This is a genomic window from Novosphingobium sp. BAM6 (assembly GCF_057784955.1).
On sequence record NZ_JBYNTR010000001.1, the window covers coordinates 1,419,598 to 1,532,566 of the forward strand.

Annotated in this window: 107 protein-coding genes, 1 tRNA gene and 1 other annotated feature (2 of these 109 running past the window's edge); of the genes, 59 read left to right on the top strand and 49 right to left on the bottom strand. The window is 64.0% G+C overall.

The window, feature by feature from the left end:
• Together AC3EC3_RS06530 and AC3EC3_RS06535 are read right to left on the bottom strand one after the other, a co-directional pair.
• Positions 1-246, bottom strand: partial view of a pyridoxal-dependent decarboxylase, exosortase A system-associated gene (locus AC3EC3_RS06530; RefSeq protein WP_488488795.1) — the 5' portion only. 981 nt of this gene lie to the left of the window's left edge; the window shows 246 of its 1,227 coding nt (coding positions 1-246); the start codon lies at positions 244-246; its stop codon lies beyond the left edge, outside the window.
• A complete protein-coding gene (locus AC3EC3_RS06535) occupies positions 243-1,775 on the bottom strand; it encodes an acyl-CoA ligase (AMP-forming), exosortase A system-associated (protein WP_488488796.1) in 1,533 nt (510 codons plus the stop codon). Before AC3EC3_RS06535 ends, AC3EC3_RS06530 begins: the two co-directional genes overlap by 4 nt.
• Positions 1,776-1,814: 39 nt before the next feature.
• Between AC3EC3_RS06535 and AC3EC3_RS06540 the strand changes: the two genes are divergently transcribed.
• Genes AC3EC3_RS06540 through AC3EC3_RS06555 form a run of 4 tightly spaced genes read left to right on the top strand, consistent with a single transcriptional unit; the run spans position 1,815 to position 4,620 of the window.
• On the top strand, positions 1,815-2,834 hold the full coding sequence (locus AC3EC3_RS06540) for a GNAT family N-acetyltransferase (RefSeq protein WP_488488797.1): 1,020 nt from the start codon (positions 1,815-1,817) through the stop codon (positions 2,832-2,834).
• Positions 2,835-2,892: 58 nt separating this feature from the next.
• Positions 2,893-3,156 (top strand): phosphopantetheine-binding protein, encoded by a 264-nt coding sequence (locus AC3EC3_RS06545; RefSeq protein WP_260927964.1) that lies wholly within the window; start codon positions 2,893-2,895, stop codon positions 3,154-3,156.
• 4 nt (positions 3,157-3,160) lie between these two features.
• Positions 3,161-3,838 (top strand): hypothetical protein, encoded by a 678-nt coding sequence (locus tag AC3EC3_RS06550; protein WP_488488798.1) that lies wholly within the window; start codon positions 3,161-3,163, stop codon positions 3,836-3,838.
• Positions 3,835-4,620 carry a hydrolase 1, exosortase A system-associated gene (locus AC3EC3_RS06555; protein WP_488488799.1) on the top strand — a complete coding sequence of 262 codons (786 nt, stop codon included), beginning with the start codon at positions 3,835-3,837 and terminating at the stop codon, positions 4,618-4,620. Before AC3EC3_RS06550 ends, AC3EC3_RS06555 begins: the two co-directional genes overlap by 4 nt.
• Before the next feature lie 157 nt (positions 4,621-4,777).
• Here AC3EC3_RS06555 and trxB read toward each other — a convergent pair whose 3' ends face one another.
• Positions 4,778-5,749: a thioredoxin-disulfide reductase gene (gene trxB / locus AC3EC3_RS06560; protein WP_488488800.1), complete on the bottom strand. Its 972-nt coding sequence runs from the start codon at positions 5,747-5,749 to the stop codon at positions 4,778-4,780.
• A 160-nt stretch (positions 5,750-5,909) separates the two neighbouring features.
• Entirely contained in the window at positions 5,910-6,116 is a 207-nt protein-coding gene (locus AC3EC3_RS06565) for a hypothetical protein (RefSeq protein ID WP_488488801.1), read from the bottom strand.
• A gap of 551 nt (positions 6,117-6,667) precedes the next feature.
• Between AC3EC3_RS06565 and AC3EC3_RS06570 the strand changes: the two genes are divergently transcribed.
• The 5 genes from AC3EC3_RS06570 (at position 6,668) to AC3EC3_RS06590 (ending at position 10,814) form a co-directional block, all read left to right on the top strand.
• Positions 6,668-7,084 (top strand): winged helix-turn-helix domain-containing protein, encoded by a 417-nt coding sequence (locus AC3EC3_RS06570; protein ID WP_488488802.1) that lies wholly within the window; start codon positions 6,668-6,670, stop codon positions 7,082-7,084.
• A gap of 122 nt (positions 7,085-7,206) precedes the next feature.
• Positions 7,207-8,004: a molybdate ABC transporter substrate-binding protein gene (gene modA / locus AC3EC3_RS06575; protein ID WP_488488803.1), complete on the top strand. Its 798-nt coding sequence runs from the start codon at positions 7,207-7,209 to the stop codon at positions 8,002-8,004.
• A gap of 9 nt (positions 8,005-8,013) precedes the next feature.
• Positions 8,014-8,742, top strand: a complete 729-nt coding sequence (gene modB, locus AC3EC3_RS06580) for a molybdate ABC transporter permease subunit (RefSeq protein WP_488488804.1) — start codon at positions 8,014-8,016, stop codon at positions 8,740-8,742.
• Positions 8,732-9,352: an ATP-binding cassette domain-containing protein gene (locus AC3EC3_RS06585; RefSeq protein ID WP_488488805.1), complete on the top strand. Its 621-nt coding sequence runs from the start codon at positions 8,732-8,734 to the stop codon at positions 9,350-9,352. The genes modB and AC3EC3_RS06585 overlap by 11 nt, the downstream gene beginning before the upstream one ends.
• A gap of 166 nt (positions 9,353-9,518) precedes the next feature.
• On the top strand, positions 9,519-10,814 hold the full coding sequence (locus AC3EC3_RS06590) for a hypothetical protein (protein ID WP_488488806.1): 1,296 nt from the start codon (positions 9,519-9,521) through the stop codon (positions 10,812-10,814).
• A 95-nt stretch (positions 10,815-10,909) separates the two neighbouring features.
• On the opposite strand, the gene AC3EC3_RS06595 is transcribed toward AC3EC3_RS06590, so the two are convergent.
• From AC3EC3_RS06595 to AC3EC3_RS06605, 3 genes are read right to left on the bottom strand one after another with little or no spacing between them, the layout of a single operon-like run.
• Positions 10,910-11,323 (bottom strand): ketosteroid isomerase-related protein, encoded by a 414-nt coding sequence (locus AC3EC3_RS06595; RefSeq protein WP_488488807.1) that lies wholly within the window; start codon positions 11,321-11,323, stop codon positions 10,910-10,912.
• An 8-nt stretch (positions 11,324-11,331) separates the two neighbouring features.
• On the bottom strand, positions 11,332-12,165 hold the full coding sequence (gene fghA, locus AC3EC3_RS06600; RefSeq protein WP_488488808.1) for an S-formylglutathione hydrolase: 834 nt from the start codon (positions 12,163-12,165) through the stop codon (positions 11,332-11,334).
• On the bottom strand, positions 12,165-13,277 hold the full coding sequence (locus tag AC3EC3_RS06605; protein WP_488488809.1) for an S-(hydroxymethyl)glutathione dehydrogenase/class III alcohol dehydrogenase: 1,113 nt from the start codon (positions 13,275-13,277) through the stop codon (positions 12,165-12,167). Before AC3EC3_RS06605 ends, fghA begins: the two co-directional genes overlap by 1 nt.
• Positions 13,278-13,370: 93 nt before the next feature.
• On the opposite strand from AC3EC3_RS06605, the gene AC3EC3_RS06610 reads away from it, so the two are divergent.
• Positions 13,371-13,553, top strand: a complete 183-nt coding sequence (locus AC3EC3_RS06610) for a hypothetical protein (protein ID WP_488488810.1) — start codon at positions 13,371-13,373, stop codon at positions 13,551-13,553.
• Positions 13,472-13,527 (top strand) — a sequence feature (sul1 is cis-regulatory element that is thought to sense ions involved in sulfur or methionine metabolism; They are found in Alphaproteobacteria). It overlaps the preceding gene by 56 nt.
• A 33-nt stretch (positions 13,554-13,586) precedes the next feature.
• Positions 13,587-15,071, top strand: coding sequence for a SulP family inorganic anion transporter (locus AC3EC3_RS06615; RefSeq protein ID WP_488488811.1), 1,485 nt, complete (start codon positions 13,587-13,589; stop codon positions 15,069-15,071).
• A 29-nt stretch (positions 15,072-15,100) separates the two neighbouring features.
• Here the strand turns inward: AC3EC3_RS06615 and AC3EC3_RS06620 are convergent, their stop codons facing one another.
• The 5 genes from AC3EC3_RS06620 to AC3EC3_RS06640 form a co-directional block, all read right to left on the bottom strand.
• Complete coding sequence (locus tag AC3EC3_RS06620; protein ID WP_488488812.1) at positions 15,101-15,301, bottom strand: DUF1737 domain-containing protein; 201 nt, start codon at positions 15,299-15,301, stop codon at positions 15,101-15,103.
• Between the two features lie 20 nt (positions 15,302-15,321).
• On the bottom strand, positions 15,322-16,017 hold the full coding sequence (locus tag AC3EC3_RS06625; RefSeq protein WP_488488813.1) for a phytanoyl-CoA dioxygenase family protein: 696 nt from the start codon (positions 16,015-16,017) through the stop codon (positions 15,322-15,324).
• A complete protein-coding gene (gene hslU, locus AC3EC3_RS06630) occupies positions 16,014-17,315 on the bottom strand; it encodes an ATP-dependent protease ATPase subunit HslU (RefSeq protein ID WP_488488814.1) in 1,302 nt (433 codons plus the stop codon). Before hslU ends, AC3EC3_RS06625 begins: the two co-directional genes overlap by 4 nt.
• A gap of 14 nt (positions 17,316-17,329) precedes the next feature.
• Entirely contained in the window at positions 17,330-17,902 is a 573-nt protein-coding gene (hslV, locus tag AC3EC3_RS06635) for an ATP-dependent protease subunit HslV (protein ID WP_488488815.1), read from the bottom strand.
• A gap of 68 nt (positions 17,903-17,970) precedes the next feature.
• On the bottom strand, positions 17,971-18,489 hold the full coding sequence (locus AC3EC3_RS06640; protein ID WP_488488816.1) for an outer membrane protein assembly factor BamE: 519 nt from the start codon (positions 18,487-18,489) through the stop codon (positions 17,971-17,973).
• 136 nt (positions 18,490-18,625) lie between these two features.
• On the opposite strand from AC3EC3_RS06640, the gene AC3EC3_RS06645 reads away from it, so the two are divergent.
• The 3 genes from AC3EC3_RS06645 (at position 18,626) to AC3EC3_RS06655 (ending at position 20,519) form a co-directional block, all read left to right on the top strand.
• A complete protein-coding gene (locus AC3EC3_RS06645; RefSeq protein WP_488488817.1) occupies positions 18,626-19,177 on the top strand; it encodes a ubiquinol-cytochrome C chaperone family protein in 552 nt (183 codons plus the stop codon).
• Positions 19,174-19,692, top strand: coding sequence for a YceD family protein (locus tag AC3EC3_RS06650; protein WP_488488818.1), 519 nt, complete (start codon positions 19,174-19,176; stop codon positions 19,690-19,692). The genes AC3EC3_RS06645 and AC3EC3_RS06650 overlap by 4 nt, the downstream gene beginning before the upstream one ends.
• A 98-nt stretch (positions 19,693-19,790) precedes the next feature.
• Entirely contained in the window at positions 19,791-20,519 is a 729-nt protein-coding gene (locus AC3EC3_RS06655; RefSeq protein ID WP_488488819.1) for a hypothetical protein, read from the top strand.
• Positions 20,520-20,534: 15 nt separating this feature from the next.
• Here AC3EC3_RS06655 and glgX read toward each other — a convergent pair whose 3' ends face one another.
• The 5 genes from glgX to AC3EC3_RS06680 are packed head-to-tail and all read right to left on the bottom strand — an operon-like array spanning position 20,535 to position 29,731.
• Positions 20,535-22,373, bottom strand: a complete 1,839-nt coding sequence (gene glgX / locus AC3EC3_RS06660) for a glycogen debranching protein GlgX (protein ID WP_488488820.1) — start codon at positions 22,371-22,373, stop codon at positions 20,535-20,537.
• Complete coding sequence (gene glgA / locus AC3EC3_RS06665; protein ID WP_488488821.1) at positions 22,370-23,854, bottom strand: glycogen synthase GlgA; 1,485 nt, start codon at positions 23,852-23,854, stop codon at positions 22,370-22,372. Before glgA ends, glgX begins: the two co-directional genes overlap by 4 nt.
• Before the next feature lie 29 nt (positions 23,855-23,883).
• On the bottom strand, positions 23,884-25,146 hold the full coding sequence (gene glgC, locus AC3EC3_RS06670) for a glucose-1-phosphate adenylyltransferase (protein ID WP_488488822.1): 1,263 nt from the start codon (positions 25,144-25,146) through the stop codon (positions 23,884-23,886).
• A 17-nt stretch (positions 25,147-25,163) separates the two neighbouring features.
• Positions 25,164-27,338: a 1,4-alpha-glucan branching protein GlgB gene (gene glgB, locus AC3EC3_RS06675; protein WP_488488823.1), complete on the bottom strand. Its 2,175-nt coding sequence runs from the start codon at positions 27,336-27,338 to the stop codon at positions 25,164-25,166.
• Entirely contained in the window at positions 27,335-29,731 is a 2,397-nt protein-coding gene (locus tag AC3EC3_RS06680) for a glycogen/starch/alpha-glucan phosphorylase (protein ID WP_488489220.1), read from the bottom strand. Before AC3EC3_RS06680 ends, glgB begins: the two co-directional genes overlap by 4 nt.
• Before the next feature lie 261 nt (positions 29,732-29,992).
• On the opposite strand from AC3EC3_RS06680, the gene AC3EC3_RS06685 reads away from it, so the two are divergent.
• Positions 29,993-31,648, top strand: a complete 1,656-nt coding sequence (locus tag AC3EC3_RS06685; RefSeq protein ID WP_488488824.1) for an alpha-amylase family glycosyl hydrolase — start codon at positions 29,993-29,995, stop codon at positions 31,646-31,648.
• A 7-nt stretch (positions 31,649-31,655) separates the two neighbouring features.
• Here the strand turns inward: AC3EC3_RS06685 and AC3EC3_RS06690 are convergent, their stop codons facing one another.
• The gene (locus AC3EC3_RS06690) at positions 31,656-32,816 is read right to left on the bottom strand and encodes an acyl-CoA dehydrogenase family protein (RefSeq protein WP_488488825.1); all 1,161 of its coding nucleotides are present in this window, start codon (positions 32,814-32,816) and stop codon (positions 31,656-31,658) included.
• 76 nt (positions 32,817-32,892) lie between these two features.
• Positions 32,893-34,488, bottom strand: coding sequence for a GNAT family N-acetyltransferase (locus AC3EC3_RS06695; RefSeq protein ID WP_488488826.1), 1,596 nt, complete (start codon positions 34,486-34,488; stop codon positions 32,893-32,895).
• Between the two features lie 152 nt (positions 34,489-34,640).
• On the opposite strand from AC3EC3_RS06695, the gene AC3EC3_RS06700 reads away from it, so the two are divergent.
• Entirely contained in the window at positions 34,641-34,910 is a 270-nt protein-coding gene (locus AC3EC3_RS06700; protein ID WP_488488827.1) for a hypothetical protein, read from the top strand.
• 6 nt (positions 34,911-34,916) lie between these two features.
• On the opposite strand, the gene queF is transcribed toward AC3EC3_RS06700, so the two are convergent.
• Both queF and AC3EC3_RS06710 read right to left on the bottom strand, forming a co-directional pair.
• The gene (gene queF / locus AC3EC3_RS06705; RefSeq protein ID WP_260923721.1) at positions 34,917-35,405 is read right to left on the bottom strand and encodes a preQ(1) synthase; all 489 of its coding nucleotides are present in this window, start codon (positions 35,403-35,405) and stop codon (positions 34,917-34,919) included.
• A gap of 106 nt (positions 35,406-35,511) precedes the next feature.
• A complete protein-coding gene (locus AC3EC3_RS06710) occupies positions 35,512-35,997 on the bottom strand; it encodes a hypothetical protein (RefSeq protein WP_488488828.1) in 486 nt (161 codons plus the stop codon).
• A gap of 148 nt (positions 35,998-36,145) precedes the next feature.
• Here AC3EC3_RS06710 and AC3EC3_RS06715 point away from each other — a divergent pair, with 148 nt between their 5' ends.
• Genes AC3EC3_RS06715 through AC3EC3_RS06730 form a run of 4 tightly spaced genes read left to right on the top strand, consistent with a single transcriptional unit; the run spans position 36,146 to position 39,607 of the window.
• Positions 36,146-36,889 carry a hypothetical protein gene (locus AC3EC3_RS06715; RefSeq protein ID WP_488488829.1) on the top strand — a complete coding sequence of 248 codons (744 nt, stop codon included), beginning with the start codon at positions 36,146-36,148 and terminating at the stop codon, positions 36,887-36,889.
• A 26-nt stretch (positions 36,890-36,915) separates the two neighbouring features.
• Positions 36,916-38,142 carry a cystathionine beta-lyase gene (metC, locus tag AC3EC3_RS06720; protein WP_488488830.1) on the top strand — a complete coding sequence of 409 codons (1,227 nt, stop codon included), beginning with the start codon at positions 36,916-36,918 and terminating at the stop codon, positions 38,140-38,142.
• Between the two features lie 44 nt (positions 38,143-38,186).
• On the top strand, positions 38,187-39,245 hold the full coding sequence (locus tag AC3EC3_RS06725) for a mechanosensitive ion channel family protein (RefSeq protein ID WP_488488831.1): 1,059 nt from the start codon (positions 38,187-38,189) through the stop codon (positions 39,243-39,245).
• Positions 39,242-39,607: a VOC family protein gene (locus AC3EC3_RS06730; protein ID WP_488488832.1), complete on the top strand. Its 366-nt coding sequence runs from the start codon at positions 39,242-39,244 to the stop codon at positions 39,605-39,607. Before AC3EC3_RS06725 ends, AC3EC3_RS06730 begins: the two co-directional genes overlap by 4 nt.
• Positions 39,608-39,613: 6 nt before the next feature.
• On the opposite strand, the gene AC3EC3_RS06735 is transcribed toward AC3EC3_RS06730, so the two are convergent.
• Entirely contained in the window at positions 39,614-40,513 is a 900-nt protein-coding gene (locus tag AC3EC3_RS06735) for a GGDEF domain-containing protein (RefSeq protein ID WP_488488833.1), read from the bottom strand.
• A 130-nt stretch (positions 40,514-40,643) separates the two neighbouring features.
• Positions 40,644-41,300: a helix-turn-helix domain-containing protein gene (locus AC3EC3_RS06740; RefSeq protein WP_488488834.1), complete on the bottom strand. Its 657-nt coding sequence runs from the start codon at positions 41,298-41,300 to the stop codon at positions 40,644-40,646.
• 202 nt (positions 41,301-41,502) lie between these two features.
• On the opposite strand from AC3EC3_RS06740, the gene AC3EC3_RS06745 reads away from it, so the two are divergent.
• Positions 41,503-44,319, top strand: coding sequence for a bifunctional diguanylate cyclase/phosphodiesterase (locus AC3EC3_RS06745; protein WP_488488835.1), 2,817 nt, complete (start codon positions 41,503-41,505; stop codon positions 44,317-44,319).
• A gap of 22 nt (positions 44,320-44,341) precedes the next feature.
• On the opposite strand, the gene AC3EC3_RS06750 is transcribed toward AC3EC3_RS06745, so the two are convergent.
• Positions 44,342-45,235, bottom strand: coding sequence for a bestrophin family protein (locus tag AC3EC3_RS06750; RefSeq protein WP_488488836.1), 894 nt, complete (start codon positions 45,233-45,235; stop codon positions 44,342-44,344).
• Between the two features lie 146 nt (positions 45,236-45,381).
• Between AC3EC3_RS06750 and cobA the strand changes: the two genes are divergently transcribed.
• The 6 genes from cobA to AC3EC3_RS06780 all read left to right on the top strand — a co-directional run bounded on the left by cobA (position 45,382) and on the right by AC3EC3_RS06780 (position 51,080).
• Positions 45,382-46,167: a uroporphyrinogen-III C-methyltransferase gene (gene cobA, locus AC3EC3_RS06755; protein WP_488488837.1), complete on the top strand. Its 786-nt coding sequence runs from the start codon at positions 45,382-45,384 to the stop codon at positions 46,165-46,167.
• A complete protein-coding gene (locus AC3EC3_RS06760) occupies positions 46,164-46,475 on the top strand; it encodes a DUF2849 domain-containing protein (protein ID WP_488488838.1) in 312 nt (103 codons plus the stop codon). The genes cobA and AC3EC3_RS06760 overlap by 4 nt, the downstream gene beginning before the upstream one ends.
• Entirely contained in the window at positions 46,475-48,109 is a 1,635-nt protein-coding gene (locus AC3EC3_RS06765; RefSeq protein WP_488488839.1) for a nitrite/sulfite reductase, read from the top strand. Before AC3EC3_RS06760 ends, AC3EC3_RS06765 begins: the two co-directional genes overlap by 1 nt.
• Positions 48,102-48,533 carry a DUF934 domain-containing protein gene (locus tag AC3EC3_RS06770; protein ID WP_488488840.1) on the top strand — a complete coding sequence of 144 codons (432 nt, stop codon included), beginning with the start codon at positions 48,102-48,104 and terminating at the stop codon, positions 48,531-48,533. Before AC3EC3_RS06765 ends, AC3EC3_RS06770 begins: the two co-directional genes overlap by 8 nt.
• Before the next feature lie 61 nt (positions 48,534-48,594).
• The gene (locus AC3EC3_RS06775; protein ID WP_488488841.1) at positions 48,595-49,494 is read left to right on the top strand and encodes a phosphoadenylyl-sulfate reductase; all 900 of its coding nucleotides are present in this window, start codon (positions 48,595-48,597) and stop codon (positions 49,492-49,494) included.
• Between the two features lie 350 nt (positions 49,495-49,844).
• Positions 49,845-51,080 (top strand): MFS transporter, encoded by a 1,236-nt coding sequence (locus AC3EC3_RS06780; RefSeq protein ID WP_488488842.1) that lies wholly within the window; start codon positions 49,845-49,847, stop codon positions 51,078-51,080.
• A 78-nt stretch (positions 51,081-51,158) separates the two neighbouring features.
• Here AC3EC3_RS06780 and paoC read toward each other — a convergent pair whose 3' ends face one another.
• From paoC to putA, 4 genes are all read right to left on the bottom strand, one after another.
• Positions 51,159-53,354, bottom strand: coding sequence for an aldehyde oxidoreductase molybdenum-binding subunit PaoC (paoC, locus tag AC3EC3_RS06785; protein WP_488488843.1), 2,196 nt, complete (start codon positions 53,352-53,354; stop codon positions 51,159-51,161).
• Positions 53,351-54,316 (bottom strand): FAD binding domain-containing protein, encoded by a 966-nt coding sequence (locus AC3EC3_RS06790; RefSeq protein ID WP_488488844.1) that lies wholly within the window; start codon positions 54,314-54,316, stop codon positions 53,351-53,353. The genes paoC and AC3EC3_RS06790 overlap by 4 nt, the downstream gene beginning before the upstream one ends.
• Entirely contained in the window at positions 54,313-54,972 is a 660-nt protein-coding gene (paoA, locus tag AC3EC3_RS06795; RefSeq protein ID WP_488489221.1) for an aldehyde dehydrogenase iron-sulfur subunit PaoA, read from the bottom strand. The genes AC3EC3_RS06790 and paoA overlap by 4 nt, the downstream gene beginning before the upstream one ends.
• A gap of 187 nt (positions 54,973-55,159) precedes the next feature.
• Entirely contained in the window at positions 55,160-58,777 is a 3,618-nt protein-coding gene (gene putA, locus AC3EC3_RS06800) for a trifunctional transcriptional regulator/proline dehydrogenase/L-glutamate gamma-semialdehyde dehydrogenase (RefSeq protein ID WP_488488845.1), read from the bottom strand.
• A 100-nt stretch (positions 58,778-58,877) separates the two neighbouring features.
• Here putA and AC3EC3_RS06805 point away from each other — a divergent pair, with 100 nt between their 5' ends.
• The 5 genes from AC3EC3_RS06805 (at position 58,878) to AC3EC3_RS06825 (ending at position 63,175) form a co-directional block, all read left to right on the top strand.
• Positions 58,878-59,348, top strand: a complete 471-nt coding sequence (locus AC3EC3_RS06805; RefSeq protein ID WP_488488846.1) for an Lrp/AsnC family transcriptional regulator — start codon at positions 58,878-58,880, stop codon at positions 59,346-59,348.
• Between the two features lie 334 nt (positions 59,349-59,682).
• Positions 59,683-60,996: an adenylosuccinate lyase gene (purB, locus tag AC3EC3_RS06810; protein WP_488488847.1), complete on the top strand. Its 1,314-nt coding sequence runs from the start codon at positions 59,683-59,685 to the stop codon at positions 60,994-60,996.
• A gap of 170 nt (positions 60,997-61,166) precedes the next feature.
• Positions 61,167-61,550, top strand: coding sequence for a LapA family protein (locus AC3EC3_RS06815; RefSeq protein ID WP_488488848.1), 384 nt, complete (start codon positions 61,167-61,169; stop codon positions 61,548-61,550).
• Complete coding sequence (pyrF, locus tag AC3EC3_RS06820) at positions 61,547-62,236, top strand: orotidine-5'-phosphate decarboxylase (RefSeq protein WP_488488849.1); 690 nt, start codon at positions 61,547-61,549, stop codon at positions 62,234-62,236. The genes AC3EC3_RS06815 and pyrF overlap by 4 nt, the downstream gene beginning before the upstream one ends.
• A gap of 162 nt (positions 62,237-62,398) precedes the next feature.
• Positions 62,399-63,175, top strand: coding sequence for an SIMPL domain-containing protein (locus AC3EC3_RS06825; RefSeq protein WP_488488850.1), 777 nt, complete (start codon positions 62,399-62,401; stop codon positions 63,173-63,175).
• Positions 63,176-63,253: 78 nt separating this feature from the next.
• Here AC3EC3_RS06825 and AC3EC3_RS06830 read toward each other — a convergent pair whose 3' ends face one another.
• A complete protein-coding gene (locus tag AC3EC3_RS06830; protein ID WP_488488851.1) occupies positions 63,254-63,730 on the bottom strand; it encodes a DUF4019 domain-containing protein in 477 nt (158 codons plus the stop codon).
• Positions 63,731-63,807: 77 nt separating this feature from the next.
• Here AC3EC3_RS06830 and AC3EC3_RS06835 point away from each other — a divergent pair, with 77 nt between their 5' ends.
• Positions 63,808-64,452 carry a phosphoribosylanthranilate isomerase gene (locus tag AC3EC3_RS06835; RefSeq protein ID WP_488488852.1) on the top strand — a complete coding sequence of 215 codons (645 nt, stop codon included), beginning with the start codon at positions 63,808-63,810 and terminating at the stop codon, positions 64,450-64,452.
• Between the two features lie 130 nt (positions 64,453-64,582).
• Here AC3EC3_RS06835 and AC3EC3_RS06840 read toward each other — a convergent pair whose 3' ends face one another.
• Positions 64,583-65,053: an outer membrane protein gene (locus AC3EC3_RS06840; RefSeq protein WP_488488853.1), complete on the bottom strand. Its 471-nt coding sequence runs from the start codon at positions 65,051-65,053 to the stop codon at positions 64,583-64,585.
• A gap of 253 nt (positions 65,054-65,306) precedes the next feature.
• Here AC3EC3_RS06840 and trpB point away from each other — a divergent pair, with 253 nt between their 5' ends.
• From trpB to AC3EC3_RS06860, 4 genes are read left to right on the top strand one after another with little or no spacing between them, the layout of a single operon-like run.
• Positions 65,307-66,548 carry a tryptophan synthase subunit beta gene (trpB, locus tag AC3EC3_RS06845; protein WP_488488854.1) on the top strand — a complete coding sequence of 414 codons (1,242 nt, stop codon included), beginning with the start codon at positions 65,307-65,309 and terminating at the stop codon, positions 66,546-66,548.
• A 1-nt stretch (position 66,549) separates the two neighbouring features.
• Positions 66,550-66,759, top strand: a complete 210-nt coding sequence (locus AC3EC3_RS06850; RefSeq protein WP_488488855.1) for a hypothetical protein — start codon at positions 66,550-66,552, stop codon at positions 66,757-66,759.
• Positions 66,760-66,783: 24 nt separating this feature from the next.
• Positions 66,784-67,569, top strand: a complete 786-nt coding sequence (trpA, locus tag AC3EC3_RS06855) for a tryptophan synthase subunit alpha (protein WP_488488856.1) — start codon at positions 66,784-66,786, stop codon at positions 67,567-67,569.
• A 10-nt stretch (positions 67,570-67,579) separates the two neighbouring features.
• Complete coding sequence (locus AC3EC3_RS06860) at positions 67,580-68,875, top strand: bifunctional folylpolyglutamate synthase/dihydrofolate synthase (protein ID WP_488488857.1); 1,296 nt, start codon at positions 67,580-67,582, stop codon at positions 68,873-68,875.
• A gap of 12 nt (positions 68,876-68,887) precedes the next feature.
• On the opposite strand, the gene AC3EC3_RS06865 is transcribed toward AC3EC3_RS06860, so the two are convergent.
• The 3 genes from AC3EC3_RS06865 to AC3EC3_RS06875 all read right to left on the bottom strand — a co-directional run bounded on the left by AC3EC3_RS06865 (position 68,888) and on the right by AC3EC3_RS06875 (position 71,361).
• Positions 68,888-69,361, bottom strand: coding sequence for a hypothetical protein (locus AC3EC3_RS06865; protein WP_488488858.1), 474 nt, complete (start codon positions 69,359-69,361; stop codon positions 68,888-68,890).
• A 6-nt stretch (positions 69,362-69,367) separates the two neighbouring features.
• The gene (locus tag AC3EC3_RS06870; RefSeq protein WP_488488859.1) at positions 69,368-69,562 is read right to left on the bottom strand and encodes a hypothetical protein; all 195 of its coding nucleotides are present in this window, start codon (positions 69,560-69,562) and stop codon (positions 69,368-69,370) included.
• A gap of 116 nt (positions 69,563-69,678) precedes the next feature.
• Positions 69,679-71,361: an AmpG family muropeptide MFS transporter gene (locus tag AC3EC3_RS06875; RefSeq protein WP_488488860.1), complete on the bottom strand. Its 1,683-nt coding sequence runs from the start codon at positions 71,359-71,361 to the stop codon at positions 69,679-69,681.
• 105 nt (positions 71,362-71,466) lie between these two features.
• Here AC3EC3_RS06875 and AC3EC3_RS06880 point away from each other — a divergent pair, with 105 nt between their 5' ends.
• On the top strand, positions 71,467-73,200 hold the full coding sequence (locus AC3EC3_RS06880; protein WP_488488861.1) for a pseudouridine synthase: 1,734 nt from the start codon (positions 71,467-71,469) through the stop codon (positions 73,198-73,200).
• A 53-nt stretch (positions 73,201-73,253) separates the two neighbouring features.
• On the top strand, positions 73,254-73,823 hold the full coding sequence (rsmD, locus tag AC3EC3_RS06885; protein ID WP_488489222.1) for a 16S rRNA (guanine(966)-N(2))-methyltransferase RsmD: 570 nt from the start codon (positions 73,254-73,256) through the stop codon (positions 73,821-73,823).
• 63 nt (positions 73,824-73,886) lie between these two features.
• Here the strand turns inward: rsmD and AC3EC3_RS06890 are convergent, their stop codons facing one another.
• Entirely contained in the window at positions 73,887-74,201 is a 315-nt protein-coding gene (locus tag AC3EC3_RS06890; RefSeq protein WP_488488862.1) for a hypothetical protein, read from the bottom strand.
• Between the two features lie 196 nt (positions 74,202-74,397).
• Here AC3EC3_RS06890 and AC3EC3_RS06895 point away from each other — a divergent pair, with 196 nt between their 5' ends.
• Entirely contained in the window at positions 74,398-76,683 is a 2,286-nt protein-coding gene (locus AC3EC3_RS06895) for an ATP-dependent helicase (RefSeq protein WP_488489223.1), read from the top strand.
• Between the two features lie 111 nt (positions 76,684-76,794).
• Positions 76,795-78,252, top strand: a complete 1,458-nt coding sequence (locus tag AC3EC3_RS06900; RefSeq protein ID WP_488488863.1) for a carboxylesterase/lipase family protein — start codon at positions 76,795-76,797, stop codon at positions 78,250-78,252.
• Between the two features lie 30 nt (positions 78,253-78,282).
• Here the strand turns inward: AC3EC3_RS06900 and AC3EC3_RS06905 are convergent, their stop codons facing one another.
• The 3 genes from AC3EC3_RS06905 to AC3EC3_RS06915 all read right to left on the bottom strand — a co-directional run bounded on the left by AC3EC3_RS06905 (position 78,283) and on the right by AC3EC3_RS06915 (position 81,283).
• Positions 78,283-78,903, bottom strand: coding sequence for a methyltransferase family protein (locus AC3EC3_RS06905; RefSeq protein WP_488488864.1), 621 nt, complete (start codon positions 78,901-78,903; stop codon positions 78,283-78,285).
• Positions 78,904-79,046: 143 nt separating this feature from the next.
• On the bottom strand, positions 79,047-80,483 hold the full coding sequence (locus tag AC3EC3_RS06910) for a DEAD/DEAH box helicase (RefSeq protein WP_488488865.1): 1,437 nt from the start codon (positions 80,481-80,483) through the stop codon (positions 79,047-79,049).
• A 206-nt stretch (positions 80,484-80,689) separates the two neighbouring features.
• Positions 80,690-81,283: a hypothetical protein gene (locus AC3EC3_RS06915; protein ID WP_488488866.1), complete on the bottom strand. Its 594-nt coding sequence runs from the start codon at positions 81,281-81,283 to the stop codon at positions 80,690-80,692.
• 189 nt (positions 81,284-81,472) lie between these two features.
• On the opposite strand from AC3EC3_RS06915, the gene AC3EC3_RS06920 reads away from it, so the two are divergent.
• Together AC3EC3_RS06920 and AC3EC3_RS06925 are read left to right on the top strand one after the other, a co-directional pair.
• The gene (locus AC3EC3_RS06920; RefSeq protein ID WP_488488867.1) at positions 81,473-82,912 is read left to right on the top strand and encodes an FAD-binding oxidoreductase; all 1,440 of its coding nucleotides are present in this window, start codon (positions 81,473-81,475) and stop codon (positions 82,910-82,912) included.
• Between the two features lie 154 nt (positions 82,913-83,066).
• Positions 83,067-83,831, top strand: a complete 765-nt coding sequence (locus AC3EC3_RS06925; protein ID WP_260923807.1) for a SapC family protein — start codon at positions 83,067-83,069, stop codon at positions 83,829-83,831.
• 489 nt (positions 83,832-84,320) lie between these two features.
• Here the strand turns inward: AC3EC3_RS06925 and AC3EC3_RS06930 are convergent, their stop codons facing one another.
• Entirely contained in the window at positions 84,321-85,295 is a 975-nt protein-coding gene (locus AC3EC3_RS06930) for an N-formylglutamate amidohydrolase (RefSeq protein ID WP_488488868.1), read from the bottom strand.
• Between the two features lie 197 nt (positions 85,296-85,492).
• Here AC3EC3_RS06930 and cpdR point away from each other — a divergent pair, with 197 nt between their 5' ends.
• From cpdR to AC3EC3_RS06980, 10 genes are all read left to right on the top strand, one after another.
• Positions 85,493-85,867 carry a cell cycle two-component system response regulator CpdR gene (gene cpdR / locus AC3EC3_RS06935; protein WP_488488869.1) on the top strand — a complete coding sequence of 125 codons (375 nt, stop codon included), beginning with the start codon at positions 85,493-85,495 and terminating at the stop codon, positions 85,865-85,867.
• 112 nt (positions 85,868-85,979) lie between these two features.
• A tRNA-Val gene (locus tag AC3EC3_RS06940) sits at positions 85,980-86,054 on the top strand.
• Positions 86,055-86,327: 273 nt separating this feature from the next.
• Complete coding sequence (locus AC3EC3_RS06945; protein WP_260923816.1) at positions 86,328-87,551, top strand: NADP-dependent isocitrate dehydrogenase; 1,224 nt, start codon at positions 86,328-86,330, stop codon at positions 87,549-87,551.
• 356 nt (positions 87,552-87,907) lie between these two features.
• On the top strand, positions 87,908-88,804 hold the full coding sequence (locus tag AC3EC3_RS06950) for a PAS domain-containing protein (RefSeq protein ID WP_488488870.1): 897 nt from the start codon (positions 87,908-87,910) through the stop codon (positions 88,802-88,804).
• A gap of 321 nt (positions 88,805-89,125) precedes the next feature.
• Entirely contained in the window at positions 89,126-89,497 is a 372-nt protein-coding gene (locus tag AC3EC3_RS06955) for a TadE family protein (RefSeq protein ID WP_260923823.1), read from the top strand.
• 8 nt (positions 89,498-89,505) lie between these two features.
• Complete coding sequence (locus AC3EC3_RS06960; protein WP_488488871.1) at positions 89,506-91,224, top strand: TadG family pilus assembly protein; 1,719 nt, start codon at positions 89,506-89,508, stop codon at positions 91,222-91,224.
• Positions 91,225-91,302: 78 nt separating this feature from the next.
• Positions 91,303-92,373: a PA0069 family radical SAM protein gene (locus tag AC3EC3_RS06965; protein ID WP_488488872.1), complete on the top strand. Its 1,071-nt coding sequence runs from the start codon at positions 91,303-91,305 to the stop codon at positions 92,371-92,373.
• A gap of 41 nt (positions 92,374-92,414) precedes the next feature.
• Positions 92,415-92,921 (top strand): hypothetical protein, encoded by a 507-nt coding sequence (locus AC3EC3_RS06970; protein WP_488488873.1) that lies wholly within the window; start codon positions 92,415-92,417, stop codon positions 92,919-92,921.
• A gap of 138 nt (positions 92,922-93,059) precedes the next feature.
• Positions 93,060-93,395 (top strand): hypothetical protein, encoded by a 336-nt coding sequence (locus AC3EC3_RS06975; RefSeq protein ID WP_488488874.1) that lies wholly within the window; start codon positions 93,060-93,062, stop codon positions 93,393-93,395.
• Between the two features lie 59 nt (positions 93,396-93,454).
• Complete coding sequence (locus AC3EC3_RS06980; protein WP_488488875.1) at positions 93,455-94,006, top strand: TPM domain-containing protein; 552 nt, start codon at positions 93,455-93,457, stop codon at positions 94,004-94,006.
• Here AC3EC3_RS06980 and dnaE read toward each other — a convergent pair.
• Positions 93,985-97,587 (bottom strand): DNA polymerase III subunit alpha, encoded by a 3,603-nt coding sequence (dnaE, locus tag AC3EC3_RS06985; RefSeq protein WP_488488876.1) that lies wholly within the window; start codon positions 97,585-97,587, stop codon positions 93,985-93,987. The genes AC3EC3_RS06980 and dnaE overlap by 22 nt on opposite strands.
• 354 nt (positions 97,588-97,941) lie before the next feature.
• On the opposite strand from dnaE, the gene AC3EC3_RS06990 reads away from it, so the two are divergent.
• A complete protein-coding gene (locus tag AC3EC3_RS06990) occupies positions 97,942-99,204 on the top strand; it encodes a GGDEF domain-containing protein (RefSeq protein ID WP_488488877.1) in 1,263 nt (420 codons plus the stop codon).
• Between the two features lie 102 nt (positions 99,205-99,306).
• Here AC3EC3_RS06990 and AC3EC3_RS06995 read toward each other — a convergent pair whose 3' ends face one another.
• The 3 genes from AC3EC3_RS06995 to AC3EC3_RS07005 form a co-directional block, all read right to left on the bottom strand.
• Positions 99,307-99,591: a hypothetical protein gene (locus AC3EC3_RS06995; RefSeq protein WP_488488878.1), complete on the bottom strand. Its 285-nt coding sequence runs from the start codon at positions 99,589-99,591 to the stop codon at positions 99,307-99,309.
• Positions 99,592-99,708: 117 nt separating this feature from the next.
• On the bottom strand, positions 99,709-100,431 hold the full coding sequence (locus AC3EC3_RS07000; RefSeq protein WP_488488879.1) for an ABC transporter ATP-binding protein: 723 nt from the start codon (positions 100,429-100,431) through the stop codon (positions 99,709-99,711).
• On the bottom strand, positions 100,424-101,665 hold the full coding sequence (locus AC3EC3_RS07005) for a lipoprotein-releasing ABC transporter permease subunit (protein WP_488488880.1): 1,242 nt from the start codon (positions 101,663-101,665) through the stop codon (positions 100,424-100,426). Before AC3EC3_RS07005 ends, AC3EC3_RS07000 begins: the two co-directional genes overlap by 8 nt.
• 375 nt (positions 101,666-102,040) lie before the next feature.
• On the opposite strand from AC3EC3_RS07005, the gene purF reads away from it, so the two are divergent.
• The 3 genes from purF (at position 102,041) to AC3EC3_RS07020 (ending at position 104,688) form a co-directional block, all read left to right on the top strand.
• Positions 102,041-103,501: an amidophosphoribosyltransferase gene (gene purF, locus AC3EC3_RS07010; protein WP_488488881.1), complete on the top strand. Its 1,461-nt coding sequence runs from the start codon at positions 102,041-102,043 to the stop codon at positions 103,499-103,501.
• 4 nt (positions 103,502-103,505) lie between these two features.
• Positions 103,506-104,234 (top strand): SDR family NAD(P)-dependent oxidoreductase, encoded by a 729-nt coding sequence (locus AC3EC3_RS07015; protein WP_488488882.1) that lies wholly within the window; start codon positions 103,506-103,508, stop codon positions 104,232-104,234.
• A gap of 121 nt (positions 104,235-104,355) precedes the next feature.
• On the top strand, positions 104,356-104,688 hold the full coding sequence (locus AC3EC3_RS07020; protein WP_260923886.1) for a PilZ domain-containing protein: 333 nt from the start codon (positions 104,356-104,358) through the stop codon (positions 104,686-104,688).
• Between the two features lie 33 nt (positions 104,689-104,721).
• Here the strand turns inward: AC3EC3_RS07020 and AC3EC3_RS07025 are convergent, their stop codons facing one another.
• The 3 genes from AC3EC3_RS07025 to AC3EC3_RS07035 form a co-directional block, all read right to left on the bottom strand.
• Positions 104,722-105,255, bottom strand: a complete 534-nt coding sequence (locus AC3EC3_RS07025) for a hypothetical protein (protein WP_488488883.1) — start codon at positions 105,253-105,255, stop codon at positions 104,722-104,724.
• Positions 105,256-105,265: 10 nt separating this feature from the next.
• The gene (locus AC3EC3_RS07030; RefSeq protein ID WP_488488884.1) at positions 105,266-106,582 is read right to left on the bottom strand and encodes a class I SAM-dependent methyltransferase; all 1,317 of its coding nucleotides are present in this window, start codon (positions 106,580-106,582) and stop codon (positions 105,266-105,268) included.
• Between the two features lie 93 nt (positions 106,583-106,675).
• Entirely contained in the window at positions 106,676-108,079 is a 1,404-nt protein-coding gene (locus tag AC3EC3_RS07035) for a cryptochrome/photolyase family protein (RefSeq protein ID WP_488488885.1), read from the bottom strand.
• A 72-nt stretch (positions 108,080-108,151) separates the two neighbouring features.
• Here AC3EC3_RS07035 and AC3EC3_RS07040 point away from each other — a divergent pair, with 72 nt between their 5' ends.
• Together AC3EC3_RS07040 and AC3EC3_RS07045 are read left to right on the top strand one after the other, a co-directional pair.
• Complete coding sequence (locus tag AC3EC3_RS07040) at positions 108,152-108,853, top strand: phosphatase PAP2 family protein (RefSeq protein ID WP_488488886.1); 702 nt, start codon at positions 108,152-108,154, stop codon at positions 108,851-108,853.
• Between the two features lie 149 nt (positions 108,854-109,002).
• A complete protein-coding gene (locus tag AC3EC3_RS07045; RefSeq protein ID WP_488488887.1) occupies positions 109,003-109,485 on the top strand; it encodes an RNA pyrophosphohydrolase in 483 nt (160 codons plus the stop codon).
• A 186-nt stretch (positions 109,486-109,671) separates the two neighbouring features.
• Here the strand turns inward: AC3EC3_RS07045 and AC3EC3_RS07050 are convergent, their stop codons facing one another.
• From AC3EC3_RS07050 to AC3EC3_RS07065, 4 genes are all read right to left on the bottom strand, one after another.
• Positions 109,672-110,217, bottom strand: coding sequence for a tetratricopeptide repeat protein (locus AC3EC3_RS07050; RefSeq protein WP_488488888.1), 546 nt, complete (start codon positions 110,215-110,217; stop codon positions 109,672-109,674).
• Positions 110,218-110,230: 13 nt separating this feature from the next.
• Positions 110,231-111,397, bottom strand: coding sequence for an RsmB/NOP family class I SAM-dependent RNA methyltransferase (locus AC3EC3_RS07055; protein ID WP_488488889.1), 1,167 nt, complete (start codon positions 111,395-111,397; stop codon positions 110,231-110,233).
• Positions 111,398-111,410: 13 nt separating this feature from the next.
• Complete coding sequence (gene guaB, locus AC3EC3_RS07060) at positions 111,411-112,865, bottom strand: IMP dehydrogenase (protein ID WP_260923915.1); 1,455 nt, start codon at positions 112,863-112,865, stop codon at positions 111,411-111,413.
• Positions 112,866-112,939: 74 nt separating this feature from the next.
• On the bottom strand, positions 112,940-112,969 hold the 3' portion of the coding sequence (locus tag AC3EC3_RS07065) for a M28 family metallopeptidase (protein WP_488488890.1). It continues 1,578 nt past the right edge of the window; only the last 30 of its 1,608 coding nucleotides appear in the window; its start codon lies beyond the right edge, outside the window; the stop codon is at positions 112,940-112,942.

Below are 112,969 nucleotides of genomic sequence, written 5' to 3' on the forward strand. Positions count from 1 at the left end.
AACCAGCCCGTCCATTATCGCCAGCAAGGGCACGAAGGGATTGGCCTTCACCGCATAATGCAGCGCCAGCCGCTCCGGCATGGCGGCGCGCAGCTGCGCGATCCGGGCGCGGACGAGATCGGCGGAATAGAGGAACAGCGGCGTGCACCCCGCTTCCTGAACCCAGTCCGTCACCGGACGCCCTGCGACGGCCAATACGCCATCGATCCCATCATATCCCGCAGGGATCGGCCCCAGCGCCTTCATGCCGAAATCTCCTGAAACAGACCGGTGCGGTCGATCTTGCCATTGGGGCCTATCGGCATCGCCGCGCGCCAGTGAAATACCCTTGGCTGCATGAAATTGGGCAGATCGCGCGCGAGCCGCCTGGGCAGTTCGGCCTCCGCCTCCTCGGTTGCAACGCCCGGAGCAGCCCGAACCACCAGATGCACCGCATGGCCAAGCCTCGCATCGGGGAGACCCAGCGCCACCGCTTCGGCGACCAGCCCGGTGGCGAGCGCGGCGTCCTCCACCTCCTGCGGGCTAATGCGGTTGCCCGCGCTCTTGATCATCGCATCGCGCCGCCCGACGAAATAGAGAAGACCGTCCGCATCGCGCCGCACCCGGTCGCCCGACCACACCGCCATACCGCCATAGCGAGACGCTGCCGGGGCCTGCTTGAAACGTTCGGCTGTGCGCTCCGCATCCTGCCAGTAACCGTGCGCGACGAGCGGGCCGGAATGGACGAGTTCGCCCTCCACATTGTCCGCCGCGACCTGCCCCTCATCGTCGATCACGAGGATCTCGGCATGGGGGATCTCCTTGCCCATCGACGTCGGATGCGTGTCGATCAGTGCGGGATCGAGATAGGTCGAGCGGAACGCTTCGGTCAGCCCATACATCGCGAAAAGCCGTGCCTTGGGAAACAGCGACCGCATGCGCTTCACCAGATCGACCGTCAGCGCGCCGCCGGTATTCGTGAGCCGCCGCAGCTTTGCCGCCGTCGCCTCCGGCCAGTCCACCTCGCACAGTTGTACCCAGAGCGGCGGCACCGCGCCCAGCGAGGTGATGCCGTGCCGGTCCACCGCCTTCATCACATCGCGCGGCACCAGATAGTCGAGCGGCACCACGCAGGCGCCCGCATACCATGTCGAAAGCAACTGGTTCTGGCCGTAATCGAACGAGAGCGGCATCACGCCCAGCACGCGATCCTGCGGCGTGACGCCCAGATATCCGGCGACGCTTTCCGCACCCAGCCACATGTTCGCGTGGCTGAGCATCACGCCCTTGGGGCGCCCGGTCGATCCGCTGGTGTAGAGGATCGCGGCCAGCGCATCCGGGTCGGCACTGGACGGCGGCAGGGCAAGGTCTGCCGCACCTGCCGCTTCCAGAACCTCCTGCTCAGCCACCAAGCGACAGACGGACGGCACATCGCCCGGCTCCAGCCCCGAAAGGCGCGCGGGCGTCCCCATCAGCAGTGATGCGCCCGAATCGGCAAGGATATGCGCCACCTGCGCGCGCTTGAGCAGCGGGTTGATCGGCACATGGATCAGCCCTGCCCGCGCAGCGGCGAGCGGCATCAGGCAGGTCAGTTCGCCTTTCGCCGCCCATGTCGCCACCCTTGCGCCTTTTTCGGGCACCTCACGCGCCAGCCACCCCGCCAGACGAGCGACACGCGTTCTTAAGGCCTTGTAGGTTAGAGGCCCTTCGCGCAGCACGAGAGCTTCGGCATCGTCCTCACCTCGCAGAGCCAGATGGTCGAGCGGCAGGGCAGAGGCGGTTTCAGGCGCTGGCATGGCTTGACGCGGGGCTCCGCAAGAGGTGGATAGGATCACGTGACGGGCATCGAATACCATCGCGATCTTAAGGAAGTCCAATCGGATGCACAGCTTGGCGGCGTGCTCGATGCGGCGGCATGCGCGCCCTTCGACAGGATCGCCTGGTTTGCAGGGCTCGAAGCGCATTGCGGCCTGCACCCGCTCGTGATCGTGGCGCGCGATGAGGATGGCCTTGCCGCGCTGCCGCTGACCGACGCCCTGCCTCACCCGCAGGCGCTCGCCAACTGGTATACCTTCCGCTTTCGTCCGCTTCTGGCAGGCCCCTCACCCGAACGCCTGCTGACGCGGATCGCTCGCGATCTGGCCCGCAAGGCGCACCGCATCACCCTGTCCGGTGTCCCCGGAGAGGACGGCTCGGCCGCACTGATGGCAACCGCGTTCCGTCAGGCGGGTTGGCACGTCCGCAGCGAGCCCTGCGACGTCAATCACGTACTCGCTCTCGATGGACGCGATTATGCCGCCTACCTTGCTGCCCGCCCCGGCCAGCTCCGCACCACGCTCAAACGCAAGAGCGGCAAGGTCGAGCCCCGCGTCCTCACCCATTTCGACAGCGGATTATGGGCAGCCTACGAAGATATCTACGCCGAAAGCTGGAAGCCTGCGGAAGGCTCGCCTGCCTTCCTGCGCGCTTTTGCCGAGGCCGAGGGCGCCGCAGGAAGGCTTCGTTTCGGCATCGCCTTCGTCGAGGGCGAGCCGGTTGCCGCGCAGATGTGGACGGTGGAAGGCGGCACGGCCTTCATCCACAAGCTGGCCCATCGCGAAAGCGCCAAGGCTACTTCACCCGGCTCGGTGCTGAGCGCCGCCCTGTTCCGCCATGTCATCGACGAGGATCGCGTCACCGACATCGACTTCGGCACCGGCGACAATCCCTACAAGCGTGACTGGATGGAAATGGTGCGCCCGCGCTATCGCCTCGACATGCTGCGCCCCGGCCATCCCGCCAACTGGCCCGTCATGGCACGGCGTTTCGCGGGCGACGCCGCGCACAGCCTTGCCCGCGCCGCGAAGCGCAGGTAGAGCGCGTGTCCAATCCTTTGCGGGAAACTCTCCCATGATAACAGATACCGAGAGGGCCATGACCGACGATACCGACCTGCGCCTGCGAGGCATCCTGACCGATGTTCTCGGGCTCAAGCAGGGCCAGGCCGACAGCTTCACCGACGACAGCGGACTGTTCGGCGAATTGCCGGAACTCGATTCCATGGCCGTGGCCGGGCTGCTGACCGAACTGGAAGACCGCTTCGACATCATCATCGAGGATGACGAGATCGACGGCGAGATGCTCGAAACCTTCGGCGCGCTCAAGGCGTTCGTCGCCGACAAGCGACAAGCGGGATAACGGCATGGTGACGCCGACGAGCTGGCCCTGTCCACTGCCCGCCGGCGGCACCTTTCATGAATACGCTCTTGCTTTCGATCGCGGCCGCGCGCACCGCCTGCTGATCGCCCCCGCACTGCTCGACGAAGGCAACAAGCTGCGCCGCTTCACAGTGGAACTGATGCGCCGCCTCGATCAGGAGGGCGTCGACAGTTTCCTGCCGGACTATCCCGGCAGCAACGAAAGCCTCCAGGCGCTTTCTATCCAGGACCCGACCGACTGGATGGACGCGATGCGCGCGGCGGCGGTTCACTTTGGCGCCACCCATGCCCTGGGCCTGCGCGGCGGCTGCCTGTTCACACCCGATACGCTGCCATCCCTGCACTACGCGCCGCTCAAGGCCGCATCAATCCTGCGCCAGCTGCTGCGGGCCCGGATGCTCGCCTCTCGCGAAAGCGGCCGTGAGGAAACGCGCGATGGTCTGGCGGCACAAGCCAAGGCGGATGGGATTGTACTGGCAGGTTATAGCCTTGGCGCTGACTTCTATCACCATTTCGAACCCATGATACCGTCCGAGCAGGCCGGGATCATCACGCAGGAGGCGTTGGGCGGCCCCGGACTCTGGCTGCGGGCGGAACCGGGCGAGGATGCGGTGCAATCGGCAGCACTGGCACGGCTCATCATCGCGAGTGTCGCGCCATGATCCGGGCACACTCCAGCTTCCTGTGCGAAGGCGACCGCTTGATCTGCACGCTCGACGGTGATGCCCGCGCCACCCGTGGCCTGCTGATCGTCAGCGGCGGCAACGAGACCCGTGCCGGGGCCTGGAACGGGCAGGCGCTCATGGCCGAGCGGATCGCCGGCGAGGGCTTTGCCGTGCTGCGCTTTGATCGTCGCGGCGTGGCTGACAGCGAAGGGGCGAACGGCGGATTTCGCGCCAGCGGACCGGACATCGCCGCCGCTCTCGCCGCTTTTCGCGAGCTGTGTCCCGGCCTCGATCGCGTGGTCGCACTGGGTAACTGCGACGCGGCCAGCGCCCTGATGCTGACCGGTGGCGCAGGATTTGACGCGCTCGTGCTGTCCAACCCATGGACCTTCGAGGACGATGCGGCAAACGAGGTGCCCGCCGAACAGGTGCGCGCACATTATCGCAAGCGCCTTGCAGACCCTGCCGCCTTGCGGCGCCTGCTGACCGGCAAGGTCTCGCTGATCCAGCTGTTCCGCAGCCTCAAAAGTGCCGTGCGCCCTGCCCCGCCGCCCCCGGCTACCGGTCTACTGGAGACGATGCGCAAGGGGCTCGCGACCTTCGAGGGGCAGGTTCTGTTCCCCGTCGCGGGTCGGGACCGCACCGGCAGTGCGTTCCTGTCGCGGTGGAACAAGGACGATCCGCGAATCCGCATCCACCCGGAGGCGACGCACAGCTTCGTCGAGCCGGGCGCGCTGGACTGGTACGGCGCGCAGGTTCTGGAAGCCCTGCGCGCCTGAACCATCATGTTTGATAAATGCCCTGCAGGGCATTTATGAGGCGGCACCGGCCCACGCCCCCACCCTGCCACCCGCAGGATACTACCGTTGGGTGGTAGGGTGGGGGAGAGGGCCGGTGCCGCAGAAATTCGCGTTCCGCGAATTTTCAAACGGACTCTCAGGCCTGTTCGGTCTCGGTGATCCCGGCGAAATCGCGTTCGGCGAGATAGCGCTCGGCATCCAGCGCCGCCATGCAGCCGCTTCCCGCCGCCGTGATTGCCTGACGATAGATGTGGTCGGACACGTCGCCCGCCGCGTAGACACCGGGAATGTCGGTCTTCGGCGTGCCGGGCTGGACCAGCAGATAGCCGGTCTCGTCCATCGCCAGCTTGCCCTTGAACAGTTCCGTCGCGGGGGCATGGCCGATGGCGACGAAGGCGCCGTCCGTGGCAATCTCGCTCTTCTCGCCGGTCTCGGTGTCGGTCAGCGCAACGGCGCGCAGTTCGCCGCGATCATCGCCGAGGAACTCGTCCACCTTCTTGTTCCACACCACCGTGATCTTGGGGTTGGCCAGAAGACGATCCTGCAGGATCTTTTCCGCGCGCAGGCTGTCGCGGCGGTGGATCAGCGTCACGTCGTCCGAGTGGTTGGTGAGGTACAGCGCTTCCTCGACCGCCGTGTTGCCGCCGCCGATCACCACGACCTTGCGGCCGCGATAGAAGAAGCCGTCGCAGGTGGCGCAGGCCGATACGCCCTTGCCCGAGAGCGCCTGCTCTCCGGGCACACCCAGCCAGCGCGCCTGCGCACCCGTGGCGATCACCAGCGTATCGCCTTCGTACGTGTCGCCACTGTCGCCGGTCGCCACGAAGACAGGCCCGGAAAGATCGACCGAAGTGATCGTGTCCCACATCATGCGCGTGCCGACATGCTCGGCTTGTGCCTGCATCTCCTGCATCAGCCACGGGCCCTGGATCACCTCACGGAAGCCGGGATAGTTTTCGACGTCGGTCGTGATGGTCAACTGGCCGCCGGGCTGGAGCCCCTGCACCACGATGGGCTCCATACCGGCGCGCGCGCCATAGATCGCGGCGGAAAGGCCCGCCGGGCCCGAGCCAATGATAAGCATGCGGGTCTTGTGCGTGGTCGCCACCTTGATACCTCCGGGCGTGAAATCTCAGGCCCGCGAGATAGGAGCAAGGAGGCGGAATTGCCAAGCATTCAGGCGGCGATGATTTGCTTCATCCCCAAAAACCCGCGCTATTGGCCCCGCGCCATTGGCAATGCCTCGCGTCCGATACGCCCGCAACCGGTCAGTTCAGCAGGAACCAGGCCAGCCCAGCCCAGCACAGGCCGCAGAAGCCGAGCGCGACGATCAGTCCGCGCGCATCGCGCTCGTCGCTGTCCTCTCGCGGAACCGCGGCAAACGCAGGATAGAGCGGGCCTGCGGAGTTGCGCAGCAGTTCTTCGCTGCTGATGATCCGGCCCGATGATCTGTCGATGGCATCCCGTGCAATCATGATCCTGCATCCCATTCAAAAGTGCCACGAAAGCCCCGTTTTGCGGGTGTCTTTCCACCAAAAGCGGCAATTCCGCCGCGAACCCGAACCGGATCTGCCGTCACCCTTCTGATGTTGCGAGCAGCGTCTCCGGTGACACCGGTTTTACCACTCCGGAGCGCGTTTCTCCATCAAATTTGCAATCGAATACATAGCGTTACAGCGCACGTTTCCTCGCATCGAATTACACAAATCACGCAGCTTTCCGGAAAACCATTAACCAAAATCACAGTGCAGTGCAGCATCGGCACGAATGACGCGCTTTCGCTGCTATGCAAAGCATTGCATATTGCATACGCAAGTTTGCATCTGCGCAGCAGTCGAAAAATTGCGCGGAATGCGCCGCACTGCGAAATTCTTGCAATTGCATGGATCAGGAAAAATAGTTTCCCGCCCACGCACCATGTTACCCCCGGATGGGCCTCATGAGTCGATGCGATTCGAGACCCTTTCTCGGTCTTCACGGCGGGCATTGCTTGTCGAAAAGGCCGCCAGCTTCTAGTCTCCGTTTCATGGCCAAAGACCCGCATCTGAAGATCAAGATCCAGCTCATGTGCGGCGAGGAAATCGCCATGGGCCCAGGCAAAGCAGATCTCCTCGATGCCATTCGCGAACGTGGGTCGATCTCCGCCGCTGGACGTGCAATGGACATGAGTTATCGACGCGCCTGGCTGCTGGTCGACGCGATGAACCGTTGCTGGGCGGAGCCACTGGTCCGCGCCTATCCGGGGCGGGCACGCGGCAGCGGCGCCGAAGTCACCCCCGCGGGGGAACGTGTGCTGAAAGCCTATCGCCAGATGCAGAAGACCGCGCAGGCATCGTGCGCCTCGCGCGAGGGAACGGCCCTTGCCGGAGAGTTGCGCGCGACCCCGCTCGAAAAAGCCCCCCACCGCAGCGATCCGAGCGAGGATGCGGTGTCGCATAGCTGAACGACGCAGTTCATCCTGTCACGCTTGCCATATCCCGAAAAATACCGGATGGCCGCAGAGTAACATCCAGTTGCACGCTTCTGCCGTGGCCCTTCACAAAAACTCCCGCGCGAGGAAATCTCATGCCCCAGCCCTTCCTGAAACGCCGCGAAACCTTAGGCGCGATGGCACTTGCCTGCACAGCGCTTTGGATCGGCAGCACGTCAGCTTTTGCCAGACCGGCTCAGACGGCGCCTGTCGTCCTTGCCGCCGCCAGCCTTCAGGAATCGATGAACGCCGCAGCCGATGCCTGGAGTGCCAAGGGCCACCCCCGCCCGCGCATTTCCTTCGCCGGCTCATCCGCCCTCGCCCGGCAGGTCGAATCCGGCGCGCCTGCTGACCTGTTCGTCTCGGCTGACGAAAAGTGGATGGACGAACTCCAGTCCCGCAACCTGCTGGCACCGGGCACGCGCTCCTCGTTCCTGCGCAACACGCTGGTCCTGATCGCGCCGACGAACAGCCGCATTCGCCTGACCATCCGCCCCGGCTTCCCGCTCGCCCAGACGCTCGGCAATGGCCGCCTCGCCGTGGCGGACACCAATGCCGTGCCCGCCGGGCTCTATGCCAAGGAAGCGCTCGGCAAGCTGGGTGTCTGGCCCTCGGTGCAGGGCAAGCTTGCCCCCGGCGACAGCGTGCGCGCCGCGCTGCGCATGGTCTCCAGCGGTGCCGCGCCGCTGGGCGTGGTCTACGCAACGGACGCAAAGGCCGATCCGGGCGTCAAGGTGATCGCCACCTTCCCCGCCGCCTCGCACACGCCGATCACCTATCCCGTCGCCCGCCTGAAAGCCTCGCAGAACCCCGAAGGGGAAGGCTTCCGCCGCTTCCTCCTGTCCGGTCAAGGCCGCGCGATCTTCGCCCGCTTCGGCTTCGGCACGCACTGAGACCATAGCTTGGCCCTGCTCTCGCCCGAGGAATGGCAGGTCGTCGCCCTGTCGCTGAAAGTCAGCGGCGTGGCGATGGTCTGCGCCCTGCCGGTGGCGTTCGGCCTGGCCTGGCTGCTGGCCCGCACGCATTTTCCGGGGCGCATACTCGTCGACGCGCTGGTGCATCTGCCGCTGGTACTGCCGCCGGTCGTGACGGGATGGCTGCTGCTGCTGGTCTTTGCGCCCAATGCACCGGTCGGCGGCTTTCTCCAGAACGCGCTCGGCGTCACGCTGCTGTTCCGCTGGACGGGCGCCGCGCTCGCCGCCGCCGTCATGGCGCTGCCGCTGATGGTGCGCGCCATGCGCCTCTCGCTGGAGGCCGTCGACCGGCGACTGGAAAGCGCCGCGCGCACGCTCGGCGCCGGGCGCTGGCGGACATTCTTCACGATCACCCTGCCGCTCGCCTCCCCCGGCGTGCTGGCGGGGCTGGTGCTCGGTTTCGCGCGGTCGGTGGGAGAGTTCGGCGCGACGATCACCTTCGCCTCGAACATTCCGGGCGAGACGCAGACGCTGCCGCTCGCCATCTACAGCGCCTTGCAGGTGCCGGGACAGGAGTGGCAGGTCGCCCGCCTTGCCATGCTGTCGGTCCTGCTCTCGGTCGGCGCTCTGGTGCTCTCCGAAGTGCTGGCGCGGCGGAACAGTTTAGGAAGCGCTGGGGGCGCGGGCCTTGCCGGACGAGACCAGCATGGCCTTTGACATCGCCCTCACCATCAGGCGCGGCAACCGTGTGCTCGACTACCGGATCGAGGCGGCGAGCGGCCTGACCGCGCTGTTCGGCGCATCGGGCGCGGGCAAGACCAGCCTGCTCGATGCCGTCGCCGGCCTTGTGCGCCCGGCCTCGGGACACATCAGCGTTGCGGGCACGCGCCTGTTCGACGCGGAGCGCAGGATCGACCTCCCCCCCGAGCAGCGCCGCTGCGGCTATGTCTTTCAGGACCTGCGGCTGTTCCCGCACAAGAGCGTGCGCGACAACCTGCTGTTCGGCTTCCACCGCCGCCCTGCCGACGAGCGCTGGATGACACTGGACGAGGCGACCGCCTTCCTCGGCATCGCCCACCTTCTGGACCGCCGCCCGCGCACACTCTCGGGCGGCGAGGCCCAGCGCGTCGCCATCGGTAGAGCCTTGCTCTCGGCCCCGCGCTTCCTCTTATTCGACGAGCCCCTCGCCTCGGTCGATGCCGAGCGCCGAGAGGAAGTGATGCGCGTGATCGAACGCCTGCGCGACGATCTGAAGCTGCCGATCCTCTACGTCAGCCACGACCGCGCCGAAGTGGAAAGGCTCGCGGATCGCATCGTCGCGGTGTGAGGGTGGAGGTGACGGCGTTGAATAGAGAGGGCAACGTCAGAGGTGCGCCCATTTCAGTCGTTACAATGATCCGTCCGTAATTCAGAAACCGGCCATTCCCAATTCCATGCGAGAATGACCTTTGATAATGCCATCTTATACTGAGTAGGCATTAGGTGAGCAGATAGTGTTTGAAGCGTATCTCAGCCCGGCTTCATGGCGGGCATTCTCGCACGAAGAAATGCTCGAGTTTCTTGATCGCTCCAAGAAGGAGGCAGATCAACCTAGGCCCCAATCAGAGAAAGAGATCGCCCCAAAAAAAGCAAGGAAAAGGCGGAAGCCGTCGCTGTTTCTGGGCAACCAGCGTTCGGAACGCAACCATATGATCGTTCTTCAAAAATCTATCTCTCCCTTCGACGCTTACACGTACCTTTTTGCCCGTTTTGGAGAGCCGAATGGGCTGATGACATTCCTTGCGAAAAATGATTCAGATAACCTGTTCCATTGGGACTACTATTTGAAAGCTGGCGAGAAAGGCATTCGGTTTACTGGGGCAACCGAGGAGGTACACGTTCACGTTGATGATGAATTTAGCGATACGGAATGGCTAAATTTCATCAAAAATCTTAAGAATGATTTCGGAAGGATATCAAAAGAGAAAGTAATATTTGCAGGATCTCTTGAAAAATGGACTATATTTCCAAATCAGTTCTTAACAATAGCAAACCTCTGCTCCAATCTTTACCATAAAATTGAAGAGTCGCTTCCTAAAATTGAGTCGTTGATTGACGCGCAGTTTAAACCGGACACGCTCCAAAGCAAGAAGGCCAGAAATGAGCATAGCCGGCTGATGAACGCGCTGACTGGTATTCCGACTGAACTTTCAGTTTTAACGCCAGTGATGTTCGAGTCATTTTTGGGACTTGTAGTCTCAGGAATGATGAAACCTGAGATTGAAAAAGATGCTCAGCGGAGAAGCCAATACGTACGTAGTAGGCTTGATGAGAAGCTGATCGGTTTGTCCGAGGTGTGCATCGGCTTCAGCAAGCCTCTCAGTAGAGATAACCCAAGTTTTGGCCGATACTGGGATGTAGTTAATAAGCGGAATGATATCTTACATGGTAATGTTGATCTCGTCCGCGACGCGGTAGAAGTGGTATTTTTCCATGGGAAACGCCCTATATATAAGCAGGGCGGAGATCGCATTGCGCAGCATTGGCGGCGGCTGATCGAACAATATAGGCCCAGAGAAGTCGCTAATGATTATCTTGCCACACATGACTTTATCATAGAAATATTGAATCATATGGAGCCAAAATATCGGCATCAAATGTATGTCGTCATGGAGGACACCCAGCCCGGGTGGGATGCTAAGCGACGAATTTTCGGACGCCTCTTTCCCAATGTGGTGGCGACAGCATTTTTCGATGGAATGTTCTACGATTGGCAGTTGGTTGAACCGCAAATTGAAATCTGTATCTGATGGCTGGGATAGTTCGGCAGCACCAGCCGTGAAAGCGTCACCTATCCCTGCACTCCTGCTCTGAAGCGGACGTTCGCCTAACGGCGCTTCCTCTCTTACCGCCCCAACACCTGCGCAATCCAGTCGGCGAGGTTGTAATGTACCGCGACGCGCGTGATCTGGGCGCTCTCCACGGTCAGGAAAGCGCCTGCGGGCAGTTCGTAGCGCTGGCCTTTCGCAGGCGGCAAGTCTCCATCGGTCGCGAGGTATTCGCCGTGGACCACGAACTCGGCGGCGAGGCGGTGTCCGGCCTCGTCGCTCATCAGCACGATGCCGGTCAGCCGCTCGCGATAGCAGGCGTCCATATGGGCTAGGAACGCGCGGAAGGCCTCCTTCCCCTGCTGGCGCCCACCCTGATTGATGTCGTGAACCACATCGTCGGAGAGGCAGGCGAGCATCCCCTCGCTGTCACCGGCGTTGAACGCGGCATAGTAACGCTCGGCCAGTGCCAGCGAAGAGCATCGGGACATGGTGCGCCTCAGGCTTTCAGGCGCGCGGCATGCCATTCGACATGCTCGGCCATGAAGGTGGAGATGAAGTAGTACGAATGATCGTAGCCCGGCTGCATGCGGATGGTCGCGCGCTGGCCCGCCTTCTCGCAGGCCTCGACCAGCAGCGGCGTCTTGAGTTGCTCGGCGAGGAAGCCGTCGGCATCGCCCTGATCGACCAGCAGGTCGGGCAGGCGCGCGCCGTCTTCGATCAGCGCGCAGGCATCGTATTCGCGCCAGCTCTCGCGATCCGGGCCGAGATAGCCGCCGAGCGCCTTTTCACCCCACGGGCAGGCCAGCGGCGAGACGATCGGCGCGAAGGCGCTGACCGAACGGAAGCGCTCGGGGTTGCGCAGCGCGATGGTCAGCGCGCCGTGCCCGCCCATCGAGTGCCCGGTGATGCCCTGCCGCGCCATGTCGACCGGGAACTGCGCCGCGATCAGGTCGGGCAGTTCCTGCTCGATATAGGAGCGCATGCGGAAGTTGGTTTCCCAGGGCGCCTGCGTCGCATCGACATAGAAGCCCGCGCCCTTGCCGAAATCGTAGCCCTCGTCGTCGGGCACCTCATCGCCGCGCGGCGAAGTGTCCGGCGCGATGAAGACGATGCCGAGCCGGGCGCAGGCCTCGCGGTACTCGCCCTTCTCGGTGACATTGGCATGGGTACAGGTAAGCCCGGAGAGATACCACAGCACCGGCAGGCGCTCCCCCTCGGCGTGGGGCGGCACGAAGACGGAGAAGGTCATATCCGTCTTCGTCTGTGCGCTAGGGTGCCTGTAGACCCCTTGTAGACCGCCGTAGACCCGGTTTAGGGAAACGACCTCCATCAGAACACCACGACCGAGCGGATCGACTTGCCTTCGTGCATCAGATCGAAGGCGGTGTTGATCTCCTCCAGCCCCATGACGTGCGTAATCATCGGATCGATCTCGATTTTTCCGGTCATGTACATGTCGACGATCTTGGGAACGTCAGTGCGGCCCTTGGCGCCACCGAACGCCGTGCCGCGCCAGTTGCGCCCGGTGACGAGCTGGAACGGGCGCGTCTCGATGGTCTTGCCCGCTTCGGCCACGCCGATGATGATCGAGGTGCCCCAGCCGCGATGGCAGGCCTCCAGCGCGGTGCGCATGACCTCGGTATTGCCTGTCGCATCAAAGGTATAGTCGGCGCCGCCATCGGTCATCAGCACGATCCTGGCGACGATGTCCTCACGGCTCATGCCGCTGGTGTTGAGGAAGTCGGTCATGCCGAAGCGACGGCCCCATTCCTCACGATCGGGATTGAGATCGACGCCGATGATCTTGCCAGCCCCGGCCAGACGCGCGCCCTGGATGACGTTCAGGCCGATCCCGCCGAGGCCGAAAACGACAACGTTATCACCCACTTGCACCTTGGCGGTGTTGATGACCGCGCCGACACCCGTGGTCACGCCACAACCGATGTAGCACGAGGACTGGAACGGCGCATCTTCGCGGATCTTGGCGACGGCGATCTCAGGCAGGACGGTGAAGTTCGAGAACGTCGAGCAGCCCATGTAATGGTAGATCGGCTTTCCCTTGTAGGAAAAGCGCGTGGTGCCGTCGGGCATCAGCCCCTTGCCCTGCGTCGCGCGGATCGCGGTGCACAGGTTCGTCTTGCCCGAAAGGCACGACTTACACTGGCGGCATTCCGGGGTGTAGAGCGGGATCACATGGTCGCCCGGCACCACCGAGGTCACGCCGGCCCCAACCTCACGCACGATCCCTGCGCCTTCGTGGCCGAGTACCGAGGGGAAGATGCCTTCGCTGTCGAAACCGTCGAGCGTATAGGCGTCGGTATGGCAGATGCCGGTCGCCATGATCTCGACCAGAACCTCACCCGGCTTGGGGCCTTCGAGATCGAGTTCGACGATTTCGAGCGGCTTCTTGGCTTCGAATGCTACGGCAGCGCGAGTCTTCATGGGATAGGTCTCCAGATTTGGCGGCCCTCATAGCTCTCGCACATCACAGACCGAAGAACCAAGTCCAGAAAACATTATTGCACATATGCAATAATGACGATTGATATCTTTTCATTCTGGCGCACCCCACCAGAAGCCACCCCCATCTTTGGGGTTGCCAGCATGGCCATGAGTCGGCAAGGATGTGGCACTCGCATGGACCCGGTGAAATTCCGGGTGGCTATCCCGGCCGCCGATCCGCCGGGCAACATCACACACATGCCTTTATTCGCGTAGCCCTGCCGCGCTCATGTGCCTGATGGAATTTTCATGACCTCCTTTCTCACGCCCTATCGTCAGGGATGGCGCAGCAATGTGCGCGCCGATATCCTGTCTGGTCTCGTCGTTGGCCTTGCCCTAATCCCCGAAGCGATCGGCTTCTCGATCATCGCCGGCGTTGATCCCGCCGTCGGTCTATGGGCCTCCGTCGCCATCGCCGTCGTCATTTCGTTCACCGGCGGTCGGCCCGCTATGGTCTCGGCCGCCACTGCCTCCGTCGCGGTACTTGTCGGCCCACTGGTCCGCGCGCATGGCGTGGACTACCTGTTCGCCGCGACAATCCTGATGGGCCTGTTCCAGATCGTCGCTGGAGCCCTACGCCTGAACCTGGCGATGCAGTTCGTCTCACGCTCGGTCATAACCGGCTTCGTCAACGCGCTGGCAATCCTGATCTTCATGGCGCAGGTGCCGCAACTCGTACACGTGACGTGGTATACTTATGCAATGATCGCCGGTGGCCTTGCGATCATCTACCTGCTGCCTCGCCTCACCACTGCCGTACCCTCGCCGCTGGTCGCTATTCTCGTCCTGACGGCCTTGTCGATCAGCCTGCATCTTCCGGTCCACACGGTCGGCCAGATGGGGCACCTGCCTGACGGTCTGCCGACCTTTGGCCTGCCGCACGTCCCGCTGACGCTCGAAACCCTGCGGATCATCGCTCCGTACTCGCTGGCGATGGCCGCCGTTGGTCTTCTGGAGACCCTCCTGACCGCACAGATCGTCGACGACATGACCGGCACCGATTCCGCAAAGCGGGTCGAATGCAAGGGCCAGGGCATCGCCAATATCGTGGCAGCGCTGTTCGGCGGCATGGGTGGCTGCGCGATGATCGGGCAGTCGGTCATCAACGTCAGTTCCGGGGGACGCGGACGGCTCTCCACGCTCGTGGCTGGCGTTTTCCTGTTCATCCTCCTCGCCGCACTCGGCCCATGGGTAGGCCAGGTGCCGATGCCATCGCTGGTCGCAGTGATGATAATGGTCTCGATCGGGACATTCTCGTGGAACTCGATCCCGAACCTGCGACGCCATCCGTGGCAAAGCTCGGTGGTGATGCTGGCGACTGTCGCCGTCGTGGTGGCTACCAGCGATCTGTCGAAGGGTGTTATCGTGGGCGTGTTGCTCTCCGGCGTGTTCTTCGCGCAGAAAGTGCAGCGTCTCTTTTCCGTCGAGCGGACGCAAGATGACGATACCGCCACCTACCGCATTTCAGGCGCGATCTTCTTCGCCTCGGTCCATCGCTTCATCGAGCAGATGGATACCGCCAGCGAAACGGCCCCCAAGGTGGTAATCGACATGAGCCAGGCGCACCTGTGGGACATCTCCTCCGTCGGTGCGCTTGACAAGATTGTGGGGACGCTCGCCGGGAACGGCGCCGAGATCAGGGTCGTGGGGTACAATCAGGCGAGTGCCGACATCGTCGACAAGTTCGCCCTCCACGACAAGACCGGCTTCGAACTGGGCGCGACACCGCACTGACGCCGAGCAGTTTCGCGAGGTCGGCGACGTTATTTGACGACGTCGGCCTCGTGCCAGACGACTGCCTGCGCCGCTTTCATGCAGCTGTTCTCGGTATCCCACGAGATCGTCGGCGAACCGTAAAGCCGCCATCCCTGCTCCAGCGCTTCCGAAACACGTTCGCAGAACGCGCGATCGTCTTTTCCGGTAAGCAGTCGATAGACAGGTCGGTTTTCAGGGGTTTCGTACAAGATCCGATATCCTCTCGCGATTATCGCTCAAGTCCTAGCCATTCGAGCGGAGCTGGCAACTCCGTCGCGGAAAAATCCACCTGCAGAACACGGCGACGACGCCCCGCTTTCGTGACACGGCCAGATGCATGCAGGACGGGCGTGCGATAGAGCCAGGCATCTCCCCGCTTAGCCAGACAAGCCTGAATGCGGTGCTGGATCGCCACTGCCTCCGCTTCATGAGCAGCGATGCGGCCCCGGTCATGACTGCCGCATGCGATCAGCAACGGTGCATTTTCGGCATCGACGGGATCGAGGTGAATGCGCACTGTCATCATGGCTTCGAGCACCGCAAAGGGCGGCTCGACATGGCAGATGCCCTGCTTGACAGACCATGGCCCGAAATCAGGCACATCTTCACGATGGCGGACCGCGATCGTGCGATCCTGATGCCAGCCGAGTGTCCAGTTCACCGCGTCGCTCTTGTCGAAAAGCACCGCCCGGACTGGCCTTGCGTGACTGCCCATATACGAACCGACTTGCGGCAGCACGCTGCTTCGCTCGACCACCCATTGCGCCAGCTTGCTACGCCCGGTGAGCCGCAAGCCCGCTTCGCCCTGCGGCTCGGTCGCCAGCAACGACTCCAGTTCGCCAATAGTATCCGCCGCCGCACCAACGGCCAGACAGGCCCCGTCCCGCTCTAGATCGAGCGTGGACGGGGCGGCATCCGAGATCACAGGATATACTTGGACAGGTCCGCGTCGCTCGCGAGGCCTTCCAGCTTCTCACGCACATAGACGGCATCGACAATGACCGTCTCGCCTACGCGGTCCTCCGCCTCGAAGCTGAGTTCCTCCAGCAGCTTTTCCATCACTGTCTGAAGACGGCGGGCACCGATGTTCTCGACACTTTCGTTCACCTGCGCCGCTATCCGGGCGACTTCGGCGATAGCGTCCTCGGTCACATCGACTGTCACCTGCTCGGTCGCCAGCAGCGCCTTGTACTGGGCAACAAGATTTGCGCGCGTCTCTGATAGAATGCGCACGAAGTCTGTCTCGCTCAGAGCCTTCAACTCCACACGGATCGGCAGACGGCCCTGAAGCTCAGGCAGCATATCGCTCGGCTTGGAGACATGAAATGCACCACTGGCGATGAACAGCACGTGGTCCGTCTTCATCGGACCATATTTGGTCGCAACGGTCGTGCCTTCGATCAGCGGCAGCAGATCGCGCTGCACACCTTCTCGACTGACCGATCCACCCCGCACATCCGAGACGGCGATCTTGTCGATCTCATCGAGGAAGACGATACCGTTGGTCTCCGCATTTGCCAGAGCTGTACGCGCCACATCATCCTGATCGAGGCGCTTTTCAGACTCCTCCTCGACCAGCTTGTCCCATGCATCCGGCACCTTCATCTTGCGGCGCTTGAGTTTCTGACCGCCAAATGCCTTGCCCATCACATCGGACAGATTGATCATGCCGATGTTGCCCCCCATTCCGGGTATCTCCATCGGCGCAGACGGAGAATCCTCGACCTCGATCTCCACCTCGGTCTCGTTCATCGCGTTTTCGGTAATACGCTGATGGAAAGCGGCCCGTGTCGCCTCTGAGGCATTCTCACCAACGAGAGCGTTTAGCAGCCTGTCCATTGCCGCTTTGCTGGCGGCCTCACGGACGGATTCGCGACGGCGTTCCTTTTCCAGCCGGATCGCCTCCTCCACGAGGTCGCGTGCAATCTGCTCGACATCGCGACCTACATAGCCGACTTCGGTGAACTTGGTCGCCTCAACCTTTACAAACGGAGCGTCGGCCAGCTTTGCCAGCCGGCGGCTGATCTCCGTCTTGCCGCAACCGGTCGGGCCGATCATCAGGATATTCTTGGGAGTCACCTCGTCGCGCAGATCGAGCGCGAGGTGCTGCCTGCGCCAGCGATTGCGCAGCGCGACTGCGACAGCTTTTTTGGCATCGGCCTGGCCGACGATATGCTCGTCAAGCGCGCGCACAATCGCCTTTGGAGTAAGATTATCTTTCATCGAATAGCGCTCGCTCAGATGGTCTCGACCGTTACGCGGTCATTGGTGAAGACGCAGATGTCCGCTGCGACGGCCATGGCCCGCCGGGCGATCCTCTCGGCATCGTCCTCGTATTCGACAAGCGCTCGCCCTGCGGCCAGCGCGTAATTGCCGCCTGAACCGATCGCCACGATCTGCGCATCGCTGGGCCCTTCAGGCTCCAGAACATCGCCGTTACCAGTCAAAACCAGCAGCGAATCCGCATCGGCTACAATCATGAGGGCTTCGAGATTGCGCAGATACTTGTCCATGCGCCATTCCTTGGCGAGTTCCACCGCCGCGCGAACCAGTTGTCCGCGATGTTCTTCCAGCTTACGCTCAAGTCTTTCGAGAAGGGTGAAGGCATCAGCGGTCGCCCCTGCAAAGCCCGCGATAACTTTGCCTTCGGCCCCGATGCGCCGAACCTTGCGCGCATTGGGCTTCATCACCGTGTTGCCCATGGAGACCTGTCCGTCTCCAGCGATCACTGTCTTGCCGTTCTTCCGGACGCCAATGATCGTTGTACCGTGCCACTGGATCAGGCCGTGGCTCGCCCCGCTAGTATCCATGCCGCTGCATATATGCTGCGGCGGACGACGTTCAAGCCGCCCGCAGTCAGCAAACGCAGCGAAGATAATCAGCTACCGTTCGGACCGGTGCCCGGACCACCGCTACCGCCGGTCGTATCCGTGCCTTGCGAACCACCCATCCCTGCTGCACCGACCTGACCGATATTGCCGAACAGATCCTGCAGGAACGTGCGATGACGGCCAAGTGTCGGGGTAACGCCGCCCTCTGGCTTAAGGCGCACGACATCTTCCATACCCTTCCGATCGACTGCGGTCACGTTACCCTGCTGGTCAAAACGAACCCGAAGAATCGTTTCCTGAGTGGTACGCGGGCGGCCGAAGGGAGGGGTCGAGACGACCTGCGAGACATAGTACCAGTCCTTGGGGCCGAACTGGCTTTCGAAAGTGGGGCGGCCCATCGTCTTCTCGACCGAAAGGCGATTGTCCACCCCCGGCTCGACCTGAGATACGAGCGTCTGATCAATGATGTAACCGCGATGATCGCGAATCGAGGAGCACCCGCCAGCGAGTGTCGCCAGCCCCAGAACGAGACCCGTCGCCAGGACGTTCCGACCGAAAGTGTGCATCCGTGTACTCCAAATCCCCGAGGCCCGTACATACTGGCCATTGCCAGCGCGGACCGCGTCCATATATCGCAGCAGAGCCTTAGGGCCCCACAGCGCCGCGCGCAATGGGGGTTGCGTCGCGGCGATTGAATTGCGCATGAATGATCTGCTTGTTGCCGGTACGGAGCCCACGATGTCCCTGATCCAGCGCCTGTTTTCCCGGTCGACAAACGGCAGCGACCCAATGCGCCCACTCTGGTCGAAGATCGTCGGGATCGCGCGAAATCCTGACTGGTATTCGCGATACGGCATTGCGGATAGCGTGGCAGGCCGTTTCGATGCACTCGTACTCGTACTCGCACTGGTCATGCTGCGGATGGAACGTGATCCTGCCCTCATCGTCCAATCCGTCCGCCTGACCGAACTGTTTGTCGAAGACATTGATGGCCAACTGCGCCAGTCAGGCGTCGGAGATCTGGTCGTCGGCAAGCGCATGGGCAAACTGATGCGCGTTCTTGGCGGACGCACTGGCGCACTGCGAAATGCATTGCCACTGGGGATCCCTGCGCTGGTCCCATTGCTCGGACGCAACGTGACGACATCGAGCGATGAAAATCTCGTCGGACTGGCAGACGCCATCATGCGGCTGTGGACAACACTGGACCGTACTTCCGACGATGCCCTTATCTCGGCAAGGATCGAAATATGACCGACGACACATCCCCCCCAGAATTTTCCCGCTTTTTCGACATTCGTCAGGCCGAAGGGCAGATTTTCCGGATCGAAGCCAACAGCGACGAATGCGCTGGTCTTGCTGCGCGTTTCGACCTCGTACGGGTCAATCATCTTGTCGCAGAGGTCTCGCTTACACGCGTGGAGCACAAAGTCGAAGTTCGCGGAACGCTGCTTGCGGATTTCGTGCAAGCCTGTGCGGTATCTGCCGAAGATCTTGACGTCCACGTGGCTGAACCCCTCGAATTTTGCTTCGTGCGAGAAGAGCGCACCTACAAGCCAGACGAGGAGATCGAACTCGAAGCGCACGAACTAGACGAAATTCCTTACGATGGCTCGCGTTTCGACCTTGGCGAGGCGATTGCACAGAGCCTTGCACTCGCGATCGATCCATTTCTTACGGGCCCCGAGGCAGATGCTGCTCGTATCGCTGCCGGGCTTGGGACTCCCCAGGACAATGGGCCATTTGCAGCCTTAAAGAACTTAAAGTAGCACCCGCGATGCAGCGTATTGCGGGCGTGTGAGTTTAGGCACACACTGGCGTCAAGCCTCCCCACCCTACCCATTACGAGAAAACCGGAATACCCGTCATGAGCGTGACGAAAGACGAACTTTCCGCCTATCTAAACGGTCGACTAGATGCCGGGGCGGCAGCGCGCATCGAAGCGGAGGCCGCTAGCGATCCCGAGTTGGCCCGGCAACTCGCCGCACACAGAAATGCAATGACAGCCTCAAGCAAAGCGGAGCATACGTTACAAACGCGCCCAGCACAGGTTCTAGACTTTGCCGCCGCCCGCAACCGCAGGGTCAAACAGGCCAAGGCGGAAGAGAAAGCCCGGAAAAAACGGACCAGGCAACCAGTGTTTACACGCCCAGGCCTCGCCATCGCACTGATTGCCTGCCTCGGTGGAGGAACGATGCTGGGTATGAATATCTACGGGCCGCCAGACATCGCGTTGCATGACGGAAAACTGCTGGCCGGAACCCAATTGGCGCAAGTGCTTGAAACGCAGATGTCGGGAACCATTCCCTCACGCGTAGACGGTGCGCGATACCACATTCTGGCCAGCTTTCGGCGAGAGAGTGGGATCTTCTGCCGGCTTTTCTCCAGCCCGCATCTCGCCGGGATTGCCTGCAAGGAGGAGGCTGGGTGGATATTGCTCCAAACGATTTCAAGCGATCGCATATTGCCCAACGAGCTTACGGATACTTCGCCGGAAGGCGAAGCGTTGGCAGCGGCAGCCCAGCGCATGTCACTGGGCGATGCGATGGATCAACAGCAAGAGCAATCCGCACGAACGATGGGCTGGCGCACCTGAAACCAGCCCTAGCCGTCAATTCGCGTCACGAATATCCATGTCAGCATGGCGCTGCTGGCGCCGAACTGCGATAGTCACCCTGCGCTCCTTTCCTGACTTTTCGTCTGCGAACTGACGCTCGAACCGAACCCCATCTGCGGCAGAATCCTCCCAGTCGGACATCAGCATAACCGCACCTTCGGGACGCAGCCATGAGACCGAATAGGGTAACGAGACAAAGCCCTCCAGACTGCGTGCCCGTCGGGCGGCAAGATCAAAGACCCATTCCTCAAGGGCCCTGTCACGGCCATGCCAATCGACCCAGCCAATCGGGTTATCCTGACAGTAGGCGTTGTTGTTACCTTGCTGAGTACGACCGAACTCGTCTCCTGCTGTAAGCATGATCGTCCCCACAGACCCGAAAAGCGTCACCAACAATGCCTTCAGATCTGCCTGACGAGCCTCAACCACCCGCAAGTCAGCGCTGACGCCTTCGACACCGTTGTTCCAGCTATAGTTCTCGCGATGCCCGTCAAGGTTACTCTCACCGTTCAACTCGTTGTGACGAGCGGCATAAGCGACGCAATCTGCCAGCGTAAAACCATCATGTGCAGCAAGGAAATTAACCGAGCGGCAGGGTTTGCCAGGCGCACTGGGGCCGAATACATCCGACGAGCCGGCAAGTCGCGTGGCCAACACACCGATACCTTCGTCACCTCGCCAGAATCGGCGCACATCATCTCGGAACCGATCATTCCATTCCAGCCAGTTCGACGGAAAATTGCCTAGTTGATAGCCGCCCGGCCCAATGTCCCAGGGCTCGGCGATCATCACGCGGTCTGCCAAATCCGAATCGTTTGCGATGTCTGCAAAGATCGGTGCATTCACAGCAAAGCCAGGCCCACGCGCCAGAACAGGTGCAAGATCAAAGCGGAAACCGTCTACGCCGCACGCATTCACGAAGTGACGTAAACTGTCGAGAGTCAATTGGCGAACAGATGGCCGAGCAAAGTCCAGAGTGTTGCCACAGCCCGTGTCGTTGAGAAGCATCCCGTCGGCGGCCGCTGCATAAGCGGCCGCATCAAGCCCCCGAAGGCAGATCGTCCCACCGAACACATCGCTTTCCCCTGTGTGGTTAAACACCAGATCAAGCAGTACGCCAATGCCAGCCTCATGCAGCGCGGCAACGGTTTCACGCAGTTCCTGTACGCCGCCAGGGCACAGCCCTGGATCCAGAGCCATCGGCGCGACAGGATTATACCCCCAGCCGTTGTGCAGGCCGAGCGGTGGCAAATGCCGCTCGTCGATCCAAGCCACGATAGGCATCAATTCGACCGCAGCCACATGCAAGCGCTTGAGGTGCTCGATCACTGCCGGGGTTGCGAGTGCCGCCACAGTACCCCGAACGGCTTCAGGAACTTCCGGGTGCTGGATCGTGAAACCGCGGACGTTAACCTCGTAGATCAGCCCGCCGAGAGAGAAGATTGGCTTCTGTGCTGGCTGCGGGTCGACAGACGCACGAACGATCGCACGAGGCACAATATCAGCCGTCTCTTCGCCAAACCACCCGAGACGGGCATTCTGTTCAAATCGACGATCGAGCTCCCGAGCATACGGATCCACCAGAAGCTTCGCGGCATCGAACCAGCGCCCTGCTTGCGGATTCCATTCACCATCCGCGCGATAACCGTAGAACTGGCCGTCAAGCCTGCCAGACAGTTCGAGGTTCCAGTTATCGTCCGCTCGCACCATCGGGTAGCGCGTTTCGACACCCTCCTTATCGAAGAGGCATAGCCAAACCTGCTTCGCAAGTGGAGAGCGCACTGCAAAGTATGTTCGATCGCCCTCGATATGGGCCCCCAGTCGCAACGTCACTCTACGCTCGCGATCAGCCGACGATACAGATCAGCGTAAGCACTGCCGCTCGACGCCCAGGAAAAGTCCGCCTTCATGCCATTACGCTGCATCCGTCCCCACTGTTCTTCGTCGTTATAGAGTTCGCTGGCACGGGTAACAGCCGCTGCCAGCGCATAATAATTGACCCCATCGTGCTGGATGCCGGTCGCGACACCGGCAGCAAGCGCGGCAGGGTTAGCATCAATCACCGTATCGGCAAGACCGCCGGTGCGTGCGACCACAGGAACGCAGCCATAAGCCAGGCCGTAGAGTTGTGTCAGACCGCAAGGCTCGAAACGTGATGGCAAGAGTATCGCATCACCGCCGCCCTGCATGCGATGAGACAAGGCCTCATCATACCCTATCCGAATGCCGACCCGGCCAGGGTGACGTTCTGCCGCCTGCTGGAGAGCCATTTCGTAATCTGCATCGCCAGAACCCAGCACGGCAAGCCGCGCTCCCATGCCGACCAGATGGTCGATCACCTCTACCAGTACATCCATGCCTTTCTGCCAGGTAAGCCGGCTCACGACGATGAATACAGGCCCTCCTGCGCGCGGGCCCTCCCCTGCATCCAGCCCAAACTCGATTTCCAGCGCACGCTTGTTTTCCACTCGTTTCGCGAGCGAGCGAGCACTGAACGCATGTTTGAGGTTAGGATCGTGTTCTGGCCCCCAGATGGCTGCGTCGATCCCGTTGAGAATACCGCTGACGGCACTCCCGCGCGCGCGAACCACTCCTTCCAGCCCCATGCCGAACTCGGGACTCAATATCTCGCGTGCATACGTCGGGCTGACGGTGGTGACCGCGTCAGCGGCAACGAGTCCCGCCTTCAGCAAGCTGATACCGCCATGATATTCGATGCCGTCAATGGACCACGCGGTCTCTGGCAGTTCCAGCCGAGGAAAGACCTCGGCACCGAACCAGCCTTGAAAGGCTATGTTGTGGATCGTGACGATCGAAGGAATTCTCTGCCCATCGACGAACGGCGCCCAGCGAAGGTACGCGCACGCCATCGCTCCTTGCCAATCGTGCGCATGGACGAGATCGAACACGGCGGCTTTGCCACGCCGCTGGATCGCCCCACCCGCGATGTCTGCTGCAGCCCTCCCGAGCGCAGCAAAGCGCTGCCAGTTATCGCTCCAGTCATGCCCGACCGGATCGGAATACGGTTTGCCTTCCCGTACATACAGACCGGGCGCGTCGAGAACCAATAGAGCGTGCCCGTCAAGCTTTGCCGACAAAAGACGCGCCGGCGTTCCCAGCAAGGAGTCCCACACATGCACGGCCTTGCTGCGGCCGAGTGAGGCAAGGACGGCGGGATAACCCGGCAGCAGCGTCGTCACTTCAACGCCATGCGGCATCAAGGCCTGCGGCAACGCCCCCGCGACATCGGCCAGCCCACCTGTCTTGATGATTGGAACTGCCTCGGAAGCTACCGAGAGAACCTTGAGCGGCATCGACACATTCCCTTCAGCGTGCGCCGCCGTCAGGCTTCAAGGCGCGCGATCATCTGCTTGGTGATGAGGCAGACACCGTTGTCGGTACGCCGGAAACGCCTTGCGTCAAGTTCGGGGTCTTCGCCCACAATCAGACCTTCGGGAATACGGACGCCAGAGTCGATAATCACTCTGCTGAGCCGAGCATGGCGACCGATATTGCAGTACGGCAGAATCACCGCCTCGCTGACTTCCGACCATGACCCCATCTTCACGCCGGTAAACAGCAGCGATCGACGAGCCATTGCACCCGATACAATGCAGTCCTGGCTGATGAGCGAGGAGATCGCCTGTCCACGCCGCCCTTCCTCGTCATGCACAAATTTGGCAGGTGCCGCCACCACCGTGTCCGTCCAGATTGGCCAGTCGCGATCGTACATGTTGAGCTTGGGGACGGTATCCGTCAGGTCGATGTTCGCCTCGAAATAAGCATCCACCGTGCCAACATCGCGCCAGTATTCCTCGATCTCGTCCGAGGCGCGGATGCAGGAATTGGTGAAGCGATGCGCCACTGCCTTCCCGTGCTTGACGATGTAAGGGATTACGTCACCGCCGAAATCGCGCCTGCTGTCTGGATCTGCGGCATCACGACGTAACTGCTCGAACAGGAATTCGGTCTCGAACACATAGATGCCCATGGACGCCAAGGCATGATCGGCATCGCCCGGAATCGCGGGGGGATCGGCAGGCTTTTCCAGGAAGGAGGTTATCACGTCGCTTTCGTCGACGTGCATCACCCCGAAAGCCGTCGCCTCCTCCCTCGGGACTACAAGACATCCGACGGTAACGTCCGCACCGGAGTTGACATGCTGTTGCAGCATCAACTCATAGTCCATCTTGTAGATGTGATCGCCCGCAAGGATCACCATATACTTGGGGGCATGTACGGCGATGATATCGATGTTCTGGTATACTGCATCAGCAGTACCTTCATACCACAGCAGTTCGGAGATACGCTGGCTGGCCGGAAGGATATCAAAGCTCTCGTTACGTTCGGGGCGCATGAAGTTCCACGCGCGATTCATATGCCGGATCAGGCTATGCGCCTTATATTGCGTGGCGACACCGATCCGACGGATGCCTGAATTGATCGCATTCGAAAGCGCGAAGTCGATAATGCGGCTGACCCCACCGAAATAGACCGCCGGTTTTGCACGGTTATCGGTCAACTCTTTGAGACGACTACCGCGCCCTCCAGCAAGAACATAGGCCATGGCATCGCGGGCAAGCGGCTGGCCAGTGGGAGTGCGCATCCTCTTTTTCTCTCCGGTTAGCCCGCATATTCGAACATCAGCGTCGACAGCGGTGGCAGGGTTATTGTCGCAAATCCGTCCTCGACCTTTACCTGACCGAGGTTGCCCTTCCCCGACCCGCCATAATGCAGCGAATCCGAGTTAAATATTTCATTCCATTTACCCGCCTGCGGCAATGGCACACGGTAATTGGTACACATGCCTGGTGTCATGTTCGAGACGACGGCAATCGGTCTTGCTCCCGGCGCCTTGCGCAGCCAGGCGAAAACCGAATTATCCCTGTCGTCAACGATCAGCCACTCGAACCCGCCATCTTCGCAATCTGCTGCGTGGAGTGCTGGTTTGCTGCGATAAACCCGGTTCAGGTCGCGCACCAGATTGCGTACGCCTTCGTGGGCAGGCGCCGCACGCAGTTCCCAGTCCAGCGCGCGATCCTCGCTCCACTCGCGCCGTTGCGCAAACTCCTGCCCCATGAACAGCAACTTCTTGCCGGGATAGCCCCACATCAATGCGTAATAAGCACGCAGGTTCGCAAACTTCTGCCAGTCATCCCCGCTCATCTTGGAAAGCATAGAACCCTTGCCGTGAACCACTTCGTCATGGCTCAGTGCAAGGACGTAATTCTCCGAGAACGCATAGGTCAGTCCGAACGTGATGTCCTCGTGATGATAGCGACGATGTACGGCGTCACGTCCCATGTAACGCAGCGTGTCGTGCATGAAGCCCATGTTCCATTTGAACCCGAAACCGAGGGCCGTTGGCCGCCCGCCTTCCTGCGCATCATACGCGGGCTGGGTGACGCCCGGCCAGGCCGTCGACTCTTCCGCAATCGTCAGAATCCCCGGATTCTGCGCATGCAGCGCCTGATTGACAGCGCGTAGAAAATCGACCGCCTCCCAATTCTCACGACCACCCTGCTCGTTGGGTATCCACTCGCCGTCCTTTCGCGAATAATCGCGATAGAGCATCGAGGCGACCGCATCGACGCGCAGGCCATCAACATGATAGCGCTCAGCCCAGAACAGCGCATTGTTGACGAGAAAACTCGCCACTTCACGCCGCCCGAAATTATAGATCAGGGTGTTCCAGTCAGGATGATACCCCTGCCTGGGATCTTCATGCTCGTAAAGCGCAGTGCCGTCGAACCGCACAAGCCCGTGTTCATCGGTCGGAAAATGGGCAGGAACCCAGTCAAGGATCACGCCGATCCCTGCACGGTGAGCACCATCGACGAACCGTGCGAATCCTGCGGGCTCACCAAAGCGCGAACTCGGTGCGAACAACCCTGTCGTCTGATAGCCCCAGGAAGGATCATAGGGATGTTCCGAGACCGGTAGAAACTCGATGTGGGTAAATCCCATTTCGACGACGTAAGGTATTAACTGCTCAGCCAGTTCGTCCCAGGTCAGGAACCAGTTCCAACGATCGCGTTGCCACGATCCGGCATGAACTTCGTATATAGAGACAGGAGCACGCCGTGGGTCCGTCGAAGCCCAATGCGAGAGGTGCGCCTCATCCCCCCAGTCAAGCTTGGCAGGACGCGCCGTGATCGAGGCATTGGCAGGCCGGATTTCAGCACGGAACGCAAACGGATCCGCCTTGAGCGGCTGTACTACCCCATCTTCGCCCACGATGTGATACTTGTACGCCCGGTAGTCGGCGATATCGGGCAGGAAAATTTCCCATACTCCAATATCCTTGCGCAACCGCATGATATGGCGGCCGGGATTCCAGTCATTGAAATCGCCCACCACACTGACCAGCCGAGCGTTTGGCGCCCATATTGCGAAGTGCACACCATGGGCACCTTCATGTTCAATCAGGTGAGCGCCAAGCTTGTCGTAAAGGCGAAAATGCGTACCCTGCGCAATCAGCAGATCGTCCACCGGCCCCAGAACCGGGCCAAAGGTGTAGGGATCCGTTACTAGCCATTCGTGCCCGTGCGCACTGCAGCGATAGCGGATCGGCTGCGGCTTGCACATCAGCCTCCCTTCAAACAGCCCTTTGCCATCGATGAGGCCCAGCGCACCGATCCATCGTCCGTCGAGCGAGAACGCGTCCGCCCTTTCTGCACCGGGCAGAATGGCTCGCGCAAACGTTCCCTCCGGCCCCTCATGCAATCCGAGCAGTGCAAATGGATCCGCGTTCTGCCCGGCGAGCAACAAATCGAGGGCGTTCGCAGGTGGCTTCAAAGGACTTTCCAGATATCTCTTGCGTATTCCGCGATGGTGCGATCCGACGAGAACCATCCGACATTTGCAATGTTCCGGATCGTCGCGGAGCGCCAGGCTGAACGATCGTCCCACCAGGCATCAACGCGACGCTGCGCGGCAGCGTAAGCATCAAAGTCTGCGGCGCACATAAACCAGTCATGGTCATAGATGCCCCCAATCAGGTCGGCATAGCGCCCAGGATCGTCGTGCGAGAAAACTCCTGAAGAAATGGCGGACAGCGCTTGTGCCAGTTCGCGCGAATTTTCGATCACTTCCCGCGGGTTATAGCCATCTGCGCGCTTGGCAGCGACTTCCTCTGCGGTAAGTCCGAAGATCGCGATATTCTCGTCGCCCACGTGATCCTTGATCTCGACATTGGCCCCGTCGAGCGTGCCGATGGTCAGCGCCCCGTTCAGCGCAAACTTCATGTTGCCTGTTCCCGAGGCTTCCATTCCCGCGGTCGAAATCTGCTCCGAAAGGTCCGCCGCCGGAATGATCCGTTCGGCAAGGCTGACGTTGTAGTTCGGAACAAAAACGACTTTCAGCAGTCCGCCGACCGATGGATCGGAGTTGATACGCCGTGCGATGTCGTTGGTCAGTTTGATGACCAGCTTGGCGTTATGATAGCTCGGCGCAGCCTTGCCGGCGAAAATCTTAACCCGCGGCACCCAATTGCGCTCCGGATGGCTGCGAATTTGATCGTAGAGCGCTACGGTCTCGATCAGGTTCAGCAGTTGCCGCTTGTATTCGTGGATGCGCTTGATCTGCACGTCGAACAGCGCATCGGGATCGAGGCGGATGCCCATCGTCCGCTTGATATGATCAGCCAGCGCCACCTTGTTGGCTCGCTTCACCTCGGCAACCCGCTCACCGAACTGAACGTCCCCGGCAAAGGCATTCAGGTCCGAGAGCTTGGCCGCATCGTCGAGAAAGCCATCACCGATCGCCTCGCGGATCACCTTTGTCAGACCCGGATTGCATTGCTGCAGCCAGCGGCGCGGGGTGACGCCGTTTGTCTTGTTGTTGATACGATCCGGATACAGGGCATGGAGATCCGCGAAGACCGTCTCCTTCATCAGTTCGGTGTGCAGCGCCGCAACGCCGTTCACCGAATGCGCCCCCACGAAAGCCAGATTGGCCATGCGCACACGCCGTTCACCCACCTCGTCGATCAGCGAGATCGCAGCGATCCGGGCGTCATCACACCCCGCCTTGCGTGCCTCACGAAGGACACGGCTGTTGATCGCGTAAATGATCTGCATGTGACGCGGCAACAACCGCTCGAACAACGGCAACGGCCAGGATTCGAGCGCTTCGGGTAGTAGCGTATGATTGGTGTAGGACACGGTGGCGCGGCAGATATCCCATGCCTCGTTGAACTCCAGTCCATGGGCATCGACCAGTAGGCGCATCAGTTCGGCAACCGCCACGGATGGATGCGTATCGTTGAGCTGGATCGCCGCCTTTTCCGGCAGCGTGCGAATATCGCCTTCGTACTGGACGTGACGACGCACGATGTCCTGAACCGACGCAGCCGTGAAGAAATACTCCTGTCGCAGGCGAAGTTCCTGCCCTGCCGCGCTGGAGTCCGCCGGGTAGAGTACGCGAACGAGACTGTCGGCACGCACCTGCTCGGCCAGTGCGCCAAAGTGATCGCCCGCATTGAAGGCATCGAGGCGCAACGGATCAAGCGGAGCGGCCGTCCACAGCCGCAGCGTGTTGACGCGCTTGCCGCGCCAGCCGACAACCGGCGTATCGACCGCGCTGGCCTCCACTTCCTCCGCCGGATGCCACACCACGCCATCACCTTCGGAAACCACCTCGCCGCCGAAACCGATATGATAGGCGCTTTCGAGGCGATCGAACTCCCACGGGTTGCCGTGCGCCAGCCAGGTTTCGGGCAATTCCACCTGCCAGCCATCGTCGATGCGCTGGCGAAACATGCCATTCACATAACGGATGCCGTAACCGTAAGCAGGAATGTCGAGACTGGCGAGGCTCTCCATGAAACAGGCTGCCAGACGGCCGAGCCCACCGTTGCCCAACGCGGCATCGGGTTCGATCTCTTCCAGCGCGGCAAGGTCCAGGCCATGGCTGCGCAGCGCGGTCTCCATGTCGCGCGTCATTCCCATATTGGCCAGCGCATCGCGCAGAAGACGGCCGATCAGGAACTCCATCGAGAGATAGTAGACCCTCTTACCACGCGAATCGTAGGTGCGCCGCGTCGATTCGAACCAGCGATCGATGATCGCGTCACGCACGGTCAGGATCGAGGCGGTATACCAATCGTGCTGGCGTGCAGCACGTTCGTCCTTGCCTACACGATGCCGCAAGACATCCACGATATGGGCGTCGAATTCCTCGGGGGACACGGCCTTTGCCGCGGGTGCAGGCTCGGTTTCAGGCTTGCTTGCCAAGGTCCACTCCTGATCTGTCGCGAAGCCGCGAGCGTCTTGCCGAGCACCTTGAAAAGCCCTGCGGAAAGCGACGCTCCGGTCCTGCCTTCATGGCTATCACAGCGCTGCGTCGCGGCAAGCGGGATTGTGCATCGCCGCAAGAAATTCATTCACGCACAGCAACCGTGTGATACCAACGGCTGACACCGTGACCGCATCCGTATGCGAAAGGCGAATATGGCCGATAACCATCCTGCCCCGCTCGACACCTTGTTCACGATCGATACGCAAGCGCCGTGGTGGCGCGGTGCGGTAATCTATCAGATCTATCCTCGCAGTTTCCTCGACACCAATGGCGATGGCGTGGGCGATCTTGCGGGTATCACGCGAGCGCTGGAGCATGTTGCGAATCTGGGGGCAGATGCCATCTGGATTTCTCCGTTCTTCACCTCGCCGATGCGGGATTTCGGCTATGATGTATCGGACTACTGCGACGTCGATCCGATTTTCGGAACGCTTACGGATTTCGACGCGCTGATCGCTCGTGCCCATGAAATCGGGCTCAAGGTGATCATCGATCAGGTCTATGCCCATACATCGGATCTGCACCCCTGGTTCGCGGAGAGTCGCAGCTCGCGCGCCAATCCCCGCGCCGAATGGTACGTCTGGGAAGATCCTAAGCCGGATGGCACACCACCCTGCAACTGGCAGTCGGTATTTGGCGGACCCGCCTGGACCTGGGATGCGCGGCGTGGCCAGTATTACATGCATACGTTCCTGAAGGAGCAGCCGCAGCTCAACATGCACAACCCGGCGGTGCAGGACGCGATACTGGAGGTAGCCCGCTTCTGGCTCGCGCGTGGGGTCGACGGGTTCCGGCTCGATGCGCTGAACCACGCGATGCACGACCCCCAGTTGCGCGACAACCCGCCGGCACCTGACGATGGCCGCCCCCGAACGCGCTCAGCCGACTTTCAGCTCAAGACTTTCAGCCAGTCACACCCTGATATGGTCCATTTCGTGGAGCGCCTGCGCCGCGTCTGCGACGAGTTCGGCGCCATTCATACGGTCGCAGAGATCGGCGGCGACGATCCGCAACGAGACCGTCGCCTCTACACCGCCGGATCGCATCGCCTGAACAGCGCTTACGGTTTCGATTTCCTGTACTTACCCGAACTGACGGCCGCTTACGTAGCCGATGCCATTGCACGCTGGCAGGACGTGAGCGACCCGGCAACCGGTGCCGTCGGAGGCTGGCCGAGCTTTGCCTTCGAAAACCACGACGCCCCCCGCGCCATTTCGCGCTGGGCTGCCGCCGCAGACCGCCACGCCTTCGCCCGGCTGAAAATGGCGCTTCTGCTTGCCCTTCGGGGCAACGCCATCCTCTATCAGGGCGAGGAACTCGCGCTGCAACAAGACGAAATTCCTTTCGAGCAGCTTCGCGATCCCGAGGCCATCGCCAACTGGCCGCTGACGCTTTCGCGCGACGGGGCACGCACCCCGATGCCCTGGCGGGAAGAATCACGTGGCGGCTTCACCACTGGCACGCCATGGCTTCCCCTTTCTGCAGGAAACCTCGGGCGGGCGGTTGAAGTGCAGGAGCACGATCCGGGCTCAATGCTGCACTTCACCCGCGCACTGCTGGCCTTGAGAAAAGCCACCCCGGCCTTGCGGCTTGGGCGAATCGAGCATTGCAGGGCGGAAGGAGATATCCTCCATTTCGAACGTGCCTGGCACGAAGAGGGTGCCGCACGCCGCGTACTTTGCGTGTTCAACTTTGGGTCCGTCGAACATTCGCCGGAACTGCCCGAGGGCGAAGTTCTGTTTGCCGTGAATGGCGCACATCGCCGCGCCCTCCCTCCCTACGGTGCCATCTACCTTGAGGTGAAGTAGCCCCTGCTCAAGCCCCGATCAGCTCGCGACCGATCAGCATGCGGCGGATTTCGTTTGTTCCCGCCCCGATGTCGAGCAGCTTGGCATCGCGCAGGTAACGTTCGACCGGCCAGTCCTTCGTGTACCCCGCGCCGCCAAGGGCCTGCACGGCCTCTCCGGCAACACGGAAGGCATTCTCACTGGCCAGCAGGATAGCCCCTGCCGCATCGAAGCGGGTGGTCCGTCCGGCATCGCAGGCTCGGGCAACCGCATAGACATAGGCTCGTGCCGATTGCAGCGCGACGTACATGTCCGCGACTTTCGCTTGCATGAGTTGAAACGCGCCGATCGCCTGCCCGAACTGCCGCCGCTCGCGCACATAGGGGATCACCGTGTCAAGGCAGGCTTGCATGATGCCGATCTGCAGGCCTGCCAGCACGACACGCTCATAGTCGAGCCCGCTCATCAGCACTTTCACCCCGCCATGGAGCGAGCCCATGATCTGCTCTTCCGGCACAAAACAATCCTGAAACACAAGTTCGCAGGTGGGGGAGCCGCGCATCCCCAGCTTGTCGATCGTCTGGCCAACCGAAAATCCGGCCATCCCTTTCTCGATCAGAAACGCCGTAATCCCTCTTGAGCCCGCTTCCGGATCGGTCACGGCATAGACCACCAGCACGTCGGCATAAGTCCCGTTGGTGATCCAGAACTTGGTGCCGTTGAGCCGGAAGCCTCCGGCCACTGCCTGCGCTCGCAGTTTCATGCCCACGACGTCCGAGCCGGCTCCGACCTCCGACATGGCAAGGCTGCCCAGATGCTCGCCGGAAATCAGTTTGGGCAGATACCTGGCTTTCTGTTCGGCATTCGCCCAGCGGCGGATCTGGTTGACGCACAGATTCGAATGCGCCCCGTAGGACAGGCCCACCGAAGCGGACGCGCGAGAGACTTCTTCCACGGCCACGACATGCTCAAGGTAGCCTAGCCCGACGCCACCCCATTCCTCTTCCACGGTAATACCGTGCAGGCCGAGATCGCCCATCGCGGGCCAGAGTTGGCGCGGAAAATGATCTTCCGCGTCAATGGCGGCAGCAATCGGCGCAATACGGTCGGCAGCGAAACGGGCGACAGTCTCACGGATCATCGTCGCCGCCTCGCCAAGCGCGAAGTCGAACTCGGGCGTAGCAGTCATGTCTTTCATCCTCTCCGTTACCGGCAATCTAACAAGATTGCCGACGGACGCAAAGGATGCATTGGCGAGCGAACGATTATTGCGGCAGCAAAGGGATCAATCCGGCATCCCCCTGCTGCTGCGTCCATTCGATACGATAGAGATCGAAACGGCGATCCTTGAGGTTCTGCACAGCGCCCGACTGGCGCGCGGTCAACAGCGCGTCGAGGCTGAGATCGGCGATCGCGATCGTCTCGGTGTTGGGCGCCGTATCCGCCGCTACGCCATCGCGCGCGAAGGGGAAATCCGAAGGCGTCAGGATCGCGCTTTCGGCATAGTGGACATCCATGTTCTCGACGTTTGGCAGGTTGCCGACAACGCCGGACGTCACGACGTAGCACTGGTTTTCCACGGCACGCGCCTGGCAGCAGTAGCGTACCCGCAGATATCCCCGACGCTCGTCCGTGCAGAACGGCACGAACAGCATCAACGCGCCCTGATTGACAAGGTGACGGGCCAGTTCGGGGAATTCACTGTCATAACAGATCATCACGCCGATCGGCCCGCAATCGGTCGGGATCACGTTTGCCCCATAACCGCCGCGCACGTTCCACCACTTGCGTTCGGATGGCGTGGGATGAAGCTTCTGCGTTTCGTGGACCGATCCGTCGCGCAGGAAGGTATAGGCAATGTTGCGAATCTCGGACTTCCCCTTCCCGGTCTTGATGCGGGTCGGGTGCGAGCCACCGATGATGTTAATGTTATAGCTCACCGCCATGCGCTGCATGAATTCGGTGAAGCGCTCGGTGTAATCGGCGATCTTCTCGATGGCCGCCGCAGGCTCCAGCTTGCTCTCCTCGATCGAGAGCAGTTCGAGCGTGAACAGTTCGGGGAAGACAACGAAATCACTTTCATAGTCTGCCGCCACATCGATCCAGTACTCGACCTGCGCTTCGAACTGGTCGATCGTCTCGATCTTGCGCATCTGAAACTGCACCGTTGCCACGCGAACACTGGAAGGCACCCGCTCCTTGAGGCCGGGAACCGCCTTGCCAGTATCGCGCGGGGCCAGCGGATTGGCCCAGTACATCAGCACGGCATTGCCGCCGCTTTCGCGGTCGGCCGGGATATAGTCGGGCAGAATACCCCGCGGCTCGTATCCCTCGTTCATCTGGAAGTTGATGACCTGGTCGCGAACCTTCTTGTCCTTCACGGCCTGAAGATATTCGGCCGCCGTGGGATACTGGCGACGGCGGCGAGCATAGCCCGGCATGCGTCCCGCAAAGGCGATGCCCTTGAGCTCGAAATACTGACAGACCTCGCGGCGCTTGCGGTAGAGCCGCTGGCCAATCCGCAAGCGGCGATAATCCGGGTCCACGCAGACCTCGAAACCATAGAGCACATCGCCTTCAGGATCGGGAATACGGCCGTAACCGCCGTTGGAGATTTCTTCCCAGGTGTGCGGTTTGAAAGCGAGATCGGCCGTGACGATCATCGTCGCGCAATGGCCAACGACCTTGCCTTCGTATTCGGCCACGAACTGGCCTTCGGGAAAGTTGATGATCTGGCCCCGCAATTCAGCGCGGGTGAAAGCGTCCGCCTTGCCATAAACCTTTACCGACAGGCGCGCGACGGCGGCGACGTCAGAGACAGTGGCGGGGCGGATGATGAGCTTGGCTTTGGTCTGGTCCATGGGTTCCTGATACTCACGGGCAGCGCGCAGGTTCCCGGCGCTACGGGTTCACGTCATATCCGGCCGATATAGGAAGCCCGCTGAAAATTTCTGCGGAAAGCGGGATATTTCCGGCCTTCGCCTCCGTTGTCCTTCCTGAAAGGAGAGACACAGTGAGTGCAACCCTTTTCGCCCTGGCTCTGTTCGGATGCTCGGACAACGGCACGGCGTGCCAGAGATTGAATATGGTGGCACAGACCTACCAGAGCCGGGAAGCCTGCGCGGCAAATACCGACGCGGCGCTGGAGACCGAGGCCGCGCTGAAGGCCGACTATCCGACCGTCTATGCTCAGTGCCTCAGTTCCCAACAGCTTGCCGCCATCGGCAAAAATACCATCGATCTCAACAAGGTAAATGGCGTCCGCTTCGCGTCGGCCGATTGATCCCGCTTAACCGCGACCGCGATAGCCGGCGACACCCTGATCGGGTGCCCACAAGCCTTCCGGCACCGGACCGGACTGCCAGAACACGTCGATGGGAATACCTCCGCGCGGATACCAGTATCCGCCGATGCGCAGCCACCTGGGCTTCATTTCGTCGAACAGGCGCTGCCCGATACCCACCGTCACATCCTCGTGAAAACCGCAGTGATTGCGGAAAGATCCGAGGAAGAGCTTGAGAGACTTGGATTCTACGATGGTCTCGCCGGGCGCGTAATCGAGCACGAGATGCGCAAAATCGGGCTGGCCCGTCACGGGACACAGCGACGTGAACTCGGGCGCAGCAAAGCGCACCATGTAGAGCGATCCGACGCGCGGATTGGGCACATAATCGAGCACAGCCGCTTCGGGAGAGGCGGGAAGCGCGCTCTGCTGCCCGAGATGCAGCGGCATGCCGGAGGCGGGGTTCTGTGCGGTCTTGTCGGTTGTCTCGTCCATGCCTAAGGCCATGCCTGCAATGGCGCGCGGCGGCAAGCGGTCAATCGCGTATCCTTGCCATTCCGTCGCGTTCAAAAATGGCGGTAATGCGGGATTCACGGGCGGTTCAGGCTGGTATGGGTGGGGTTGAAAAGAAAGCAATGAGGGGTGTGATGGTTTCGGGTCGCGACAGGTTTTTTGCGCGGATTTCTGCTGTTTTTCTTTGCGGAACAGCGCTTTGCGTGGTGAACGGACAGGCGGCGCTGGCGCAGTCTTCCGATCCGCAGGTCTGGTCGCTGCAACCCTCGCCGCAGACCAGCGCGACGCCGCAGGCGTCAGGCCCGGTGGACGCGCAAAATCCCGTTGTCCGCCCGAAGGTTGTCCCCACATCGACGGCAACGCCAGTGGTCGTTCCGAGCGCGGCTGCCGCCCCAAAACCGACGGTCATTTCGCCGCCCAAGCCGGTTGCTACACCGCGTCCGACCGAAACGGCGTCCCGGACGCCAAAAGCGACGCCCACGCCGCGTCCCACGGCTACGGCAGCGACGGAAAGTGCCCCAACATCAACGCCTTCGACCTCATTCACACCGACGCCGGAGCCCGTTCCGAACACGATTTCTCCAGACGGGGCTAAACCGACCCAACCGGGGTCTAACCCGACCCTAACGGAGTCTAAACCGGCACAAACGCCTTCTATCGCCTCCACACCGACCTCAAGTAGCGTCACACCCTGGCTCTGGCCGCTCGTCGGCGCGGGCGCGGTGCTGGCGATCGCCGGCGCACTGATCTGGCGTCGGCGCAGGCGCGTCGAAGAGGCCTACGACGAGCCCGCCGAGACCTTCGTGGAAGCTGCGCCGCTCCCCGCTCCGGCGCTCTCCCCTCTCGCCCCCATCGCACCTTCGCGCCCGGCACCCGAGCCCGCCTCGCCCCCTCGCCCGGTCGCAGCCCCCGCACCTGTCGCGCCCCCGCCGCCTGCCATCACGCCCATCCCGCAGGAGGGCGGTGCCCGCTTCGAGTTCGAGCCGCTCTCGCTGCGCCTCTCGCTCGTCTATGCCACGCTTTCGTTCCGGCTGGTGGTCAGCAACCCGACCGACGCAGACATGGCGCCCTCGCAACTGGTGGGCGATCTGATCTCCGCCCACGCCTCGCTGGGGCGCGAGCAGCAACTGGCCCCCGTCCCCGCGCAGCTTTTCGCGATCAGGGACGTGCCCGCCATCGCACCGGGAGAAACCACCGAACTGCGCTGCGACGTGCAGTTGCCGCTGGACCGCGTGATCCCGCTCGAGCGCGGACAGGCGCGCTTCCTCGTGCCCCTGCTGCGCCTCGCCCACGTGGCGGCAGACGGCACCTGGCAGCGACTGGTGCTGACCGTCGGTACCGAGAGCGAAAGCGGCGTTGCCCCGCTGCGCCTCGACACCGGATCGCAGACTTTCAGCCAGCTTGGCGCCAGAGTGGTGGAATCGAGCCGCCATATGCCCCTCGACCCGGTGCGCGCCACCGGGTAGGCTCATTTCCGCGCGACACAGCGGAGATGATCTTGAGCGATACGAAGAGTTTGGAAGGCGCCGCCCCGGCGACGAAAGTCGTCAACGCCGGGCGGCGCAAGGAATGGACCGGCCCGGTGGTCAATCCCCCGGTCTGGCGCGCCAGCACGCACCTTTACGAGAACACCGCAGCGCTGGCCGAAGGGCCGCGCCATAACGAGGATGGCCGCTTTTTCTATGGCCGCCGCGGCGCGCCGACGCAGTGGGCGCTGGCCGAAGCGCTGACCGCGCTGGAGCCGGGTGCCGCCGGCACCGTACTCTACCCCTCGGGCGTCGCCGCCATCGCGGGCGTGATGCTGACGATCCTGAAGCCCGGCGACGTCGTGCTCATCACCGACAACGCCTATGATCCCAGCCGCGCGATGGGCAAGGGCCTGCTGACCGACTTCGGCATCGAGCCGCGCTATTTCGATCCGCTCGATATCGAGGGTTACGAGGCGCTGTTCTGCGAGCGTACCCGCGCGGTGCTGCTCGAAGCGCCCGGCAGCCTCTCGATGGAGATGTGCGACCTGCCGCTGCTGGCGAAGATCGCGCGCGACAAGGGCGCGATCTCGGTGCTCGACAACACCTGGGCCAGTTCGCTCGGTTTCCCCGCGCTCGAACGCGGGATCGACATCACGCTGATGGCGCTGACCAAGCATGTCGGCGGCCATTCGGACCTGATGATGGGCAGCGCCAGCGCCGGAGCGGACCTTTACGCAAAGCTGCGCGCCCGCGCCCAGCAGCTGGGCAACGTGGTCTCGCCCGACGATGCCGCCCTCGCCCTGCGCGGCCTGCGCACGCTCGACGTGCGGCTGCGGCAGGAAACCGCCAGCGCCCTGAAGATTGCCGAGTGGCTTTCGCAGCGCCCCGAAGTCGCGCAAGTGCTCTGCCCGATGTTGCCCGGTGCCCCCGGACACGATGTGTGGAAGCGCGATTTCACCGGCGGCTGCGGGTTGTTCAGCTTCGTCTTCAAGGGCGGCTCGATGGCAGACCGCAACCGCTTCATCGACGCGCTGAGCCTCTTCGGCATCGGCTATTCATGGGGCGGGTTCGAGAGCCTGGCCATTCCCATCGATCCGGCGGGCTATCGCAGCGTGATGGCCTGGCCGCCGGTCGACGGCAGCGATCTGGCCGAGGCGCGCCACGGCGTGCGCCTCACCATCGGCCTTGAAGACCCTGCGGACCTGATCGCCGATATCGAACAGGCGCTTACCGCCTGGCAGCAGGCCTGATCGTGGCGGGGGCCGCGTTCCTTCCGATGGTCCCCGCCTCTTCCATGAGTGCCTCTTCCGTGACGGCCTCCGCAACGCCCATTCCGGCTGCAAGCGGCGAGGCCATCGCCCAAGCCGCAGCCCCCCCGGTCAGCGGTGCCGAGGGCCTGCGCGATGCGGTCTCGGCCAAGAGCCACGCCATCGGCGGCGTGGTCGATACGCTCGATTCCCTCGCCGTGCAGGTGGGCCACAGCCGCATTTCGGTATGGGATCTGGCGGTCGTCATCTTCGTGCTGGTGATGGTCGTTGTGGTGGCGTGGAGCGCCAGCCGCGTTTCGCAGCGCCTGATCGAACGCGCGACCCGCTTCGATGCCAGCCAGCGCCTGCTCGCGCACAAGCTGGTCAGCCTGCTCATCTGGAGCATCGCCATCCTTGTCGGCGTCGATGCGGCGGGGATTGATCTGACCGCGTTCGCGGTGTTCTCTGGCGCGTTCGGCCTTGCCATCGGTTTCGGCCTGCAAAAGACCTTCGGCAACCTGATCGCCGGGATCATCCTGCTGATGGACAAGTCCATCAAGCCGGGCGACGTCATCGGCATCACCGATCAGGGCGGCAAACTGACCTTCGGCCAGATCCGCCGCATCGGCATCCGTGCCGTCTCGCTCACCACGCGCGATCAGAAGGAATACCTGATCCCCAACGAGAACCTGATGATCAATCAGGTGGAGAACTGGTCCTATTCCAGCCGCAACGTGCGCATCCAGATTCCCGTCGTCGTCTCCTACACCACCGATATCCAGCAGGCCGAAGACCTGATGCTGGAGGCGGCTCGTTCGGTGAAGCGCGTGCTCGTCACCCCGCCGCCCACGGTGTGGCTCGACAGTTTCGTGGACAACGGCGTCAGCTTCGTGATCAATTGCTGGATCACCGATCCCGAGGAAGGCGTGGGCAACGTCCGCTCGGACGCGCTCAAGACGCTGTGGCGGCTGTTTCGCGAGAACGGCATCGAACTGCCCCTGCCCCAGCGCGACATCAACTTGCGCGATACCGCGATCCTGCGCGAGGCGCTGGCGCGGCTCGGTACAGGCGCGGGCGCGGGCGACAAAGGAGAGGAAGCATCATGAGTGTGACTGGTATCGGCGGACTGTTCTTCCGCGCCCGCGATCCCGAAGCGCTGGCGGCGTGGTATCACCAGTATCTGGGTATCGGCCCCAATACCGAGGGTGAAGGCTACGAACCCTGGGCTCAGCAGGCCGGGCCGACGGTATTCATGCCCTTTCCCGCCGATACCGATTACTGGCCTGCCGAGCGGCAATGGATGCTCAACCTGCGGGTGGCGGACCTCGACGCGCTGGTCGCGAAACTGCAGGCGGACGGGATTGCCGTGGCGACCAACCCGGAATGGGATTCGCCCGAGATGGGCCGCTTCGCGCGTATCCATGACCCCGAAGGCCACGCGCTGGAGCTGTGGCAGCCGCCGGAATAAATCCGCTCAGTTGGTCTGGCGGTGCAGTTCGCGCTCCGGCTCCAGCCGGTTGCGGCCCTTGGCGCGGGCGCTGAACAGCGCCATCTCGGCGCGCTCCAGCGTGCTGTCGAGGCTCTGGGCGATACGCACGACGCCGCCGCTGGCGGTCAGGCGCAGGCCATCGGTGCCCAGCACCTCGTGCCGCTCGGAAAGGGTCGAGACCACGCGGGCGCAGATCGCACGCGCGGCCTCGGGCGTGGTGCGCGGAAGCAGCACGGCGAAGCGCTCCGAGCCGATGCGCGAGATCACGTCTTCCTCGCGCAGGGTCTCGCGCAGCAGATCGGCAAACGTGCAGAGCACATCGTCCCCCCGCGCCTGCCCGTAGCGCATGTTGATCGCCTTGAAGAAATCGATCCCGAACAGCGCGACACAGCCCTCGATCCCGCGCGTGAGCATGTGCTCCAGCATAGAGACGAAGGCCCGGCGGTTGCTGAGCCCGGTCAGCGCATCGCTGTAGGTGGCGGCGAACAGCTGATCGCGCAGCGCACGGCGCTCGTCCACCGAGCGCAGGATCGCCAGCGCCCCCCAGGCCTTGCCGTCGTTACGGTGGAGCGCACGGCAGCGGATCTCGAACCAGCTTTCGCGCGCGTCCGTGGTGACGGCGGGAAATTCGACCCAGCCGCTCTCGCGCCCGGCAACCGCCTCGGCCAGTGCGGTCGCGACGCGGGCGAGGTGCGAGGGTTCGACCAGATCGGTCAGCGTCTCGATCCCGTTCGCGGCGCCTGACTGGCCCACCAGCCGCGCCAGCGCCGGCGAACTCTCGACGATATGGCCGCCCGCATCCACCTTGAGGATGATGTCCGGCCCGCCCTCGGCCAACATGCCATAGAGCGCCGAAGTCTCCTGATCCGTAATGGTTATCGGCATGGGCGGTTTTTCCGTCAAAGTCTCAAAACGTTAGATAACGGCGTAAAATACGTGTTAGTTCGGTTATTTAACGCACTGGAAACAATAGCTTATAATACCACTTCGCGGCACTTGGCGAAAGTCAGGCACTTTACAGGTCGATCATCACGCGCACCCGTTCGGGCGAAATGCCCAGTGCGAGCGCAATATCTTCACGAGCCTTCGCCACCGCCTCGGCCACGCCCGACCCGATCCCCGAGATCGAGCGCCGGGGACGAAGGTCTGCCGTTGTCACACCGAGTGCAGCGGCCAGTCCTTCGAGTCTTTCCGCCACCGGTTTCGCCCGCCCCTGCTCCCAGGCCCAGACGGTCGGTTTGCTGACGCCCAGCGCAGCAGCCAGTTGTGCCTGCGTCAGTCCGCGCGCCTTACGCAAGCGATGGAGGCGCTCGGCAAAACCGGCTTCCGTCTGCGAACCTGCCGGCAAGCCAACATTCTCCGCCCGCGCGCGCAGGCGAACCGCACTCAGCACGTGGGGCGACAAGCTTTGGGCGAACGCGCAGCCGAACAGATCATCCACCGACCAGACGACATGCGCAGCGACAGAGCCCGCTTCCGGCAGATCCACGTCGATCGTCTCGCCGGGCGCCAGCACCGTGTCGGTCTGCAACAAAGCCCCGGTTTCGGAGATGTTGAGCACACGCACCAGCGCGCCCGTATTCCCCGCTGCCCCCGTGGTTTCGAGCAGCAACCGACGGCGTGGCGCGCGGGCCGCTCCGGGTGTCTCCTCAAAATGGGCATCGATGGCCACGTCTGCGCTCCAGGTTCGCTGAAAAGAGACCCTGGCAGACCGACCTTAAGATTCGGTTAGGTGCCGACTAACGAATCGCGAATCGGATTTCGCAATTTTCCACGCCTCACAAACTACGGAAATTACGTGATTTTCCGTATCATTTACCCGGTGTTTACGAACATACCCCTAGGAATTCCGTACAAGCATAACGGGACGCACCGTGTTCGACATTCTGACCTGCATTCGTGACGAGCACGATGTGCGACTCGTCGCCCTCGCTGCTGCGATCTGCTTTCTCTCCTCGCTGGCAGCCGTGCTGCTGCTGCGCCAGGCCCGCCTTGGCGCCAAGGACGAGCGCATGCGCTGGCGTTATCTGGCCGGCCTTGGCGGCGGTTTCGGCGTCTGGGCAACGCACTTCGTGGCCATGCTCGGATACACGCCGGGTGTGGTGATCGGCTACGATACCCTGCTGACCGTCATCTCGCTGGCCCTGCCGATCGTCACCACCTGCTTCGGCTTCTCGATCGCGCTCGACCATCGTTCGCGCGCCGGGCTGCTGATCGGCAGCCTTGCCACGGGCGCGGGCTTTGCTGCGATGCATTACACCGGCATGGAAGCGATGACGCTGCCCGCAACGCTGCACTGGGAACCTGGCCACGTCGTCGCCTCGGTGGTGCTGGCGATCGTGCCCATACCTTTTGCGATGTACTGGGCGCTGCACGGCTGCCGCCTGACCTCGATCCTTTCGGCGACCCTCAGCCTGACGCTTGCCGTCGTGCTGCTGCACTTCACAAGCATGGCCGGCCTGCACCTGACGCCGAACCGCCTCGATCCCTATGGCCTGATCATCGCGCCCCACATCATGGCTTCGGTCATCACCGCTATCTCGCTGAGCCTGCTGGCCCTGCTGATCACGGCCCTGATCATCCATCGCCGCACTCGCGAGGCCATCCATGCCAGCGAGCGTCAGTTCTCGTTTCTGGTACGCGGTATTTCCGATTGCGCGATCTACATGCTCGATACCGAGGCCCATGTCGCCAACTGGAACGCCGGTGCGCAGCGGCTGAAAGGCTATAGCGCCATCGAGGCTATCGGCATGCCGCTGGCCGCCTTCTACACGCCGGAGGATCGCGAAAGCGGATTGCCGGAGCGCGCGATTGCCACGGCTCTGGCCGAAGGCAAGTTCACTACAGAGGGCTGGCGCGTGCGCCGCGACGGCACCCGGTTCTGGGCTCACGTCACTATCGAACCGTTCCGCAACCATGACGGTGTGCATATCGGCTTTGCCAAGATCACCCGCGACATGACCCGTTTCAAGGAACACAACGACCGGCTTGAAGATACCTCGCGCCAACTCGATACGGCTCTGGCCCATATGCATCAGGGGCTATGCCTGTTCGATGCCGATGAACGTATCGTGCTGCGTAACCGTCGCTTCCTGGAGATGTACAATCTGCCTGCGGATGCCTGCCAACCCGGCACCCTGCTCGACGATGTAATCCTGCAGGCCCTGACCGCACGCCTCGGCGGCCGCCCGAGCATGGAACGGCTGGCGCTTGCCAACGATGCCATCCACCGCGCCGTCAACACGCCCGATTCTCCGGCAGAAGTGTTCGAGTACGGCGCCCTGTCCGTCTCCATCGTCAGCCGCCGGATGGACGATGGCGGGTGGGTGACGACGTTCGACGACGTGACTGCCCAGCGCCAGTCCGAAGCCCGCATCGAGCATATGGCACTGCATGACGGGCTGACCGGGCTGCCCAACCGCACCCGGTTCGAACTCTGGCTCGACGAGCATCTTCCCGAGGCCGAACGCGCGGGCCGCAAGCTGGCCCTCGTCATGCTCGATCTCGACCGGTTCAAGGAAATCAACGACACCTGGGGGCACTCGTGGGGCGATGTCGTGCTGGTCGAATTCGCGCGTCGCCTCGGGCTGGACCTTCAGGAAGACGAGATCGTCGCGCGTCTGGGCGGGGACGAGTTCGCGCTGGCCAAGGAATATTCCAATCAGGCCGACCTCGCCGAATTCCTGCGCCGGGTGACCGGTGCCCTGTCGCAGCCGATCGTCCATGACGAACAGGAACTGCCGATCGGCGGCAGCGTCGGCGTGGCGGTGTTCCCGCAGGACGGCAGCGACCGCGAGGCGCTGCTGAACAATGCCGATCTGGCCATGTACCGCGCCAAGTCGCAGCTGATAGAGCAGCTGTGCTATTACGAGCCGAGCATGGACGAAAGCGCGCGCGAGCGTCGCCAGATCGCCAACGACCTGCGCCATGCGGTCGACCGGCGCGAACTCGCCCTGCTCTACCAGCCACAGCACAACCTGCGCACGGGCGCGCTGTCAGGCTACGAAGCCCTGCTGCGCTGGCATCATCCCGCGCGCGGGATCGTATCGCCGATGGACTTCATCCCCATCGCCGAGGAAACCGGGCTGATCATCCCCATCGGTGAATGGGTCATGCGACAGGCCTGCCGCGAGGCGTGCCTGTGGCCCACCGAGGAACGTGTGGCGGTGAACCTCTCGCCCGTCCAGCTGGTGCAGCCCGGCCTTGTCGACGTGGTGACGCGCATCCTCAAGGAAACCGGCCTCCCCGCCCATCGGCTGGAACTGGAGATCACCGAGACCGCAATCATCTCGGACAAGGCGCGCGCGCTGGCGAACCTGCGCCAGATCAAGGAACTGGGTGTCGCCATCGCGATGGACGATTTCGGCACCGGCTATTCCTCGCTCGACACGCTGCACGCCTTCCCGTTCGACAAGATCAAGATCGACAAGTCGTTCCTGATCGAATCCGATACGAACAATCAGGCGCTGGCGATCATCCGCGCGGTGCTGGCGCTGGGCCAGTCGCTGAACATCCCGGTTCTGGCCGAAGGTGTCGAAACCGGCTTGCAGTACGAACTGCTGATCGCCGAAGGCTGCGAGGAAGCGCAGGGCTATTACCTCGGCCGTCCCGCCGCGCCGCCTAGCCTCGTTGCGGCGAACGACACCTTCCGCAAGGCGCAGGCAGATTCACGCAGCGCCGTGAACGACTGATCCCGCGCACGGACGACTTGCTTCAGAGCAGCAGGTCGTCCTGCGGCAGGAGCGCAGGCGGCAGGTCCGTATGGCCGAGCATCGAGAGCATCTCTCGCTCCACCGTGCGGGCCATGGCATCGAGCGGGAGATCGTTGGTCTCGGTGCCGAACGGGTCTTCCATCTCGTCGCCCAGCGAATCGAGGCCGAAGAAGGCATAGCTCACCAGCAGCACCGGCAGCGGCGTCCACCAGCCCAGCGCGGATACCAGCGCGAACGGCAGCAACAGGCAGAAGCCGTAGGCCGTGCGGTGCAGCAGCAGCGTGAAGGCATAGGGCAGCGGCGTCGCCTTGATCCGCTCGCAGGCGCCCTGCACGCCTGAAAGCGCCGCAAGCTGCGTTTCCAGCACCGAATAGTGCATCGGCTCTATCGCGCCTTCGCGCATCAGCCGGGCCGCAGCGATACCCACGCCGCGCAGCGCTGCGTCCGTGGGATTGGGCGTACCCGGTGCAAGATCCGGCACGAACGGGGCGATGGCCTGCTCCTCGTCCAGCCCGCGCAGCTTGGCGGCAAGGCCCTTGGTGAAGCCGATCACGCCCAGCGCCAGCACTTCGCGCTGCGCCGGATCGATCGTCGCGATCTGGCGCGCGAACGCGCGCGAGGAAATGATCAGCTGCCCCCACTGCTTGCGCCCTTCCCACCAGCGGTCGTAGCAGGCGTTGTTGCGGAAGCTCATGAAGATCGACAGCGCCAGACCGATCACTGCGAACGGCGCCGCCGCCAGATGTGCGCCCGATGCCATGCCGTGGTCCATCAGCGCGACCGCGATCGCCGAGACCACCATCATGAACGCCAGCCGCTTCCAGATGCGCGGGACAACCGATCCGCGCAGATGGAAGAGAATATCGACAAGGCCGGGCTGCGGGCGGACGATCATTGGGAGGCTCCGGTATGGAACCCTCGCCATGACGCGGTGCAAAAAAGGCGCAGTCCGCATCGAAAGCGACGGTCTAAAGCTGTGCTACCCGCCCCATTAGCCTTTGTGGCTGGAAAGGCCAGACGTTCGGGCGCATCTCGCCTGTCATGACCCAGACACCTGCAACCTCCAAAGGCCGAGTCCATCTCGTCGGCGCCGGTCCCGGCGATCCCGACCTGCTGACGCTGCGCGCCGCGCGGCTGCTGGAAGGCGCCTCGCTGGTGGTGCACGATGGCCTCGTCGACGCTGCGATCCTCGCCATGGTGAACCCGGCGGCAGAGCGGATCTCGGTCGCCAAGGCGCGCTCGCGCCACACGATGCAGCAGGAAGACATCAACGCCCTGCTCGTGCGCGAAGCCCTTGCGGGCCGCGACGTCGTGCGCCTCAAGGGCGGCGATCCTTTCGTGTTCGGACGCGGCGGCGAAGAGGCGGAGGCCTGCCGGGCCGCCGGTATCGAGGTCGAGGTGGTGCCCGGCATCTCCTCCGCGCTGGGCGCTTCGGCCGCCGCGCAAATTCCGCTGACCCACCGCGATCACGCCTCGATCGTCTCGTTCGTGGCCGGGCAGTGCAAGGGTCTGACCGAGCAGGACTGGTCCGGCCTTGCGGGCAAGGGCCGCACGCTCGTCATCTTCATGGGCCTCGCCACCGCCGCGCAGATCAGCGAGAAGCTGATGGCCGACGGCCTTGCCCCCGATGTGCCCGTCGCCGTGATCGAGAACGCCACCCGCGCCGACATGCGCGTGCTGCGCAGTTCTCTTGCGGGCCTTGAGGCCCTCGTTTCCTCGCACCGGGTGAAGAGCCCGGCGCTCATCGTCATCGGCGATGTTGCCCGCGCGCGCGGCGGCCTTGCCGATCATACCATTCGCGCTCTGGCGCTGGAGGCAGGCAAGTGAAGATCGTGACCGGCAACGACCTGAAGAGCGGCGCCGTCATCTGGTGGACCGGCGTTGGCTGGTCGCTCGACGTGAACGACAGCGCCGATGCGGGCGAACATGGCGCCGCGATCGTCGCGCGCGAGGAAGCCGCCCGCAATGTCGTCGGCGCCTACGAGATCGATGGCGAGAAGACTTCTGCCGAAGATGGTGAAGTCTCCGTGCGCCCCGCGCATATCAAGGACCGCATCCGCGCGCTTGGCCCCACGGTCCGCACCGACCTGACGCTCAAGCCTGCCGACCCCCAAGCCGTGAACTGGGTGATCTGATGTACAAGTACGATTCTTATGACCAGCAGATGGTCGATACCCGCGTCGAGGAATTCCGCGATCAGGTGCGCCGCCGCCTTGCCGGCGATCTGACCGAGGACCAGTTCAAGCCGCTGCGCCTGCAGAACGGCCTGTACCTCCAGCTGCACGCCTACATGCTGCGCGTCGCGGTGCCCTATGGCACGCTGAACTCGCAGCAGATGCATCTGCTGGGTGACATCGCCGACAAGTACGACCGCGGCTATGGCCACTTCACTACCCGCCAGAACATCCAGTACAACTGGATCAAGCTGGAAGACACGCCCGACATCCTCGCCGATCTGGCGAAGGTGGAGATGCATGCCATCCAGACCAGCGGCAACTGCATCCGCAACATCAGCGCCGACCAGTACGCAGGGGCCGATGCCGACGAAGTGGTCGATCCGCGTCCTTACGCCGAGCTGCTGCGCCAGTGGTCGAGCTTCCACCCGGAATTCCTCGTCCTACCGCGCAAGTTCAAGATCGCGGTGATCGCCAGCGAGGTCGACCGGGCGGCGATGCGCCTGCACGATATCGGCATCCGCATGGTGAAGAACGATGTGGGCGAAGTCGGCGCCGAGTTCCACGTGGGCGGCGGCATGGGCCGCACCCCGATGATCGCCTCGATGATCCGCGAATTCGTGCCGCTCGATCAGCTGATCACCTATGCCGAGGCGTGCCTGCGCGTCTACAACCGCTACGGCCGCCGCGACAACAAGTACAAGGCGCGCATCAAGATCCTGGTCCACGAGATCGGCAAGGACGAGTATCTGCGTCAGGTCGAGGAAGAGTTCGCGCACCTGCTGACGCAGGGCATCGAGCCGCCCTTGGCCGAACTGGAGCGGATCAAGGCGCACTTCGCCGACCCGGCCTACGACGCGGATGCCAGCGACGATCTGGACCTGTCCGATCCCGACTTCCGCCTGTGGGTCGAGCGTAACTGCCATCCCCACAAGCAGAAGGGCTACACGATCGCGACGATCAGCCTCAAGCCGATCGGCGGGATTCCAGGCGATGCCAGCGCCGACCAGATCCGCCTGATGGCAAAGCTCGCCAAGGACTACAGCCTTGACGAACTGCGCGCCACGCATGCGCAGAACATCGTGCTGCCGCATGTGCGCAAGGCCGATCTCTACACCGTGTGGCAGGCGCTCGACGCAAACGGTCTTTCGACCGCGAACCTCGACACCATCGGCGATATCATCGCCTGCCCCGGCCTCGACTATTGCGCGCTCGCGAACGCCCGCTCGATCCCGGTGGCGCAGAAGATTTCGGAGCGCTTCGGCTCGGCCGAGAAGCAGGCGGAGATCGGTGAGCTGAAGCTCAAGATCTCGGGCTGCATCAACGCCTGCGGCCACCACCACGCCGGGCACATCGGCATTCTGGGTGTCGACCGCAAGGGAACCGAAAACTACCAGCTGCTGCTCGGCGGCAGCGAGGGCGCGGACACCTCGCTCGGCAAGATCACCGGCCCCGGCTTCGACGAGGACGGCGTAGTCGATGCGATCGAGCGCGTGACCGACCTCTATCTGGCCCAGCGCGAGGACGGCGAGCGCTTCCTCGACACCTACCGCCGTCTGGGCATGGGCCCGTTCAAGGAAGTGATCTATGGTTGACGTGCAGTTCCGCTTCCGTGACGACGAGGCCGTCAACGACCCCGCCGTCACGGTCGATGCCTTCACCGAGCAGACCAACGCCACCGCCGTACGCGTGGAACCGGGCGACGATGCCCGCGACCTGCTGCCGCATCTGGACCGGCTGGCGCTGGTCGAAGTCAGCTTCCCGAGCTGGACCGACGGGCGCGGCTATTCCTCGGCCCGGATCCTGCGCGAAGCGGGCTATCGGGGCGAGCTGCGCGCGGTCGGCGATCTGGTAATCGACATGCTCAGCCATCTGCGCCGCTGCGGCGTCGATGCCTTCGCGCCCGACAGGCCGCTCAACCCCACCGACGCCGACAACGCGTTCACCCGCTGGGAGAACGTCTATCAGGCGACCAACGTCGACGGACGTCAGGCCATCTGGGCGAAACGCCACGCCTGACACGCACCGTATGAAGGCCGACACCGAACATCGGTGAGGCCGCACAAAGGACTTTCCGCCCATGGCACAGCCCAAGCTCGCAGAAGATACGTTCGCGCCCGACGACCGAAACAGGGGTCAGGAAACCCCCGGTCGCGACCGTCTGCGCGCCATCGACCGGCTCGACACCTCGCCCCGTTTCACGGCGGCGGATGCCGAGGCGCTGAACGCGCGCTTTGCCGGGGTCGATACGCTGGAAATGCTGCGCACGGTGCTGGCGGAAGGTCTTGTCGGGCGGGTAACGGCGGTCTCCAGCTTCGGCGCGGACAGTGCGGTGCTGCTGCATCTGGTCGCCAGCGTCGATCCTTCGGTGCCAGTGCTGTTCCTCGAAACGGGCAAGCACTTCCCCGAAACGCTCGCCTATCGCGATACGCTGGCGGCCCAGCTTGGCCTCACCAACCTCGTCAACCTGACGCCCGACGAGGCGGAACTGGCGGCGAAGGACGAAAACGGCCTGCGCTGGTCGTGGGATCCGGACGGCTGCTGCGAAATCCGCAAGGTGAAGCCGCTGGCCAAGGCGCTGGCGAACTACGATGCCTCGTTCTCGGGCCGCAAGTCGTTCCAGGCCAAGACCCGCGCCAACCTGCCGCGTTTCGAGATCGATACGACCGATGCCGCCGGGCGCCTCAAGATCAATCCGCTGATCGACTGGAGCGCCGAGCGCCTCGCCGCCTATATCGCCGAGCACGACCTGCCCCCGCATCCGCTGGTGGCGCAGGGCTATCCCTCGATCGGCTGCATGCCCTGCACCAGCAAGGTCGCGCCGGGCGAAGACCCGCGCTCGGGCCGCTGGAAGGGCTGGGACAAGACCGAATGCGGCATTCACGTCGCCGGAGAGACCAGCGACGCCACCAGCCCCGTTCCGGGTGCCGGTGACGGCAAGAGCAGCGATCTGCCGCCGGGCTACGATCCGGTCTTCTGATACCGGGCGGCGGCTTTATCAGGCTTTCAGAGTCCGTTTGAAAATTCGCGAAATGCGAATTTTGCGGCACCGGCCCTCTCCCCCACCCTGCCACCCGCAGGATACTACCGTTGGGTGGCAGGGTGGGGGAGAGGGCTGGCGCCGCCTCAAAAATGCCATTGCAGGCATTTTTCAAACGGACTCTCACAAGGCGCGGCGTGACGGGATCTTGCTGCGCCTCGTGACCTTTGCGGCTTGCATCGCATTGCAGATGCCGCATCGCAACATGCATTAAACGCACGCAAGAGCGTCTTAGAACGCACGCCATCGTCCGTTACAATGCCGGGTACACCCCAACAATCGAGTTTGTCATGAGCGTTTCCCGCGCGCCGCAGGACCATGCGGTTCATCCCCTGCTTGTCACCCTGGCGCTGGCCATGGGCGCCTTTGCGATCGGCACCACCGAATTCGCGGCGATGAGCCTCGTCCCCTTCTTCGCCTCCGACCTGCATCTGTCGGAAGCTGAAGCCGGCCATGCCATCAGCATGTATGCGCTGGGTGTGGTCGTCGGAGCCCCGACCATCGCCGTGCTCGCCGCCAAGCTGCCGCGCCGCCAGTTGCTGGTCGGCCTGATGGCGCTGTTCGCGGTCGGCAACGGCCTGTCGGCACTGGCGGGCAATTATCACGTGCTGCTGCTCTGCCGCTTCATCAGCGGTCTGCCGCACGGTGCCTACTTCGGCCTTGCCGCGCTGGTCGCCGCCTCGCTGGTGCCGCCCAACAAGCGCGCGCAGTCGGTCGCCAACGTGATGACGGGGCTCACCGTGGCGACGATCATCGGCGTGCCGATGGCGAACTGGCTGGGGCAGGCGCTCGGCTGGCGCTGGGGCTTCGGTGTGGTGGCCGTGCTGGCGGTGATCTCGATGACGCTCGTCGCGATGTTCGCCCCGCGTGCGCCCGCCGATCCGGAAGCCAGCCCCTTGCGCGAGCTTGGCGCGCTGCGCCGCCCGCAGGTGGTGCTGACGCTGCTGACCGAGGCGGTCGGCTTCGGCGGTCTCTTCGCGGTCTACACCTACGTCGCTTCGACCATCATCGACGTGACCAAGGCAGGCGATGCCGCCGTGCCGCTGGTCCTTGCCGTGTTCGGCGTGGGCATGACGGCGGGCAATTTCGCCTGGGCCTGGCTGGCCGACCGCGCGCTCAACAAGGCGGCGATCCTCTCGTTCCTGTGGCTGGCCGGATCGCTGGCGCTGTTCCCGCTGGCTGCGCACAACATCTGGGCGCTGAGCGGCGCGATCCTGCTGATCGGCTTCGGCGGCGGCCTTGGCACCGTGATGCAGACGCGCCTGATGGACGTCGCCGGTGACGCGCAGGCGCTTGCTGCCGCCGCGCACCACAGCGCCTTCAATACCGCCAACGCACTCGGTCCGTGGCTCGGCGGCCTGGCGATCACGGCGGGCTACGGCCTGACTTCGGCAGGCTGGATCGGCGTCGTGCTCTCGCTCGCAGGCCTTGCCCTGTTCCTGCTGACGCTCAGCCTGCACAATCGCGAACAGGGGCGCGAACGGGGGCGCGAACAGGCCCGCTACACCCCCGCCCCTGCGGAATAAGCGGGCGTATCCAGACATGAAAAGGGCGGGGCGCCATCCGATGCCCCGCCCTTTTTGCTGTCCGTCATCCGAAACGGCTCACACCGGCTGCGGCAACCTGTCCAACAGCTTGTCGAGCGTCACCGGGTATTCGCGCACCCGCACGCCGGTTGCGTTGTAGACCGCGTTGGCAATCGCCGCCGCCACCCCGCACAGCCCCAGTTCACCCACGCCCTTGGCCTTCATCGGCGATACCTTGTCATCCGGGGTGTCGAGGAAGACCACCTCCTGATGCGGAATATCGAGGTGTACCGGCACTTCGTATCCGGCCAGATCGTGGTTCACGAAGTGGCCGAAGCGGGTATCGACGGCGAGTTCCTCCATCAGCGCGCCGCCCACCCCCATCGTCATCGCCCCGATCATCTGGCTGCGCGCGGTCTTGGGGTTGAGGATACGCCCTGCATCGCAGACCGCCAGCATGCGCCGCACGCGGATCTCGCCCGTCCAGGCATCGACCGAAACCTCGACAAAGTGCGCGCCGAACGTCGCCTGCACATAGTCCTTGGCGATCTGGCCCCACTGCATGGTGTCCTCGGCCACCATCGCGCCGGCATCGGACAGCGCGAAACTGCGGTTGCCCGCCGTGACCTGCCCCTTGGCGAAAGTCGCCTCGGCGGGATCGAGGCCCAGCTTCGCACAGACCTGCTCGCGCAGCTTCACACAGGCCGCGTAGAGACCGGAGGTGGAGCTGTTCGCACCCCACTGCCCACCCGAGCCTGCCGATGCGGGGAAACTGGAATCGCCAAGGCTGACGGTGACAGCGCTCATCGGCAGCCCCAGCATCTCGGCGGCCGTCTGCGCGAGGATCGTGTAACTGCCGGTGCCGATGTCGGTCATGTCGGTTTCGACCGTGGCATGGCCCTTGCCATCCAGCTTCACCCGCGCCGCAGAGGTCATGTTGATATTGCCGCGATAGGCCGCCGCGACACCCATGCCGATCAGCAGATCGCCCTCGCGCCGGGCCCCTGCCTTGCCGCGCTTGTCCCAGCCGAAGCGCTCCGCCCCCTGCTGGAGGCACGCCACCAGATGGCGCTGGCTGAACGCTTTCGACGGATTTTCGGGCGAGACCTGCGTATCGTTGCGGATGCGCAGTTTGACCGGGCACATGCCAAGCCCTTCCGCCAGTTCGTCCATCGCCACTTCGAGCGCCATCAGCCCGGTCGCCTCACCGGGCGCGCGCATCGCATTGCCCTCGGGCCAGTCGACCACCGCCTGCCGCGTCTTCGTCAGACGGTTGGCCCCCGCATAGAGGAACTGCGTCTGGTTGGTGGAACTGTCGTCGCTGCCGTCGGCCATATTGGCGTAGACGTTCTCGTGCGCGATGGCAGTGATCATACCGTCATGCTCTGCACCCAGGCGCAAGCGCTGGATCGTCGCCGGACGATGCGTGGTATTGTTGAACATCAGCGGGCGCTGGAGCACGACCTTGACCGGGCACTTCGCCGCCCTCGCGCCCAGCGCGGCCATGACCATGTCGGTCCGCAGGAACAGCTTTCCACCGAACCCGCCGCCGATATAGGGCGACATGATCCGCACGTTCTCGGGCGCGATCTTCAGCGTTTCGGCCACAGATTTCCGCCCCCAGGCGATCATCTGGTTGGACGTCCACGCGGTCAGCGTCTCTCCCTCCCACCAGGCGATGGAGGCGTGAGGCTCCATCATCGCATGGGCCTCGGGCGGCGTTGCGTACGTCTGATCGACCTTGACCGGCGCAGCGGCGAAGGCGGCATCGAAGTCTCCGAAACTGGAGCCCGCCTGTTCTGCGCCCTGCCCCGGCGGCAGCGCCGGATCGCGGCTGGCAACCGCCAGATCGAACCGGCCTGCCTCGGGCGCATAGTCCGGGCGCAGCAGAGCCGCCGCCGCAGTCGCTTCCTCGAACGTGCGGGCGACCACCAGCGCGATCGCCTGATGGTAGTGGACGATCTCCGGCCCGCCCAGCAAGGGCGCGGTGTTCATCCCGGACAGGCCAAGCGGCCCGGCATTGGCCGCCGTCACGACGGCCAGCACGCCGGGCGCGCGCTCGGCAGCGCTGGTATCGAGGAACTTGAGCCGTCCCCTGGCAATCCCTGCGCCCAGAATCACGCCATAGGCGGGATTGGCCGGAATCTCGCGATGCTCGTAAGCATAAGGCGCGTGGCCCGTGGTCTTGAGCGGGCCGTCGATACGATCGTGCGCCTTGCCGACCACTTCCAGACGGTCGATCGGGTTGGCACCTGCCGGTGTCTCGAACTTCATGCGCTCTTCTCCGCCAGCCTGGCTTCGGCCAGAACCGAGCCGATGGTCCGTTCGGCCAGCGTCACCTTGAAGGCATTGTCGGCTCTCGCTTTCGCGCCTGCCATCAGCACATCGGAAACGGCCTTCGCGCCGTTTCGAAGTTGTGCGTCCGCCTCGCTTCTGCGCCACGGTTTGGGCGCGACACCGCCAAGAGCGATATGCCCGGTGCCGTCCTCGTGCAGCACCGCCGCGACCGAGACCAGCGCGAAAGCATAGGACGAACGATCACGCACCTTGCGGTAGAAATGCGCCCCTCCCGGTGCCTTGGGCAGCGTGACGGCGGTGATCAGCTCGCCCTTCTCCAGCGCCGTTTCGATGTGCGGCGTATCCCCCGGCAGGCGGTGAAAATCGGCGATGGGGATCGTCCGTGCCGAGCCATCGGCCTTGACCGTTTCCACCACCGCATCGAGCGCGCGCATGGCCACTGCCATGTCGCTGGGGTGCGTGGCGATGCAGGCATCGGAAGTGCCGATCACGCCAAGCTGCCGGGAATAGCCGCCGATAGCGCCACAGCCGGAGCCCGGCTTGCGCTTGTTGCAGGGCATGTTGGGATCGTAGAAATAAGGGCAGCGCGTGCGCTGGAGCAGATTGCCCGCCGTCGTAGCCTTATTGCGCAGCTGTCCCGAGGCGCCTGCCACCAGTGCGCGGGTCAGCACCCCATAATCGCGCCGCACCGTCTCGTGCGCGGCAAGATCGGTGTTGCGCACCAGCGCGCCGATCCGCAGGCCGCCATCCTTCGTCGGCTCGATACTGTCGAAACCCAGCCCGTTCACGTCGATGAGATGCGAGGGCGCTTCGATCTCCAGCTTCATCAGATCGAGAAGGTTGGTTCCCCCGGCGATGAACTTCGCACCGGGCGTGGCTGCCGCCTTCGCAGCGGCGTCTTTCGCCGAATGCGCGCGCTCGTAGGTGAACGGCTTCATGCCTGCGCCTCCACAGCGACTTCGAGCCCGGCGACTTCCAGCATGGCTTCTGAAATGTTGGAATAGGCCCCGCAACGACAGATGTTGCCGCTCATCCGCTCGCGCATCTCCAGCGCGGTCAGCGGCGATGCCTTTGCCACATCCACCGTGACATGGCTGGGCACGCCTGCCTCGATTTCCCTGAGCACCGACACGGCCGAGCAGATCTGGCCCGGCGTGCAATAGCCACACTGGAAGCCGTCATGCTTCACGAAAGCGGCCTGCATCGGGTGCAGGTTGTCCGGCGAGCCGAGGCCTTCGATGGTCGTGACGTGATCGCCTTCGTGCATCACCGCCAGCGTCAGGCAGGAATTGATCCGCCGCCCGTTGACGATCACCGTGCAGGCACCGCACTGGCCATGATCGCACCCCTTCTTGGTGCCGGTCAGGTGAAGATGCTCGCGCAAGGCATCGAGCAACGTGGTGCGCGGATCGAGCGAGAGCGTCTGCTTGTGCTCGTTCACCGTCAGCGACACGTCCATACGGAGCGTTTCGGCGGCAGGCGCCGGGCTTGTCGCCGCGACAGGGCCGATCGCGCCGGCAACGGCAGCGCCGGCGGCAGTGGTCTTGAGCATGGTGCGCCTCGATAGGGCCGGCGGTTGCCAGTCGTGGGTCATGGTTGCTCTCGTCATGGTTGGAACCGGTGGTCCGGCCTTTTGTGGGAGCAGTGTACCCGGCGACAACGCAGGCCACGTCCCGATCGTTCCGCCATTTATGAAGCGAACGACCTTGAGAGCGCAAGCATTTCCCGTCCGGGAGGGCGATTTCGCTCCATCCCGGACCCTATCGTTATTTTAGCTATATTCAGCCGAGCATCATTAGACTGGCGTTTCCACCTGCTGCCGTCGTGTTGATCGAGGTCGATACTTCCTCGACAAGCCCCGCCATCGGCCAGACACCGCACAGATCGCGCGGCGCACAATGCACAGGGACGATAGCCCCTGCCCACTCCGCCACCGTCAGAGCGACGGCACGGGCATCCTCGCGGCCACTTTCCACGAGCGCGGCAGCAATAGCGTCACCGGTATCGGGACGCAGGCGATCGAGCACCACGACTGGCAGACCTTCGGGCAGCGTAACGCCCTCAGTCCGCGCGGTATTGCCCGTCGCCAGCACGGCCGCGATCAGCGCCAGCAGACCCTCGCGCGTGGAAGCACGCGCCAGAATCCGCCCGCGCGGATGGATCGCATAAAGGTTACGCTCGCCCACCGGCCCCGCCAGTTCGACCTCGAAGCCCAGCGGCGACTGCGCGGCAATCGCGCGGGCGGCGGCCAGTGCGGACGTCTCACCCTGTGCTTCCAGCCAGCCGAGGTAAGCCGCGAACGCCTCGTCCTGCCGGCCCGTCGCGGGGAGCACCGTAGGCGCCTCGCTCACCAGACGGCCAAGATAGAGCGGCCCGCCCGCCTTGGGGCCAGTGCCCGAAAGCCCGCGCCCGCCGAACGGCTGCACGCCGACGATAGCGCCGATGACGTTGCGGTTGATATAGAGGTTGCCCGCCTTCACCCGCGCGCTCACGTCTGCCACGGTGCCGTCGAGGCGGGTGTGCAGGCCAAAGGTCAGGCCATAACCGGTCGCATTGATGGCGCCGATCAGGGCATCCAGCTCCTTGCGCTTCCAGCGCACGACATGCAGCACCGGGCCGAAGACCTCGCGGCCCAGCTGGTCGATCGAGCCGATCTCGATGATCGTCGGCGCCACGAACGTACCCGCCTCGCAAGCCTCGGGCAGCGCGACCTGCTCGACCGCGCAGCCCTTCGTCCGCATCGCGGCGACATGCGCCTCGATATTCGCCCTGGCTTCCGCCGTGATGACCGGGCCGATGTCGTTCGACAGGCATTCGGTATTGCCGATGGCCAGCTCCGCCAGCGCGCCCTTCAGCATCGTCAGCGTGCGATCGGCCACGTCCTCCTGAAGGCACAGCACGCGCAGTGCCGAACAGCGCTGCCCCGCGCTGTCGAAAGCCGAGGCGATGACGTCGGCCACCACCTGCTCGGCCAGCGCGGAACTGTCGACGATCATGGCGTTCTGGCCGCCGGTCTCGGCGATCAGCGGGATCGGCTTGCCCGCGCTCGACAGGCGATCCGCCAGCTGGCGCTGGATCAGGCGCGCGACTTCGGTGGAACCAGTGAACATCACCGCCGCCACCTCGGGCGCGGCGACCAGCGCGGCGCCCACCGAGCCGTCACCCGGCACCAGTTGCAGCGCATCGGCCGGAACGCCCGCCCCATGGAGCAGACGCACCGCCTCAGCGGCGATCAGCGGCGTTTCCTCGGCGGGCTTGGCGAGCACCGGGTTCCCGGCGACGAGCGCTGCCGCCACCTGCCCTGCGAAGATCGCCAGCGGGAAGTTCCACGGGCTGATGCACACCACCGGCCCCAGCGGCAGCTGCGCCGCGCCCAGACGGATGCGCGACTGCTTGGCGTAATAGCGCAGGAAGTCGATCGCCTCGCGCACTTCGGCAATCGCGTTGGGTGCGGACTTGCCCGCCTCGCGCATGACGAGGCCCATCAGTTCGCCGATCTGCGCCTGCATGGCATCTGCGGCGGCATCGAGCATCGCCGCGCGGCGTTCGATCGGCACCTGCCCCCAATCGCTGGCAGCAGCGCGAGTAACCGCCGCGGCGGCGTATTCGACGCTGGCCTCGATCACTTGGCCCACTACATCGCTGTGATCGGCGGGATTGAGCACCGGACGCGCCGAACCTTCGCCGCCCTCTGCCGCCGCACGCCATTCGCGTTGCGCCGACGCCACCAGCGCCTGCGAAAGCGCCGCCAGCGCCGTCTCGTCCGACAGGTCGATCCCCGCCGAGTTCAGGCGGCCTTCGTAGAGCCCAGACGCCAGCGCGATGCCGTCATGGCGGGCGCCCGGCTGCGGCATCGCGCGCACCACGTCCACCGGATCGGCGACGAGATCGGCAATCGCCACTGCCGGATCGGCAATGCGATTCACGAACGAGGAGTTCGCGCCGTTCTCCAGCAGGCGGCGGACCAGATAGGCCAGCAGCGTCTCATGCGTGCCGACCGGCGCATAGATGCGGCACGGACGGTCGAGGTTGTCCTTGCCCACGACTTCGGAATAGAGCGCCTCACCCATGCCGTGCAGGCACTGGAATTCGTAACGCCCCGTCGCGAAATCGGGGCCTGCAAGCTCATAGATCGTCGCCAGCGTCTGCGCGTTGTGCGTCGCGAACTGCGGGAACACCGCATCGGGCGCGGCCAGCAGCTTCTTCGCACAGGCCACGTAAGCGACATCGGTATGGACCTTGCGGGTATAGACCGGGAAATCGGCCAGCCCGTCCACCTGCGCACGCTTGATCTCGGCATCCCAGTAGGCGCCCTTCACCAGACGCACCATCATCCGGCGGCCCGAGCGGCGCGCCAGATCGACGATCCAGTCGATCACGAAGGGGCAGCGCTTGCCGTAGCCCTGCACCACGAAGCCAAGACCGTCCCAGCCCGCCAGCTGCGGATCGAGCGCCAGCGCTTCCAGCAGGTCGAGCGACAGCTCCAGCCGGTCCGCTTCCTCGGCGTCGATGTTCAGGCCGATGTCATAGCTTTTGGCGATCAGCGCCAGACGGCGCACGCTGTCCAGCAGTTCGTCCATGACGCGGGCGCTCTGCGCGCGGACATAACGCGGGTGCAGCGCCGAGAGCTTGATCGAGATGCCGGGGCCTTCATAGACACCCTTGCCATTGGAAGCCTTGCCGATGGCATGGATCGCCACTTCGTAGTCACGATAATAGCGCACCGCGTCCGCCGCCGTGGTCGCCGCCTCGCCCAGCATATCGTAGCTGTAACGGAAACCCTTGGCCTCCAGTTCGCGGGCGCGCTTCACCGCCTCGTCGATGGTCTCGCCGGTGACGAACTGTTCGCCCATCATGCGCATGGCAAGGTCCACGCCCTTGCGGATCACCGGCTCACCGGCGCGTGCGACCAGACGGGTCAGCGCGGCGGACAGCCCCTTGTCATCCACCGAGCCGACCAGCTTGCCGGTGACGACAAGGCCCCATGTCGCGGCATTGACGAACAGCGACTTGCCGCCGCCCAGATGCCCGCTCCAGTCACCGTCCGAGATCTTGTCGCGGATCAGCGCATCGCGCGTGGCGTTGTCGGGGATACGCAGCAGCGCTTCGGCGAGGCACATCAGCGCCACGCCTTCCTGGCTGGAGAGCGAATACTCCTGCACCAGCCCTTCGACGCCGGTGCCCCCCTTCTTGCCGCGCTTGGCCCGCAGCCGCGTGACGAGCGAGGCGGCGGTTTCCGCGACGCGCGCCTTCGTGTCCGCATCCAGCGTCGCCGCATCGAGCAGCGGTGCAAGGCACTCGGCCTCGTCGCGGCGATAGGCAGCGGTGATCGCTGCCCGCAGCGGCGTGGCGGGTGCAATGGCGGGCGCGAAAGCGGCGAAGGGTGCGGGCTTGGTCATGGCCGCGATAATAGCGAGAGGCCTTTCGGCAATCTGCACCGATTATCGCGGACTGACAGGCCAAATTGACTTATTTACCGTCCTGTTTTAGCCATAATGCATGGCAAAACCCGTCACTCCGGTCGAACTGGATATCCTCGATCGCAAGATCGTCGCTGCGCTGCGCGAAGATGGCCGCATGAGCGTGACCGAACTTGCGCGGCAGGTCGGCATGTCGAAAACGCCCTGTCAGGTGCGGTTGAAACGCCTGCTCGATTCCGGCGTGATCCAGGGCTTTCGCGCAGTGGTGGACCCGGCTCGCCTCGGCATCGCGCAGATCGCCTTCGTCGAGGTCAAGCTGTCCGACACCCGCGAGGCCGCGCTGGGCGAGTTCAACAAGGCCGTGCGCCGCATTCCCGAAGTGGAGGAATGCCACATGCTCGCCAGCGCCTTCGACTACCTGCTGAAAGTCCGCACCGCCAGCATCCACCGCTACCGCGAAGTGCTGGGCGAAAAGATCTCAACCCTCCCCCACGTCGCCAGCACCTCGACACTGGTGGCGATGGAGACGGTGAAGGATCTGGTGCGCTAGAGCATTTTCCAATCAGGTGGAATCGCCCGATGACTCGGAAAATGCGACAAACCAAAGAGCTTGAGCAGTCGATCTGGTGCAGCAGATCGACTGCTCCGACTTTAATCTTTCACCATTTTCGAGCACGGCCATCACGGCGCCTGCACCGCAAAATCTCCCAGTCACCTGTAAACGCGGCAGGATCCTCCTCGACCCTGGCCCATAGCGCCTCGCTGCGTCAGGCCCGTTCGCGTGTCGTCGCCGCGCGATTCTCAAGGGCTGCCGACCCTTGCCCCTTGCCTTTCGGCCTCCCTGCCCGTAGCGGCTCCTCGCGTTCGCCACAGGAGATACGTTCATGGTCCCACGCTATTCCCGCTCCGCGATGACCGCGATCTGGGAGCCCGAAGCCCGCTACCGCATCTGGTTCGAGATCGAGGCTCACGCCGCCGTCAAGATGGGCGAGATGGGCACCGTGCCTGCCTCTGCCGGCAAGGCCCTGTGGGACTGGTGGGCGACCAACCCCACCATCGACGTCGCCGCGATCGACGCGATCGAGGCTGTCACCAAGCATGACGTCATCGCCTTCCTTGATTGGGTAGCGCAGCAGGTCGGCCCCGAGGCGCGCTTCATGCATCAGGGCATGACCAGCTCGGACGTGCTCGACACCACGCTGAACGTGCAGCTGGTCAAGGCCGCCGACATCCTGCTGGCCGATCTCGACGCGCTACTCGCCGCGATCAAGCGCCGCGCCGAGGAACACAAGTACACCCCCACCATCGGCCGCAGCCACGGTATCCACGCCGAGCCGGTAACGTTCGGCCTCAAGCTTGCCGAAGCCTACGCCGAGTTCAGCCGCTGCAAGAAGCGCCTGATCGCCGCGCGCGAAGAAGTCGCCACCTGTGCGATCTCGGGCGCCGTGGGCACCTTCGCCAACACCGACCCGGTAGTCGAGCTGTATGTCGCCGAGAAGCTCGGCCTCGAAATCGAGCCGGTTTCCACGCAGGTCATCCCGCGTGACCGCCACGCGATGTTCTTCGCCGTGCTGGGCGTCATCGCCAGCTCGATCGAGCGCCTCGCCATCGAGGTCCGCCACCTCCAGCGCACCGAGGTTCTGGAAGCCGAGGAATACTTCTCGCCCGGCCAGAAGGGCTCGTCGGCGATGCCGCACAAGCGCAACCCGGTGCTGACCGAGAACCTCACCGGCCTTGCCCGCGTGGTCCGCTCCTCCGTCACCCCGGCGATGGAGAACGTGGCGCTGTGGCACGAGCGCGATATCTCGCACTCCTCGGTCGAGCGCTTCATCGGTCCCGATGCGACGATCACCCTCGACTTCGCGCTGGCGCGCCTGACCGGCGTGATCGACAAGCTGCTGATCTACCCCGAGCGCATGCAGAAGAACCTCGACCGCATGGGCGGCCTCGTCCACTCGCAGCGCGTGCTGCTGGCGCTGACGCAGGCAGGCCTTTCGCGCGACCAGTCGTACCGTCTGGTCCAGCGCAACGCGATGAAGGTGTGGGAATCGGACGGCCAGCTCTCGCTGCTCGAACTGCTCAAGGCCGACGAGGAAGTGACTGCGGCTCTCAGCACGCAGGAGATCGAGGACAAGTTCAACCTCGATTATCACTTCAAGCACGTCGACACGATCTTCGCGCGCGTCTTCGCCGACTGATCGCTTCTGTCCTGTCGCCGGAGGGCTTCTCTCTGCACTGGAGGGAACCGCCCCCGGCGCCGGGCTTTTCACACCGCTCAATCGCGCCTAGCATAAGGCCCGTAGCGTAACGGGTCGCAGGCTTACGCCGCACAGGCTAATGCCAAACGGCACCAAGGGCAGGAGAAACCATGCAGATCATCCGCACCATCGCCTGGATCGTGCTGACCATCATTCTGGTGGCTTTCGTCGCCATGAACTGGACCAAGGTGGTCATCAATCTCTGGCCGCTGGGGAACGGCTACGTCAACGTCGTCTCGCGGATGGGCTATTTCATCATCCTGTTCGTCGCCGTGGGGTTCGTGCCCATGTGGCTGTACTATCGCGGGATGAAGTGGAAGCTGACCCGCCGCATCGCCAGCCTCGAAAACACCGTGCGCGCGCTGACCCCCTCCGAGGCGGTCGCCGCTGCGCCGGTCCCCGCGTCCTCACTTGCAGCCGAGCCCGCGCCCCTCACCACCCCTGCCGAGCCGATTGCGCCCGGCTTCGAAACCCGACCGGACACCCAGCCATGAGCAACAACCCCGTCTATCTCGCCCTCGACCTGCCGCGCCTCGATGCGGCCGAGGCGCTGGCGCGCAAGGTTGCCGGCCATGTCGGCGGGATCAAGCTGGGCATGGAGTTCTTCTACGCCCACGGCCATCACGGCGTGCATGAGATCCACAAGCTGGGCCTGCCGATCTTCCTTGACCTCAAGCTGCACGACATTCCCAACACCGTCGCCTCGGCGATGCAGTCGATCCACGTGCTGGAGCCTGCGATCGTCACCGTCCATGCCGCTGGCGGACGCGCGATGATGGAAGATGCCAAGGCAGCGGCGGGAGACAACTGCAAGGTCGTGGCCGTCACCGTGCTGACCAGCCTCGACGCCAACGACCTGACCGCCACCGGCATCTCGTGCGCGGCCACCGATCAGGCGCTGCGCCTTGCCGAACTGGCGCAATCGGCGGGGCTCGACGGCATCGTCTGTTCGGGCCATGAGGTCGGTGCGGTGCATCGCCAGTGGAAGGACGGCTATCACGTCGTCCCCGGCCTGCGCCCCGCCCTTCCCGGCACCAACGCCAGCCTGGGCGATCAGAAGCGCACGATGACCCCGCGCGAGGCGCGCGATGCCGGAGCCAGCGTGCTGGTCATCGGTCGCCCGATCAGCCGCGCCGAAGACCCCCTCGCCGCCGCCCGCGCGATCGAGGCGACGCTTTAGAGATTTACCGAAAGGGCGGCTCGATGGGGCGCCCTTTCCACATCCCCTTCCTAAACTGAACCTGAGCCACGATCACGGTTCAGCCCGTCGCAACCTCCTCTCGGCCAGATCGTTGGCTCCGGTATGGAAGAGATATCCAAGAGAGAGGATGGAGTGCGACCCATGAATCTATCGACCACAGCCCGTTTCAAGACACTTGCGCTGGCGAGCGCCGGGCTGCTGGCGGCGGCCCTGCCCTTCGCCGCGCATGCGCAAAGCGCGACCGATGGCACCGCCATCGCCGCCGGGCACACCATGCTCACCATCAATGCCGAAGGATCGAGCACGCGCACGCCCGACATGGCGAGCTTCTCGTCCGGCGTGACCACGCAAGGCAAGACCGCTTCGGAAGCGCTCAGCGCCAATGCCCGCAAGATGTCGCAGGTGATCGCGGCGCTCAAGCGGGCCGGTGTTGCCGACCGCGACGTGCAGACCAGTAACCTCAACCTCAGCCCGGTCTACTCGCAGCCCGCCCGTAATGCCGATGGCAGCTATCAGGCGAACGAGCGGACCATCGTGGGCTACGAGGCGACCAATACCGTCTCGGTGCGCCAGCGTGACCTTGCCGCGATGGGCAAGGTGATCGACGCGCTGGTCACGGCGGGCGCGAACCAGATCGACGGCCCCAACTTCCAGCTGTCCGAGCCCGACGCGGCGCAGGACGAGGCTCGTCTGGACGCGATGAAGGCGGCGGCGGCGCGCGCCAAGCTCTATGCCGGCGCGGCGGGGCTGCATGTCGTGCGGGTGATCTCGATTGCCGAAAGCGGTGGTGGCAGCCCGGTGGCGCCGATGATGTTCGTGCGCAAGGCGGCGATGGACGCCGCACCCTCGACACCGGTAGTGGCGGGCGAGCTGGAAACCCGCGTCAACGTGACCGTGCAGTACGAACTCGCCCCGTGATCCGGGCCTGACATGACCGAAAAAGGGCGCGCTTCGGATAACCCGAGGCGCGCCCTTTTTCATGTCTTACGACGCCCCTCAGTTCAGCATCATATCCTGCGATTCGATGCCGTAACTGGCCAGCACCAACTTGTCCTGACCGCCCTTTCCACCCTGTTCGGGCGAATCGCTCTTTGCCCCATCAACCTTCGCGAACACGAACTGCTCGGTGCCGGTGCCCTTCGCGAACGTCGTCTGCATCGTTACCGTCACGGTCGAACCGCCGGTGCCCGCATTCACGTTCCAGCCGACCTGCTTCGTGCTCTTCACCGCGCCGAGCTTGGTATGAACCGCCGTCAGCAGCTTGCCGAAGGCCGCCTCGCTGGTGCCGGAGTGCAGTTTAGGGCCACCTCCCGCCCAGATCGCCTGCCACTGCCCGGCATCGAGCTGGCGATGGAACTGCGCCACTTCGGCGTCGGCGCTGGCGATCGACTGTTTGACGTTGCAACCGCTCAGTGTTGCGCCAGCCATTGCGAGCGCCGTAATCGGCAGTACATAGCGCGCCAGACGGTTCATGAGCCGTATCCCTTTTCCTCGACCGGTCGGCAGGCTCGCGCCCGCCTCGTACCGGTCATAGCCGGGACGCCCGTGTGATGCCTACTGCCGCGATCAAGATCTGTGGAATTCGCGAGGGCGCCGCGCTCGATGCCGCGATTCGCGCAAGGGCAGACCATGCAGGCTTCGTGTTCTTCCCCAAGAGCCCGCGCCATGTGACCCCCGCCGAGGCGGCCGCCCTCTCTGCCCGTGCAGAAGGCCGGATCAACCGCGTCGGCCTGTTCGTCGATGCCAGCGACGAGGCGATTGCCGAAGCGCTCACCGCCGCGCGGCTGGATGCCCTGCAACTCCATGGCAGCGAAACGCCCGAGCGCGCGGGTCAGTTGCGTGCCCGCTTCGGCGTGCCGGTATGGAAGGCGCTGAGCGTTGCAGGCCCCGAAGACGTCGCGCGCGCCGCCGCCTATGCCAGCGCGGTCGATCTGGTGCTGTTCGATGCCAAGACGCCCAAGGGCACGCTGCCGGGTGGCATGGGTCTCAGCTTCGACTGGAGCCTCGTCGCCCACTGGAAGGGCCCGGTCGCCTGGGGCCTTGCCGGTGGCCTTGCACCGGAAAACGTCGCCGAAGCGATCCGCCTGACCGGTACGCCGCTGGTGGATACCTCCTCCGGCGTCGAAAGCGCACCGGGCGTGAAGGACGAAAGCAGGATCGCGGCCTTCTGCCATGCGGTACGCAGCGCGGGGTGAGGTTGGTCCGGGGCGGGTGTGAGCTTGTCTTCGGTCTTGCCAGAGCCCCCAACGCAAAAGGGGCAGCCCTTGCAGGCCGCCCCTTCAGCCTGAGAACCTCGAAAGGCTCTCAGGTACTCGGTTCCGAAGATCAGAACTTGACGCCAACGCCAACCAGGCCGACGTCTGCGTCGGGGGTGTTGTCGCCGATCAGCAGGTGCTGGTACTCAACCTTGCCGTAGTAGCGGTTGGTGAAGTTCTGCTGCCAGCCGGCGCCCACGGCAACCGCGCTGTTGCAGTACTTGCAGTTCTTCGACTGCCACTCGCTCATTGCGTAGAGCTTGCTCTGCGGCAGAACCTTGAAACCGATGCGGCCGCCGGCGCCCCACGAAACGCGGTTGTTGCTGGCAAGAACCTTGGTCGCGGTGCCTTCGACGCCGATGAACGCGCCGGTGTTGCCGAGGTCGTAGTCGTAGCCGGCTTCGACACCTGCGGTCGCGTCGCTGTTGTGCGCGTCCCAGATCACGCCGGTGGTGGCGCCGATGCGGGCTTCGTCAGCGAAAGCGGGGGTGGCGGCGGCAACCGCTGCAACGGCAGCGAGCGAAACGAGTGCAATACGCATGGTGTAACTCCTGAGAATTATTGTTTTTCCCCCCGGCCCTCACCGGGGAAGGGCCCGTTGCTCCCCCTCACCTTTCGCGAAAATGAACAGACTTTTCGGATAATGCCTCGAACCGTCACAAAACTGCCGCTTACGGACACTATGTTGTCATGTCCTTCACCGCAGTTGCGCTTTGCGCACTTGAAAGAGACTGGACCGCCCCCACCGCGTGAAGGCGCTGGACTTGCCCGCGATGCTCTGCCAATCGCCCTTCATGACCGCGCAAACGCCTGTGAACAGTTTCCGCAACCAGCCTGACGAGCATGGCCACTTCGGCCAGTTCGGCGGGCGTTACGTCGCCGAAACGCTGATGCCGCTGATCCTCGATCTGGAGAAGGAATACCGCAAGGCACAGGCGGACCCGGCGTTCTGGGCCGAGTTCGACGCGCTGATGAAGGACTTCGTCGGCCGCCCCAGCCCGCTCTATTTCGCGCCGCGCATGACCGAGCACTTCCGCGCGCTCGCGCCTGCCGGGAAAGGTCCGAAGATCTACTTCAAGCGCGAAGAGCTGAATCATACCGGCGCGCACAAGATCAACAACTGCATCGGCCAGATCCTGCTCGCCATCCGCATGGGCAAGAAGAAGATCATCGCCGAGACCGGCGCGGGTCAGCACGGCGTCGCCACCGCCACGGTCGCGGCGCGCTTCGGCCTGCCCTGCAAGATCTTCATGGGCGCCAAGGATATCGAGCGCCAGAAGCCCAACGTCTTCCGCATGAAGCTGCTGGGCGCCGAAGTGATCAGCTGCGAAAGCGGCTCGCAATCGCTCAAGGACTCGATGAACGACGCTCTGCGCTACTGGGTCGCGAACGTGCATGACACGTTCTACATCATCGGCACGGCCGCAGGCCCGCACCCCTATCCGGAACTGGTCCGCGATTTCCAGTCGATCATCGGCAAGGAAACGCGTGAGCAGATGATGGCAAAGGAAGGCCGTCTGCCCGACATGCTGGTGGCCCCGGTCGGCGGCGGCTCGAACGCGATCGGGCTGTTCCATCCCTTCCTCGACGATCCCGACGTGCAGATGACCGGCATCGAGGCGGGCGGCCACGGCGTCGATACCGACAAGCACGCCGCCTCGCTGACCGGCGGCAAGCCCGGTATCCTTCACGGCAACAAGACCTACCTGTTGCAGGACGAGGACGGCCAGATCACCGAGGCGCACTCGATCTCGGCAGGCCTCGACTATCCGGGCCTTGGCCCCGAGCACTCGTGGCTGCACGAATCGGGCAGGGTGAACTACGTGCCGATCAACGACGATCAGGCGCTGGAAGCGTTCCAGCTGTGCTGCGAGCTGGAGGGGATCATCCCCGCGCTCGAAAGCGCCCACGCCCTCGCCGCGCTGCCCCAGCTGACGGCGCAGATGGACGAGGACAAGCTACTCGTCGTCAACCTCTCGGGCCGCGGCGACAAGGACATCTTCACCGTCGCGCAAGCGCTGGGCGTGGAGCTTTAAGATGAAGCGGGCGCTGGCCAAGCTGTTAGCAGGGGTCGCCGCCTTTCTCGCCATCTACTGGGCCTTCATCTGGCCCATGAAACTCTTTCTCCCACATTTCGCACACGAATGGAGCGGTGCGATCTGCGGCGGAATAGGCGCGCTCCTTTCCAACTATGGCGGACGCTTCTTCGACCGCCGCTGGCCAAAATCCAAAGCCGGATGGTCTTAAATGACCGCACAGGAACGATTTGAAATGACCCGCTTCGAAACCGCATTCGCCAAGGGCCCCGCGCTCGTCTGCTTCATCACCGCAGGTGACGGCGATACCGCCGCCAACCTCGACGCGCTGGTCACAGGCGGGGCCGACGTGATCGAGCTGGGCATGCCCTTCACCGATCCGATGGCCGATGGCCCCGCGATCCAGGAAGCGAACATCCGCAGCCTCGACAAGGGCACGAAGACCGCCGACGTCTTCCGCATGGCGAGCGAGTTCCGCACGCGTCACCCGCAGGTGCCGCTGGTGCTGATGGGCTATGCCAACACGATGATCGCGCGCGGGCCTGACTGGTTCGCCGCCGAATGTGCCAAGGCCGGGGTAGACGGCGTGATCTGCGTCGACATTCCCGCCGAGGAAGACGCCGAGATCGGCCCGGCACTGCGCGGCGCGGACATTGCCCCGATCCGGCTGGCGACACCCACCACCGATGCCGCCCGCCTGCCCAGCGTGCTCGAAGGCTCGGCCGGGTTCCTCTACTACGTTTCGGTCGCAGGCATCACCGGCATGCAGCAGGCCGCGCAAAGCTCGATCGAGGACGCGGTGACGCGCATCAAGGCGAGCACCTCGCTACCGGTCGCGGTGGGCTTTGGCGTGCGCACGCCGGAGCAGGCGGCCGCCATTGCAAAGGTAGCGGACGGCGTGGTCGTCGGTTCGGCCTTCATCGATCTGGTGAAGCAGCATGGCGACAACGCCCCCACCGCGCTTCGCGAGCTGACCGCCGCGCTTTCCGACGCGGTTCACACCGCGCGCGAAACCGCCTGAGGATCGCCCTTTGCGCGATTTCGCGGTCTCGGACAGCCCCGAGGTTCAGGCCCAGCTTGACCGGCTGGGCGCGCTCAGCCTGCCGCAGGGACGCTTCGGGCTGGAGACAATCCACGAACTGCTGGAACGCCTCGGCGATCCGCACAAGCGCCTGCCCCCGGTATTCCATGTCGCGGGCACCAACGGCAAGGGATCGACCTGCACCTACCTGCGGTACATGCTGGAGGCCCAAGGGCTGAAGGTCCATTCGGCCACCAAGCCGCATCTGGTGCGCTACAACGAGCGTATCCGGCTGGCCGGAGAGCTGGTGTCCGACGCGATGCTGGCCGATCTGCTGGCCGAAGTGCTGGACGCAGGCGAAGACCTGTCGCCCAGCTTCTTCGAAGTGACGACGGCGGCGATCTTCCTTGCTTTCGCGCGCGTGCCTGCCGATGCCTGCGTGATCGAAGTCGGCCTCGGCGGACGCCTCGATGCGACCAACGTGATCGACAATGCCGCCGCGCTCGGCATCGTCACGCTCGGCATCGATCATGAGGCCTTCCTGCTGCGCCCCGAGCCCGGCGTGCCGCAAGAGCCCTTGGCGCGCATCGCGTTCGAGAAGGCGGGCATCGTGCGCGGCCCCTCACCGCTCTGCACCCTGTCCTACCCCGAGGCCGCACGGCTGGAAATCGAACGCGCTGCCCTGAACGCGGGCGCGCCGCTGCACATGCGCGGCACCGACTGGGACGCCAGCGTCACCGAGGTCATCGACTATTCGGATCGCTTCGGCGCGCTCACCCTGCCGCTGCCCGGCCTGCCGGGACTTCATCAGGCCGAGAACGCCGCGCTTGCCGTCGCCATGCTGCGCCATCAGGACCGCGTGACCGTCTCGCCCGAGGCCATGGCGCAAGGCATCCGCGCCGCACGCTGGCCTGCCCGGTTGCAGCACCTTTCCGCAGGACCGCTCGTGGCCCACGCGGGCGCTCGCGAGGTCTGGCTGGACGGCGGGCACAACCCCGATGCGGGACTTGCCATCGCCCGCCACTTTGCAGGCCAACGCCTGCACCTTGTGATCGGCATGCTGGCGAACAAGGATCCGCGTGCGCTCACCGAACCGCTGGAGGCGAGCCTGGCGAGCCTCAGCGCCGTGCCGGTCCCCGGTCATGACATGCACGAGGCGCGCGCTTTCGGTCCCGAAGCGATAGCCGCGCCCAGCGTGGAAGCCGCGCTTGCGGCCCTTCCCGATGACGGCCTGCCGGTGCTGATCGCAGGCTCGCTCTACCTTTCGGGCGAAGTCCTGCGCGCCAACGACGAGATACCGGACTAACGCGACGCGCCGTCAGGTCTCCAGCCTGCCGAACGGCAACAGCTTGAGCGCCAGCGCCGCAGCGGCCTTGCCATCGCCTGCCCGCAAGCTGGGCAGTATCGTCTGCGCGGCGCGCTTCATCACCGAATCGAGGGGATCGGAGACCTGTGCCGCTGCGGCGATCTCCGCCAGACGGCGGGCTTTCGCCACGGTCTTGGGATCGCTGCGGATCTGCAGCAGCGCAGCGATGCCCGGATAGAACGCCTCGTTGCCGCCAAGCTCGACCGCGCGCGTCATCGCCGCCAGCCCCTCGTCCCGGCGCGCGCCGAGCGCGGCGCGGGCCAGAAGGCCGCCAAGCTGGTCCACCGCGCCCAGATGCCACGCCGCGATCGCCATCAGCACGTCGGGATTGCGCGGGTCTTGCGCCAGCAGAGCCTTGAACGCGACGAGCGAGGCCATCACTTCGGAGCGGCTGCGCAGCAGCTTGCCGCGATAGCCGATGGCCACGGCGCGCTAGAGAGCGGACTCGCGATCTGTGGGATGCACAGCAAGCGCCCGGTCGGCATTGGCCGTCGCCTGCGCGATCAGCTGGAGTGCCCTGGCCTTGTCGTTCGTACCAAACGCCGCCGTCGTCAGCAGATCGCGCGAGGCCTGCGCAGCGACCGGCGCAGGCTCTGCCGCCAAAACGGCGCAAGCTGCAAGCGCCATGCAGGCTCGGGCATTTTCGTATCCGTAATTCACCCGCATCGATCATGTCCCCTCGAAGCCAGCCTACAGGCTGAGATCAGGGACACAACCGCCGAACCGGCAGCGGGTTGCGCGCCTTAAAGCCTCGCCAGCCGTCGCGCCGCCCGTGCCAAACGCCACCACTCCAGCGCGCACAGCACGATGGCAAACCCGCCGATCCACGTCACGAAGACGAACATCGCATGATAACCCTGATCGGCGATCATCTGCCCCAGCGCGCCGCGCCCGAGCGTGCCCACCAGCATCGTCAGCGACGACAGCAGGGCGTACTGTACGGCGCTGTATCCCTTGGCAACGATCGAGGACAACCACGCCACATAGGCGGCAGACGCGATACCGGTCGCCAGATTCTCGATCCCGATAGTGATCATCAGATTGGCAAGACGCGGCTCTCCGCCGAACGCCTCGACCATGCGGGTCATGCCGGTCCACTGCGCCAGAATCGCCATATGCGCGCCGCCCGAGGCCAGATCGGCATAGAGCAGGTTGGTCAGCGCAGCGAGCACGGCGCCCAGCAGCAGCGTGGGCATACGCCCCAGCACCGTCAGCAGACCGCCTCCCAGCGCCAGCCCCAGCACTGTGGCGCCCACGCCGAAGAACTTCGAGGCGATCGCCACCTCATCGTTGCTGTACTTCAGATAGCCCAGATAGAAGGGATAGGCGAACGTGCCCCAGATCGCATCGCAGATGCGGTAGGTCAGCACCAGCGCCAGAATCAGCACCAGCGACCAGCCCAGACGCCCGACGAATTCCACCAGCGGCAACAACAGCGCCCGGTAGAGATGGTCGGCAATCGAGACATGCCCCGGCCCACCGGGAAGGTCCGCTTCCAGCACATGGCGTCCACGCTTGCGCTGGGCGACCAGCCATCCTGCAACAAGCGCGGGCAGCACAATCGTGGCGATCACGATCAGCGGGCCGCCGGTGGTGATGAAAGCGGTGGGATCGGGGCGCTCGCCGACCGGAGCCGTCATCGACTTGACCATGAACACGATCACCGCGACCAGCGCTGCGGCCCACAGCGCGCCCACCACCAGCAGCGCACGCAGGCGAACCACGGGATCAAGCTCGCCTGCGCGCCTCAGGTCGAGCATGGCGTCCTGCTCCTCGGCGGTCGGCCCGCTGGCCTCGGCATCGGGGGCGAACAGGCCTGCTATGCCGATCACCAGCAGTACGGCTCCCATCAGCAGATACGTTTCCGGCCAGCCGATCCGTGCCGCCAGAATGAGGCCCAGCGCGCCCCCGACGAGCGAGGCCATGCGGTAGCCCATCTGATAGATCGTCGAGAGCACGTCGATCGTCGCTTCCTCGTCGGCGATGTCGATGCGCCAGGCGTTGATGACGATATCCTGCGTCGCCGAGGCGAAGGCACCGATCGCGGCCAGCAGCGAGAACCAGCCGAGATCGGTCTTCGGATTGAGCACGCTCAGCGTCACAAGGATCGCACCCAGCAGCACTTGCGCCAGCACGATCCACTGCTTGCGCTTGCCCAGCTTGCGCAAGGCGGGAATGTCCATCCGGTCGAGCAGCGGCGACCACAGGAACTGGAAGGCATAGGCCAGACCGATAAGCGAAAAGACCCCCATCGTTTCCAGATCGACGCCCGCTTCGCTCAGCCAGGCATAGAGCGTACCCAGAAACAGCGCGAAAGGCAGGCCCGAGCCGAAGCCGAAGATAAGCATGAAGGCCGTCTTGCGGTTGGCCAGAGCCATCCCCAGCGAATGCCAGCCGCGTTTGCGTGCGGCGGGGGCTTCGGACATCTGCGCGATTCTCCATGGCTGCGTCGGTGCGAACGATCACGGTAAAGCCAATTGACGTCATGGGAAGGCTGGAAGCGAAGGCGATCAACAGGTATGGCGCAAGCCATGTCCAAACCACCCTATAAATCGAACGGCCCGAAGCGCCCCGGTGCGCCGCGTAATGGCAATGGCGCCCATGCCGGTACAAGTGCAGGCGCACGCGGAGCCGGTTCGCGCAGCGGCAGAGGCCGTGACGAGCGCGCCTCCGAAGGCCGTGACCGGGATAGCCGGGATCGTCAGGCCTCCTCACGCGGGCGCTCCGAGGATCGCCGCGACGCCCACCGGGACGAGCGCCGGGACGAGCGCCGCCTGGGCCGCGACGAGCGCGCGGCGCGGGATCGCAACGCGCGCGACGATGCGCGCAGCACCGAACGCCCTTCACGCGATGAGGGACGGGCCGGAAATCGCGGCCCACGCCGCAGCGAGCGCTCCGCTCCCGCAGACAAAGCCCCTGCCCGCTTCGGCGACCGGCGCCGCGCCCGCGAAGAGCAACAGCGCGGGGCACACCGCCGCGGCGATGAACGCCGGGGCAATCGCGCCGAGAACGAGGCCGGCAGCGGCGCGTCGCGCGGTGCTCCCATCCGCAGCGCCTCGATGGGCGGCGTTCACACGCGCAACGAACGCGCCCCTTACGGCGAGCGTCCCTATCGCGACGATCGTGGTCGCCCGGAACGCCCCTACTCCGAGCGCTCGCATTCGGACCGGCCAGCGCGTGCCCGTCCTTCCGGCGAAGGACGCTCGCAGGAGCGCATCCCGAACGAACAGGGGTCATCCGAACGTCCCTGGGCGGCGCATGCTGCCGGAGAGCGCGGCGGCTCGCGGACTCACGGCGCTGAACGCCGCGAAGGCGCGCGCCCTCCGCGCCGCGACGGTGACGCCCCCCGCCGGGACGGCAACCTTTCGCGTCCGAGCGCACCCTTGCGCGGAGCGGGTTCTGCCTATGCCAAGCCCTATCGCGACAATGACAAGCGCCCCTCGGTCCGTCCGGATCTGCGCACCGCGCCCCACAAGACCTCGCGCCCGACCGGCCCGACGCCCAAGAATCCGAACCTGCCCGAGCGCGAGGGCGAGCGCATCGCCAAGCTGCTCGCCCGCGCAGGCGTCGCCAGCCGTCGCGATGCCGAGCGTCTGATCGCCGAGGGCCGCGTCAAGCGCGGGGACGAGGTGATCGATGCGCCCTCGACCGTCCTCACCGACCTGACCGGCGTGACCGTCGACGATCAGCCGGTCGGCGCGCCCGAAGCGACGCGCCTGTTCGTGTTCCACAAGCCTGCGGGTCTGCTGACCGCCGAGCGCGATCCGATGGGCCGTCCGACGATCTACACCGCGCTGCGCAACGCCCTGCCCGAAGGCACCGGGCGCGTGATCCCGGTGGGTCGCCTCGATTACAACACCGAAGGTCTGCTGCTGCTGACCAACGACGGCGAGTTCAAGCGCCAGCTGGAGCTTCCCTCCAGCGCGGTGCCGCGCACCTATCGCGCCCGCGCCTTCGGCGACATCACCCAGCCCCAGCTCGAAGCGCTGATCGAGGGTATCGAGATCGACGGCGTTCACTACGGCAAGATCGACGCCAACATGGAGCGCCGCACTGGTCGCAACCAGTGGATCGAACTGACGCTGACCGAAGGCAAGAACCGCGAAGTGCGCCGCGTGCTGGAGCATCTGGGGCTGGAAGTCAGCCGCCTGCTGCGCACCGCCTACGGTCCCTTCGTACTGGCCGATCTGCCCAAGGGTCTGGCCTACGAAGTGCCGCCCGCCGCGCTGGAACGCTTCCGCAACTCGCTGGAGAGCGGCAAGTGAAGCCGTTAGCTCCGAAGGCGGCCAATTCGAAAGCAGGCGCAAAGAGCACCGGCCTGCGTATCGTTTCCGGGCAGTGGCGCGGGCGCAAGCTGGCCGCGCCCGAGGGCGAGGCGACTCGCCCGACGGCGGACCGCACGCGCGAGACGCTGTTCTCGATGCTCGCCAGCCGCCTCGGCTCGTTCGAGGACCTGAAAGTCGCAGACCTGTTCGCAGGCTCGGGCGCGCTGGGCCTCGAAGCGCTGTCGCGCGGGGCGGCACATTGCCTGTTCGTCGATCAGGACGCCGCCGCGATCCGCGCAATCCGCAGCAATATCGCCAACCTGAAAGCGCAAGGCATCAGCGATGTGCGCGCGTCCTCGGTGCTGGCGCTGGGGCCTGCGAAAGCGCCGCTCGACCTCGTGCTGCTCGACCCGCCCTATGACACCGGCGCGGGGCAGGTCGCGATCGACAAGCTGGCGCGGCTCGGCTGGATCGGCGAACAGACCTGGGTGAGCCTGGAAACCTCGGCCAAGGAAGCCGTCTCGATCCGGGGCTTCGAACTCGACGCCCAGCGCGATGTCGGCAAGGCGCGGCTGCACCTGCTGCGGCGGGTCGCTGCGGATGACAGCCCGGCAGAAGCCTGAAGGTCATACGAAAAGGGCGCCCCACGAGGAGCGCCCTTTTTCTTTGTCGGAAAAGCGAGCGCCTTATCCGCCCTGACCATCACCAGACGTCATGTCACTGGCAGGCTGGCCCGGCCAGTGATCGAGCGGCACGTTACCAAAGTGCAGCCCCGCCGAACGCGGGTTGATGCAGCCGTCCTGCACGTTCTTCGTACACACCGCGTAGTTCTGGCCATTGACCTGAACCTGCGTCGCGCGGCCATGGGCATCACGCTGTGTTACGGTAGGGCGCTGCGTTACGGTGGCGTGCTGCGAGTTCATCCCTTCCGCATAGGCAACGCCTGTGAACGAGATCGTTGCGGCGGCCAGCGCGAAGGCTGTGATTCGATTGAACTTCATCGTTGTCTCCGAGTTCTCTTCAACAACCCCTGTCTGCCTGTTGCAATGCGGGAGCCCCTCCGGAAGTTCCCGCATATGCGCCGGGATGCCCCTCCCTCGCTCCGCCGGAACTTGCTCGCATCGCGACGAAGCAGCCTTGCACAGCGTTCATCCGTTCCCTAGTTGTTCACCTGTGACCGACCCTCATGCCTTTTCCATTTCGCCCGTTGACGCCGCTTCGGGCGACCCGCTGATCGACGGCCTCAACGCGCCGCAACGCGAGGCGGTGCTGACCACCGAAGGCCCGGTGCTGATGCTGGCGGGCGCGGGCACCGGCAAGACCGCGGCGCTCACCCGCCGCCTCGCTCATCTGGTCCATGCGCGACTGGCGTGGCCGAGCGAGATCCTGTGCGTCACTTTCACCAACAAGGCCGCGCGCGAGATGCGCGAGCGCGTCGGCCAGTTGATCGGCCCGGCGGTGGAAGGCATGCCGTGGCTGGGCACCTTCCACGCCATCGCCGCCAAGATGCTGCGCCGCCATGCCGAACTGGTGGGCCTCGAATCGAACTATACGATCATCGACACCGACGATCAGCTACGCCTGCTCAAGCAGTTGATTCAGGCCGAAGGCATCGACGAGAAGCGCTGGCCCGCCAAGCAGCTGGCAGGCTGCATCGACCGCTGGAAGAACCGCGGCCTCAACCCCGCCGATCTCGATGCGGGCGAGAACGAGGCCTATGCCAACGGCAAGGGGCAGAAGTTCTACCAGCTCTATCAGGATCGCCTGCGCGCGGTGAACGCGTGCGATTTCGGCGATCTGCTGCTGCACATGCTCAACATCCTGCGCAAGCATCGCGACGTGCTGGAGCAGTACCAGCAGCGCTTCAAGTACGTGATGGTGGACGAATATCAGGACACCAATCAGGTCCAGTACCTGTGGCTGCGCCTGCTGGCACAGGCCCGCCGCAACATCTGCGTGGTGGGCGACGACGACCAGTCGATCTACTCCTGGCGTGGCGCCGAAGTGGCCAATATCCTCAAGTTCGAAAAGGACTTTCCGGGCGCCAAGGTGATCAAGCTGGAGCAGAACTATCGCTCCACGCCGCAGATCCTCGCCGCCGCTTCGGGCCTCATCGACGAGAACACCCAGCGCCTCGGCAAGACGCTGTGGACCGAGCGCCATGCGGGCGAGAAGGTACGTGTGATCGGCGTCTGGGACGCGCCCGAGGAAGCGCGCCGGGTGGGCGACGAGATCGAGCGGCTGGAACGCGAAGGAGCCCCGCTCGACCAGATCGCCATTCTCGTGCGCGCGCAGTACCAGACGCGCGAGTTCGAGGACCGCTTCATTTCCATCGGCATGCGCTATCGCATCGTTGGCGGCTTCCGGTTCTATGAACGCGCCGAAATCCGCGACGCGCTGGCGTACCTGCGCGTGATTGCGCAAGGGGCGGACGACCTCGCGTTCGAGCGAATCTACAACACCCCCAAGCGCGGCCTTGGCGCCAAGGCGCTGGAGAAGCTGCACAGCCTTGCCCGTCGGGGCGGCATCCCCCTCGCCCGCGCCGCCATCGAGATCGCCGATAGCGATGAGCTTCCGGCCCGCGCGCGCAACACCTTCCTGTCGCTGATGCGCGACTTCGCCCGCTGGCGGGATCTGGAGGCGAGCACCAGCCCGGCAGATCTGATGCGCCTCGTCCTCGACGAAAGCGGCTATACCGACGCGCTTCAGGCCGAAAAGACGCCCGAGGCCAACGGGCGCCTCGAAAACCTCGTCGAACTCGCGCGCGCCATGGAGGAATACGAGAGCCTCGGCGATTTCCTTGAGCATGTCAGCCTCGTCATGGACAACGAGAGCGCGGCGGACGAGGAAAAGGTCACGATCATGACCATGCACGGCGCCAAGGGGCTGGAATTCGACAACGTGTTCCTGCCCGGCTGGGAGGAGGGCGTGTTCCCCTCGCAGCGCGCGCTCGACGAAGGCGGGCTCGCCAGTCTGGAGGAGGAACGCCGCCTCGCCTACGTCGCGATCACGCGGGCGCGGCGCAAGTGCACGATCCTGCACGCCGCGAACCGGCGCATCTATGGCCAGTGGACCAGTTCGATCCCCTCGCGCTTCATCGCCGAACTGCCCGAGGATCACGTCGAGAGCGAGACCACGCTGTCGGGCGGCGCCTCGCTATGGCGCGCGCAGTGGAGCGAGCATGCCGATCCCTTCGCCGACGTTGCCCGCAACCAGCCCTCGCGCATCATCACGCGCGGCCCCGGCTGGCAGCGCGCCGCCGCGGCCAGCTTCGAGACGGCACCCAAGCGCGTGGCCGAAAGCACCCGCAGCGCTGCCAGCTTTGCCGCCAAGCCGCGCACCGACATCGCGGTGGGCGCACGCGTGTTTCACGAGAAGTTCGGGTACGGCACTGTCGCCGAACAGGAAGGCAACAAGCTGGAGATCGATTTCGAGCAGGCCGGGCGCAAGCGCGTGATCGACAGCTTCGTCAAACCGGCCTGACCGGCGTAAAACGCGCCGATTCGCGGCAAGGCAAATAAGGTTGCGCGCATACACTCGCTTCATCGCGGAACCGCGCTATGGTGCGGCCAAACGACTGGAGAGATTGCCCTTATGCGCTCATCGTTCCTCGCCCGCCCGCTTTTGACCGCTCTGGCCGCCTTCACGGTGCTGCCCGGCGCGGCCTGCGCGAAAGTGCCTGCCGCCCCCATCGTCAAGATTGCCGAGGGCAGCCTGAAAGGCACGGTGGCGGACGGCGTGGAAAGCTGGAAAGGCATTCCCTTCGCCGCGCCGCCGGTCGGCCCCTTGCGCTGGCGGGCACCGCAGCCCGCCGCGACATGGCAGGGCGTGCGCGATGCCGGCGCCTATGCGCATGATTGCATGCAGGAGCCCTTCCCCGGCGATGCCGCGCCGCTCGGCACACCGCCCGCAGAGGACTGCCTCTATGCGAACGTCTGGCGACCGGTCGCGGCCAAGGGCAAGCTGCCCGTCGTGGTGTGGATCTATGGCGGCGGCTTCGTGAACGGCGGCGCCTCGCCGCCGACCTACACCGGCGCGCGCCTCGCAAAGCAGGGCGTGCTGTTCTTCAGCTTCAACTACCGCCTCGGCCGCTTCGGCACTTTCGCGCACCCGCAACTGACCAGGGCCGATCCCGACCACGGCCTGCTCGCCAACTATGGTACGATGGACCAGTTGGCCGCGCTGCGCTGGGTCCAGCACAATATCGCGGCGTTCGGCGGTGATCCGGCGAACGTGACGATCATGGGCGAAAGCGCGGGCGGGTTCTCGGTGAACACGCTCGTCACCTCGCCGATGACCAGGGGCCTGTTCCAGCGCGCCGTCGTCATGTCAGGCGGCGACGGCTCGACACTCGGCGATGCGACGCTGCCCGGTGCCGAACAGGTCGGCGTGAACTTCGCGAGCGCCAACGGTATCGCCCCCGACGACCCGCAGGCACTGGCCAAGCTGCGCACCCTGAGTGCTGAACAAGTCACCGACGGGCTCAGCATGATGCAGTTGTTCCAGCCCAAACCCGGCCCCAAGACCTTCAGTTCGCCGATTATCGACGGCAAACTGAGTATCGACGTGAAGGCCGCCTACGCATCGGGGAATTATGCCCATGTTCCGGTAATGATCGGCGCGACCGGGGCCGACATGGGCGGCGACACCGGCTTCATGATCAAGGGGGCCCATGACATCGCCGGTGAACTCGCCAGCGCGGGTGTGCCGGTCTATGCCTATCGCTTCTCGTATGTCGCCCAGAGCCTCGATGCGCCGGGCGCAGGCCACGCCACCGATATTCCGTTCTTCTTCGACACGCAGGACTTGCGCTACGGCGACAGGACGACAGCGCGCGACAACGCGGTGGGGGCCACAATCAGCCGCTATCTCGTGAGCTTCATCAAGACCGGCAATCCCAACCCGCCAGGCGCAGCGACCTCACACCTTGCGCGCTGGACCACAATGGCTCCCGGGAAATCGGATATCATGACCTTCGAGCCCGATGGCACCGCCAGGCTTGGCCCCGATCCGTTGCTCACCGATTTTGCAAAAGCAGATCATAAGCCCTGAACGAAGGGTGCCGCTCAGGGCACGGACGGATCAATAGATGCCGGGCAGCAGACGTGATCGGACCTGCTCGGCATAAGCCCGGTAGTCCGGGTCGAGCATGAGCACTTTTTCCTCTTCGCGAATGCGCAGCACCAGCAGCAGCCAGCAGGTGCCGATGAGGGCGATGTTCCAGATGGACGGAAACAGGAGCAGCATACCTGCATGCGTCACCATGTAGCCCAGATACATCGGGTGGCGCACCGCCCGATAAAGGCCGATGGTACGAACACCGCGATTGGCAGGGACGATCCCAAAGCTGCGTCCGAGACTCAATTTGGCGCCGATCGAAATCATTGCACCGGCAAAGATCATCAGGCTGGTAACAGCTTCAGGCGCCATCTGTTCGCTGGTTTCGCGGATCAATAGCGCCAAACTGCTGCCGACGAAGCCCAGGAACTGCGGCCAGGCTCGGGGGGAGACCACGCCTTTGCGCTGCGTCAGCACCAGCACCATGCTGATAATTTCGGCCGCAAGAAACAGCCCGACTTCCGGATGATGCGGGAGAACCGGTCCGAAGACCACGAGTGCGCGGATCGCCATGATGCTGATGAACCCGCATTCGCTCCAGAACAGAATGCGATGGCCCGATGAACGCTGCAACAATTCCGGCATAGGTGCGCCCTCCGCACCTGCAGCGCCCGACCTACGAGCGTTCTTTCCAGATGCGCATCGATTGTAGCAACACGATCGTAAACGCGTTCCTAATCCGCAACATCGATGAAATACGAGAGGAAACAATTCCTCCCGCAATCACGTCAGTTTAGCGCAGAGACGTGCAGGAACTGGGGCACAGGGCCATTCCAGCCACCATCCGCAGGCTCCGGATCGACATGACGATCACGGCGGCGATCGCCTCGCCTTTCAGCCTGACGCGGTTCATCATGGCGTGCAGGACGGCGCGGGGCCTCTTCCAGATGTCGTGGCTTTTCCGCCTTGCGCGGCACATCATCGCCACGCGGTGCCTCGTCCTTGCGAGCAGCGCCACGCTTCGCGACGGGCTTGCGCTCTTCCGCCTTCGGCGACACCGGACGACCACGACGTGCTGGCGCCTCCTCACCCATCTCCGGCTCGTCCGAACCGTCGATAGTGAACACCGGAATCTTCGACTTGGTCAGCTTCTCGACGTTCTCGATCGCCTCAGCATCTTCGGGCGAATAGAGCGTAAACGCGCGGCCAGAAGCACCGCCACGGCCCGTTCGACCAATGCGATGCACATAATCGTCCGGGTGCCAGGGCGTGTCGAAGTTGAAGACGTGGCTCACACCCTTCACGTCCAGACCGCGCGCAGCGACGTCCGAGGCGACGAGGATGTTCACCACACCATCCTTGAAACGCTGCAGTTCGGCCAGACGCGCGGGCTGATCCATGTCGCCATGGATCTCGCTGCTGGCGAAGCCGTAGCGCTGCAGGCTCTTGTTGAGATCGCGCACGGTGGTCTTGCGATTGCAGAAGATGATCGCGGTGCTGACGTTATCCGTCTTCAGCAAATGGCGCAGCACTTCGCGCTTCTTGCGCGAGGGTACGGCGATCTTGTGCTGGGCGATGTTGACGTTGGTGGTCGCAGCGCGGGCCACCTCGATCTTCTTGGGATTCGAGAGGAACTTCGCGGCCAGCTTCTCGATCGGCGGCGGCATCGTTGCCGAGAACAGCAGCGTCTGGCGCTGTGTGGGCAGCTTGGAGCAGATGCTCTCGATATCGGGAATGAAGCCCATGTCGAGCATGCGGTCTGCCTCATCGATGACGAGCAGTTCACAGCCGGTGAGCAGGATCTTGCCGCGCTCGAACAGGTCCATCAGACGGCCCGGCGTCGCGATCAGAACGTCGACACCTTCAGACAGCGCCTTCACCTGATCGCCCATCTGCACGCCGCCGATCAGCAGCGCCATCTTGAGGTCGTGGTTCTTGCCGTACTTCTCGAAATTCTCGGCGACCTGCGCGGCGAGTTCGCGCGTCGGCTCCAGAATGAGCGAGCGCGGCATCAGCGCACGACGGCGGCCATGCCCCAGAATATCGATCATCGGCAGCACGAAGGCCGCGGTCTTGCCGGTGCCGGTCTGCGCGATGCCGATAAGATCGCGCATCATCAGCACGGAGGGGACGGCCTGCGCCTGGATCGGAGTCGGCTCGGTATACCCAGCGGCTTCGACCACTTGCAGCAATTCGTCAGACAGGCCGAGATCGGCAAAGCTCATAAGCGGGAAATTTTCCGGAAAAACTGAAAAAGCAGAGCCGCCGTGCCATTGCCAAACCGCCCCGAAGGCCCGTTGGCAGCGGATGCGACCCGCGACGAGCAACATGCACGTCACCCGGCCCCTATGGCCAGAGCACCCGAAAAGTCAAGGAATTTCCCAAAAATGCACGCGACAGCAGCGATTCGGCACTCCCTTTTCCCCGACGCTTACGGATCTTTGGGGACGAGCAGGCGAATCCTCGTCAGCGCACAGCTCATGCCGCTGCGCGAAAGGAGATGATCCCGCCCCACACACAAGCGCCCGTCCGGCGTGCGCGACATGTAGAAACCGAGGTAGAAATCCCGTGCACGACAGCTGCGCTCCAGTTCGGCGCTGACGATATTGTCGTCCCGCATAAACAGCAGCAGGCGACTGTCGCGATCGGGACGCACTGCCTCAATTCCTGAAATCGGCAGACAGTCACCGATCTTGCGCTCGGTATACCCCGGACCGATACGCCCATTGGGCAGCGAAAGGAAGCGATCCGGCGGGATCGGCGCGGGCGACTGCGGCGTGATGCGAATCGTCATGCGCTGCTCGATACGCAACTGGAACGAAGGCTGCGGCGCCACACTGTCGAACGCGGTCAATTGCGGTGCGCCCATGGGCAAGGCATCGCCATCGGCAAAGCCTCCCGCGACCACAGCACCGCCAGCCGCCGGAGATGAATCGACCAGACGCGAGACTTCTTCACCGACCGGCCCGCCTGCAGACGGGAACAGCAGCGCAAATGGAAAAAGCAGGGCAATGGCCGAATTCATCGCGTCAGATGCAGTCCCTGAAAATCACATCCCTGAAAATCATGGCGGCATCCCGCCTGTGCGGCGCCACACTTTCTTCCGGCATACGGTTGCAGGTTGAACCATCGCTTAATGCCCGTGGCAATCCCGAAAAGGCCGCCATGACAGCGCGGGGCTGTACGCGCAGAACTGCTGTGCCATAGATGCATCATGACGATACCGAGCGACACGATCGACACACGGACTTTCCTTGCCCGCGCCGAAGCCCTGCTCGGCCCGCGTGGCTTTACCCGCGATCCTGATCTGCTGTCCCCCTGGCTCACCGACTGGCGCGGACGCTACACCGGCAAGGCGCTGGCCCTCGCCTCGCCCGCCGACACCGCCGAAGTCGCCGCGCTGGTGCAGCTCTGCGCCGAAGCCGAAGTGCCGATCGTTCCGCAAGGCGGCAACAGCGGCATGTCGGGCGGCGCGACACCCGACAGCAGCGGCCATGCTATCCTGCTCTCGTTGCGACGGCTGAACACGCTTGGGGCCATCGACACCGATGCGCGGCAGGTCACCTGTGGCGCAGGCGTCATTCTCCAGACGCTCCACGAAGCGGCAGAAGCACAAGGCCTGCGCTTTCCTCTGTCGCTTGGCGGCAAGGGCTCGGCCACGGTGGGCGGGCTGATCTCGACCAACGCGGGCGGCACGCAAGTGCTGCGCCACGGCTCGATGCGCGCGCTGGTGGCAGGGCTGGAGGCCGTCACGCCCACAGGAGAGGTGTTCAACGCCCTCACCCCGCTGAAGAAAGACAACCGCGGCTTCGATCTCAAGCAGCTCTTCATCGGCTCGGAAGGCACGCTGGGCATCGTCACGGCGGCAACGCTGCGACTGGTGCCGATGTTCTCGGACCGCGTGGTGATCTGGGCGGCGACGCAGAACCTCGGCGATGCGCGCCGCCTGCTGCTCCATTGCGAGCGCGCGGTGGGTGAGGCGCTGGAAGGCTTCGAGGTGCTGCCGCAGCACTGCCTCGATGCGGTGTGCGACCATATGCCCGATACCCGCCGCCCGCTGGCGGAGGCCCACGCCTGGCATGTGCTGATCGAGGTCGTCGCCGACCGCGCGCACGCCGATGCCCTGCGCGAGCGCTGCGAGGAAATGATGGCCGAGGCCTTCGAAGCCGAACTGCTGGAAGACGCGGTCTTCGCGGCCAACGAGGCGCAGGCCGAAGCGTTCTGGCTGATCCGCGAATCGATCTCCCCCGCCGAGCGCGAGCGCGGCCCCGCCGTGCAGCACGACATCTCGGTGCCGGTCGAGAAGATGCCCGATTTCGTCGAGGCCACCGCACCGATGATCGAGGCGAAGTGGCCGGGCACCGAGGCCGTCGCCTTCGGGCACCTCGGCGACGGCAACGTGCATTATCACGTCATCGCCCCTGCCGTGACCGATGGCCCCGCCTGGCAGGCGACCACCGCCAAGGACATCAGCCGTTACGTCCACGATCTGGTGACGGAATGGGGCGGCTCGATCTCGGCCGAGCACGGCATCGGCCAGATGAAGCGCGACGAACTGGAACGCCTCGGCGACCCTGCGCAACTCTCGCTGATGCGCGCCGTCAAGCAGGCGCTCGACCCGCAGGGACTGATGAATCCCGGCAAGCTGCTCTGACCATCCTGAAAGGCGCGCATCCCTGCCGCACAACCTTGTGCGTTTGCCGGGAGAGCGCTTGCGCAGATTTCACCGAAACCGTAAAGCCACCACCATTTCGTCGGTTCCGACCGTGAATGGTTCCAACCCGTTTTTATTGCCGGAGAGTACTGCCATGGCCACCGCGCCGACCAATTCCGCCCTTCCGCTGTTCTACAAGGATCTGATCCCGCTCAACTCGCAGCAGCATGCGACGTGGAAGAGCCGTTCGACCGACAAGGCGACCTGGCTCAAGGGCGTGAACACCGTGCCGCTGACGGTCGAGGAATTCCCGCAGGCCCAGCGCCACTTCCCGATCGTGTTCAGCGTCGGCGAAAACCCGGTGCCGCTGGTGCTGATGGGCATGAACGAGGGCGTGAACGTCTTCGTCGACGAGGACGGTTCGGTGAACACGCCGATCTACATGCCCGCCTATGTGCGCCGCTATCCTTTCATGCTGGCCCGCCTGCGCCCTGAAGCCGAAGAGCTTTCGCTCTGCGTCGATCCGACGTGCGATCTCGTGGGCGAGCAGGAGGAAGGCGCCCCCCTGTTCGACGAAGGCCAGCCGACCGACGTCACCAAGGGCATGCTCCAGTTCTGCGAGAACTTCGAGATCGCCGGCACCAAGACCGCCAGCTTCATCGCCGAACTTCAGAAGCACAAGCTGCTGATGGACGGCGAACTGAACATCGAGGCCGAAGGCAAGCCCTTCACCTATCGCGGCTTCCAGATGGTCGACGAGACGAAGCTTCGCGAAGTGCGCGGCGACGTGCTGCGCGGCTGGAACCAGAGCGGCCTGCTGGGCATGATCTATGCCCACCTGTTCTCGCTGGAACTGGTGCGTGACGTGTTTGGCCGTCAGGTCGCCCAGGGCAAGCTGCCCGAGCCGATCCCGGCCTGATGATCCCGTCACCGGGGATTTGGCGAAAAGCCGCACGAATCCCCGGTATACGCCGACTTAAGCAAGGGCATGTGTGCGAAATGCCACACCCCTTGCTTAATCGCGCGGCAATTATGACAAAGCGATTGCAGTGCTCATACACCTTGATGCAAACAAGGGGTTGAATCCGAAAATCCAATTGTCTAAATAGGAAGCACCTGATCGGTGCTCCCCTCATGGCCCGGTCAGGCCGGTGCACTTACGTGCACCTCCTCCCTGAACCTTGGCCACCTCGCGCACCGCGCGAGGTGGTTTTTTCATGGGCCCTTCGCGACTTCCCTGCAAAATCATCGCAAGTGACTGAGGCTGCCGCATTGGCTCGCCCGCACTTCGCGAGAGCATTTTCCAATCAGGTGGAATCACCTGATGACTCGGAAAATGCGCCAAACCAAAATGCCAGAGCGGCCGAGCCGGCGCAGCCAGATCGGAAACCGCTCCAGCGCCTCCGCGCTACTCCGCCGCGTCCAGCCACGGCCCATGATCGCGGCGAGACACCGGCTGATCGACCAATAGCTCCGCGAGATGGCGCACCAGCGCCACCAGTTGCTCGACCACCGGCGCCATGCCCTCACCGGGCTCCCGCAGCGCCGAATCGAGATAGGCCGCGCGATCGACCTCCACCTGAAGAGCGTGGATACCCGCCCCCGGCATGCCATGACGGTCGAGCACATACCCCCCCGCGTAAGGACGGTTGTGGGCGGCCATCGCCCCGCCCCGCGCCAGCTCCCGCAAGGCGGCTGCGGACAAACGCCCCGCACAGGACTTTCCGAAGCGGTCCCCGATCACGAACGTCGCCCCCGCCGCTCCAGCCACGCGCGGCAGCGGCGGCATCGAATGCAGATCGATCAGCAAGGCAGTTCCCCAACGCCTGCGTTGGCGCTCCAGCATGCCGGACAACGCAGCGTGGTAGGGCACATGTACACCCTGAAGCCGCGCATCCAGATCCCGCCGGGCCATCCGCTCCGACCAGATTTCGCCCAGGCCGGAGAGACGGCGAGGCACGAGGCCAAGACCGCCGCGAACCCGCTGACTGGGCAGCAGACTGGCCGGCGACGGCCGCTCTGCCCGATCGACCATCTCCCAGTCGAAATCCTCTGGCGCGCGGTTGAGATCGATTATCGCGCGAGGTGCCCTCGCGACCAGCAGGCTGGCGCCCGTCCGTGCCGCGACCACACGACCAAGGTGATCCGCCAGCCGATCTTCCAACCTTAGCGCAGTCGCCTCGCCACCGCGCATCGCACCCAGCAGCGCAGGCGGATAGGCGCGCCCGGCATGCGGCACGGCGATGACCACCGGACTGTCGCTTTGCGCCTTCTCGCGCAGTTCGAAGGCAGCCTCCGCTCCACTACCCGGAACCAACCCGCCGAACATCGGCGCGTCAACCGCACCTCCCGAATCGCAGCGCTCGTCATCAGCCTCGAACATGAGCACAGGCTGGAACCTGCGGAAGACGAAGTCAAAGCGGTGCTTCCACAAATTGCAGATGAACCATCCGCATCGGATCACCAGTTTGGACACCAAAGATAAACGGATCAGGCGTATAAGCACCTGACCGCGCCGCAAGGATGCAGTGCGAATCGCCAATTGACCCAAGACAGACTGCCCGAAAGGCGCGAGAGGCCATGATCCGAATCCTGCTTGCCGAAGACGACGAGGCCATGCGCCTCTACCTCAGCCGCGCGCTGGAAAAGGCTGGATACCAAGTCGTACCGGTTGCCAACGGCCTCGAAGCCCTGCCCCATCTCGAACATGGCGGCTTTGATCTCCTGCTTTCCGATATCGTCATGCCCGAACTCGACGGTATCGAACTCGCCCAGCGCTGCGCCGAGCTTTCGCCCCTCACCAAAGTGATGTTCATCACCGGGTTCGCCGCCGTCAGCCTGCGTGCCAACCGCGAGGCACCGCGCGCCAAAGTGCTCTCCAAGCCTTTCCATCTGCGCGATATCGTGCTGGAAGTGCAGCGCATGTTCGGCCTCAGCGAGCAGGCCAGCATTTAGGGTCAGGACTTAATTCGAAAAAACTTCGCGAAGCCTCTTGCGCTCCCCGAAAGGCGCCGCTAGAGGGCCAGTCCTCCGAGCGGGACACCTCGCGAAAGAGGCCACACGGAATGGGCGTATAGCTCAGTGGTAGAGCACTATGTTGACATCGTAGGGGTCGCAAGTTCAATCCTTGCTACGCCCACCATTCCGAAGAATACCCGGCAGGCCTCTGGCTTGGCCGGGTTTTTCTTTGCCTGACGGATCGGCAATTCCGGCATAACCGGCGCCACGCGACACTTGCATTTTGGTGCATGGCGCTTCCCCTGCACGCATAAGGCCGCCAAGCACCCGGCCTTGCTGCGATTTCCTGCCTCTGGTCGCACGCGCCTTGCGCCGTCTACGTGCCGCCTACGCCTTGCCAGCGGCCCGATGCCTGCCTAAGAGACGCGCAAATCTCATCCCCAGGGAGACAGTGCGAATGGCCAAGATCAAGGTTGCGAACCCCATCGTCGAGATGGACGGCGATGAAATGACGCGGATCATCTGGAAGTGGATCCGTGAACGCCTCATCCTCCCCTACCTCGACATCGACCTCAAGTACTTCGACCTCTCGGTCGAGAAGCGCGACGAGACCAACGACCAGATCACCATCGACGCTGCGAACGCGACCAACCAGTATGGTGTCGCCGTGAAGTGCGCGACGATCACCCCTGACGAAGCGCGCGTCACCGAATTCAGCCTCAAGCAGATGTGGAAGTCGCCCAACGGCACGATCCGCAACATCCTGGGCGGCACGATCTTCCGCGAGCCGATCGTGATCTCGAACGTTCCGCGCCTGGTTCCGGGCTGGACCGACCCGATCGTCGTCGGCCGCCACGCCTATGGCGACCAGTACCGCGCCACCGACTTCCTCGTCCCCGGCCCCGGCAAGCTGCGCCTCGTGTTCGAGGGTGACGACGGCCAGGTGATCGACCGCGAGGTCTTCAAGTTCCCGACCGCCGGCGTTGCCATGTCGATGTACAACCTCGACGATTCGATCCGCGATTTCGCTCGCGCCTCGTTCAACTATGGCCTCAACCTCGGCTGGCCGGTGTTCCTCTCGACCAAGAACACCATCCTCAAGGCCTATGACGGCCGCTTCAAGGACCTGTTCCAGGAAGTCTACGACACCGAGGGCTTCGCTGAGAAGTTCAAGGACGCCGGCATCCATTACGAGCACCGCCTGATCGACGACATGGTCGCCTCGGCGCTCAAGTGGTCGGGCAAGTTCGTGTGGGCGTGCAAGAACTACGACGGCGACGTGCAGTCGGACACCGTGGCACAGGGCTACGGCTCGCTGGGCCTGATGACCTCGGTTCTGCTGGCACCCGACGGCAAGACCGTCGAGGCCGAAGCGGCTCACGGCACCGTGACCCGCCACTACCGCCAGCACCAGCAGGGCAAGGCGACCTCGACCAACCCGATCGCCTCGATCTTCGCCTGGACCCGCGGCCTTGCCTATCGCGGCAAGTTCGACGCCACCCCGGACGTCGTGCGCTTCGCCCAGACGCTGGAGCAGGTCTGCATCAAGACCGTCGAAAGCGGCAAGATGACCAAGGATCTAGCACTGCTGATCGGCCCCGAGCAGTCGTGGATGACCACCGAGCAGTTCTTCGAAGCGATTGTCGAGAACCTCGAAACGGAAATGGCCAACTGGGCCTGACCCTTTTTCGGCGCCGCACCCGGCGCTGATGCTTAAGGAAAAAGCCCTCCCGTCATAGCGGGAGGGCTTTTTTCGTTGCACCGCACCATCTGAAATCTTTGGGAAATATGCAGATGGTTGCATCGCAGTTAAGCAAACCTGTTCACAAAACATATGATTTCCGCAGTGAAACAGGGTAAATTACAAAAACAAGCGTGATACCCACGCAAAATTCCGAAGTGCTTTCACTTGCTTCGGATCCTTTTTGGATCCTGTGACGTTGGAGGCATCAGGGTCGCCACAAAACGAAAAATCGCGGGCCAGCGTCACACCGACGCCGGGCCTGAGGACTGAACCGTATCTGTGGGAGACCATTCATGAATCATGTCACCGCTGCCGATTTCGTCCGAAAGTTCGCCCGCTATCGGGACGATGCGCGAACCGGCCCCGTCTATGTCACCCATCACGGTCGCGAAACGCACGTGCTGTGCGACGTCGACACGTTTCGCACCTTGCAGCATACCTCCGCTGACGAGGTAAACCCGGATTCGCCTACCGTGCGCTTCGGCCTCGCTGACTGGATCGACGAAGGCATTATCGCCTGCGACGAAAATCTGGTGATCACCTTTGCCAATCGCATCGCCCATTCGCTGGTGCGCGCGACACCGGGGACGCTCGTCGGCCGCCCTCTTACGGCAGCTCTGCCCCGCATTGGCGGCACCGTAATGGAAGTCCAGGCTCGCGAGACACTACGTCAAGGCGAGCCCAACATGGCAGACCTGCCCTCCCCCTTCCTCGTCAGCGCCTGGATCAGGTTCCAGAGCTTCATGCTCGACGACCACCTCGTCCTGCGCCTGCGCGATATCACTGCCGAGGCCGAGCGGCACTTCAAGGCGAACGTCAAGGAAGCCATCGTCAAGGCGATGGATGTCCATGGCGACATCTGTTACGCGCGCCTCAGCCTGCGTGGTACGATCGATCGCGTGGACGAGGCCTTCAGCAAGTTGCTGGATCTGCCCGCGACCCGGCTCGATGGCGTCGCACTGGGCGACCTCGTCGTTTCGGCAGACAAGCCGCGTTACCGCGAAGTGCTTGAAACGGTGCTGCGCGGCAATGAACCCGAGAAGATCCGGCTGCGACTGCTGACCAATTCGGGAATACCGGTAGACGTGATACTTTCCATGGTCCGCCTTCAGGGGCTCTATGGGACCGAAGGAGCCGTCGCGCTCATGACCCGCGCATCGCCCGAACAGCCGGGCAGCGGCGAAGCCTAAACGGGATGACAACGACCACGACGAGTCGAGATGCCCAAGCGGCCGAACATCGCTATCTGCTTACGTAGATCATCTAAATCTCAGATTAACTATCTGCATAAAATATTGTTCTAAAACGATATTATCGCCGAACCGCCTTTGCAAAATGCAGAATAAATCTGTTTTCAAGTGAAGGCGGTTCTTTCGGGTCGCAGGCGATCATCGAAGCGAGAAGGAGACTTCATGCCGATGGTACGTTCTGCCGGAAGAAATGCAGCAGGAGCGCGACGGGCGGCCGTCGCCATCCTGGCGAAGAGACTGCGACAGGAAACGACAGGCAGCGTGCTTGTCGAAGCGGCACTGGTCATGCCTGTACTGATCGTGCTGCTTCTGGGTATCGTTACCTATGGCAGTTGGTTCATGGCCGCGCATTCCCTGCAGGAAGTCGCAAACGATGCAGCCCGCGCCTCGATGGCGGGACTGACCGCAACCGAACGCCAGACGCTGGTCAATACCACAGTCGCCAACAGTGTCCTGTATCAGGGGACGCTGAACCCTTCCCTGGTGACAATCGCGACTGCGCAGGACAACGCCTACTACCGCGTGACGTTGACCTACAATGCCGCCAAGTCCTCCATGTATCAGAACGCGCTCATCCCGCTGCCCAGCGGCAACATCGTGCGTAATGCCGTCGTGCAGTTGGCAGCCCCATGAGACACGCCATGTCATTTCATGCCCTGCCGCCGCTGGGAAGCCGCTTCCCCCGCTTCTTGCGCGCAATCAAGGCCCGCCACTTCCACGATGGCGTTCGCAGGCTTTGTCTCGATCGCAGCGGCATCGCCACAATGATGATGGCAATTTCGCTGATCGCCCTGATGGGCGCCGCTACCGTCTCTGTCGACCTCGCCTCGATGTACCTGGCCAAGCGCAACCTGCAAGGGGTGGTCGACGCTGCTGCCATGGCCGCAGCAAATCAGGGCACCGACGCTGCACAGCGAACCGCGATCAACGGCGTGGTAAGCGAGGCACAGGCGACGAATGTCACCATCGCCAGCCTCCAGAGCGGGACCTACACGGCCAGCACCAGCGTCCCCATCGCGCAGCGCTTCCAGACCGGGGGAGACGGATCCGCAGCACGGGTCACGCTTTCCCAGCGGGTACCGCTGTTCTTCGCCCGTGCCCTCGGCTTCCAGAACGGGACCGTGACCGCAACAGCCACCGCCCAGCGTCAGGATCTCGTCGCCTTCTCGCTCGGCACCACGCTTGCAACAGTATCGGGCGGCATCCCCAACCAGCTGCTTTCCGCGCTGATCGGCACCAATCTGAACCTTTCCGTGCTCGACTCGCAAAATCTCGCGAACGCGGATGTCGATCTGCTCGGTTTTGCCGATGCCCTGAAAGCGCAAGTGAACGCCGGCGACATCACCTATGCGCAGTTGTTCGGACAGAGCATATCGGTTGGCAACGTCATCCGCGCACTCGCCAGTTCGGTCAACAACAGCGCGGCCGCCTCACTGCTCTCCTCTATCGCCGCGCAGGCGCCGTCGAAGTCCATCGCGATGAGCAACCTCATCGATCTGGGCCCCTACGGCCAACTGGATTACAATCCGGGTACTCTCGGCCTCAGCATTGATGCCTATTCGATCCTGCGCACGGCGCTTGAGCTATCGGCAGGCGATCACTACGATATCTCGCTGAACCTCTCGGTTGCCGGCCTTGCCAGTACCAGCGTGCGCATCATGGGGGGACAGGGCATGGTGACATCGCCATGGCTGACCGTGACCAGTGCCAAGGGCTACACGCTCAGTACCGCACAGACGCGCATTCTCATCACCGCAGGACTGCTGACCGGCAACGTGCTGCTGCCTTCGGTCACGCTACCCGTCTACGTGGAACTGGCTTCGGCCACGGCATCGCTCGGCAGCATTTCGTGCAGTGGAGCCAGTGCGACCCAAGGAGTCTCGCTCAACGTCGTGCCCTCGGTCGGCAAAGTCGCCATCGCCTCGGTCTCGGCCACCGACATGGCGAATTTCGCCGCAAGCGCCCCGCTGGCCAGCGCGACGCTGCTCAACGTGCCGCTGATCGCCAAGGTCACGGCTCTGGCCCAGGTTAGTCTGGGCGGCGTCACCACGCAGACCGTAAACTTCTCGTCAACCGAAATCGCCGCCCAGACGATCAAGACCGTCTCCACCCGCGACCTGACGCAGGGCATCACCACCTCACTGGTTTCGGGCATCAATCTGCAGGCCAGCCTGCTGGGCGGACTGCTGCCGATCAATCTTTCGGGTGTGACCTCGTTGGTCGGCGGCGTTCTGGGTATTGCCGCTCCGCTGGTCGACAATGTCCTGTTCACGCTGACCGACGCACTCGGCGTGAGGATCGGGGCCGCAGATGTACAAGTCAACAAGCTGCGCTGCGGAACGCCCACCATCGTCGCGTAAACGAAGCACTGCCGCGCACATGAAAAAGCTGGCTCAAAAGAGCTGGCGGGATCACGATGTTCATATTATGTTCTTGCCATGCAACCCGTCAAAGGTCGAGGCTCCGTTACGAATCAGGTCAGCGCGCGCTTCAACCTTGCCCAGCGCGAGGCGGATGGCGACTGGCTCGATGCGCGTGACGGTATCGATGGCGAGGCGCCAAAGCTTCGCACCAGCGTCGTGGAACTGCATCCGAAGACGATCCTGTCGTTCAACACCTCTCCCGACATACCCTTCGACCGTTCGATAAACGCCTACAACGGCTGCGAGCACGGATGCATCTACTGCTTCGCCCGGCCCAGCCACGCCTGGCACGACTTGTCCCCCGGCCTCGATTTCGAAACGAAACTGTTTGCCAAGCCGCAGACAGCCGAACTGCTGCGCAAGACACTGGCGAAGCGCGGATACCGCCCTGCCCCCATCGCCATGGGCACCAATACCGATCCCTACCAACCGATCGAGGCGCGCTATCGCATCACCCGGCAGGTTCTCGAACTGTGCCTCGAAACGCGCCATCCGGTTACGATCACCACCAAGTCCGACCGGGTACTGGCCGATCTCGACCTGCTGCGGGAACTGGCCGCGCTAAATCTCGTCCATGTCGGCATTTCGGTCACGAGCCTCGACCCGGTGCTCTCGCAAAAGCTGGAGCCGCGCACCGCCTCTCCGGCGCGGCGGCTGGCGGCTCTGGGCTCGCTGGTCGAGGCAGGCGTGCCCTGCCATGTCGGGATTGCGCCGATCATTCCGGCAATTACCGACAGCTTCATCGAAGGCATCGTCGAAGCAGCGGCGGGCAAAGGCGTGCGCAGCGCGATGTGGATTCTGGTGCGGCTGCCACACGAGGTCGCACCGCTGTTCCGCGAATGGCTGGAGGCGCATTTTCCCGAGCGCGCGGGCAAGGTCATGGCGATCATTCAGGATATTCGCGGAGGCCGCGACAACGATCCGAACTTCGGCACCCGGATGCGCCCCCAAGGCGTCTGGCCCGATCTGATCGCCCGGCGCATCCGGCTGGCGATGAAGCGCCACGGCATGGACCAGCGCTTCCCGCCGCTCGACTCCAGCCACTTCAAGGCGCCTTCCATCGGTGGTCAGCTTTCGTTATTCTAGGGGGAATGCAACGGTTTCGAGGTTCCCCCACCATGCCTCTGATGCTTGCCCTTCCCCTGATGCTCGCCGCGACCGCCGCCGAAGGCGTTCCACCCGCCCCGATCGTGGACGCCGCTCCCGCCGCGACTGCGCTTCCCATCCACCGTTTCGTGCCCGTCGATTGCAGACGGGGCTGCCTCAATCCGATCCAGGCGGTGACATACGCCTCCTACATCGGCAACGGTGCGGGCATCGCAGGCACATATACCGTCCCGATCGTTGCCATCGGCTTCCAGAACGGGCGGTATTTCCTCAACTCCGAAAGCGACTATCGCGACCGCAACTGCCTGACTGTGGCAGTCACACCCGGCGTGCTCCAGCAGCTGGCCGGGACAGACGATCTAGACACGGCCCGCCGCAGGCTGGAGGGCAGGCACCTGCTGGTGCGCGGCATCGCGCGACAGGTCCGTATCGATTTCACCGAAGACGGCAAACCGACCGGCAAATATTATTACCAGATCCATGTCGATGTCGCGAACCCGAACCTGATCCGGCTCGCTGACGGCTGAGCGTCACGGGTTCCGTGTTGGTGCACGCAAGCGTGCCAATCTGAAGCGACGAATCGCGCATTTGCAAGATTGCGTCCCTGCAACTCCTGCCCTGCTTCCGCGTTGCGATCAGCATAACAGGGGGGACAGAACCGAACCATGACCGACGAGATCGAGACCACGCCGGAATCAGCCCGAAAACCCGGTGCATCGTCATCTGAGACGAACCAGCCTGCCGCACCGCAGGTTGTGCATCACACGACTATCGTACGGGAACGCAGCGGTAGCGGCATGGGGGTGGTGTTCGCCGTGATACTGTTCGTGGCCGCGATTGCCGCAATCTATGTGTTCAACCAGCAATCGACCAGCGAGGTCGCAAAGAACGAAGCCGTCACCGAGGCCGCGAACAAGGTCGGCAATGCCGCCTCCGATGTCGGGGAAGCCGCCAAACAGGCTGCCGATACGATCACCGACAAAGGCAGCGGCGACCAGTGAGCCCCGCCGTGAAACGCACTTAACTTGACGGGCAGCGGCAGTTCGGCGACCGCTTCGCGATGCGCTTCGCCCGCCCTGCCCTCCTGCTGCTTGCGGTCCTGTTCACCGGTGCCCCGTTGGTGTGCCTCGGGCTTACCACCGCAACCGGCTCAACAGCGCGCCCGGCCTTGCCACTCACCGGGCGGGTGATGGACGCTGCGCATGTCCTCACGCCCGAACAGGAAGCGCGGATCACCGCGCAACTCGCGGCATGGGAACGGCAAACCCATCACCAGATGGTCGTCGTCACCACGCCTTCACTCGGCGGCAGACCGATCAGCGACTATGCCATCGACCTGTTCAATTCCTGGGGCATCGGTCGGCGCGATTATAACGACGGCGTGGCGATCCTCGTCGCCCCGAACGAACGGCGCGCACGCATCTCTATCGGCTACGGCCTCGAACGGCAGTTTCCCGACGACTGGTGCAGCAAGGTCATGCAGACCCGCATGATCCCCCGCTTTCGCTCAGGCGACTGGTTCGGCGGGATCGAGGCAGGCACTTCGGCGATCCTCGCCAAACATGCCCTCCCGCGCGCCGCGCCCCGGTCTCAGGCCACCAGCCGCAAGTGATCGCCTGCGCCCTTGCGGGCGGTTAGCGAGACGTTGGACAGCCCCTCGACATGCGCAAGCTGTTCGGCGAATTCGCCGTCGAGCGCGAAATCGCGACCCAGCCGGATCTGCTGACGACGGCCGTCTTCCAGCACCAGCGTTACCAGAACCTCGCCGCAGCCCTTGGCCCCCTCGCGCATCAGCAGCGCCAGTTCCTTCACTGCATCCACCCGATCGATATCGAGCTTGAGCATCATGCGGGCATCCGCCTTCACCTCGTTCAGCGGGCGACCGCCCCGCACCGTGACGCGCGGCGGCTCATCCGGGTTCGGACTGTCGAGCTCGACAGTGAGCAGCACGCAGGCGCTGTCCTTGGCCCACTTGACGAAGTTCTCGACCAGGCTCTCCTCGAAGCACGAGGCGGTGAAGTTGCCCGAGGAATCGGAGAACTCCGCCATCACGAAGTCCTTGCCGCGCTTGGTCTTGCGACGCTGGACGTTCTCCACCATCGCCGCCATCACTGCGCCGCTGCGCCCGCCGCCCGATCCGCCCGCCATCAGGCTGGAGTAGGTGCGCGCGCCGTTGGCCGAGGCCACCGCGCGGTACTGCTCCACCGGGTGCGCGGCGAAGTAGAAGCCGAAAATCTCGCGCTCCTTGGCCATCTGATCCAGCCGCGACCAGGCATCGGCCTCGACATAGCGCAGGCCCTGCTCGACGTGATCCTCGCCGCCGAACAGACCTACCTGCGAACTGGCGCGTTCCCGCGAGGAACGGTCCGCCTCGGCCAGCAGCGTATCGGCGTTGGCCAGCACCTTGGCGCGATTGGGCTCCAGACTGTCGAACGCCCCTGCAGCCCCCAGCGCTTCCAACTGACGGCGGTTCATCGAGCCAGCAGGCGCGCGGCGGAACAGATCGTCGAGGCTGGCGAACCTGCCGTTCGCCTCGCGCTCCTCGACGATCATGTCCATCGCCTTCTCGCCGACATTGCGAATGCCCGCGAGGGCATAGCGCACCTGATGGCTGTCAGGCGTTTCCTCGACCATGAACTCGGCCTCGGAAGCGTTGATATCGGGTGCGGCGATGACGATGCCGTTGCGGCGCGCATCGTCCACGAATACCGCCAGCTTTTCCGACTGGTGCATGTCGAAGCACATCGCCGCGGCATAGAACTCGTGCGGATAGTGCGCCTTGAACCACGCCGTGTGGTAGGCGAGCAGCGCATAGGCGGCGGCGTGCGACTTGTTGAAACCGTAGCCTGCGAACTTGTCGATCAAGTCGAACAGCTCGTTCGCCTTGGCCGGTTCGATGTCCGAGAACTCCTTGCAGCCCTCGACGAAGCGCTGGCGCTGCTTGTCCATCTCGGCCTGCACCTTCTTGCCCATCGCGCGGCGCAGAAGGTCTGCATCGCCCAGCGAGTAGCCCGCCAGGATCTGCGCGGCCTGCATGACCTGCTCCTGGTAGACGAAGATGCCGTAAGTCTCGCCAAGAATGCCCGCCAGCTTGTCGTGCGGAAATTCGATGGGCGCGAGGCCATTCTTGCGCTGGCCGAACAGCGGGATATTGTCCATCGGGCCGGGACGATAGAGCGAGACGAGCGCGATGATGTCGCCAAAATTGGTCGGCTTCACCGCCGCCAGCGTGCGCCGCATGCCTTCCGATTCCAGCTGGAACACGCCCACGGTGTCACCCCGCTTGAGCAGTTCGTAGACAGCCGGATCGTCCCACGCGAGGGTCGACAGATCAATCGAGATTCCGCGCCGTTCGAGCAGATCGCCTGCCTTCTTCAGCACCGACAGCGTTTTCAGGCCAAGGAAGTCGAACTTGATGAGGCCGGTGTCCTCGACATACTTCATGTCGAACTGGGTCACCGGCATGTCCGAGCGCGGATCGCGGTAAAGCGGCACCAGCTGCGCCAGCGGACGGTCGCCGATCACCACGCCTGCCGCGTGGGTGGACGAGTTGCGCGGCAGCCCCTCCAGCTGCACCGCCAGATCGACCAGACGGCGCACTTCGGGGTCGGTATCGTATTCGCGCTTGAACTCGGGCACCGGCGGATCGGCAGTGACGCCGTGCTTCTTGCGACCCTGAATGGTCTCGGTCAGCGTCCAGGGATCGGTCGGATGGTTGGGCACCATCTTGCACAGCGAATCGACGCGGCCATAGCCCATCTGCAGGATACGCCCGCAATCGCGCAGCACCGCGCGGGCCTTCATCTTGCCGAAGGTGATGATCTGCGCGACCTGATCCATGCCGTACTTGCGCTGGACGTAACGGATCACCTCGCCGCGACGGGTTTCGCAGAAGTCGATATCGAAGTCCGGCATCGAGACGCGTTCCGGGTTCAGGAAGCGCTCGAACAGCAGGCCAAGCTTCAGCGGATCGAGATCGGTGATGGTCAAGGCCCACGCCACCACCGAGCCCGCGCCCGAACCACGCCCCGGCCCCACCGGAATATCGTTGTCCTTCGCCCACTTGATGAAGTCGGCCACGATCAGAAAGTAGCCGGGAAAGCCCATCCCGATGATGATCCTGGTCTCGAAATCGAGACGCGTGGCGTATTCGAGGAAATCCTCAGTCACGCCCTTTTCGGTCAGCTGCGCCTGCCAGGCGGCGCGACGCTCCTCCTCGGGCAGGGCCATCACGGCATCGAGTTCGGCTTCAGTGACGCCCGGCCAGTAGGGCGCGAGGCGGCGCGCGAGCCCTCGCCGCGAATCATCGGCCAGCATGCGCTGCTCGCCCTCGCGATCGCCCGCCAGACTGGGCAGCAGCGGCTTGCGACGCGGCGGCATGAAGGCACAGCGCTGCGCGACGACCAGCGTGTTCGCCAGCGCCTCCGGCAGATCCACGAACTGCTCCTGCATGATATCGACCGGCTTCACCCAGCGCTCGGAGGAAGAGCGCGGACGTTCGGCAGCATCGACGTGGGTGGAATTGGCGATGCACAGCATGGCATCATGCGCCGCGTGGAAGTTCCTTTCGGCAAATTGCGCCGGATTGGTCGCGACCAGCGGGATATCGCGGGCATAGGCCAGCGCGATCAGGTCTTCCTCGCTCTCGTCCTCCACCGCTTCCCCGGTGCGGGCGATCTCGATGTAGAGCCGGTCGCCGAACAGGCCCTGCAAGGTGTCGCAATAGGCCTCGGCCTCATCGTACCGCCCCGCCGCGAACAGCCGTGCCAGCGCACCCTCATCGCCGCCGGTCAGACAGATCACGCCCTCTGTATAGCCCTCAAGCGAGGCCAGTTCGACATGCGGGTCCATTTCGACCGGACGTTCCAGATGCGCGCGGCTGACGTGGTGGCACAGGTTGTTCCAGCCGGTCTCGTCTTGCGCAAAGAGCGCCAGCCAGTCGATTGGCCGGTCATGACCGGCGCTTCCGGGGCGTGCGACGGCCAGGAACGTGCCGATGATCGGCTGCACGCCGGCCCCCTTGCAGGCCTGTGCGAACGTGGGCGCACAATACAGACCGTTGCGATCGCACGTGGCAGCAGCGGGAAACTTACGCTCCTTGGCCAGCTTCGCTGCCGCCTTGGGGTCAATCGCACCGTCGAGCATCGTGAAACTGGAAAAGATACGAAGCGGAACGAAGGGTGCGAAGGCCATGGCGACAATCTAGGAGCGCGCCCCTGCCCCTATCAAGAGGCACGGCGATTCTCCGGGGGATAGGTCCCTGGGCGAGAATCGGGCCGCCAGAATCCTCAAATTACGTATTTTCATTTCCGTTTACCCGGCGGAAAACCTTTCGCGACAATTTGATACAAGGCGCTCGCCAAACTCGATCAATTAAGAATAGAAAGCATTAAGAGTGGAGTGTTAGGGGCGTTCACCAGCAAATATCCCTGATTCTCCCGATTACAAATCGTTAACAGCGCGCACTTTACCCGCAAACTCGAAGGAGGGGTTCATGGCCGATTGCCACGATGCTTTGCCACACCCCTTGCAGGGCGGGTGAGAACAATGCCCGACATCACCACCATCGTCGCCTGCAGCACAGCGCTGTCCTTCATCATGGGGCTGGCGATCGTGCTCGCCTGGATAAAGGACGGCCGCCCGGCGCAGCGCACATGGCTTTCGGTGCCTTTCACGATTGCAATCCCGGCAGGCGTGCTGCTGGGCTATCCCGACGTGATGCAACCGCTCTGGGCGATCCGCATCGGCTGGCTCCTGATCCTGCTGGTCTATGTATCGGCCTGGCAGGCCGCGCGGGTTTCGGCCGGAAAATCCCCGGTGCTGGTCCTGCCGCTGATAGCCTGTTTGGGATGCTTTCTGTTTTCGCTGACGTTCTCGCACCTGAGCGATCCTGCGCAGATGTTCTCGATGATGCCCCGCATCGCCCTGATGGCCGCCTTCAACGTCTTGATCGCGCGGGAATTCAAGCGAATGCGGGCGCCGGACTTGCCCTCCGCCAACATTCTTTACGGCATCTTCGCGACATTTGCGATGATCGACGTGCTGCGCCTGCCGTTCTCGCTTTCGTTACCCGCCCCCCTCGGCCCCCTGCCCCCGACTGCGCCGACCATCATCTTCTTCAATCTGGAGATCGTGATCGAAGGCATGTTGCTCGGCCTGTTCATGACCGCGCTGGGACGGGAACAGCTTGCAGCGCACCATCTGCGACTGGCGCAGGTCGACCCCCTCACCGGGATCGGCAACCGCCGTGCTCTCGATGCACATATGGCAGGGCTTCCATCGTGCCCAACGGGCAAGGTCCGTGCGATGGTCGCGCTCGATATCGACCATTTCAAGACCATCAACGACCGGTACGGCCATGCCTTCGGAGATCGCGTGATCATCGGAGCCGCAGAGGCCGCGCGGTCGATATTCGGCAGCGACTGCGTTTTCCGTATCGGTGGCGAGGAATTTCTGGCGGTGCTGGATGCAGACGATCACGTCGCCGTCTTCACGCAGGCGGAACGAATGCGCCATGCCTTCGCCGCCATGCGCCATCACCTCGACGACACGCATGACAGCGCGACGATGAGCCTGGGCATCGCGCTTTTCGAGCACCCCGGAGACGAGGATCGCTGGGATGCCGTTCTCACCCGCGCCGATGAAGCTCTCTACGAAGCCAAGCGCGCCGGACGAAACCGAACCATGACCGCCGGGCTTCTGCCCTGCATCGACGATCTTCCGCCATCAGCTTCGGCTCCGGCACCTTCGGAAAAGAATGCGCCTGTATCGATCGATCTTGCACGGAAACGGCGCCTCGCCCAGCTATAGGGCGGACGAGCGCTTCATGCCGTGAGGGGTAAGTACAGGGGGCAAAAAGGACGGGCGCCGCACCTCTGCCGGTCGGCAGGCACGGCGCCGTCGAAGCCTTGATCAGCCCTGCAGACCGCGCGGAAAATCGCTGCGGCGGTAGAGGCGACGAATGTCACCGATCTGGAGCATCCGGTCGCCGTCCTTCTGGATAGCGTAATGCGCCTGCTCGTCGTCATTCAGATGCATGACGTAGCGGATCAGGTTGGCCGTGGTGTCGCGGCGAATGGCCTTGAAGAAGTTGAGCACACCGCCCCCGTCGTTGGTGCGGTGCAGTTCGGCGCTGTCATCCCAGCCGGGTACTTCATCAAAAGGACCACCCTGAATCGTGGTCGGGTTGTCGCTCATCTAAACGTCCTCTCAATTGGCAATGGCATGTTTATAGAAACGTGAACGTGCAAAGGCGCACACATGTTGCATGCTCCCTCTGCACGCGCGCACCTGAATCAAACAGGAACGCACTTGTCAGGCAAGCACACCTTCGTGCAGGCGCACCACGCGATCCATATGCGCGGCCAGCCGCTCGTTGTGCGTCGCGACAAGCGCGGCACTGCCCTGGCCGCGCACCAGTTCGAGAAACTGCGCAAAGACCTTGTCGGCGGTGCTTTCGTCGAGATTGCCGGTCGGCTCGTCCGCCAGCACCAGACGGGGCTTGTTCGCCAGCGCACGGGCGACCGCCACGCGCTGCTGCTCGCCGCCCGACAGCTTGCTGGGCCGGTGGTCGAGCCGCTGGCCAAGGCCCAGCGCGGTGAGCAGTTCGGTCGCGCGCGCTTCGCACTCGGGCCGCGAACGTCCGGTGATAAGCTGGGGCAGCACCACGTTCTCGATCGCGTTGAAATCGGGCAGCAGGTGATGGAACTGGTAGACGAAGCCGATGTAGTCGCGCCGCACCGCGGCACGCGCATCCTTGCCCAGCTTCGAGGCATCGATTCCCGCAATCTCGATCCGCCCGCCGAAGCCGCCTTCGAGAAGGCCGATCGCCTGCAGCATCGTCGACTTGCCCGACCCCGAGGGGCCCAGCAGCGCGACGATCTCGCCGGGGCGGATGGTCAGGTCCACGCCGCGCAGCACGTCGATAGTGACGCCGCCCTGCGAGAAGCTACGGGTTAGCCCTTCGAGCCGCACGGCAGGGCCGGCCTCCATGGCAGCCGAGGGCACGTCAGCGGCGGAAACGGTCACATCATTCATAGCGCAGCACCTGCACGGGGTCAGTGCTCGCCGCCTTGAAGGCCGGGTAGAGCGTGGCAAGGAAACTGAACACCAGCGACATCACGCAGATCACCGTGATCTCCACCGGATCGGGCCGCGAGGGCAGTTCGGTCAGGAAACGGATCGAGGGATCCCACAGGTTCTGCCCGGTCACGATCTCCACCGCGTGGACGATCGGCTGGCGGAAATAGAGGAACACGAAGCCGATGCACACGCCCGCCACCGTGCCCATCGCACCGATGCAGAAGCCGGTCGTCACAAAGACCTTCAGCAGCGAACGGCGCGTCGCCCCCATCGTGCGCAGGATCGCGATATCGCGCGTCTTGGCCCGCACCAGCATGATCAGCGAGGAGAGGATATTGAACACCGCCACCAGGACGATGATCGACAGGATCGTGAACATCGCCACGCGCTCCACCGCCAGCGCCTCGAACAGCGAGGAGTTTATCTGCCGCCAGTCCGACACTTGCGCCAGCCCCGCCAGTTCGCGTTTCAGCGGCGCAAGGATCGTGCCCACATCGTCGGGGTTCTTCACCGAAACCTCGATATTGCCGATGGTGTCGCCCATCAGCAGCAGTTGCTGCGCGTTGGCGATCGGCATCACGACATAGGACTGGTCGAAATCATAGATGCCGATCTCGAATATCGCCGAGACATGATAGGCGACCTGTCGCGGCACCGTACCGAAAGGCGTGGCGCGGCCAGCCGGGTTGATGATGGTGATGACATCGCCCACCTGCGCGCCCAGATCGCGCGCCAGTTCCGAACCTATCGCGACATTCTCCGCGCCCGGCTGCAGCCCGCCAATATCGCCTGCCGTCACCTTGGCATCCAGATTGTGGATATCCGCCTGCGTGTTGCCGCGCAGCAGGATCGCCTCGGTGCGGCCGTTGAACGTCACCATCAGCGGCTGCTCGATCAGCGGCGAGGCATGCGTCACGCCCGGCGTCTTTCGCACCTGCGTCACGATCTGCTGCCAGTTGTCCAGCCGGTTGCCATAGCCCTGGATGATCGCATGGCCGTTCAGCCCGACGATCTTGTCGAACAGTTCGCCGCGAAAACCGTTCATCACGCTCATCACGATAACGAGCGCGGCTACGCCCAGCATGACCGCCACGAAACTGATACCCGCCACGAGCGCGATGAAGCGCTCGCCCTTGCCGGGCATCATGTAGCGTTTAGCGATGGTCCATTCGAAGGAAGACAGGATCAAGCGACAGGTCCGCCTGTGATCGGGATTGATAGGAACGCGCCTTACGGCGCAGGCAGGACACTGGCAATGCCCCGATGGAGCGATGCCGGACGGCGATGAACTGCGCGAGACGGCCTTGCGAGAGGATGAACACGCAGGGAAGAGCGGGAATACGGCGGATACGCCAAGGCGAATACCGCACAGTAAGGGGACAGAGCGGCCCTCCCAAACCCGCCCGATCCGCGAAAGTTCCCGCCTTTTTCGCCGTCATCGCCCTGTCAAAAGCACAGGTCAGGACACAGTGGGGCAAACTGTCTGCCCTGCCCCCTTGCTTTTCCGGGCGATCCCAGCCAAATGCGCGGCACATTGTGAGCGGCAAGCGGGCCCTACGATTCCATGAACATGACACACCCCTTTCTCGATGCCGACGGGGACAAGCTGCGCGAAGAATGCGGCATCTTCGGCGTTATCGGTGCCAACGAAGCTGCGGCCATCACGGCGGCGGGTCTTCACTCCCTGCAACATCGCGGACAGGAAGCGGTGGGCATCACCAGCTTCTCGGGCTCCGAATTCCACTCGCACCGCGGCCTTGGCCACGTGGCGCAGGTGTTCCGCCACAAGGAACTGGAAACGCTGCCCGGCCGCATGGCCTCGGGCCACGTGCGCTACGCCACCACCGGTGGCTCCGGGCTTCGCAACGTCCAGCCGCTGTTCGCGGATCTGGCCGCCGGCGGCTTCTCGATCGCGCATAACGGCAACATCTCCAACGCGATGACGCTGAAGCGCGATCTCGTGTCGAAGGGATCGATCTTCCAGTCGACCTCCGACACCGAGGTGATCATCCACCTCGTCGCAACCAGCCGCTACCCCACCCTGCTCGATCGCTTCGTCGATGCCCTGCGCATGGTCGAGGGCGCCTATTCGCTGATCTGCACCACCGCAGAGGGCATGATGGCCTGCCGCGATCCTCTGGGCATCCGTCCGCTGGTGATGGGCCGCATCGGCGATGCCATCGTCTTCGCCTCGGAAACGGTTGCGCTCGATATCGTCGGTGCCGAGTTCATCCGCTCGATCGAGCCGGGCGAACTGGTGCAGGTCGATCACAAGGGCGTGATCTCCAGCCACCGCCCGTTCGGCGATCCCTCGCCGCGCCCCTGCATCTTCGAGCACGTCTATTTCAGCCGTCCCGATTCGGTGATGGATGGCCTCTCGGTCTATCAGGTGCGCAAGCAGATCGGCGTCGAGCTGGCCAAGGAAGCCTTCGCCGATGCCGACGTGGTGATCCCCGTGCCCGACAGCGGCGTTCCGGCCGCCATCGGCTATGCCCAGCAGTCGGGCATTCCGTTCGAGCTTGGCATCATCCGGTCGCACTACGTAGGCCGTACCTTCATCCAGCCGGGTGACGCGGCGCGCCACGCCGACGTGAAGCGCAAGCACAACGCCAACCGCGCCATCGTGGAAGGCAAGCGCATCATCCTGATCGACGATTCGATCGTGCGCGGCACCACCTCGAAGAAGATCGTCGAGATGATGCGCGATGCCGGTGCTGCCGAAGTCCACATGCGCATCGCCAGCCCGCCGACGGAGCATTCGTGCTTCTACGGCGTCGACACGCCCGAGCGTTCGAAGCTGCTCGCCGCGACCATGGACGTTCAGGCGATGGCCGAATTCATCCAGGCCGACAGTCTGGCCTTCGTCTCGATCGACGGTCTCTACCGTGCGGTGGGCGAGGAAAAGCGCAAGACGAAGTGCCCGCAGTTCTGCGATGCCTGCTTCACCGGCGACTATCCCACCAAGCTGACCGATTTCGCCGAGCGCGATTTCCCCGCACCGGTCAAAGTCGGCAAGGTCGCCTGAGACCTTGACCGAGGCAGCGTCCGTCGACCTGCGCGGCCAGATCGCGCTCGTCACCGGCGCCAGCCGGGGGATCGGCGCGGCCACCGCCATCGCGCTGGCTGCCGCCGGTGCGCATGTCGTCCTGACCGGGCGTGACACCAAGGCGCTGGAAATGGTCGAGGAGACCATCTTCCAGGCCGGTGGCAATGCCACCATCGCGCCGGTCGATCTGGCCGAGCCGGACGGCGTCGCCCGGCTCGCCAGTGCGCTTGCAACACGCTGGGACCGGCTCGACATCATGGTGGTGAATGCCGCCATCCTCACCGAGCTGACCTCGGTGGTCGATATCGACCAGCGCGCCTTCAACAAGGCACTGACCACCAATGTGCTGGCCACGCAGGCGCTGATCGCCAACTTCGATCCGCTGCTGCGGCAAAGCCCGAATGCGCGGGTGATCGGCCTCACCTCCAGCGTAGCCCAGCGCCCGCGCGCCTACTGGGGGGCCTATGGCGCCACCAAGGCCGCGTTCGAGGTGCTGCTCCAGTGCTATGCGCAGGAGGTCGAGAAGACCTCGCAGATCCGCGTCGCGGTGCTCGATCCCGGCGCCACCCGCACCGCGATGCGCGCCCGCGCCTATCCGGGCGAGGCGCCCTCCTCGGTCAAGCCACCCGAAGCGGTCGCCGACGCGGTGCTGGACCTGCTGGGGCAGAACTTCCCCACCGGGCATCATCTGGCGCTGAGCCAGCCTAAGTAAGTTACCGCGCGAAGCCTCCGCCCCGGTAACGCGATAGTAACCCTTTCTTGCGAGTCTCGATTCTGGACACTGCCGGGTACGCCGGATGTGGCCGAACCGAACCGCAACACGGGCAGCTTTCATGATCGAACGCACGCAAACCGAAGCCTATGCGCACGCCGCGCAGGAGGACCGCAGCGCGCACCGCAGCCGCATCTCGATCCCGGCCACCTTGCGCGCCTCGGGCGGCAAGACATTGCAGACCGCCGTACGCGACCTCTCGCTTTCAGGGTACTCCGCCACCGCCATCACCCGCATCGTGCCCGGCACGATCTGCTGGCTGACCTTCCCCGGCATGGAAGCGATGCGCGGCAAGGTGGTGTGGTGGAACAACGGCCACGTCGGCTGCGCCTTCGACCGCCTGCTGAGCGAGGACGAACTGGCGGCGCTCAATACGCGATGGGACGGGCGTTAGTTTACTCGCAGCTTCTTGAACGCTGCGGGATCGCTACTGCTTGGAAGCATATCGTGGTGCTGCGGAAGGATTGAGGCGATATCCATCAGGTGTCCTGATCATATCTCGGCTCAGCGGAATGGACCGATTATCGATGATAGGCAAAGAGAGCGGCTTCCAGTTCGCACGAACGTTGGCCATCGTAGAATTCCGAAACCGAATAACTGCGGCTTCATCCTTTCCTCTCAGGAACATCAGCCAAACGCGACCAAGATGATCGCTTTGGTCCATGATCACCGCCCACGTTTCCTCATCAGTTGAACCCCGCCATACCGCCGCATGAACAGTCATTTTGGCCTGCGGCATATCGCGGCCTAGTTCAGCCAATTCCTCGTCGCTGCTCGCATCGAGATGGCCGCCAGCCTCTTTCGCCGTTCGCCGCAAGATTGACAGCAGTTTCGCTCGCGCCTCCGCAGTCGGAACGGCTATCTCGTAAGCGGCGAGTGTTTGCGAGCTTCTTTCAGAAGGCCTCGGGTGGCACCCCGCACATGACAACACGATCAACGCCAGAGCAGCGACGAAGCGCACTGACTATCCCCTACCCCTTCACCAGCGTCACTTGTGCCACGTCGATGCCGCCGCCCATGAAGCCGCCTTCGCAGTACATCAGGTAATAGCGCCAGAGGTCCACGAAGCGGCTGTCGAAACCGGCAGGCAGCCGCCCGTCCTCGACCGCGCGATCGAAGTTTTCGCGCCATTCGTAGAGCGTGCGTGCATAATCGAGACCGAAGCCGTGGCGGTTCTCCCATGAAAGGCCGCGCTCTTCGGCAAGTGCGCGGAATTCCGGCTCGTCGATCAGCATGCCGCCGGGGAAGATATAGGCCTGGATGAAGTCGGCACTGTGGGCATACGATTCGAACAGCTCGTGCCTGATCGAGATGAACTGGATCGCCGCGCGTCCGCCCGGCTTCAGGTTCTTCGCCACGCAATCGAGGAAGCTGGGCCAGTATGAGCGCCCCACCGCCTCCACCATCTCGACCGAGACGATGGCATCGTACTGGCCCGAAACGTCGCGGTAATCCTGCTTGCGGAAATCCAGCTCACCGGGCTCCATGCCTGCCGAATCGGGCACGCGCTCGGCGATCCAGCGACGGCGAGCATAGGTCAGTTGCTCGTCCGAAAGGCTGATCGCGTCGACCGAAACCTGATTGCGGCTGGCAAGGAACGCCGCCAGCGTGCCCCAGCCGCAGCCGATCTCCAGCACTTTCGCGCCGGGCTCAAGATGCAGCCGCTCCTCGATGGCGGAGACCTTGGCCGACTGCGCCATGTCCAGCTCGCTGAAGAACTGGCCCATGGCGTTGGGGCCTTCTTCCCTCGCAGAATAGAGCGCGCTGGAGTAGATCATCGTCTCGCCCAGCCACTGCTCATAGAAATCGTTGCCGAGATCGTAGTGCGCGTGGATGTTGCGGGCCGAGCCCTTGCGGGTGTTGCGGTTCAGCCAGTGCAGCAGCCGTGCGACAAGGCGCCACGGACCGTGCGCCCGCGCGGTGTCACCCAGCGCGGCGGCATTGTCCATGAACAGCGCGAACAGCGGCACCGGGTCCGGACTGCTCCATTCGCCCGCATCCCAGGCCTGATACCAGCCCACGGACCCAGCGGTGGCGAGGCGCAGCAGCGCCTTCCAGCTGTGCAGATGCACCTCACAGGTAAAGCCTGGTTCGCGTCCGCCCAGCAGGCGCGCCTCTCCGTTGGGAAGCGTCGCCATGACCGCGCCGCGCTGCAGTTTGGCGTCGATCCGGTCCAGCATGCGCGCCACGCTGCCCGACCACAGCCGCGCCAGCCACTGCGGGCCGACGCCGACACCGCGTCCTCCGGCAACGAGTTGCCCACCGCGATCGGGAGTCTGTGCGTTCATAAGTGACCTATGACTCTTTCGCACCGCTGCGGCAATGCGCGAGTGCTGACCTTTCCGTATCTTAACCCCCGAACCTTGCTGCGGTTCTACAGGTCATCTCGCGGATTTTGCAGTGTTCCATGCATCGAGCGCACGTTCCCGCGCGTCGCGGTGCTCGACGAGACGCTTCGGGTAAGTCTTCGGCCGGGCCCGGTCGGACGGATCGTGGATCTCGGCATCGGACAGGTCTGCCAGTTCAGGAACCCACTCACGGATGTAGGCTGCCGCATCGAACTTCTCCGACTGGCTGAGCGGCGCCATGATCCGCACGAACATGTTGGCATCGACGCCCGAGCCCGCCGTCCACTGCCAGTTGACCGCGTTGCTGGCATAATCGGCATCGACCAGCGTGTCCCAGAACCAGCGCTCGCCCTCGCGCCAGTCGATCAGCAGGTGCTTGATCAGGAAGCTGGCGGCGATCATCCGCACCCGGTTGTGCATCCAGCCGGTGTGCCATAACTGCCGCATTCCGGCATCGACGATGGGATAGCCCGTGCGCCCGCGCTGCCATGCCCTGAGCGCGGCATCGGCCTCCTTGCCGCTACGCCACGGGAACCGGTCGAAGGGCTCACGCGCGGAAGTGCCGCCGTAATCGGGGAACTGGCAGATCACATTCTGCGCATAATCGCGCCAGGCGATCTCGGAGAGGAACACGTCCACCGAACCACCGGCATCGGCCACCGCATGCCAGATTCGCGCAGGCGAGATTTCGCCGAAATGCAGATGCGGCGAAAGCATCGAGGTGCCTTCGACCGAGGGCAGGTTGCGCTGGCTTTCGTAGGCGCTCACCTCGTCCAAGAAGGCCCGCAGGTGCTTCATCGCCCCGGCTTCGCCCGGCTGCCACGTCTCGCGCATGCCGCCGGCCCAGTCCGGCTTTTCAGGCAGGAGCCTCCAGTCGGCGAGCCTGTCGGATTTCGGCCATGTGCCGGGCGCGTGAAGTGTGTGTGGACGCGACTGCGGCTCCGGCGGCGGCATGAAGTCCCGCAAGGCCCGCCAGAACGGCGTGAAGATACGATAGGGCGTCCCCGCCCCGGTCGTCACCGATCCCGGCGGGGCGAGGTAGTTGCCATGGTGGAGGTGCAGGTCGAGCACTTTGCCCACCGCCCGCTCGGCATTGCGCCACCACGGCTCGTAGTGGTGCAGCGCGTGGACCTCGCTCGCCCCCACTTCCTCTGCCACATCGGCCAGCACCTTGTCGCAAGGACCGCGCCGCAGGATCAGGCGCGAGCCCTTCTCGCGCAGATCCGCATCGAGCGCGGCCAGCGAATGGTGCAGCCACCAGCGCGAGGCCCCACCCATCGCCCGGTGCTTCGCGGTCTCGTCATCGAGCACGTAGACGGGGATCACGGGGCCACGCCCAGCCGCCTCGGCCAGCGCGGCCTGATCGGACAGGCGCAGGTCTCGGCGCAGCCAGACGAGGATCGGTTTGGGAGAAGCGGACGCGGAAGGCTTGGTCATCGCGGGGCAACGTGCAAAAGGGCAAGCCGTTCCGCAAGATCGTCTTCCACAGTACCGGACCTTACCCTTTTCATGCCCGCCCCACACCTCGCCGACCCGCTGCTCTCGCGCAAGCAGGCCAAGCTCATCGCCATCGTCTGCTGGATCGCCTTTGCGGTGATCGCCGCCGGGATCGCCAGCAACGCCCTGATCGGCTTCGACGTGACGGGCATGCTGGTCTGGCGTGACGCCCACCTGCTGCCCACCGGGCCTTACGCGCTATACGGTCTGGCCGTCAGCCTCACCGCGCTGGGCGGTGTGCTGCTGCGCTCGATCATCACGGTAGCGGCAGCGCTGGTGCTGTGGCGACTGAAACGCGGCCACGCCGCGATCCGCTTCCTGCTGACGATCGTCAGCGGCTCGCTGTTCGGCCTGCTGGTGAAATTCGCCGTCGAACGGCCGCGCCCGCAGATCGTGCCGCATCTGGTCCATGCCAGCGGATCGAGCTTTCCCAGCGGGCACAGCCTGAATTCGGCGCTGCTCTATATCACCATGGCGCTGGTCTTCGGCGCGTTCTCGCAAGGCCGCGCGCTGCGCTGGGGACTTGTAGCAGGCGCCGTGCTGCTGAGCTTCGCCATCGCCTGGAGCCGGGTGTGGTTGGGCGTCCATTGGCCCAGCGACGTGGCGGCAGGATTGCTGGCAGGAACCGCTTGGGCCTTCGGCGCCGCCGCGCTGTTCCAGAAGATCGATGCAGCCGCCTCCCCCGGTGGCAGCAAGGCCACGGCTGAGCGATAATTCATCGCCGCGCTCGCAAAACGATCTGGTCAACCGGATACACATGCGCCATTTTCACGGCATGCTTCGCCCCGACGATCCAAGCGCCGAGCCCGTATCGTCGCCCCTTCCGCGCAGCATCCCCCTATTTCAAGGACATACTCTCTACCATGACTGACTTCGCGACTCTGCCTTACCGCCCCTGCGTGGGCGTGATGCTTGTCGATGCTTCCGGCAAGGTCTTCGTCGGCAAGCGGATCGACAACCGCGAGGGCGATTTCTGGCAGATGCCGCAGGGCGGTGTCGACGAGGGCGAAGACCTCAAGGACGCAGCGCTGCGCGAACTGTGGGAAGAGACCGGCGTTCGCGAAGAGAATGTCACCATCCTGTCCCGCACGCGCGAGGAACTGCTCTACGATCTGCCGGACGTGCTGATCGGCAAGCTGTGGAAGGGGCGCTATCGCGGCCAGCGCCAGACCTGGTTCCTTGCCCGCTTCGACGGCACCGATGACGCCATCGACCTCGAAGCCCACAAGCCTGCCGAATTCTGCGAATTCAAGTGGATCGAGCCCGATCTGCTGCCCGAGCTGATCGTACCCTTCAAGAAGCGCGTCTACCGCGCCGTGCTCGATGAGTTCCGCGCGCTGATCTGAACAAGTTCAGCAGCAATCGGGGCAACTCCTGCCCCGATTGCCCACCCCGTTCGTGTCGAGCGTAGTCGAGACACAGCAGCGCTACCGTGTCTCGACGACGCTCGACACGAACGGAGAGGATCAGCGCCCCTCCAATGTCAGTTACATCGGCACAATGTCAGGTAAATCGGCGCCGCTGCGCCTCGGTCAGTTGTCCGTGACCGCAGGGCGCGACACCGCACCGGCATCGACCGCCATCTTGGGCGCCGTGGCGCCGCGCGCAATCGCTGCCGTTACCTCGCGCGTGCCTGCACAGTCCTTGCCGCACAGGTTTTCCAGCCGGGCCAGCGAAGCCCGGGCCTTGTCGGTCGCGCCCTTCTCGGCCAACGTCACGCCTTCGCCCGAAATCGCCGCGAGATTACGCGGATCGCGGGCCAGCGCATCGCGATAGTAATGCAGCGCCTTGCCGGTCATGCCGGTCTCGCGCGTGGCACCTGCCAGCGCGACCAGCACGGTGGCACTGCCCGGCTGCACCGTCAGCGCTGCCTCGTAAGCGCTCACCGCACCATCATGATCTCCCGCAGCCTCATCCGCACGCCCCTGATCGAGCAGGCTGACAACACGCGGGTCGAGCGTTTCGGGCGGCGCCGAAAGCGAAACGGAAGACGTCATCGCGATCGCGAGAGAAAGTGCGACGGCAACGGGAGTATAGCGCATCAACAGGTCCTTGGCCGAGGGCGAGATCCTCTTCATGACCGAAACGCTATCATAGCCTGACGAAGCGTGCGACGAAAAAGCCGTCGGTTCCGTCATGGGCCGGAGACAATCGCACACCGTCTCCGCACGGCGTTCCGGCGGGCAGATGCGGCATCTCCGCACGCCAGCCCGGATGCTCGGCGAGGAACTGCGCAGCGCGGGTCTGCCCTTCGGCATCGAGTAACGAGCAGGTCACGAAAATCAGCCGTCCGCCCGGCTTCACCAGCCGCGCCGCAATGCCCAGCAACCGCTGCTGGATCGTGGCATAGCGCTCGATCTGCGCCGGTGTCAGCCGCCAGCGCGCCTCGGGGTTGCGGCGCCAGGTGCCGGTGCCCGAACACGGCGCATCGACCAGCACCGCATCGGCGGCACCGGTGAAGCGCGCCAGTGCCTCGCCCTCGCGATTGGGGTTGAGCAGCACGGTCTCGACATTGGCCACGCCCGCCCGCTCGGCACGCGGCGGCAGGCGTTGCAGGCGGGCGCGGTCGGTATCCGCTGCGATCAGCGTGCCGCGATTGTCCATCGCCGCTGCCAGCGCCAGCGTCTTGCCGCCCGCCCCTGCGCACAGGTCGATCACGATCTCGCCGGGGCGTGCCGCCACGACCTCGCAGGTCAGTTGCGATCCGGCATCCTGCACCTCGATCCGACCCGAAGTATAGGCCTCGCTCTGTTCGATGCGGGTGTCGGGGGGGTAGCGCAGGCCATGCGCCGCCGCGACCGGCTCACCGCCCTCGGGCACCGCGCCTTCGCGCAGCGGGTTCACGCGAACGTCCAGCGGGGCACGGTCAAGCAAGGCTGCGGCATCGGCGCCGGAAATCCCGCTCTCCGCCAGCGCCTCGACCAGCCAGCCTGGCGCAATACCCTCGCTGGCGATCATGTCCCCCACAGCACGCGTCGCCGGGGCATGGCGGGAGCCATCGAACAGCGCTGCCAGTGCGGCATCGCTCTCGGCCACCCGCAGCATCGCCGCGCGGCCCGAAACCGGCACTTCACCGCAGGCGCGGATCGCACGATAGGCCAGCTCGCGCACGGCACGGCGGTCTCCGCTGCCCGCCCAGCGACGGGCGCGGAACCACTCGGTAATCAGCCTGTCGGCAGGTGCCCCGTTCGAGCGGGCAGCGGCGATCACGAGGTCAAGCACCTCGATCGCCGCCTGAACACGCGCGGCGGGGGTCATGCCCGGACTACTTTCAGCGCGAGGGGTAGTTCGGCGCTTCGCGAGTGATCGTCACGTCGTGGACGTGGCTCTCGCGAAGACCGGCGTTGGTGATACGCACGAACTGCGCGCCCTTGAGGTCTTCGATGGTGGCAGAGCCGGTATAGCCCATCGCCGCCTTGATGCCGCCGACCAGCTGGTGGATCACGTCCTTGGCCGGTCCCTTGTAGGCGACCTGCCCCTCGATACCCTCGGGCACCAGCTTCATCTGGTCCTTGATGTCGCCCTGGAAGTAGCGGTCCGCCGAGCCACGGCCCATCGCGCCGACCGAACCCATGCCGCGATACGACTTGTAGGCGCGGCCCTGATAGATGAAGGTCTCGCCCGGCGCTTCCTCGGTGCCTGCCAGCATCGAGCCGATCATCACGGTCGAGGCACCGGCGGCGAGCGCCTTGGCGGCATCGCCCGAGGTGCGCAGACCGCCATCGCCGATCACCGGGATGCCTGCCTTGGCGGCTTCCTCTGCCGCGTCCATGATCGCGGTGAGCTGCGGCACGCCGACACCGGCAACGATGCGCGTGGTGCAGATCGAGCCCGGCCCGATGCCCACCTTCACGCCGTCCGCACCTGCGTCGATCAGCGCCTTGGCGGCTTCTGCCGTCGCGATGTTACCGGCGATGACCTGGGCGTTGTTCGACAGCTTCTTCACGCGCTCGACCGCGCGGGCGACATCGGCGTTATGGCCGTGCGCGGTATCGATCACGACAACGTCGCACTCGGCGGCGAGCAGCGCCTCGGTGCGCTCGAAGCCCTTGTCGCCCACGGTGGTTGCAGCGGCAACGCGCAGGCGCCCAGCCTCGTCCTTGGTCGCGTCGGGGTAGGTGACGGCCTTTTCGATGTCCTTGACGGTGATGAGGCCTACGCACTTGAAGGCATCGTCCACCACCAGCAGCTTCTCGATGCGGCGGGCATGCAGCAGACGGCGCGCCTCTTCCGAACCGACGCCAACCTTCACGGTGGCGAGGTTCTCATGCGTCATCAGTTCGCGCACCGGCTGACCGGGATTGGCGGCGAAACGCACGTCGCGGTTGGTAAGGATGCCCACGAGCTTGCCCGAGCCTTCGACCACCGGGATGCCGTTGATCTTGTGCGTCATCATCAGGGCGCGCGCTTCACCCAGCGTGGCGTCGGGCGAGATGGTGATCGGGTTGACGACCATGCCGCTCTCGAAGCGCTTGACCGCGCGGACGGCAGCGCACTGCTCTTCGATGGTGAGGTTGCGGTGAAGCACGCCGATGCCGCCCAGCTGCGCCATGACGATGGCCATGTCGGCCTCGGTCACAGTATCCATCGCCGAGGAGACGACCGGAATGTTCAGGCTGATCGAACGGGTCAGGCGGGTGCGGGTATCGGCCTGGGTGGGCACGATCTCGGACTTGGCAGGACGCAGCAGAACGTCGTCGAAAGTGAGTCCGAGAGGGATATCCATGTGCGCCACCTAAATCTTGCGGGGGAGAATCGTGGCGAGCCATGTAATCAAAGATACCGCCAGAGGCTAGACCCTCATTTCGCGTTTGCGGAAGACGTGGATGC

Excerpts from the sequence above, each read along its gene's own strand:
- AC3EC3_RS06535 (WP_488488796.1), bottom strand. The coding sequence starts at position 1,775 with ATGCCAGCGCCTGAAACCGCCTCTGCCCTGCCGCTCGACCATCTGGCT.
- AC3EC3_RS06875 (WP_488488860.1), bottom strand. The coding sequence starts at position 71,361 with ATGTCCGAAGCCCCCGCCGCACGCAAACGCGGCTGGCATTCGCTGGGG.
- AC3EC3_RS06750 (WP_488488836.1), bottom strand. The coding sequence starts at position 45,235 with ATGATCGTCCGCCCGCAGCCCGGCCTTGTCGATATTCTCTTCCATCTG.
- AC3EC3_RS07050 (WP_488488888.1), bottom strand. The coding sequence starts at position 110,217 with ATGAAGAGGATCTCGCCCTCGGCCAAGGACCTGTTGATGCGCTATACT.
- AC3EC3_RS06890 (WP_488488862.1), bottom strand. The coding sequence starts at position 74,201 with ATGAAGTTCAATCGAATCACAGCCTTCGCGCTGGCCGCCGCAACGATC.
- AC3EC3_RS06550 (WP_488488798.1), top strand. The coding sequence starts at position 3,161 with ATGGTGACGCCGACGAGCTGGCCCTGTCCACTGCCCGCCGGCGGCACC.
- AC3EC3_RS06965 (WP_488488872.1), top strand. The coding sequence starts at position 91,303 with ATGCAACCCGTCAAAGGTCGAGGCTCCGTTACGAATCAGGTCAGCGCG.
- AC3EC3_RS06640 (WP_488488816.1), bottom strand. The coding sequence starts at position 18,489 with ATGCACACTTTCGGTCGGAACGTCCTGGCGACGGGTCTCGTTCTGGGG.
- AC3EC3_RS06835 (WP_488488852.1), top strand. The coding sequence starts at position 63,808 with ATGCCTACTGCCGCGATCAAGATCTGTGGAATTCGCGAGGGCGCCGCG.
- AC3EC3_RS07055 (WP_488488889.1), bottom strand. The coding sequence starts at position 111,397 with ATGACCCCCGCCGCGCGTGTTCAGGCGGCGATCGAGGTGCTTGACCTC.
- trpB (WP_488488854.1), top strand. The coding sequence starts at position 65,307 with ATGACCGCGCAAACGCCTGTGAACAGTTTCCGCAACCAGCCTGACGAG.
- dnaE (WP_488488876.1), bottom strand. The coding sequence starts at position 97,587 with ATGGCCTTCGCACCCTTCGTTCCGCTTCGTATCTTTTCCAGTTTCACG.
- queF (WP_260923721.1), bottom strand. The coding sequence starts at position 35,405 with ATGGACGAGACAACCGACAAGACCGCACAGAACCCCGCCTCCGGCATG.
- AC3EC3_RS06990 (WP_488488877.1), top strand. The coding sequence starts at position 97,942 with ATGCCCGACATCACCACCATCGTCGCCTGCAGCACAGCGCTGTCCTTC.
- AC3EC3_RS06905 (WP_488488864.1), bottom strand. The coding sequence starts at position 78,903 with ATGCCGGAATTGTTGCAGCGTTCATCGGGCCATCGCATTCTGTTCTGG.
- AC3EC3_RS06655 (WP_488488819.1), top strand. The coding sequence starts at position 19,791 with ATGAGCGTGACGAAAGACGAACTTTCCGCCTATCTAAACGGTCGACTA.
- AC3EC3_RS06910 (WP_488488865.1), bottom strand. The coding sequence starts at position 80,483 with ATGAGCTTTGCCGATCTCGGCCTGTCTGACGAATTGCTGCAAGTGGTC.
- AC3EC3_RS06545 (WP_260927964.1), top strand. The coding sequence starts at position 2,893 with ATGACCGACGATACCGACCTGCGCCTGCGAGGCATCCTGACCGATGTT.
- AC3EC3_RS06970 (WP_488488873.1), top strand. The coding sequence starts at position 92,415 with ATGCTTGCCCTTCCCCTGATGCTCGCCGCGACCGCCGCCGAAGGCGTT.
- AC3EC3_RS06975 (WP_488488874.1), top strand. The coding sequence starts at position 93,060 with ATGACCGACGAGATCGAGACCACGCCGGAATCAGCCCGAAAACCCGGT.
- AC3EC3_RS06725 (WP_488488831.1), top strand. The coding sequence starts at position 38,187 with ATGAGTGCCTCTTCCGTGACGGCCTCCGCAACGCCCATTCCGGCTGCA.
- AC3EC3_RS06950 (WP_488488870.1), top strand. The coding sequence starts at position 87,908 with ATGAATCATGTCACCGCTGCCGATTTCGTCCGAAAGTTCGCCCGCTAT.
- fghA (WP_488488808.1), bottom strand. The coding sequence starts at position 12,165 with ATGGAGGTCGTTTCCCTAAACCGGGTCTACGGCGGTCTACAAGGGGTC.
- AC3EC3_RS06770 (WP_488488840.1), top strand. The coding sequence starts at position 48,102 with ATGGTTGACGTGCAGTTCCGCTTCCGTGACGACGAGGCCGTCAACGAC.
- trpA (WP_488488856.1), top strand. The coding sequence starts at position 66,784 with ATGACCCGCTTCGAAACCGCATTCGCCAAGGGCCCCGCGCTCGTCTGC.
- AC3EC3_RS06825 (WP_488488850.1), top strand. The coding sequence starts at position 62,399 with ATGAATCTATCGACCACAGCCCGTTTCAAGACACTTGCGCTGGCGAGC.
- AC3EC3_RS06900 (WP_488488863.1), top strand. The coding sequence starts at position 76,795 with ATGCGCTCATCGTTCCTCGCCCGCCCGCTTTTGACCGCTCTGGCCGCC.
- modA (WP_488488803.1), top strand. The coding sequence starts at position 7,207 with ATGCCCCAGCCCTTCCTGAAACGCCGCGAAACCTTAGGCGCGATGGCA.
- AC3EC3_RS06980 (WP_488488875.1), top strand. The coding sequence starts at position 93,455 with ATGCGCTTCGCCCGCCCTGCCCTCCTGCTGCTTGCGGTCCTGTTCACC.
- purF (WP_488488881.1), top strand. The coding sequence starts at position 102,041 with ATGAACATGACACACCCCTTTCTCGATGCCGACGGGGACAAGCTGCGC.
- paoA (WP_488489221.1), bottom strand. The coding sequence starts at position 54,972 with ATGACCCACGACTGGCAACCGCCGGCCCTATCGAGGCGCACCATGCTC.
- AC3EC3_RS06735 (WP_488488833.1), bottom strand. The coding sequence starts at position 40,513 with ATGCCGATAACCATTACGGATCAGGAGACTTCGGCGCTCTATGGCATG.
- purB (WP_488488847.1), top strand. The coding sequence starts at position 59,683 with ATGGTCCCACGCTATTCCCGCTCCGCGATGACCGCGATCTGGGAGCCC.
- AC3EC3_RS06610 (WP_488488810.1), top strand. The coding sequence starts at position 13,371 with ATGACGATTGATATCTTTTCATTCTGGCGCACCCCACCAGAAGCCACC.
- hslV (WP_488488815.1), bottom strand. The coding sequence starts at position 17,902 with ATGGATACTAGCGGGGCGAGCCACGGCCTGATCCAGTGGCACGGTACA.
- AC3EC3_RS06995 (WP_488488878.1), bottom strand. The coding sequence starts at position 99,591 with ATGAGCGACAACCCGACCACGATTCAGGGTGGTCCTTTTGATGAAGTA.
- hslU (WP_488488814.1), bottom strand. The coding sequence starts at position 17,315 with ATGAAAGATAATCTTACTCCAAAGGCGATTGTGCGCGCGCTTGACGAG.
- AC3EC3_RS06685 (WP_488488824.1), top strand. The coding sequence starts at position 29,993 with ATGGCCGATAACCATCCTGCCCCGCTCGACACCTTGTTCACGATCGAT.
- putA (WP_488488845.1), bottom strand. The coding sequence starts at position 58,777 with ATGACCAAGCCCGCACCCTTCGCCGCTTTCGCGCCCGCCATTGCACCC.
- paoC (WP_488488843.1), bottom strand. The coding sequence starts at position 53,354 with ATGAAGTTCGAGACACCGGCAGGTGCCAACCCGATCGACCGTCTGGAA.
- AC3EC3_RS07000 (WP_488488879.1), bottom strand. The coding sequence starts at position 100,431 with ATGAATGATGTGACCGTTTCCGCCGCTGACGTGCCCTCGGCTGCCATG.
- AC3EC3_RS06605 (WP_488488809.1), bottom strand. The coding sequence starts at position 13,277 with ATGAAGACTCGCGCTGCCGTAGCATTCGAAGCCAAGAAGCCGCTCGAA.
- AC3EC3_RS06840 (WP_488488853.1), bottom strand. The coding sequence starts at position 65,053 with ATGCGTATTGCACTCGTTTCGCTCGCTGCCGTTGCAGCGGTTGCCGCC.
- AC3EC3_RS06730 (WP_488488832.1), top strand. The coding sequence starts at position 39,242 with ATGAGTGTGACTGGTATCGGCGGACTGTTCTTCCGCGCCCGCGATCCC.
- AC3EC3_RS06925 (WP_260923807.1), top strand. The coding sequence starts at position 83,067 with ATGGCCACCGCGCCGACCAATTCCGCCCTTCCGCTGTTCTACAAGGAT.
- AC3EC3_RS06880 (WP_488488861.1), top strand. The coding sequence starts at position 71,467 with ATGTCCAAACCACCCTATAAATCGAACGGCCCGAAGCGCCCCGGTGCG.
- AC3EC3_RS07020 (WP_260923886.1), top strand. The coding sequence starts at position 104,356 with ATGATCGAACGCACGCAAACCGAAGCCTATGCGCACGCCGCGCAGGAG.
- AC3EC3_RS06765 (WP_488488839.1), top strand. The coding sequence starts at position 46,475 with ATGTACAAGTACGATTCTTATGACCAGCAGATGGTCGATACCCGCGTC.
- pyrF (WP_488488849.1), top strand. The coding sequence starts at position 61,547 with ATGAGCAACAACCCCGTCTATCTCGCCCTCGACCTGCCGCGCCTCGAT.
- glgC (WP_488488822.1), bottom strand. The coding sequence starts at position 25,146 with ATGCGCACTCCCACTGGCCAGCCGCTTGCCCGCGATGCCATGGCCTAT.
- AC3EC3_RS06870 (WP_488488859.1), bottom strand. The coding sequence starts at position 69,562 with ATGGCGCTTGCAGCTTGCGCCGTTTTGGCGGCAGAGCCTGCGCCGGTC.
- AC3EC3_RS06570 (WP_488488802.1), top strand. The coding sequence starts at position 6,668 with ATGGCCAAAGACCCGCATCTGAAGATCAAGATCCAGCTCATGTGCGGC.
- AC3EC3_RS06915 (WP_488488866.1), bottom strand. The coding sequence starts at position 81,283 with ATGAATTCGGCCATTGCCCTGCTTTTTCCATTTGCGCTGCTGTTCCCG.
- AC3EC3_RS06595 (WP_488488807.1), bottom strand. The coding sequence starts at position 11,323 with ATGTCCCGATGCTCTTCGCTGGCACTGGCCGAGCGTTACTATGCCGCG.
- AC3EC3_RS06945 (WP_260923816.1), top strand. The coding sequence starts at position 86,328 with ATGGCCAAGATCAAGGTTGCGAACCCCATCGTCGAGATGGACGGCGAT.
- AC3EC3_RS06775 (WP_488488841.1), top strand. The coding sequence starts at position 48,595 with ATGGCACAGCCCAAGCTCGCAGAAGATACGTTCGCGCCCGACGACCGA.
- AC3EC3_RS06805 (WP_488488846.1), top strand. The coding sequence starts at position 58,878 with ATGGCAAAACCCGTCACTCCGGTCGAACTGGATATCCTCGATCGCAAG.
- AC3EC3_RS06960 (WP_488488871.1), top strand. The coding sequence starts at position 89,506 with ATGTCATTTCATGCCCTGCCGCCGCTGGGAAGCCGCTTCCCCCGCTTC.
- metC (WP_488488830.1), top strand. The coding sequence starts at position 36,916 with ATGATCTTGAGCGATACGAAGAGTTTGGAAGGCGCCGCCCCGGCGACG.
- AC3EC3_RS06920 (WP_488488867.1), top strand. The coding sequence starts at position 81,473 with ATGACGATACCGAGCGACACGATCGACACACGGACTTTCCTTGCCCGC.
- AC3EC3_RS06815 (WP_488488848.1), top strand. The coding sequence starts at position 61,167 with ATGCAGATCATCCGCACCATCGCCTGGATCGTGCTGACCATCATTCTG.
- AC3EC3_RS06565 (WP_488488801.1), bottom strand. The coding sequence starts at position 6,116 with ATGATTGCACGGGATGCCATCGACAGATCATCGGGCCGGATCATCAGC.
- AC3EC3_RS06555 (WP_488488799.1), top strand. The coding sequence starts at position 3,835 with ATGATCCGGGCACACTCCAGCTTCCTGTGCGAAGGCGACCGCTTGATC.
- AC3EC3_RS06850 (WP_488488855.1), top strand. The coding sequence starts at position 66,550 with ATGAAGCGGGCGCTGGCCAAGCTGTTAGCAGGGGTCGCCGCCTTTCTC.
- AC3EC3_RS06695 (WP_488488826.1), bottom strand. The coding sequence starts at position 34,488 with ATGGACCAGACCAAAGCCAAGCTCATCATCCGCCCCGCCACTGTCTCT.
- AC3EC3_RS07045 (WP_488488887.1), top strand. The coding sequence starts at position 109,003 with ATGACTGACTTCGCGACTCTGCCTTACCGCCCCTGCGTGGGCGTGATG.
- AC3EC3_RS06645 (WP_488488817.1), top strand. The coding sequence starts at position 18,626 with ATGAATGATCTGCTTGTTGCCGGTACGGAGCCCACGATGTCCCTGATC.
- AC3EC3_RS06615 (WP_488488811.1), top strand. The coding sequence starts at position 13,587 with ATGACCTCCTTTCTCACGCCCTATCGTCAGGGATGGCGCAGCAATGTG.
- AC3EC3_RS07040 (WP_488488886.1), top strand. The coding sequence starts at position 108,152 with ATGCCCGCCCCACACCTCGCCGACCCGCTGCTCTCGCGCAAGCAGGCC.
- guaB (WP_260923915.1), bottom strand. The coding sequence starts at position 112,865 with ATGGATATCCCTCTCGGACTCACTTTCGACGACGTTCTGCTGCGTCCT.
- glgA (WP_488488821.1), bottom strand. The coding sequence starts at position 23,854 with ATGCCGCTCAAGGTTCTCTCGGTAGCTTCCGAGGCAGTTCCAATCATC.
- AC3EC3_RS06650 (WP_488488818.1), top strand. The coding sequence starts at position 19,174 with ATGACCGACGACACATCCCCCCCAGAATTTTCCCGCTTTTTCGACATT.
- cobA (WP_488488837.1), top strand. The coding sequence starts at position 45,382 with ATGACCCAGACACCTGCAACCTCCAAAGGCCGAGTCCATCTCGTCGGC.
- AC3EC3_RS07030 (WP_488488884.1), bottom strand. The coding sequence starts at position 106,582 with ATGAACGCACAGACTCCCGATCGCGGTGGGCAACTCGTTGCCGGAGGA.
- AC3EC3_RS06930 (WP_488488868.1), bottom strand. The coding sequence starts at position 85,295 with ATGTTCGAGGCTGATGACGAGCGCTGCGATTCGGGAGGTGCGGTTGAC.
- AC3EC3_RS06790 (WP_488488844.1), bottom strand. The coding sequence starts at position 54,316 with ATGAAGCCGTTCACCTACGAGCGCGCGCATTCGGCGAAAGACGCCGCT.
- cpdR (WP_488488869.1), top strand. The coding sequence starts at position 85,493 with ATGATCCGAATCCTGCTTGCCGAAGACGACGAGGCCATGCGCCTCTAC.
- AC3EC3_RS06585 (WP_488488805.1), top strand. The coding sequence starts at position 8,732 with ATGGCCTTTGACATCGCCCTCACCATCAGGCGCGGCAACCGTGTGCTC.
- AC3EC3_RS06830 (WP_488488851.1), bottom strand. The coding sequence starts at position 63,730 with ATGAACCGTCTGGCGCGCTATGTACTGCCGATTACGGCGCTCGCAATG.
- AC3EC3_RS06780 (WP_488488842.1), top strand. The coding sequence starts at position 49,845 with ATGAGCGTTTCCCGCGCGCCGCAGGACCATGCGGTTCATCCCCTGCTT.
- AC3EC3_RS07035 (WP_488488885.1), bottom strand. The coding sequence starts at position 108,079 with ATGACCAAGCCTTCCGCGTCCGCTTCTCCCAAACCGATCCTCGTCTGG.
- AC3EC3_RS06690 (WP_488488825.1), bottom strand. The coding sequence starts at position 32,816 with ATGACTGCTACGCCCGAGTTCGACTTCGCGCTTGGCGAGGCGGCGACG.